Here is a 115343-nt window from a genome sequence, read left to right as displayed (position 1 = left end):
TCCACCTCGCGTGCTCACGTCTGATGGTGAGATCATTACAGGTCAGTATAAACGTGAAAATCTGCCAGCCGATGCTATTGTGGGTCTGCCTGTCTCTTCCGGGGTGATAGAGGGCCGTGCACGTGTCATCTTCAATATTGAAGAGGCTGATCTTGAAGATGGAGATATACTGGTGACTCCCTATACGGATCCGAGCTGGACACCATTATTTGTTTCTATAAAAGGCCTAGTTACCGAAGTGGGTGGACTGATGACACATGGAGCTGTGATTGCGCGTGAATATGGTTTGCCGGCTATTGTCGGAGTGGAGAAGGCAACTCAACGAATAAAAGATGGGCAGCGAATTCGGGTACATGGGACAGAAGGATATATCGAAATATTGTAAATGATTGATACACGAATTGAGAGTGTACAGCAATGATCGCGCATCAGACCTGATGTGCGATCGTTTTTTTTCAAAGTCAACAACGGAAACGAATTGTACAAAAATCAATTACTAATCAAAGCACTTAATTCTGCCTGAAAAACCTTCTCATCATTTTGGTTAAACGTAGTGAGCCGCACGGTGACTATTCCACCAATACTCCTTCTTGGAGATAATTCAATCACTTCTGATAGAACACTAATTTCATCATCTGGAAACACAGGTTTGATAAACTTTATGTTATTCATACCGGTTCCTGCGACAACTTCTTCACCATATAAACCAAGTTCCACCCATAGCTTGAAAGACGTGCTCATCGTCTGCATACCCGAAGCAATGAGGCTGCCGAAGCGGCCTTCTTTGGCTTTTGCCTCATCTATATGCATATATTGAGGGTCATAAATTTTTGCAAAATCAATAATATCCTTCTTTGACAATTGAATAGACTCTGTTCTATAGGCCTCGCCTATAACATACTCGTTAAATTTCAATGATGTACACCTCCAATATCTACTCTAAAGGATAAGTCTTCAAAGTGTCCAATTAAAACCATGTAGGGGTTGCACGAAAACTATTGGATTCTTTAGTGCGATAATGAATATTAAGTATTTAAACATGGATCAACTAGGTAGACATTTGATTATTATTCATATATCACGTTGCTAAAAAACAGGACTTCCACGGACAACCCATAGCTTATTTCTAAGTATTTATGTCAGGAATCGATATAGCAGGTAAAGGGATTATACTTTTATATCCCGTGCTAAATCCCCCCGTTTTTTTCGTTAATGAGAACATTTTTCAAAATTGAATTAGATAATTATACATATCGTATTCGGACTTTGTGTATTTTCATTTTTTGTAGTAATTGCTACACTGTGCATATCGATAATGAGAATCATTATTATTTGTTTGAGCGCAACATAACAGAACTAAAGGAGTGTAAATAATGCAAGCTTCTACAGCCACATCCGGTGCTGAATTTAAAGCAGCCAAGAAAGACATTAAAGTATTTCCCATCGTTCTCGCTTTTTTGATGAGTGGGTTCATCGGTCTGTTCGGCGAAACGGCGTTAAACGTAGCGCTTACCGATTTGATGCAGATCTTCAACATTGGGTCGGCCACCATTCAATGGCTGACAACAGGCTATTTGCTGACCATGGGGATTCTCGTTCCGCTATCAGGCCTGCTAATCCAGCGTTTTACAACAAGACAGCTGTTCATAACGTCACTTCTATTTTCATGTCTCGGTGCTTTGATAGGAGCCGTTGCTACAAGCTTCGGTGTGTTAATGGTTTCGCGCATTATTCAAGCAGTAGGAACTGCGCTGTTACTACCACTTATGTTTAATACGATACTGCTCATTTTCCCGGTCGAAAAGCGCGGTGCAGCCATGGGACTGGTTGGACTCGTTATCATGTTCGCCCCTGCGGTCGGGCCGACAATTGCCGGTTTGCTCATTGAAGCATTGAACTGGCATTATATCTTTTGGCTTTCATTCGTTTTTCTTGTCATCGCTCTGATCATTGGGATTTTCACGATGCAAAACGTTTCCGAAACGACCAAGCCACGTATTGATTTATTGTCCATGCTACTGTCGACCCTCGGCTTTGGAGGTATCGTTTATGGTTTTAGTAGCGCTGGTGAAGGAGATGGGGGATGGACCAGTTCTACTGTCGTAATATCTCTTGCAATCGGTCTTGTTGCTCTTATTCTTTTCGCGATTCGCCAGTTGAAAATATCCAATCCATTGCTTGATCTGCGCGCTTTTAAGTATCCGATGTTTGCAATTGGTGCGCTCATGGTCGCACTTTGCATGATGGTTATATTGTCTTCGATGCTCGTACTGCCCATGTACCTGCAAGTAGGCCTTGCATTCTCCACGCTTAGCGCAGGTCTGATCCTGCTGCCCGCGAGTGCATTGAACGGACTTTTGGCTCCAATTATGGGCAGGCTGTTCGATAAACATGGACCCAAATGGATCGTCCTTCCTGGGATTGTCTTAATAGCAGTGGCACTCTGGTTGTTCTCTGGAATTACACTTGCTTCCTCGGTGGCCTTTATTATCACGGTTCATGTTATTATGATGATCGGCGTTTCAATGATCATGATGCCTGCCCAAACGAATGGCCTCAACCAGCTTCCGCCGCAGCTATATCCGCACGGAACGGCAATCATTAACACGATGCAGCAGGTATTTGGTGCGATTGGTACAGCTGTTGCGGTAAGCGTGATGAGTAATGGACAAGCAAAATATATGAGTCATGCCACGAATCCAAATGACCCTTCACTTATCCCGCTTTCCTTGACTGCCGGTGTACAGGATGCGTTCATATTTGGCATGATCATTTCCCTCGTTGGGTTTGTGCTCTCCCTTTTCATCAAAAGAGTAGTGGTCAATCGCTTGCACTAGCATTGGACAAAACAATGCCCTCTTTAAAAGTCGCTGATTTAGCGGCTTTTTTTTCCGAAAACCACGATCCCTAAAAAGAGAATCCCCTACAATCCGTTTGCTTATTCGAGTTTAGCAACTTCTCCCCGAGGTAACGGAGTACCTTAAGACAATCGGAGTCCCACTCGAAATAGGGGATAATCTGGCTAATAGCCTGATTTGCAACGATAAGAGTCATCTATTTTGCTCCAATATATGGATTGGTCAAGATGACGCTATGGCATAATGTTACTGCGTTTATTAGGTCTTTATCAGATGACTAGGATAAATTTCCAGTAACAAAAGGATTGTCAAACTTAAAAAAATATGATAATTTCATATCTGTAACCGGTTACACACATAGGAGTGAACGTTCATGACAACAATAAAAGATGTAGCTAATTTGGCTAACGTTTCAGTAGCCACCGTATCAAGGGTCATTAATGAAAGAGGTTATGTTCATGCGGACACTCGTAAGAAAGTGGAGGAAGCGGTCAAGCAGCTTAACTTCTCTCCCAATGAGGTGGCCCGCTCTTTATACAAGCGTAAGTCCAAATTGATTGGCCTGCTGTTACCCGATATTGCAAACCCTTACTTTCCGCAGCTTGCACGCGGCGTAGAGGACCGGATGCAAGAGCAGGACTTCAGACTGATTTTCGGAAATAGTGATGAGGATGAACAGAAGGAAAAGGATTACATCCAGACTTTTATCCAGAATAATGTTGTCGGCGTAATCTCTTCAACGAATTACCCTCATTCTTCAATATATGAGAACTTGAAAATTCCCGTGGTGTTTCTTGACAGAACACCTCTGGACAGTCCCTCCGTATTTGCGGATGGAAGAGAGGGTGGACGTCTGGCTGCACGGGAGATTATTAAGCGTGGAAGCCGCCGAATTACGGTTATGCAGGGACCAGCACATATCAAACCTGCGCAGGATCGTTTTGAAGGCGCAATCGAGAGCATACGTCAGGCCGGCCTGGATTACCGTGTAATCCAAACGACATCCTTTTCCTTTAACGATGTTGGGTTATGGGCGAATGAGCTTTTCAGCAAGTATGGCGATAGCGACGGAGTCATTGCTAGTAATGATATCGCAGCTATGGCGGTATTGCACGAGGCATTGCGCATCGGAAAAAAAGTTCCGGAGGATATGCAAATTATCGGCTTCGACGATATTCCGATGAGCAGCCTGCTATCGCCTGCATTGTCAACCATTCGCCAACCGGCATACGAGATGGGAAGAGAAGCTGCCGGCTTGCTTATCAAACTGGTGGAACAAGCTCCAATCGAAAACAAACACATACAGCTTCCGGTCAGTTTCATTGAACGGGGCACAACAAGAAAGGTGAATTCAGATGGCTAAAATATGCGTAATTGGCAGCAGCTCAATGGATTTGGTTGTTACTTCTGCAAGGCGGCCTGGGGCGGGTGAAACCGTCCTTGGCGACAGTTTCAAAACAGTTCCAGGCGGCAAAGGAGCAAATCAGGCAGTCGCTGCCGCAAGGCTGGGGGCCGATGTTTCCATGATCGGCCGGGTGGGCGATGACACTTTTGGTACAGCCATTTTAAATAATTTTAAAGCAAATGGTGTAAATACGCAGAATGTGAAACCGGTTACACATCTAGAGAGCGGTACGGCTCATATCGTGCTGGCTGAAGGTGATAATAGTATTGTGGTCGTGGAAGCGGCAAATCGCGAAGTTACACCAGCCTATGTTGATGAAGCGACAGAAGTGATCCAACGTGCCGATATTGTATTGATTCAGCAAGAAATTCCAGAAGAAACCGTTGTTCGTGTCAGCGAGATTTGCGCCCAAAGCGGAACGCCCCTGTTGTTGAATCCTGCACCAGCGAGAAAAGTACCGGATGAGGTCATTGACAAAGCTGCTTATATCACGCCTAACGAGCATGAGGCCGAGATATTGTTTCAGGGCATGACTCCGGCTGAGGCGCTACGCAAATATCCTAACAAGTTGTTTATTACGGAGGGCAGTAACGGTGTTCGATATTTTGACGGCGAACAGGAAATCGTTGTACCTACTTACAAAGTGGAACCAGTGGATACGACTGGAGCGGGTGATACGTTTAACGCCGCATTTGCGGTCGCCCTTGCGGAAGGTAAACCGCTACAAGAGAGCATCAGATTTGCCAACCGGGCTGCATCGCTATCCGTGACCAAATTCGGCGCACAAGGAGGCATGCCGACACGGGATGAAGTGGAGGAAAGCCTGAAATGAAGAAGCAGGGTATATTGAACAGTCACATCTCCAAGGTGTTGTCTGATTTGGGTCATACGGACACAATAGTTATCGCGGATGCTGGTCTCCCTGTTCCAGAAGGTGTACCCAAAATCGACTTGTCCCTGAAACTGGGGACACCAAGTTTTCAAGAGGTCGTGGAGCTTATAGCGGACGATATGGTCATTGAGAAAGTGATTTTGGCAACAGAGATCAAGGCAGGGAATCCAGAAGCTATGCAGTTTATTACCGATAAATTTGGCGATGAAGCCATTGACGTTTCCATTAGTCATGAACAATTCAAGGTGTTGACCCGGAATGCCAAAGTGGTCATTCGTACGGGCGAAGCTACGCCGTATGCTAATTGCATTTTACAATCGGGCGTCATTTTCGGTTAAAAGGGGGACGGTATCATGCATATTCAGATGCAAGACATATATAAAGCTTTTGGCACCAACCAAGTGCTAAGCGGGGTGGATTTTGAACTAAAGGAAGGCGAGGTTCATGCTCTGATGGGGGAGAACGGGGCCGGCAAATCCACGCTAATGAACATTTTGATCGGTCTTCATGGGCGGGATCAAGGAACCATCTCCATTGACGGGAAAGAAACCTATTTTGCCAATCCGAAGGAAGCTGAGAAGATGGGGCTTGCTTTTATCCACCAAGAGTTGAACGTTTGGCCGGAAATGACGGTGCTTGATAATCTCTTCATAGGTAAGGAAATAACTTCGTCTTTTGGATTGCTGAACACAAGACAAATGAAAGCGCTTGCCACTGAGCAATTTGCCAAGCTTTCCGTACAGATTCCGCTGGATCGTCCTGCCGGGGAATGTTCTGTCGGTCAGCAGCAAATGATTGAAATTGCCAAAGCACTAATGACCGACGCCAAAGTAATCATTATGGATGAGCCCACGGCGGCGCTTACGGAGCGGGAGATTCAGAAGTTGTTCGGCGTGATCACTTCGCTTAAGAAAAATGGTGTTTCCATCGTATATATCTCGCACCGGATGGAGGAGATTTTCACCATTTGCGACCGGATCACGATCATGCGTGACGGCAAAACGGTAGACACCAAGACGATCCCGGAGACCAGTTTTGACGAAGTGGTGCGGAAGATGGTCGGACGGGAACTCACGGAACGATATCCGGCACGAAATCCTTCGTATGGAGAAGTGGTCCTTGAAGTACGGGACGCAAGCAGCAAAGGATTGTTCCAGAATATCAGCTTTACGGTGAGAGCAGGTGAGATCCTCGGTTTCTCCGGGCTGATGGGCTCTGGACGGACAGAGATCATGCGAGCGATCTTCGGTTTGGAACCTTTGGACGGTGGCGAAATCATGATTCGAGGCAAAAAGGCTCATATTCGGAAGCCAGCGGATGCGGTTAAACATGGAATCGGATTTATTACGGAAGACCGCAAGGATGAAGGCTTGGTGCTCGATTTTTCTATTCGTGAGAATATGGCCTTACCCAATTTGTTCAGCTTCTCAAGTAAGGGATTCATCTCGACTCAGAAAGAACAGGAATTCGTCGATACGCTCATCAAACGTTTGCAAATCAAGACACAATCTTCTGAGACGGCAGCACGAAACCTATCAGGGGGCAACCAGCAGAAGGTGGTTATTGCCAAATGGGTCGGCATTGGTCCGAGTGTACTCATTCTGGATGAGCCAACACGCGGCGTGGACGTTGGAGCGAAGCGAGAAATTTATCAGTTGATGAACGAGCTGACTGACCGCGGAGTTGCCATCATTATGGTATCTTCTGAGCTGCCTGAAGTACTCGGTATGAGCGATCGAATTGCGGTTGTACATGAGGGACGTATTAGCGGTGAACTGGCAAAAGAAGAGGCAACACAGGAAAACATTATGACATTGGCTACAGGGGGACAATGATATGACAACTTTGCAGGAAAACCAATCCGCCAAGAGCGGTTTCCGTTTGACAAATGTGACACAGAAATTAGGTCCATTGCTCGGACTGATCATCTTAATTATCATCGTATCGGTGTTGAATCCAAGCTTTTTGGAACCGCTTAACATCTTGAATCTATTGCGTCAGGTTTCGATTAACGCGCTGATTGCTTTTGGCATGACATTTGTCATTCTGACAGGCGGTATCGACTTGTCGGTGGGATCCATTCTGGCTTTATCTAGTGCCTTTGTAGCCAATATGATGCTGTCTGGCCTGGATCCGATTTTGTCGATCATTATTGGAGTTGCACTCGGCGGTGTCATGGGTATGGTGAACGGGTTGATGATTACGAAGGGTAAGATGGCTCCGTTTATTGCTACATTGGCAACGATGACGGTGTTCCGGGGATTGACGCTGGTATATACAAATGGTAATCCAATTACGGGATTGGGCGATAGCTTGCTGTTCCAACTGTTCGGTCGTGGTTATATGCTAGGCATACCGGTCCCAGCAATTACAATGCTCATTACTTTCGTAATTCTGTGGACGATTTTGCACAAAACTTCTTTCGGCCGTAAAACGTATGCGCTTGGTGGCAATGAGAAAGCGTCCATTATCTCAGGTATTAAAGTGCATCGCGTGAAAATCATGATTTACTCTCTGGTAGGTATGCTGTCAGCGCTGGCAGGCGCGATTCTGACCTCCCGTCTGAATTCCGCGCAGCCAACAGCAGGTACTTCATATGAACTGGACGCCATTGCAGCTGTTGTTCTGGGTGGAACAAGCCTATCAGGTGGTAGAGGACGGATCGTCGGCACACTGATTGGGGTCCTGATTATCGGCGTACTGAACAATGGTTTGAACCTGCTCGGAGTGAACTCGTTTTATCAAATGGTTGTAAAAGGCGTCGTTATTGCCATCGCTGTCCTGTTGGACCGCAAGAAAACGGCTTAAGGAGAGAAGCAAACATGAAAAAACTAACCATATTGCTTGTAAGCGTAATGATGATCGTTCTGGCAGGATGCTCTCTGGAGCCTCCGGGTTGGGCTAAGCCCGACTCTGCCGGTAGCAATGGACAGAAAAAAATTGGACTGTCAGTTTCCACGTTGAATAATCCCTTCTTTGTTTCCCTCAAAGATGGGGTAGTTGCAGAAGCCAAAAAACAAGGCATTCAGGTCATTGTTGTGGATGCTCAAAATGATTCAGCCAAACAAACCAATGATGTGGACGACCTGATTCAACAGGGCGTGGATGCCCTTCTGATTAATCCTGCGGATTCCGCTGCAATCTCTACGGCTGTTCAATCGGCCAATAGCGTGGGTATTCCAGTGATTACATTGGACCGTTCCGCAGACAAAGGCGACGTGGCAGCATTAGTCGCATCCGATAACGTTAAAGGTGGACAAATGGCGGCGGAATATTTCGTGAAACAGCTAGGCGAGGGAGCAAAAGTGATTGAACTTGAGGGTGTACCCGGAGCTTCCGCAACAAGAGAGCGGGGGAAAGGTTTCCACGAGATTGCTGACCAAAAACTGAATGTGGTTGCGAAGCAGTCAGCGGATTTCGATCGCTCCAAAGGTTTGAATGTAATGGAGAATCTGCTGCAGGGTAATCCTGACGTACAGGCGGTATTTGCCCATAACGACGAGATGGCGCTTGGCGCGATTGAAGCAATTCAAAGTTCTGGTAAAGACATTCCCGTGATTGGATTTGACGGAAACGATGATGCAATCAAATCCATTAAGGATGGAAAGTTGACAGCAACAGTCGCTCAGCAGCCAGTATTGATTGGCCAGCTGGCGGTGCAAGCTGCTCTGGATGTGCTGAGCGGCAAGCAGGTAGAGAAATCAATTCCGGCTGAATTGAAGCTGGTGACCAAGGAAAACGCAAACGATTAATTCAACAAGTACGTCCCGTTCTGGACAAAATGTCCAGGGCGGGATTTTTAATTTATCCAACTGCTACACTGGAGACGATAGTTGACATTGAAGACTGCGGTAGTTTTTAATCGTTATATTATTGATCACATCTCGCGGGGCATGTAAATTAGTTTTATGCATGAGAAAAGGAGAGGTTGCGCTGCATGGAAAATGTATCAGAGGAAGACAAATTGCAATCCATCCAAGCTTTCCATTCGACCATACGCAAATCCGAAAACGCTTTGACTAATTTGACTCAGAAAGGGAATAACACTACTTTATTAAAGAAACGACTCAACGCCTTATACATCGGTTTGGCTATGCTGGAAACGGTCTGGAATCAAAAAGCTCATCAGTACACCAAGGAAGAGTTGGCAGAAGCTCGCAATGTTCTGATCGGTTTATTCCCGTCCCTTGAGAACAGTTATACTAAGTCAAAAATGGGCAGCCCTCAAAAAACGCTTTTAAGAAGAAGAATTAAAGCATTTGAACTGGCTGTTCAGGCCATGGATGACGTTGTGGAAAAATAAATTGCTGGGACAAAAATTGTGTTTGCCATACTTGCACTTCTTCAAGAAACATCAATAGTTCGTGTAAATAAGGTTTAGTAAGATCCCAAAAAAACCATCTCAATTATTGAGATGGTTTAATTTTTGTTCATATGCTTCAAACATATTGACTCAATCATCAGAATAAACAGTTGTATTGAAACTTTCAGGCCCCAAACGTACGTTATTCACATTATAAATGGGGTTATAGGAGAATGTAGCGTACGCTGAGTAGACAAGCTGCCCATTGCCTGGGGCTGGGACATTGTACTCCGAACCGCTAAAGCTTAAAATGCAAGGACTGAAAAATGGGTTGGCCAATACAGTTGTATTGGCCCGATATACAAGCTGTTGCGAACCGCCTAATCCTCGGTATACTTCGATAACAAGATTTCCGTTAACTGGCAACTGACTTGCTGTAATTTCGACGATCCCCGAAAAAAAAGTCCGAATCGACATACCCGGGTTACTGATTTGCAATCCAACCTGGGCAAACAATAGCGGGACACCATTCATGAAGCTGGGAGTTAAAATTTGCTGGCCATTGGAGCCTTGGGAAGTCCGTGCATCTAACGTTTTAACCATGAAATTTCCTCCTTTCATATTTTCATAGAGTCCTGTTAGCCATGAGTTAATCGTCGCTGTATGAAACCGCATTGAAGCATTCTGGACCAACGCGGCTGGCTTGCTCTGATGGGGATGCCGGAACAAATGTCACAAAACAAGAATAGATAAGCTGCCCGGTAGGAGGAGGAGGCACATTGAAATCAGAACCATCGAAGCTTGCCAGTATGCTTCCCACAGAAGGGAATATAGGCTGGGAAACGACATAAATCGGCGTGCCTGTATAGGTCGAACCTCTGAAAATTTCAAATCGAACGGAAGAAGGTTGTGAGGACAAATTTGCTACCGAAATCCGATAGGTTCCGTTAAACTGAGTGCGAATAACTGTTCCTGGATTGACAATGTTCAGACCAAGGATACCCACCAAAGTAGGCGTATTTGGAGTAAGTGGAACATTAAACGGAGCAACACCGTTAGACCCAAGTGAAGTACGAGCGTCAAGCGTACGAACCATAACAATTCCTCCAATCTATTATTTTGTTATATCTTATGTAGCTAGTTTCAAAGAGTTATCAGCTAATTGGTAAGGATTTTTTCGTGGAACTAACCTTATAGCTTCTGGAACCATGTAAGTTTCCCAATCGGGGGCTTCAATGTATAATGATTATTCGAGGTGATGAAGATGGCAAGATCCAAAGAATTTGAAGTTAATGAAGTATTAGATAAAGCAATACAACTGTTCTGGGCCCAAGGATATGAGAAAACTTCGATGCAGGATTTGGTTGAATATATGGGCATTCATCGAAGAAGTATCTATGATACCTTTGGGGATAAGCATGCTCTGTTTATGAAAGCTCTTCAACGATATGAATCGAAGCAGACCAACAAAATGAGTTTTCTAATGGATACCCAAAAACCAATCAAAGAGATTATTAGGGTATTGTTTGAGTCAACTATAAGAAATGAAGGACAACCTATAGGCTGTTTTCTTGTAAACTCAGGCGTGGAATTGGGCGTATTGGATCCTGAAGTTGCATCGCTAGTTAATGAAAGTTATTTGCGAACAGAGGAATTCTTAAGAAATCTTGTTCTAGAAGGCCAGCAAAAGGGTGAAATCAAGGCTGACGTTGACCCTGAAGTTATTTCACATTATTTGATGAATGCATGGGTGGGGATACGTACGTTGGTTAAGACCACTACGGATCAGCAAAAATTAACAAATATTATGGATATGACATTATCCGTTTTAGATTAAAAGTGGAGTTACAGGTTGGATGGCAAAGTGGGAGTTGTGTCCATGAAGGCTGATTTGTTTTAGTGATACAGGTTCTTGTCCTGTTAACGTTATAAAGAACTTGTATCGCATGTCTGGCATAACTCATAGTTCCCTGTCCCAACATCATTATATAGCAGTCAGAAAATAATTCTTTACTGTTCGTTCTAGAAATGCTATTCTAAATAGCAAGTTAGATCTAACTGTTTTTTTTGCAATATCAAGAACGATCGTTCTAAAATTATTTTAATAGCTTACTTATACTAAAATACATGTTGATAAGGAGAGAATAGAATGAAATATACAGTTATTACAGGTGCAAGTTCAGGGATTGGATATGAGACAGCATTGGCGTTTGCTGCACGAGGCAAAAACTTAATTTTGGTCGCAAGAAGATTGGACAAATTACAAGAACTCAAATTAGCAATTCAGAATATTGACGCTACAGTACATGTTATTGTTCAAACTAGTGATCTATCGGATACTGCTCAGGCATATACACTTTATAACACGCTGAAGGAATACCAAATCGAGACTTGGATTAACAATGCGGGGCTTGGTGAAGGTTCTTTTGTAGCAGAACAGAATCTGGAGAAAGTTGAAACCATGCTGCGTGTGAACATTGAGTCCCTAACGATCCTTTCCACACTGTATGTGCGAGATTATGCAGACATAGAGGGAACTCAGTTAATTAATGTTGCATCCGCACTTGGATATGCCATTGCTGTTGGAAGTGTTGCGTATTCGGCAACGAAATTCTACGTTAGTGCCTTCACAGAAGGGCTTGCCAAAGAACTTGAAATAAAAGATGCAAAACTAAAAGCAAAAGTGCTAGCTCCAGCTATAACGGAAACGGAATTCGTGAATAAATCATTAGATACAGAAGATTTTGATTACAAAGCAAACATGTCTAAATACCACACCGCCAAAGAAATGGCAGGCTTTATGTTAGATCTATATGATAGTAACGAAGTCGTAGGGATTGTAGACCTGAACTACAATTTCAATCTGAGAAGCCCAATCTATCCAATCATAGGCGCATTGCATTAATATATTGATAAAACAATTAAGAGAATGACTCTACTGTTGAGTGAAGTGCACCACCCCTTAGAATGGACATTGGAAAACCCATGGGTTTAGCCGATGAAATTCTAGGGGGTGTTTTTTTGTACGTCTAAAAAAGAGGCAATTCGTCTACATATTGTTGAGGGGTGGTCTTACCGTTTGTATGGACGTCTTCAGATGTAAGCGTGTACAATGTGTAAATATATATCATTCCGTTTTAAAAAAAATTGGGGGCTGGATATGAGGAAAACGTTATTTAATCGATTGCTGTTTTCTTATATGCCGATTTTTATTGTCGTGATCACGTTTACGTTTTTTGTTTTTTTTCAGATATTAAGCGAACAAAGCCGTAAGGAGGCACTTAACGCCAACAAAATGCTATCATTACAGGCGATGCGTCTGATCGATACTTCCCTGAAGGCGATAGACAATATGATAATGTCGGAAACCATAAATAATAAGCAGTTGATTGATTTCTTCAATAATGAAGAGAAGAATAACATTTTCATCAACATAAGCGCAGTTAAAAAGATGCAGGATATGATATCCTATTACCCCATGATTGATTCGATCTATTTTGTGCGTTACGAAGACAATTTCGTGCTCAGTAATGCGACAAGTGATCAACTTAGCAACTACAGGGACGAGCCATTTATTAAAAAGGCCATGGATCCGCTCGCACCAAAGCAATGGTCGGGCATAAGAAGCTTCGAGCAGTTTTCTACAAAAGGGAGTAAGCCTGTCGTTAGTTTGGTACGGGGAGCGCCATTTATTACAGGCAAGAAAGGCATGATCGTCGTCAATGTGGCAACTGATTCGTTGCAGAACAGTATTGCTGACCTATACGATTCAAAAACAAGCTTTATCGGTATTCGGGACGCCGCGGGAAATGATTTGTTTAGTGACTTGCATTCTGAAGAACAATCAAAGATTTTCTCCAATTATGTATCGAGCTATACCGGATGGTCCTACCAAAGCGGACTTATAAACGGAAAATTGTTCCACGTGATCTCTTCATTATATAATGTCTGGTTTATCATCGGTATCGTGACGATCGGGGGTGGTTTTGTATGGCTGATCTATGTTACCAGACGCAATTCAAGACCGCTGGAACAGATTGTGGCGCGAATCCGCGGTTACCGTCTCCCTTTGTCCAAGGAATTGGGAGATGAATTTTCCTTCATCGAATCGGCCTTGTCCAATATTATTGAGCAATCGAATCAGTATCAGCAAAAGCACGATGAAGATCGGCATCTGCGAAAAAGGTACTTGTTCCACCAACTCATTGAAGGTGACATGGGTTTAACCCATGAGGAATGGATAGGAGAAACAAACAGTCTTCAGCTTCCATACTCGTTTAATAAACAAGTCGTACTTGTGATCGAAATGGATAAATACAGTGATTTTTGCTGCCAATACTCCCGCAGAGACCAAAATCTTCTTAAATTCGCGCTACGCAGTGTTATTCAGGAGCTTGCTCCAAAATATGGGCTCGTGCTTTGGTCCGAGTGGACTTCGCCATTTCAGCTAAGCGTCATGGTATTTGTGGACAGCGAAGAGGAAGCAGGTACTTCCATAACACACAAACTTTTCGAGAGCGTTCGTATGTGGGTGCAAGAAAATCTGAAGTTTACGGTAACGGTAGGTATCGGTGAGCAGGTTACAGAGCTTTCAAGCGTCGCAAATTCTTATAAAGAGGCACTCAGGGCGCTTAAATATAAAATAGTGTTAGGAGAAAACAGGCTCATTACTAGCGACCACATCGCAAATCACGGTCAGGTTGAGGTGTTCTCACAATTAAATGTAATTCGATCCATCATCCAGTCGTTCAGACTTCTTGAGGACGAATGGAAGACGAAATACGATAAGCTCATGAATGAAATGAAGCTAGGGTTGTTAACGAAAGATGAAATTACAAATCTGATGAATTATTTAATTTACTACTTGGGACTGGAAATCTCCGGGATGACAAAAGAGGTCCAAGAAATATGGATGCGAGACGGGTTACCGAGGCTCAGTAAGATCATAGATGAGTGCCATTCACTCGAGCAAATGCGGGAAGAATCTTTGACCGTGTTGAACAGCTTTTACACAGATTTGAAGGGAGCGCAAAACAGGCGTCTGCATGCAGCTACCATTCGAGATATGCGGAAAATGATCGAAGAGGAGTATGCCAATCCGAACATGTCGCTTGAATATCTCAGTTCAATCTTTAACATTAATGGAAAATATGTAAGCAAGCTGTTCAGGGAAGAGACCGGACAGAAATTCGTCGACTTCTTGATTGACATCCGCCTGCAGGCCGCAAAGCGCTTGCTCACGGAAACACAAGTTTCCATGCAGGAGGTAGCTGAGAAGGTAGGTTATACAAGCGCGATCTCATTCAGCCGTGTGTTTAAGAAAGTGGTAGGTTACTCCCCAAGCGAATTCCGCGAAGAAGCAGCGCGCAGACAGATCGGTTGAATTTGGTTAACTGGTTGAAAATGGTTTGCTACGCCTGCTTACCCAGCATTTTCATAATGTATTTCAATGCAGCAGCTCCGGCTAAACACCGGAGCTGCTGCGCATTTTCATGCCATGCGAAGACGGTTAAGTTAACGATTATTGTTTCTTGCTGCACCTCGTTATCTTACTTTACTATGTAGAATGTAAGCGCAAACAATTAGATCGAACGAAAGGAGAAGGAGCATATGTCAAGCATGCAAAAGAGAATCAGGAAACCCGAAACTTCAATGCAAGGCCAGCCACATGGACCTGTATTGCCTGACAGCAAATCATCATTACGCTTCATTGGGAAAAAAATGAAGCGTCACTGGCAGTTATACTTGGTCGTATTTCTGCCGTTGCTGTATTTGGTCATTTTCAAGTATATACCTATGACTGGCGTTGTTATTGCTTTCAAAGAGTACAACGTCATCCAAGGTATTTGGGGTAGCCCATGGGTCGGATTGAAATATTTCGAACAATTTTTTGAATCACCAAACTTTTGGCTGTATTTGAAGAACACGCTTGGCATTAATATGTACGGTTTGCTTGTTGGTTTTCCTGCTCCGATTCTATTGGCACTTGCATTAAATGAAATTCGTAACGGTTTTTTCAAAAGCAGTGTACAAATGATCACCTACGCGCCTTACTTTATTTCAACGGTTATCATGGTCTCCATTCTCATCGTAACTTTGTCGCCAAGTGTAGGGATTATTAGCAAGTTCACACAACTACTCGGGATTGAAAATACAAATTTCATGGGAATTCCCAGCTTGTTCAAATCGATTTATGTCTGGTCGGATGTATGGCAATTTTCAGGTTATGGTGCCATTATCTACATTGCAGCTTTGGCAGGAGTCAACCCTGAACTGTATGAATCGGCAAAAGTGGATGGTGCGTCCCGGATGCAGAAAATAATCAATATTGACTTACCGAGCCTTATTCCAGTATCCGTCATTCTGCTCATATTGAATTTAGGGAATTTCATGAAGGTTGGATTCGAAAAAGTATATTTGATGCAAAATCCACTAAACATCAGCACCTCAGAGGTCATTTCTACCTATGTGTACAAGGTAGGGCTGCTCAGCTCCAGCTTCAGCTTTTCGACTGCAATCGGTTTCTTCAACTCGATCATCAATCTGATTCTTCTTGTGAGTGTTAACTACATTGCCAAGAAGTTATCCAATTCAAGTTTATGGTAACAGCAAATCAGCAGAAAGGAGGAACAAATATGTTCAAAGCGTCAAGGATTCGGGAATCGTATGGTGACCGTTTGTTTCTAGTCGGTGTCTATACTTTTTTGATCGTGGTGACGATTGTCGTCCTTTTTCCGCTCATCTTTATCATTTCATCATCGTTTAGCTCACCGCAAGCCGTCGTATCCGGCAAGGTGTGGCTGTTGCCCGTCGACTTTACGCTGGAAGGTTATAAAGCGGTGTTTCGAAATCCACAAATCATCTGCGGTTACTTGAACTCGCTCTATTATACTGTCATAGGTACAGCAGTTAACGTTGCTTTAACGGTTATGCTTGCTTATCCGCTCGCCAGAAAAACGTTCTACGGCCGTAATTTCATCATGGTCATTCTAGTCATAACGATGATGTTCGAAGGAGGGCTTATCCCCTTATATCTCGTAGTAAAAAACCTTCATATCCTCGATACACGTTGGGCGATGATTTTGCCAGGAGCCATGGCGGTGTTTCAAGTGATTGTTGCTCGGACCTTTTTTCAGACCACGATTCCCGAGGAAATTGCGGAAGCTGCCGAACTCGATGGCTGTAGTGACATACGGTTCATTACCAGTATGGTAATTCCGCTCTCCAAGCCCATTTTGGCTGTGCTGACGCTGATGTATGCTGTGGGCCACTGGAACGCTTACTTCGATGCATTGATTTTCCTGAAATCTCCAGATTTGTTCCCGTTACAGATCGTGTTGCGTAATATTCTTATTTTGAACTCGATCGATCCGACCATGGTGACCAATGTTGATCAGATGTTGGCGCAGCAAGGATTAAAAGACTTGCTTAAATATTCGCTTATCGTTGTCGCAAGCGCACCTGTTCTGATCATTTATCCGTTCGTGCAGAAGCACTTTGTTAAAGGTGTCATGATTGGTTCATTAAAAGGATAGTGACGGGCAGGTAGCTCAACCAGCATTTAAGGAGGTGAGGGGTTGAAGACCAGATAGAATGCTTCTGTAATTGAAATTTATGTTCGATAAATGGGAGGGGTCATAACTATGAAAACATGGAAAAAGTCATTCTCTTGCGTCCTCGGGGCTGCACTCTGTTTATCATTCGTCTTGAGCGCCTGTAGCGGGGATTCGAGCACAACTACGAATACATCTTCTGCTAGTGCACCGGAAGCAAGCGACGTGTTTACGCCCGTTGGAGAATATCCGATTGTCAAAACGCCCATGACGATCAAAATGTTTGCTCCACAGTACGCCGTCATAGAGAATATGGAAACCAATACATTCACGAAATACCTCCAAGACAAGACGAATATTCATATAAAATGGGATCTCGTACCAGAAAAAGCGCTAAACGACCGCAAACAATTGATGCTGGCAAGCGGTGATTATCCTGAAGTCATTTTGCATGGGAGCTTAACCAAAGAAGAGCAGATGAAGTATGGCAAAGAGGGTGTGTTTATTCCACTGAACGACTTGATTGATAAATATGCGCCTAACTTCAAAAAAGCAATGGCTGAACTGCCGTACCTTGAAAGTTCTATCACTTCACCGGACGGCAACATTTATGCACTTCCGCAAGTGAACGAGTGCTATCACTGCAACTATGCACAGAAGCTATGGATCAATCAGTCTTGGCTGGATAAGCTTGGGTTGAAAATGCCGTCAACAACGGACGAGTTTTATGAAGTGCTAAAAGCTTTTAAAGAAAATGATCCGAACGGTAATGGGATAAAAGACGAAATCCCGCTTACCGGCGCTGACGACATGTGGGCAGGGAACGTCGCTTCCTTTTTGATGAATTCGTTCATCATCGACGATCAGCTGGACAAAGACAACGGGACTTTTCTCCAGGTAAAGGACGGCAAAGTGGATTTCGTTGCCAATAAGGAAGAATGGAAGCAGGGGTTATTGTACCTGAAAAAGCTCTATACGGAAGGCCTGATCGATCCAGCATCATTCACACAAAACTCCGATGCCATCCAGCAGTTGGGCAACCGTCAAGACGCAAATGTGATTGGCAGCATTACCACTGCTTTAATCAGTTACGCCCACAGCCCAGATGACAAACACCCACGTCATAAAGAGTATGTCACTGTACCTCCCCTCAAAGGACCGAACGGTGTGCAGCAAGCAGGATACTTTGCGGGAGTAAGTGTGTCGCAGATGGCTATTACGAACAAAGCGACCGATGAACAGAAAATCGCCGCAATCCGTTTGGCCGACTACTTATATACAGAAGAAGCCATTGTGAATCAAGAGCGCGGTCCGGAAGGCGAAGGATGGCGCAAAGCGGAGGAAGGCGAGCTGGGTATGGACGGCAAACCGGCAACTTATGCAATTATTTCTGATGGTGAAACCAAAATTACGTATAACGATCGCTGGGATCAGCTTGGACCGTCGCTCCGCACATACCAGTATCGTGACTCATGGGCAGCTCTGCAGGATCCGCTTGCTGAAGGCGCGTACGAGGTTCGTCTGAAGCGTGAATCAGCCAAATATGAGCCGTTCCAATCGAAGGAGAATTATCCGTCCAGCGTATTCATAGCATTGGAAGACACTCAGGTTGCCGCTCAACTGAAAACATCAATCCGAGATTACGTCAAGTCGAACATGGCTCAGTTCATTACGGGCAGCAAGGACATTGAGAAAGAATGGGATTCTTATGTAAAAGGTCTGGATGGTCTGCAGCTTGGTCAGTATATAGAAATTTACCAGAAGGCAATTGATACGAAATAATTCGAAATATCCCCTAAATAATTCTACCTTCAAGTCTGAACTGGAGGAGGACCTGAAGGATTTCAGATTAGACTCGGAGGTGCAGATTGAAATGAACTGTGGTTTGCAAAACATGTTCTATAAGTATATGTGGTCGTCCAATTGGTGGAATCAGGGACGTGAAGACACGCAGGTGAAACACTTGGAACTTCGCTGCTGTAAAAATGACAGCGCCGCCTTTCAGGCATTGGTCAGCTCAGATCAAGAGGATATGCTCGTTACGATTAATCGGGATGCATTGTTATGGAAGGGCGGGCCGATCAAAATCGTGCGCTGCGAGGTGGAAACGGATGCTCCCTGCAAGATCGATCTTCAGCTTATCGGGTTGATAGAGGACGATAATCGTGTTATGACTTCAGATGTTCTGCTGGATGAACCCTATCAATGGCTTAGGAAGCGTCAGATCCAACCTTTGTGGGTGGAGCTTCATGCCGATGATTCCGTTGTAAGCGGTCAATATGAAGGCAAGCTGAAATTCTACACGCATACGATGTTTGAGGATGAGGTTTTGGAGAAAGAACTGACGTTTCGTTTAACGATCAGTGAACAAGTGCTGCCAGAGCCTCAAAATTATACGTTCGTTTTGGACTTGTGGCAGCATAACTGTAATATTGCAAGAAAATATGATGTTTCCTATTGGTCCGATGAACATTTCATGCTTCTTGATTCGTATCTTCACAGCTTGTCTCAGCTCGGACAAAAGGCTTTGACGCTTGTTGTTTCAGAGGAGCCATGGAGCGGACAACGATCATTTATCGATGCTGAGCCATCCGACTTGAATGAATATAGTATCGTTCAAATCGTGAGACGGAGCGACGGTCGATTTGACTATGATTTTACGAACTTGGATCGGTATGTTGAGATAGGAGAGAAGCACGGAATATGCAAAGAAATAGAAGTATTCGGCTTGATCAATATTTGGAAGCATGAGGATGAAGGGTTCGGGGGAGTTGTGGATGATTATCCCGATGCCATTCGCGTCCGCTATTATGATGAAGAAACCGGGAGCTATATGTTTATCCGAAATAAATCAGATCTTAGTGCTTATATTGTGGCATTAGAGCAGCATTTTATCTCGAAAAAGTGGATGGACCGCGTTCGCGTTGTTGCGGATGAACCGGCTGATATCAGCTTATTTGAGGAAAGTTTAGCATGCTTACGCGAGATGGCGCCATCATTCCGCTATAAAGCAGCAATCAATCATACCGAGTTTATTCGTAAACATATCGAAGGAATCGTTGATTATGTGCCTGTCCTTGACTGTGCTGCAGAGGAATTTGAACAGCTAGAGCAATTAAGAAAGGACGTGAAGGGGACATTTACGTTTTACGTTTGCTGCTCGCCAGATAAACCCAATACGTTCCTCAGTTCGCCGTCGATTGAGTCTCGGGTGATCCCTTGGCTCGCAGAAAAGCTGAAATTGGATGGCTTTCTACGGTGGAATTATACCGTGTGGCCCGACAAGCCACTGGAGAGGCTTTCCTATCGTCCTATGATATGGAAGGCTGGGGATACGAATTTCGTTTACCCGGGAAAAAGGGGCAAACCGCTGCTTTCACTGCGTTATAAGTGGCTGCAGCGAGGCATCCGCGATTACGAATATATGCAGATAGCAAAGCAGAATGGACAGGAAGAGCAGGTTGAAAAGATTCTCCAGCGAGTATTTCGATTCGATCATCCGAGAGACCTTGCACCCTCCTCTGGCAAAACGGCCATGCAGTTATACAGTTTTAATATCGAGGACTACGATCGATTATATGAGATTGAGAACGGACAAACAGAATGAACAGCGGTATTTTAAACAATGGGATGAGAAAGGTGTGATCATATGAATCTTGTTCAAAAATTAACGCCATCAGCCAAACAACTTGCTTTTCAAAAATGGGAGTTTGGATTGTTTCTTCATTTCGGACTTCGCACTTTTTATGAAGGATATGTCGATTTCGATGAAAGGCAGATGGATCCGGCTGCTTTCAATCCTGTTGACTTAGACTGTGAGCAGTGGATCCGGTCGGCCAAAGAAGCCGGAATGAACTATGCTGTGTTAACTGCGAAGCACCATGACGGCTTTTCCAATTGGCCTTCCGACTATAGTCGATTTAGTGTGGCGGCTTCTCAGTGGAAGTATGGGCAAGGGGATGTCGTACGCGAATTTGTTGATGCTTGCCGCAAATATGATATGAAACCCGGCTTGTACTATTCACCGTATGATGGTTCAGCTGATTATTACACCCAAGATGCGAAGGCCTACGACGATTATTTCGTCAATCAAATCACAGAGTTGCTCACGCAATATGGTGACATCGATATTCTATGGTTTGACGGTTGTGGCTCTGAGGGACATTCATATGATTGGGAACGTATTATTGATGAAATTCGCCGCTTGCAGCCTCATATTTTAATTTTTAATATGGGTGACCCCGACTTTCGATGGGTTGGGAACGAGGATGGTATTGCACCTATTCCATGCTGGAATGAAGTGGAATCAACGGAGTTTTCAATTTTGACAGAAAAGAAAGAGCAATTGGTTGAACACCTATGGCTGCCAGCGGAATGTGACGTCCAAATTAGGGGAGATTGGTTTTATAACGATAGCAATGAACTTACCCTGAAAAGTACGGAAGAACTTATGGGCATTTATTATCATTCCGTTGGCCGTGGTGCAAACCTGCTCCTGAATATTGGACCGGATCGCAACGGTCTGCTTCCACAGAAAGACGTAGAGAGACTGTTGGAATTCGGATCGGAAATTCGCCGTTTCGAACATCCATTTGCAACAATCGAACAATGCAGAAGAATTGAAAAATCGTGGGTTTACGAGACAGAGGTGCCCCAGTTGCTCGACCACGTTATCATCCAAGAGGATCTTACAGCTGGTGAAAATATACGAAGCTTCAAGATTGACATCATTACTCAAAAGTCAAGACGACCTGTGACCATTTATGAAGGGCAGCATATAGGTCATAAGGCGATTATTCGTATCCCTGCGATCAAAATCCGCGGTGTTATTGTTGAAATCACCGAAAGTGACCAAGGGGCAGCACTTCAGGAACTAACCTTCCATCATGTTGGGAGCGGGACTCCAAGTCCATTAAGCTAAAGCAATATGACAAAAAATAAGAAACAGCAACCGGACGTGGTCGCTGTTTCTTATTTTCCATCCAAATGAATTCAAATCAAAATATTATGCTGTATCAAGACTTGTGATGTTCGTTATCTTTTGCATTGAGTGAAGCAATCAGTTTCTCGCCTTCGACATCAAGGTTGGGCAGAATACGGTCGAGCCATTTCGGAAGCGCCCACGCTTTATTACCGAAAATAGCCATGATGGCTGGGACCAATCCCATTCGAATAATGAAAGCATCGATCAAGATTCCTACAGCTAATGTAAAACCAATTTGTTTGATCATGACATCATCCGTGAAAATAAACCCTGCAAAAACAGAAACCATAATTACAGCGGCTCCTACTACGACACGACTCACCTGTTTGTAACCGTGAACGACGGATTCAGTCCCACGATGACCATGAACATACGATTCCCGCATGGAGCTGACAAGGAAAACCTGATAATCCATTGCAAGTCCATAAAGGATACCCGTAACAATGATCGGCATAAAACTTAGCAGCGGACCACCTGTATCGAAGCCGAAGAGAGAGTGGAGCCAGCCCCACTGAAACACAGCTGTCGTGATCCCGAACGTAGCAAGAATACTAAGAAGAAAGCCGATGGTTGCTTTGATTGGTACGATAATTGAACGGAATACCAAGAGTAGAATGATAAGGGACAACAGAATAATAATTCCTACATATATAGGGAATACCTCTGCCAGCTTAGTCGACATATCAATATTTACGGCAGTGAATCCGGTAACTCCAAGTTTAACGTCATACGTCTGTGCAATACTCGACTCAGAAGAACGTAAATCATTTACCAGATTTTTGGTTGTTTTATCGTTAGGGCCAGTTTCAGGAATCAGACTAAAAATAGCCATATCCTCAGTCATGCCTAAAGGTGAAACCTGAGCAACATTCTTTTGACTTTGAAGTTCTTTCACAAGATTGCCTAAGAGTTCTGGAGAGACCGGCGTTGAAGAATCCTTGGGCTCAGCGACCAGAATAAGTGGTCCGTTAAAGCCTTCTCCAAATCCTTCGGATATTGCATCATAACTTTGTCTTGCAGCCGTGTCCAGATTCGCTGAGGAAGCTCCAGGAATGCCCATCTCCATTTTCGTAATCGGAATTGCTGCGACACCAAGAAGTACGATGATGGCGACAATTGTGGCCCAGCGATATTTGATAACGAATTTAACCCATTTGTCAGCTACGCCACGACCACCCGCTTTGTTAGACTTAGCGCTTTTCTCACGAGCTTTAGGCGAACAGATACGCTCACCCACCAACCCGAGCAGCGCTGGTAAAAGGGTTAAGGCAACAAATACGTTGATGAGTACGGTTGCAGCAGCTACCAATGCCATCGTTGATAAAAACGTAAGACCGATTACTAGCATACCGCATAGAGCTACGATAACCGTCAAACCTGCAAAAAATACAGCACTGCCCGATGTACCAATAGCTCTGGCAGCAGCTTCTTGTGCACTCAGACGTTGATCGATAATCATTCGGCGTTGACGATTTACAATGAATAGAGCGTAATCGATTCCAACTGCTAGTCCAACCATAAGAGCCAAAACCGAAGTGACACTAGGCATTTCAATGAATTTCGAAATGGAGAATGCTCCGCCCACTCCGATGCCGACACCAAGAAGTGCAGTTACAAGAGGCAGTCCTGCCGCTACAACGGATCCAAGTGTGGCCAGCAAAACAATCGCGGCAATAACAAGTCCAACGATTTCGGCGGATCCTACACCGATGGATACGGTTTTTAGTGTTTCGCCTGGGAGGACCGTAATATGGGTTCCTTTCTCAACAGTCATGACGGAATCTATAACGGAGTCAAAAACATCCTGCGTGATAGCAGACTGCTCAATGGTAAACTGGAATTGGAATAAAGCAATTCTGCCGTCTGGAGACAGAAGGACACCAGGCACTGGAACACCATCCACCATCAGAGGACCATAGGAGGGAGCAGCCACTGTTGCAGACTGATCCGTACTGGCAGCTTGAGCCATCTCAGCAGTTGCGCCGCTGGCTTCAGCAGCATAATCAGCTGGGTTAATCACATCTTTTATCCCGTAAACATCATTAACACCCTTTGTGATCGCTGCCAATCGTTCTGGCGTATCTAGACGCTCGTTTGGAGGTGCTTCAAACACAACACTCCCTTGACCGCCTGAGGCCGCAGGTAATTCTTTAGCTAACTGGTCCAGAACTTTTTGAGATTCTGTGCCTTCAATCTTCATTTCGGAACTGATATGCACACCATTCACACTGATCATCGAGACGACAATTCCTAAAATTAAAATCCATCCGAGTATAAAGTACCCCGGTTTGCGAAAAGCGGTTTTCCCCACTCTATATAATAATGTAGACATATCTTTATTTTTACACTCCCTCTATGGTGAATATGGATTGCTACTGTATTAGAATCCTTTGCGCAAATGAACAAACATGTTTTCTAAAAACTCATCGAACAATACAGCCCCTGTTCTTTGGGGGTCACTTATGTTTTGTCCTGGTAACAGCACATTAAGTCTTCCGTCAATTAATGGAAGAATGGTTCCGTAGACTGCGTTTATAAGTAGATAAGTATATACCTCGTCATTTTTCCCGTTTGATAAGTCTAATAATGTCTCTTGAGCAGTCGTCTGCATTTGATGTACTACTCCAAGGAAATGCGGTTCGAGAACAGGATATTTTTGGGAAAGCAACAGAAGTTCACGCAACCTTCCAATAAGATCTGTTGTAAGTTGCATCTGGATAAGTTGATACAGAACGTCAAGTAAGGAGGCATCTGATGGAATTCTGGTGAGCAATTGTTCAAACTCACTAGTGTTATTAACTGAAGTAGCTCCCATGGCTACTGCTTCTTCCTTGCAAGTGAAGTAGTTTGCGAAAGTTCTTCTGGAATAACCGGCTTTTTGCACGATATCTTCGACAACAAAACCGTCTAACCCATGTTCAAGTGCTAGTTCAAATGCTGTAGTCGCTAGCGCTTTTTCAGTGGCTTCTTTTTTTAGATGTCGCAGGGTTTGCTTGGCCATCAGATGCGTACACCTCCACATGCATGCTTCTGGAGAAAATAACTCTCTCGATAGTAGATTGTTTTCATTTGGTATTCACTCAACTCCTTAGCATTTACTCGAAATTATCATAACTTTAATTTGCCCATTGTGCAAATTTACTCAAGAGGCAAATTTATTGATAGGATTGATTGAGAAATTAACCACCTAATAAATTCCATAAGAAAAAGAGAAAAAAGACAAAGAATGGAGGATAAGATTCCCCGTCTTTGTCTCTAAATGAAATTTAACTAATCTGTTGTTATAACTAACAATAAATCATTTGCTGATCTTGAATGAAAATAATCCATAAATGACATCATAAAGAAGTAGTATAACTCTAATTTTCCAGAGGAGGAGATCTTTTATGGCTCGCCAGAAGAAAAGGCAGGAAGCTGCTTGGAAGTCACGAAAGGAAGAACAGCATCCTCATGGCAAAATCAAATCGCTTAAACAATTATCAAGCGAATATGATGAGAAACATACTACGATTTAAATGAATGACTGCCTGTGAAATTTGCGGGCAGTCGTCACCACAACTGCCGCACATATTACCCTGTAAAGTCGCTAATTTAGCGGCTATTTTTGTGTTATTTTTTCCAGATCCCCTGAAATTTAAAAGTTCATCGGTATAATCATTCCAAATTGTCCCCCACATAATGAAAAGAATGAATATGTGTTTTGGATAGTTCGATCACGTTCTTGATAAACATATCACGTGATTCGCGAAAATTGCTTAATATCCAATTGTTCAATATTCCAAAAAAGCCGTAAGCCGTATAGTACTTAAAATACTCCATGTTAACAGGGGAATCGTTGATCGTCTCGAAGATAAACTGCTCCTCATAGATTTTCAGGATTGTCTGAGGAAAACCTGTATGTAGTCCTGGTAAGGTGTCATCATATCGAATCAATTCGAAGAAGTCTCGATTTTCATAGATATAATCGATGATTTGAAAGGATTCAAAATTAAGCTTGTTGGTGTAGACCTTTTGACCATGCGAATATGGCTTGCCTACGGCGAGTCTCAGACCTTCGAGCTTCGTATTCAACAATTCTTCGGCGATCACGAATTTATCTTGGTAGTGTAAGTAAAAAGTACTGCGATTATAACCTGCCTGATCGACGATGTCTTTGACAGAGATGGCATGATAACCTTTTTTCTTAATGAGCTGGATCAGAGCGCTTTTAAGATGTTCTTCTGTTCGATTGCGCTGTTGAGATTTCAAAATTTGTTCATCATTCATACATAAAAACTCCTATAAAAATAGACATTGTTTCACCAAGTGTCTATGTAGTAGACATATCATCATATCTTAATGATTGGATTGTTACAATTTTAAGCATACAATTATATTTGTAAACGTCATATAGCACTTATGCGAATAGGTGCTATTCAAAATAGTATACTGGAGGATTTAATCATGGGCAAACTTCAAGACAAAGTGGCAGTTATTACGGGAGGGGCATCCGGAATCGGCGCAGCGACAGCACGCTTATTCGTTTCAGAAGGAGCCAAAGTGGTCTTGGTGGACCTGAATGAAGAAAAAGGTCAGGCGTTTGAGCAAGAACTGAAAGCGCTTAAAGCTGATGCTCTGTTTTTTAAAGCAAACATTACGAGTGAACAAGAGGTTGCTGAGATTTTCAAAAAAACCGTAGAGGTTTTCGGTAAAGTGGATATCGTATTTAACAATGCAGGAATCGGACGTGTTCATCCTTCGCATGAGCTTGAATATGCTGAATGGCGCAATACGGTGAATGTAGATCTGGATGGCGTATTCTTGGTCGCACGTGAAGCGATCCGAGAAATGCTCAAAATTGGCGGTGGGACTATCGTCAACACGGCTTCCATGTACGGATGGGTTGGTTCACCTGGTTCTGCAGCCTACAATGCAGCAAAAGGTGGCGTTGTGAATCTGACTCGTTCGCTCGCGCTGGAGTATGCTGAGAAAAATATTCGGGTGAACGCACTTTGCCCAGGCTTCATCGATACACCGATTATTCCAGAAGAGAGCAAACAGGCTCTTTCTTCGGCAACACCAATGAAGCGGCTCGGTCAAGCGGATGAAATGGCCAAAGCCGTACTGTTCCTAGCTAGCGACGATTCATCCTATATGACAGGAAATAGCCTGATCGTTGATGGAGGATACACCGCCCAATAAGAGGATTAAATTTTCAGAAAATGAATGGATGAACATATTGAAAGCCGCAGATTGCGGCTTTTTTTCGTCCAGATATTTGCAAAAATTAATACATATGCTATGTTTACAATGAAAGCGCCATCATGAGTAAACAGAGGGATCATTCTTTATCATATTTTAAAATGGGAAGGAAGATGATGATGAAGATTTTGCTCAAAAAGACAGGCGTATTAATGCTGGCATTAACTCTGCTTCTTGGATTGATGACAGTACCCGTTCACGCAGATTCACCACTTTTCACGATCGAAAGCGAAAACGCTTTACTTTCCTCCGATCTTCAAGTGACGACAGAAATTTACGGACAACCCAAGCCTGGATTTTCTGGAAGTGGATTTGTCTGGATGCAAAATTCCGGCACGATAACCTTCACTGTAACTGTCCCCGAAACAGGCATGTATGCAATTTCCACTCGATACATGCAGGAGCTAAGTGCTGACGGCCGACTTCAATATCTATCCGTTAATGGTGTTACCAAGGGCTCATATATGCTGCCATACACAACAACATGGTCTGATTTCAATTTTGGTTATCAGAAGCTGAATCAGGGAAGCAACACGATTCAATTGAAGGCTGGTTGGGGCTTCGCTTATTTCGACACCTTCACTGTGGACTATGCCAATCTTGATCCCCTGGATGTTCAGCCTGTCCTTACTGATTCTCAAGCCACACCGGAAACACAACTTCTGATGAATTATTTAACGGAGGTTTATGGCAATCATATTATCTCAGGTCAACAGGAGATATACGGTGGTGGAAACGATGGCGATACGGAGTTGGAGTTTGATTGGATTCATAATTTAACCGGAAAGTATCCGGCTATCCGTGGATTTGATTTTATGAACTATAATCCGCTCTACGGATGGGAAGACGGTACAACCGATCGTATGATCGATTGGGTGAATAACCGGGAAGGAATTGCGACAGCTTCCTGGCATATCAATGTGCCCCGAAATTTCACGACCTACCAGCTTGGGGATCATGTGGATTGGAAAGAGGCTACTTACAAACCAACAGAAACCAATTTTAATACAGCCAACGCCGTAATTCCTGGTACGAAGGAATATCAATACGTAATGAGTACGATTGATGATCTGGCGGAACAATTGCTGATTCTGCAAGATAACAATGTGCCCGTTCTTTTCCGTCCTTATCATGAGGCGGAGGGCAATGGTGGGTTGAATGGGGAAGGCGCCTGGTTCTGGTGGGCTTCCGCAGGTGCAGATGTGTACAAACAACTGTGGGATATGCTCTACACTGAACTTACAGAAACATACGGTTTGCACAACTTGATTTGGACTTACAATAGTTACGTGTATAACACTTCTCCTGCATGGTACCCTGGTGACGATCAGGTAGATATTGTCGGTTATGATAAATACAATACAATCTACAACCGGAATGACGGTTTGTCCGGCGTACCAAATGAGGATGCCATTACCTCGATCTTTTATCAACTGGTTGATCTAACGGACGGCAAGAAAATGGTGGCCATGACGGAGAACGATACCGTCCCAAGTGTACAGAATCTGACAGAGGAAAAATCGGGATGGCTCTACTTCTGCCCGTGGTATGGAGAGCATCTCATGAGTTCAGCCTTTAATTATCCGGCAACTCTGAAAACGCTTTATCAAAGTGATTATGTCATTACGCTGGATGAACTGCCTAATTTGAAGGTTAACAATCCAACATCAAACGCGTCTCTCACACCTACAACCGTTGAGTTTGACAAACACACGCCCAATCCAAGCGACAAGGCCATTACCGTGAACTTTAACGGTAATACGTTAACCGGTCTACGGATAGGTACCTCTGCATTGACTGCAAATCAGGATTACACGTTAAGCGGAAGTACGTTGCTGCTGAAAAAAGAATTTTTGGCCGGACTGTCAGTTGGCGAACATTCCATCGTTTTTGATTTTAATCAAGGGCAAGATCCTGTATTAAAAGTTATAATTGTTGATTCAACACCTAGCACAAGTGCTGTAATTTCGCCCGTGAATACAGCTTTTGATAAAGCAGCGAATCTAGCGCAGGATGTTTCCTTGACCCTTACCTTAAACGGAAAACAGCTTACAAGCATAACGAATGGAAATTATACACTTGTATCGGGTCAGGATTATACGGCATCAAGCGCTGCCATCGTTCTGCGCAAATCTTACCTTTCCACGCTGCCGCTAAGCCAAAATACGATAACGTTTCATTTTAACGGAGGAGATAACGCTGTTCTTACAATCAACGTGGTGGACAGCAGTGTTACTGCACCCTCTGGGGCTTTGACAATCCAAGCTTTTAACGGTAATACAAGTGCGTCCACCAACGGAATCTCACCTAAATTCAAAGTGGTCAATACCGGTAATTCGGCGATTCAATTAAGTGATGTAAAGGTCCGGTATTACTATACAATTGACGGTGAAGAAGCGCAGAGTTTCTGGTCTGACTGGGCCAGTATCGGGAGTGCAAATGTAACCAGCAAATTCGTTAAATTGGCATCGCCGGTTGCGGGAGCGGATTATGTTTTGGAAGTTGGTTTTACGAATTCTGCCGGAACGCTTAATGCCGGACAAAGCGCTGAAATTCAAGCACGGTTCTCCAAAAATAACTGGTCCAATTACAACCAGGCTAACGATTACTCGTTTAAGGCGTCCAGTACGCAGTTCGCAAACCATGAACAGGTTACCGGGTATATCAATGGTCAACTGGCGTGGGGGATTGAGCCGTAAGAATGCAATCATAATAAAGGTTGGAGCGGGGATATCCCTGTTCCAGCCTTTTTCTGTTGGGATGGATGATTGCCGCGAGAAACGAATATAAAGAGGAGTATACGAAAGGAACATGTTATGATAGGGATGATGCTAATTTTTCAGAAGGAGATCAAAATCAATGGTTGTAAAAAAATGGTTAGGTGTTTTACTTTTTATTCTGGCGACCATCCTGTTTACAGGCTGCTCACTCGAAACGGTTTCATTAAATGGCTCATCTCAAGAGAATGCAGCTCTAACGCAATTTGATGAAGTAGCCAAGTATATTTCGGAGCATAATGAACTTCCGGAAAATTATATAACCAAGAAAGAAGCTAGAGAATTAGGATGGGAGCCTAGTAAAGGTAATTTGGAAAAAGTGGCTCCAGGCAAAAGCATCGGCGGTGACGTATTTCAAAATCGAGAAGGGCTGTTGCCCAAGAAAAAGGGAAGAACTTGGTACGAAGCAGATATTAACTATTCGGGAGGAACGCGGGGGAGTGATCGGATTTTATACTCCAATGATGGATTAATCTATAAAACAACGGATCATTACCGTACGTTTGAGAAAATTGAATAGGGAAAAGGTGATCATATGAATACAGTAGTCATCAATGGAAAGGACATTCATGGAAAAGAAGGATTACATGACGTCCTTCAATCCAGTCTTGGATTAGGTCAAACCTATGGGCGGAATTTGGACGCATTATGGGATTGCCTGACTGGATTTCTCCCTATGCCACTTACCATTCAGTGGATTGATTTCGATGCAAGCCGAAAGTCTCTTGGAGAGTATGCAGATCAATTGCTGGACCTGATGCATGAAGCGGAAGAAGAAATGGAAGGATTTACACTGGAGTTAATAAAATAATTTCCTGCTGCAGGGCAAGAAGATGGACCCATCAAAAGTCGCTATTTTAGCGGCTTTTTGTTTTATCGAATGAGGCTGAAGTGATACAAGAATATGAAATGAATAGATGAGTTGGATGAATTCATTTCAATTCATTCAATTCAGGGAAAAACCTATATAGAATATTGGAGCGATCCGCTTTCGGCTGGCTTTGTTTACTGCGCCTCGTACCTGTTTTATTCAATTGAAGTTAAAGGATAAATAAAAGAGGGAAGTGAAAGTCCCGTCATTTAACGATTGGAGTACTCAAGATTTTAGATGAAATAGCTATAAGCTGTGACCGCTCCGTCTCGCTAAGACCTGCTAATAATGCCTCAATCTGGCGCTCAATCTCAACACCGACCACTAACGATCAGATCGGCTTCGAAAATAGTTTTGGATTCTAATTGGTTCTGTTGCTGGCCCGACAGCCGCTATCCCTTCCGTCGCACTTCGATCTGCTAACCTAGATCAGCGCCAGCATGATTCTGAAGCAATTGGTAAATAATATAATTTAAAACCAAGGGAGAATAACTGGCATGCATCGTAAGCAAAATTTAAAAATGAAAAAAGTAGATTTGTCACATTTAGAACAATATAGCCAGCTGTTACGCTATGTATTTCAGGTTACTCATAATGATCTTCACAAACATGGCTGGAAAGAAAGCGAAATTCTCCATGAAAAATCACCTGTCTTACAACAAGCAGATGTACTTGGATGGTTCGATGGAGAAAAACTGATTTCTCAGGTATCCATATATCCATTTGAGGTTCGGATTTTTAACCAAACTTATGCTATGGGTGGCGTTACTGGTGTGGGAACCTTCCCTGAATATTCGGGTCAAGGTTTAATGAATAAACTTCTGCTGCAAGCTCTCACCAATATGCGTGAACAGGAACAATCCATTTCTTACTTGTATCCTTACTCCATACCGTATTATCGCCGTAAAGGATGGGAGATTATATCTGATAAAATCGTGTTTGAGGTTCAAGACTTCCAATTACCCAAAAACAAACCTGTTCCTGGCGATGTGGCACGTGTAGAACCCGACAGCGAAGATGTGAAGGTGGCTTATGAACGCTTTTCGATGCAAACCCATGGAGCGATGCTGCGGAAAGAACTGGCGTGGAGTGAGTATTGGCGGTGGGATTCAGATGATTTAACTGCAGCTGTCTATTATGGAGAAGACGGTCAACCGGATGGATATATTTTATATTGGATTGAAGAAGAAGTGTTCCACGTCAAAGATATGATCTTCATTCATGAAGAGGCACGAAGTGGGCTGTGGAATTTCATTAGTGCGCATTTTTCAATGATATCTAAAGTGGTAGGTAATATTCATACCGATGAACAGCTTGCCTTTTTGCTGGAAGATGCTGATATTAAGGAAACCATTTCGCCTTACTTTATGGCACGGATCGTGGACATTGAGCAATTTATCTCGAAATATCCGTTCAAACCCGCAGCGATGGATAGAGAATGGACCTTTACTTTGCAAGATCCGTTGCTTTCATGGAATCAAGGCACATTTACTCTACAAATTGAACCGAATGGAAGCGGAAGAGTAATTCGGAGTCAAAATCGACGTAGTGAAGACAGCATAAGTATCCAAACCATGACGACCATGTTGTTAGGTTATAAGCGTCCTGAGTATCTGCATAAGATTGGCCGGATTAAATGTGATCCAGAAACGCTTGATTTGTTAGAAGATGCTATTGAGCAGCAGGCACCTTACTTTTCGGATTACTTTTAATATTCAAAGTTGTGCTCAGCATTCCTTGATTAATGGTGAATTAGCAATATCTAGTTCTTCGTCTGAAGATCTGTGTTTAAAGTTAAAACAACCAGTATTGATGTATCAATACTGGTTGTTTTTTATTTCCATTCCATGATGTTTCATTAAATCAGACTGGATATACTCATAATTGTAGCAAGTTTAAGAAGGTACGACCATCTCTGCGAGTGTATCCGCCAACCTTTGTTTTGCTTTTTCCGATGCGGCAGTCAGCGGCAGACGCAGTTTTGCAGAGGCAATCAGCTGTTGCTGAGCAAGCCACCATTTGATCGAGGCTGGAGCAGGCTCTGCAAACACGTCACTAATCAGTGGCTGCAGCTGCTTAAAGCTGTCTCTTGACGCATTCACGTCACCAGATACAAAGCGTTGATACACGTCCACATACCGTTGGGTATGAATATTAGCAGATGCTACCATCCCGCCTGCAGCACCTTGACATAGCATCGCATGGAAATATGCATCCTCGCCGCAAAGTACAGGCTTCGTCTCATGTTGGGTTAGCGCCAGCAGCAGATCCAAACCGCCAGTGCTGTCCTTCAGGCCAATAACCCCGTCCAGATCCATGACTTTTCTCATCGTATCCAAGGTCATGCGACTACCGGTTCGAGCCGGAATCTCATAAACTAGGATTGGCAATCCTGTCCGGGACGCGTTGGAGAAATGCTCTAGAATTCCTTCTTGCGTCGGTCTGTTGTAATAAGGAGTGACCACCAGAGCAGCATCTGCTCCCAATTCAGCGGCCATTTCGGTCCGATGAACCGTCGAATAGGTATCATTGGTTCCTGTTCCCACAACGAGGGGGATGGTTTTGTTCAGACTGATCAAAATCTCTTTCGTTACTTCCACCATCTGCTTTACTTCATCCCAGGAAACAGTCGGAGATTCTCCGGTCGTGCCGTTTACAACCAATCCCTGAATGTCGTGTTTGGCAAGATGGGTAACATATTTGCGATACGATTCAATGTCGAGTTTGTTATCATCCGAAAAAGGGGCAATTACCGGTATATAAATTCCTTGAACATGTTGTTCATTCATCATTATCAACTACCTCTTCCCGTTATATTGAAACTAATGTAACATAGGAATCAGCATCACAGTTACCTATAACAAATGATAGTTGTCATCAATATTTTCGATGAGGTGAGCAAGTTGGATTTAATCTATCTTCAGACGTTCAGAGAGGTCGCAATTCGTGAGAGCTTCACCCGAGCCGCAGAGGTGCTGGGTTATGCACAATCCAGTGTTACTACGCAAATTCAGAAGCTGGAAAAAGCATACCAAGTCAAACTGTTTGAACGCTATAGCAATAACAAGATTCGTCTGACTTCTGCCGGGGAAGAGCTGTTCAAGCTTGCCGGACAGATGTTGGAATTGTTTGAGCAGTCCAAGGAAAAAATGGCGAAGCAGGGTGGTGGCTCCTTAACGATCGGTACGATGGATTCTATCGCTTCTTACTTTTTACCTCCATATATGCAAGCCACCCGTAAGGAATACCCGGATCTGAACATACGACTGCATACGAACCGTGAGGGGTTAATTTTGCATCAGGTCAGGGAAGGTGAAGCCGATATCGGACTTATTCTCGCAGATGATTCGAGCGATCCGGCTTTGCAGTGGATTACCATTCGCCAAGAACCGCTTTTGCTGATCGTCCATCCACAGCATCCGCTGATCGCCAAAACGCAGATTGAATTGAAGGATCTAAAGGATATGGAATGGATCATGCCTGAAGATACCTGCAATTACAGGCAGCTGCTTGAAAGAGTCCTTCGCGCGAATTCAATCCCTTATCGGATCGGTCTGGAACTTGGCAATCCGGAAGCGATCAAAAGAAGCATTAAGTCAGGGGAGGGCATTTCGATTTTGCCGCAAATGGCTGTAATGGAAGAAATCGAGCGGGGAGAGTTGAAAGCCTTACCCCTTGAACATGCAGAGCTCCAACTCGAAATACAGCTCGTCCTTCATCCGAAGAAGTGGGTATCCAACGCACTGCATGATTTTATGGAAAGCTTGAAAAAGTAAAAAGTTGCAGTTATCTCATTAGCCAAATACAGGATAAATATGTTAATATAAGATCCCATAAAATCAGCGAGCCACATCAAACGGGCTCGCTGATTTATATTTGAACGCCCAATAAAGGAGGTGCCATATGAGTTCCATTCTAAACGTTATAGAAAAGCTGAAGTTGAATGTCTTGAATATTGAAGATGTTCCGGAATCATATAGTTCTGATGTATTTAAACTTACTCTTGTTAGTGGAGAAGATGTATATGTGAAGATTCCATTTAACAAGGATAAGCTGTTTCGCGAATTTCAGGTGCTTGAAATATTGAAGGACGTCATACCTGTTCCTAAGGTATTGGACATTTGGTGTGGGGATGAAAGTAATACTGGAGCATTACTTCTCTCTGCAATTCAAGGGGTTCCTTGTACAGAAAATATGGATGAGAAGCTATCTTTTCAAATGGGTGTGTATCATGCGATGCTCCATGAGGTAAAAACACCAGGATACGGTTACCATTCAACCGACGGATTTAAATTTCTTGACCAAAATAATTGGCGACTACATATCAAAAACAATTTCGAAAAGTGGAAAGAGCCCTGCAAAGAGCTCCTCGAACCAGCATTGTATGAACGATGTATTCTTCATTTTGATGGCGTGTTCTCTGCTTTACCAGATCCTGACGGACCCTGTTTTGTACATATGGATTTTCGACCTGGCAATATATTGGTGAATGGTAACAGGGTTACTGGCATTATTGATTTTGAGAGTGCCCGGGGTGGCTCCTCTGAAATAGACTTTACTAAAATCAATAGATATATTTGGGAAGTAAACCCGAGAACGAAGTCCCCGTATTTCGAAGGTTACCAAACCATTCGGAACATGTTAAATCTCGAAATTGTATTGCCGTTCTATAATTTCTATGATGCTTTCGGTGCCGTTGTTTGGTGTAAAAACAGAGGAGTTGAAAGAAATCAATCGTTCCTTCAGGAAAGTATAGAAGTATTGAAGAAATCAGTCAGTTACTGATTACTAATGGATAGCATCTTCAATCGTTTCTTCTTTAACGGATAAGCTGGTATCGTTTTTCATTTCTTTTTCATAAACGAGTGTTCTTTTGTCATATCGTAGCACGGCGACTCCTTTGTCTGACAATCCTTCGGCAAGGTCTTTGAAAGGGAAGTTATTACCCACTTTTTCATCCATATCCGCAGGGCCAGAGGCATGTACTAGTACCAAAGCCGGAACTTTCGATGAGCCATCCTCTGGCAGTGGCAAAAATCCATTAAGAGGATATTTCGTCCCTTTGCCAATTATTATTTTTTCGTTCATTCCCCTAACCTCCAATCAGCATGTTTATTCGGGAAATTCACGTAACGAATCAAACGCTGGATTCATCCCAACACCCCTCATTATGCTATTCTTTATAACCTGCTCGCTGCGGGGAGCGGCGATGTAGAAATCTTTCAGCCACGGTTCAATCAGTTCAAAAAGGAATCCCCATGAAGCTTAAAAGGAAAGAATCCATCCACGCAGGTTTCCACATATTTTCCCCTTGGAAACTGACGCTTTGGAAACAGCGATAAATGCAGCCAATGCATCCTGTGTTAATCCTTTTTCTCTGCGTTTTGCAACAAGGATAAATGCTAAATTAATTTCGTTCATCAACGTCACCTCTGATTATGATTATACGGTTTATAAAATCAACTATTGGGAAACTTGATAGGAGAAGGAGCGGAAAACATGAGGAACGTATTATGCATCTTTGTTATTTGTATTCTAACGCTAAATCTAAACACTTTAACCTATGCAGAGCCTAACACAGTGAATGAGGAGGAGTTTAAACCTTTATCTTTGACGTTACTTAATCCGTCCATACAGCTGGCGATTACTCAGTATTATCAAAAAATTCAGAAGCCGCAGGCAAGTTATGGTTTATATGATATGAAGGTGCTAGAACTACAAAGGAAATTGCCTGGATCTTATGCCTTTCGAATAGTTGTAGAAGTCAGCACCTACTATGGTCCACACAATTCTCCGAATGCGAAGGAGTTTATGACATTCGATATCGATCCCGGTAAAGTTAAGTTAATTCAATATATCCATAGGAACGAGTAACTTTGACTATCTAATTTAGAAGTGGCATCGGTGCAGAGACAGCAGTGTGTCAAACAGTACAGATGACACAAGTTATAGTGTTGAAAGATAAAAGTCGCATCGATGCGGCTTTTTTGTTTTGTCGTGAGGCAAGGACCTAACCTTTAGCTGTCCAACCATAGTTTAGATAATTGTGCATATCAGATTTGTAACTTGTGTATTTAAATTTGCTTGAATCCTTGCTAAACTTTATTTTGATAATGAGAATCATTATTACTTAGAGCGGCTCGATTTTGAGCGGGAGGGCTTTCTAGGAGCAAACAATGATAAGAACTAAGAAAGGTTGGTAGAAATGACTTTAAACAGACAACTATGTATTGGATTGTCCTTGAATGCAACATGGAATAAAGGTGACGGTTGGCGGCACCCGGATAGCGGAGTGGAGCAGACAGGAACCATTGACTATTATATTCATTGGGCAAAAATGGCGGAGAACGCTAAGCTCGATTTTCTTTTCAGAGCTGATTATCTGTATATTAGCCCGCAGATGTTAGGCGATTCTTCTAATTTCGGTAGCCCAGATCCTACTTTGTTTTTTGCAGCAATAGCTCGTGAAACCAATCGGATCGGACTCGTTACGACCATTTCTACCACGTTTAATCCGCCTTATGTTGTTGCCCGTCAGCTTCAATCCTTGAACTGGCTAAGCAATGGTCGTGCCGGCTGGAATATTGTCACTTCTATTGAAGGCGCCGAAAATTTCGGAAATTCACCAATGCCATCACCGGAAGAGCGGTATGCGAAGGCAATCGAATTTACCGATGTGGTGTGCAAGCTTTGGGATAGTTTTCCGAATGATGCTATTGTTATCGACCGTGAGTCAGGCATATTTTCTGATAAGGAAAAAGTAACTGCTATTCATCATACCGGTGAATTTTTCAATGTAAAAGGGCCACTTACTTTACCTTCTCATCCAGCGGGAACCATTCCTCTGTTTCAAGCCGGTGCTTCGGATATTGGCCGGAATTTTGCTTCATCCGTAGCGGATGCTATTTTTGCGGCCATGCCGGATCTTGAATCGGGTGTGGAATTGCGAAGTGATTTGAGAAAACGAGCTGTAGAACATGGGCGCGATCCGAACACGATTAAAGTTTTGCCGGGTTTATATTTTTTCCTGGCTGATACGCACGAAGAAGCGCTTGAATTACATAAGGCTACTCATGCCCATTTAAGTCTTGAGCGCAGACATGCCTCTCTGCAATCGTTGATGGGTCTTGATTTAAGCAGTTTCCCCTTGGATCAACGCGTAACCGAGGATATGCTACCTGGTCCGGATCAGGCTGTTCGCAGTCGTACACATGCTGAATTGTTGCGCCGATATATTACAAAATACCAGCCTACAGTGAAAGATATTCTGAATCGGCCGGAGGTTGTCGGATCTGCCCATTGGGTATCTGTAGGAACAGTCGAGACCGTAATGAATGATATTATGGAGCGGGTTGAGGCTGGTGCTATTGATGGATTCATTGCCCTGCCAGGCGGTTCAGAAAAATCGATGGAATTATTTTTGGATAAGCTGATTCCGAAGTTGGTTGAAAGAGGACTGTTCAGAAGTGAATATACCGGGGAAACATTGCGCGATCATTTAGGGAATTCATAAAACATTGTATACACAGTAATTGGGGAGGACATATGAAAAGACTAACTGGATTGATTTTAACTGTAATTTTACTTGCAGGGGGGATACTGGCTGGATGCTCCGAAACGCCCGCTGCAGTTACTCCTGAGGCGAGCAAGATCGAGGGTGAAGCATGGCCAAGAACCATTGCGGATGCCAGCGATAATGGGGTGGTGCTTGAAAAACGCCCAGAGCGTATAGCGGTGCTGCATCCATTGTACTTAGATTACTTTTTTGCTCTGGATACGCCTCCAATCGCATCAATAAGCGCGGCGGAAGCGATGGAGAAGTTTGCAACTTTACAGCCTTACGCCGGGTCTGCTGACATTATTGATTTGGGTAGCGACTCAGCGAATCTGGAAAAGATTATTGAGGCGCAGCCTGATGTGATTGTAACCTTTAACGGGTCTGTGGATACCATTTATGATGAGTTGAACAAGATTGCTCCTGTCATTTTGATCGACTACACCGATACCTGGGAAAAAACAACGATGCTTCTCGCTGAGGTTGTTGGAAAAGAAAAGCATGCAGAACAATTGATTAAGGAAACCCAGGAAATGATAGCAAAAACGAAAGATCAGCTAGGTGCTCTTGAGGATAAGACCTTTGCCTTGTTGCGGGTTGATGGAAAAGCCAATTTTAATGCTCAAGGATCTAAAAATACAATGTACTATAATCAAACTGCAGGCTTTGGATTGTTGGCACCGAAGGGATATCCTGAGGGTGGTGAGGCGCTTACGCTGGAGGGGCTATACGACATGAATCCCGATTATATTATTATCCAGCATGATATTGATGTTGCAAAGGCAGCTGTGAAGGAAAAGGAATCTTCAAAGGTATGGAACTCACTGGAGGCCGTAAAAAACAACCATGTTCTTATATTTGATAACTCCCTCAATAGTGCGAGTGTCCTGGCTGTCCGTTTGGCATCAGAGTATTTTCTGAAATTGGCTGAACAATAAAATTTATACAAAAATCCGATTGCTGATACTGAACGCAATCGGATTTTTGTATGTCAGGAGGAAAAGCATAATTTAAACCTGCACCACAGCATGCTGTTTCTTAGCCAAGATAGAAGGCAGAACAGTCAGCAGCCTTTCGCGAGTTATAGGATCGTCATAGTTCCAGCTGGCCTCCACCACATGGACTTTGCTGGGTGCCAAGTTTAAAACTAAGGTTAACAGCGGGCTCGGAGCGTTTAATTGCATCTCCTCTTTGGGTACCAGTACAAAGTTACGGCCGGCGGTGTAATGTCTGATTTCGTTGTGCCTGATTTGTATCCAGGGCTTTTTATCTTCAATGAGACGATGGACTGGCAGGGAGGGACGGAAGCCGAGGGCTTCATACAAAGTAGCCGCAAATCCGGTTTTCCCCATAACATAAACGTTCGTACCAAGCAGCAGATAGACGGTTGCATACTCACCTGCGGCATACTGGTCTTCCAGCTGTCGCCGTATTTGCCTCATACGGTTCTCGTATCGATTAATCCATTGCTCGGCTGCTTTGTCACGGTCAAAAAGGCTGGCAATGTAACGAAGACGCTCATAGGTGCTGTTTGTTTCATAATATACAATCGTTGGTGCAATGGCGTCCAACTCGGGGAGCTGCTGCTCGCAATAATTGCCTAGCAGCATAAGATCCGGCTTCAGCGGTGAGACTTGCTCCGGTGCCGCTCGCAGCCCAATATCAGAAATGTTCTGTAGCCTGTTTCTGTATATGACTTGTGATTTCATAGTCGCAATTCCTGCTCCGACGGGGCAAATGCCGAGGGCAAGCAATTCACCGAGGGTATTTGTACCAGTTGCCACTACACGCGTCGTCACTTCCGGAAGACGAATCTGCCTACCAAGCGAGTCGGTTACCGTTCGCCTTCTGGAACGCAGCTGGGTATTGGCATACTCGCGTGGAGGAGAACCAGTCAGTTGCTGAAAGCGACGGCTGAAATAATATTCATCCTTAAAGCCGACTTGACGGGATATTTCGCGCAAGGGCTCAGTGGAACTGATCAGCATCCGCTTGGCGTGTTTGACCCGCAGTTCTGTAATATAATCGGTCGGCTTCTTGCCAGCGATAGCCTTGAACAGTTTGCTATATTTCCAGCGGACCATTCCGGCCATTTCGGCCAACTGCTCCACAGTCAAATCTTCGTTGTAGTGCTGCTCTATGTAGCTTAGCGTACGTTGTACTGCTTTTTCATTATGGACTGGGGAAGAGGAGGTTTGCTCCAATTGGGCCATCATGCCGAGCACCAGTTGCAATCTTGCCTGTAGAATAGCCAACAGTGGAGGGGGGACAGGGCTGCTTTGCACAGGTTGGAACGATGCCAAGTCCTCGTTCCCTAATACGCTTTTTAATGTGGAAAAAGGCAGACTATAAGGATAGCTTGGTATGAGGGGTGGGCTTGCGACATGACGCAGGACCAGTCCTTCCACTTCAAAAGCCTGAAAAGTAAACCGAATCACCCTCGCTTGCTCACAGGTCCCTTCCAGGCAGAAGGTTTGCTGCGGCAGTAGCAGTATACAACTGCCTTGCCGCAAATCTTGGGCGATATTGTTGATATGCAGGCGAACGCCCCGATCCAGTGCGATGAGCAGCGTGCAGCAATCGGCACCGATGTTCTCCGCTGGTATACTTGGGCTGTTGGATTCCGACAGCCGGGCAAGCTGAAGCAGTTCATACTGCTGCAGTTGAATGTAAAGGGAAGCCATTCGCATTCGAGAGCCCTCCCATCTAAATGATAATAATTCTCAACTTCAATAGTGTATCATATTTTTTTGCTTTACAGACCGTTAATTATGAAACAGGTACCAAAACAAGGTGCCGATCTTTGCATAAAAAATCCCCCACAGGCGCAGAGCCAAAATGGGGGTCAACAATATTCGACGTTAGTTATTACCGGTTCATCCACTTCGGCAGTTCATCAAGCAACTGCTCCAAAGCCAGCAGGTTATCGGTGTTCCATTCAGCAGAGGTGGTATAGACGTTCCCATTCTGAACTGCAGGTAACGTTTGCCACAATGGGCTTTGCATCATCCGATCTGACTCTGCCTGGCTCTCGTCGTTGCCGAGAACGAGTACAAAGAGATGATCCCCCGCGTATTCCGGCAGCAGTTCTTCCGACACTTCAATGAAGGTTTGGTCTTTGGCGATAATATTCTGCTGAATGGCCGGCGGGATTGCGAATCCGCGCTCTTGATACAGGACTACGCCCAGCGAACGATTGCCCATAACGTAGAGTTTTTTGCCCAATTGCAAGAAAATCGTTGCCGTCTCACCGTCTTCCAATTGCAGTTTGTCCCACATCAATTCCGATTTTGCATCAAATTTGGTTATCCATTTTTCTGCCTCATCTTTTTTGTCAAATATGGTACCGAGCTCTCGCACGCGTTCTTTGAACGGCAATGCTGAATTAAAGGGGATGGTAGGAGCAATCTTTGCAAAAGCCGTATTTCGGTCTGCATCTTCTGTGTAGCCATTTAAAATCAAATCAGGCTGCAAGGCAGCTATTGCCTCCAGGTCTCCAGGATTCCCAACATCCTCAATACCTTCCAATCGGCCTTCCGTATAGCTGCCCGTGGCATGAACCAGATTGGCTCCAACGACAGGAATGTCCATTGCGAGCAGATCTTCTAGTGTAGAACCAAGATAAATGACCCGCTGTGATTGCGCCGGAATCTCAACCTGTTCACCTGATTGGGTTGTATAGCTTATGGTTTGCTCACGATTCTCCTCAAGCTCCTGAGAAGGAATGCTTTCCGAACGACTGCACGCTGCCAACACAGCAAGAAGAAGGAAGCTTGCTCCCCATATTGTTAGTTGTTTCATTAATGTGCTGTTCATTCCTGTTGCCCCCTGCTTTTTTTGGTTTATAAATGATAATGATTATCAATTACAAATGTTATTATAGGCATCATTAAGAGGGGAGACAATGAAAAAAAAGCAACGAATTTGTTTGGACAAATGTCAATGGACCGATCTATTTACCATAAAAGCAATCAACTCTGGATTGCCTTTTTGTTATGTAAACGTATAATGAGAGCTTGAAGGGAGAGGAACGCCATGACCATCGAAGCCAGCTTCCGCCGGGCCAATCACATATGCAATCGTTATATTACAAAAGTGGAGCAAACAGGGCTTTCATTGTCCATTTTGTATTGGGGATTCATGCCCGATCATTTCGACAATGCCTTCCACCGGCATTCCTTTTTTGAGGCTTGTTATGTGGTAGACGGTGAAGGAAGCTACATAGAACAAAACCAGCATTATGCTTTAAATAAAGGAACAGCATTTCTATCTCTTCCAGGCGTATGGCATCAAATTCGCAGCCAGACCGGACTGACACTTTCTTATGTGGCTTTCGAACTGGATGAAGCCCACACAGATGTTTATTATACTGAATTTTTCCGTCGACTTGCCGAGCTTGGACAAAGCGTATCCCAGCAAGCGGACCTTACGCCAACTGGCCATTTATGGCAAGCGCTCATTACTTCTTTCGACCAGCCTGGGGCAACTCTTCCACTTGCTGTAAAGCAAATTTCCGCTTCTCTGCTGTTATCGATAGCAGATTTGCACGTTCCGACTCGAACAGACTGGGCCGATACGGGAGAGCAGCCCATGGAACAAAATACATTGTTCCGACAGGCCAAACGATACATTGATGATAATTTGATCAATGAGCTTACACTTATGACGGTGTCAAGACACCTCCACATTTCATCCCGTCACCTGACCCGGTTGTTTCAGGAAAATCTGGGGCAGTCCTTCGTCCACTACATTCAGGAACGACGTGTGCAGCAAGCCGCTGGGCTCTTATTAAATGAACAGACACCAATTAAAGATATTGCCATCAAGTGCGGGTTCCAATCCGTGCACTATTTTACCCGGATATTCACCCGCGAGCTTGGTGTTTCCCCGGCCAAATTCCGACGCAATCAGTTTGCCGAAGGCCGCTCTGGCAAAATGCATTACCCACCCCGAATGTCCTGATTGTACAAAAACACAGCTTGATCGTTTAAAGACAGCACCTCCAACTCCCTATACAATGATGAACATAAATCGATATAGAGTTGGAGGTTTTAAACATGCCCCGAATAGCCCCCTTGGCCTTTCAAACCAACCCAGTCAATTTCATTCAGCTTCAGCCCGACCAAGAGACAGAACCGGGGATCTGGAATGCGTATGAAGAATGGCTTGATCAAATTTGGCCTGAATGTGTACAGAATGATTTGCTTCCTTTTTATATGGTCATTGATGGTACACATGGTGCCGCATTCAACGAATGTCTGGCAATACTGCGGTCGCGCTGCCACCTAGAGAGCAGGGTTTTAATTGAAATAGACAGCGCTGATTATTTAAAGTCTTCTGCAGATTTGCTTCAGCAGTTTCACCCCTATCTGACGGATAACCGTGCTTTTGGCGTTATAGCCTCGGACGTCAGCGTTAAGGATTATTTCCGGCCACATGCACAGTCGGTCTGGCTCAGTGATGTAGACGATCAACTTCGGCTTTATCACTCGGCTGAACATGCAGAGGTCCAGTCGCCAAACATAGATCAGTTAGCCCCCATCGTTGTGACCTTTGGGTCTGGATCTGGTTTCCTTTCTACAGCATCAGGTTTAACGAACGTTTCTCTGTTTTGCGACTTATCCAGAGAGGCACAGCAGAAACTGCATCAGCAGGGGATGGGTTCTTTGGGGTTAGGCCCTTGCCGGGATACGGTCGAAACCTATAAGCATGCCTTGTTTCTGGAATGGCCCGTCTGGGAGGAATATCGCAAACGCCACTTGTATGACTTTGATTACTATGTGGATACGAACAACCGGGAACGACCCGTTTTGGTCACCGTCCCTATGCTGCGCCGACTTTTGGCTTCAGCAGCCCAGCAGCCTTTTCGAGTAAAACCGTTTTTTGCACCGGGGATTTGGGGCGGACAGTATTTAAAAGAACTATGCGACCTGCCTAAGGATTGGAATAACTGCGCATGGGGGTTTGAACCTATCGCACCGGAGAACACGCTATTAATCGGTTATCGGGATTTTATAGTGGAGCTTCCTTTCCCGCTGCTGTTGTCGGCTCATCCAGAAGCAATTATGGGCGAGCGGAATGTGCAACTGTTTGGCGACTATTTTCCGATCCGGTTTGATTATCTCGATACGATCGACGGGGATCATCTGTCTTTGCAGGTCCACCCCCAGCAGGCATACATTGAGCACACCTTCAACGAAACGATGACGCAGCAGGAATCCTATTACATTATGGAACAGAAGGAAGGCGCCAAACCTTTTGTGGGACTGGGTTTCACGGAGGGTACAACCGGGGAGGAGCTGCTTCAGGCGGTTGAATCTGCCCACACCTTGGGACAACCGCTGAAGATCCCAGAATATGTGAACATTTGGGATGCGAATAAGGGTGACCTGTTTCTGATCCCGCCAGGCGCCGTACATTTTTCGGGCAAAAACAATCTGGTGCTGGAGATCTCTTCGACAACATGGTGGTTTACCTTCAAAATATACGACCATTTGCGGCTGGACAGAGACGGGCGGCCGCGTCCGATCAACGGCGATCATGCCAGTGCCAACATGCAGGAACAGTTTGACACGGATTACGTTCAGAAGCATTTGATAGCGGTTCCAAAGGAAAGCCGGGTACAGGGAGATAGCAGGGAAGAGCTGCTAGGCGAACGGGAGGATCTGCTTTTTCAGATCAAAAGATTAAAACTGGACGGAGAGTGGATCGACGATACGGCTGGCGAGTTTGTTATGTTTAACCTCGTAGAAGGTGACCGTGTGCGGCTGACTCCGCTGGATGATAAGACAGCGGCTGTGGAGTGGGGGTACGCCGAAGCGTATATCGTTCCTGCCTCCGTCGGAGGTTTCCGTCTGGAGTCTCTGGGTGACCGATCGTGCACTCTGATCCGGGCACAGGTTTCGCCAGACTGGAACACGCCTCTGCTTCCGCATCACTGGAAATCTGGTGAACCTTTATGAACCCTGACGTCACGATTGCCATTGATGCCGGGGGGACCTTTTTGAAGGGTGCCGTTGTACTGAGTGACGGGAATCTTCTACCACAACTTTATGTCAAAAGGTCATCGCACTCCGACAGTAGCGCGTATGAAATCGCCTCCAATCTGGCTGGCGTGATCCAGGAGCTTGCCGCGGCATACGTCGCCTACATGGAGAGGCTAAGTACCGATAAAGGGACCCGGGCCACTTTTGCCAATTTTCACATCGGCTTTGCTTTCCCCGGACCTTTTGAATACGACACAGGGGTTTCCCGTATCCAGGGATTGAATAAATACGAGCAGCTTTATGAATTCAATCTAAAAACACTGCTGCGGTGTGAATTAACGGCGCTTGCAGCGGAGCCCACTGCTCCTACATGGATGACCCAGCTTGCCAACGCAGATATTCGTTTTGGCAATGATGCTACTCTGTTCGCTCTGGGGGTCAGCAGGCTTTTTCCACAGGACAGATTGCTTTGCCTTACATTGGGAACGGGCCTTGGCTCCGCTTTTGTTGAGAACCGGTCCATTGTCAGCGGAAAATGGGGAATTCCCGACTCAGGCATGTTGTATGCCGAGCAATACAACGGAGGAACCGTGGATGATCTGTTCGGAAGCCGAGGCATTTTGGCCTTGGCAGATAGCCATGATGCTCGAAGCCAGGGAGAGGACGTGTACCATCTGGCCATAGCGGCCAGACAGGGGAATTCCTCCGCCATCCGCGTATGGCAGCTTTACGGTCAGCGGCTTGGGGAAATGCTGCGTCCATACGTGGCAGAGTTTCGCCCCGCTCGTCTGATCTTGGGGGGGCAAATTGCCGAAACCCATGATCTGTTTGGCAGCGCGCTTTCAGAAGCGCTCTTGCCCGAGAAGATTGCTCTGCATAATGAGAAACAAATGCAGGAGCATGTGTTCCATGGGATTTTCCAACTCGTAAAAGGTACCTAATCCATCAACAAAGGAGAAAAAAGATGACACTCGAACAACAAATCAAACAGGCAGCCATCCCAACGCTTGAACGGAAATGGAAAATATACGTCATTCACCATTCCCATACTGACATTGGTTATACGGACCGACAAGAGAAGATTGAACAATATCATATCGATTTTATCCGTCAGGCGCTGCGTATTGTTAATGATGCTCATAACGGTGTAAACCCCGAGTGGAAAGGGTTCCGTTGGACCTGCGAGACCTTCTGGGCCGTGGAGCAATTCCTGAAGCAAGCTGGAGACGAAGAAAAAGGTGCCTTTGCCGAAGCCGTGCGACGGGGCGATATCGAGCTATCCGGCACGTATTTGAATATGACCGAGCTGCCCGACCTACAGTTGTTGAACAAAATACACAGCAAAGCTCAGACATATGCCAAATCTATCGGTCACCCAATAGACAGTGCGATGACGGCGGATATCAATGGCTACAGCTGGGGATATGCCGATAGCCTGCTAAATAACGGAATCGGACATTTATTCAGCTGTATACATACTCATCACGGCATGTATGCGCTGGGCCGCAAGCAGTCCCCTTTCTGGTGGGAAGCTCCAAGTGGGGAACGCCTGCTGGTCTGGAATGGAGACCACTACATGCTTGGCAACGAGCTTGGTTTCTGTCCTGGTGCGCTTGGCAAATACATGATTCGTGATGAATTCGGCCACAGACTTGTTGAACCAGCGAACATTCATAATCAAATCGCCAATATTCGCATCCACCGGTACTTGGCCCAGCTTGAGGCGGAGCAGTATCCATACGATTTCGTGCCGATGATGCTGTCTGGATTGCCCACAGACAACGGATCGCCCAATAGCTCAATCATGGAATGGATCGATGTATGGAACCGTCAAAACGGCGAGGCGATTTCCGTGGAGATGAGTACGTTGAGTGGCTTTTTTGCACGCTTGAAGGAGGAAGGGACGGATGGTCTACCTGTGCATAAAGGGGATTGGCCAGACTGGTGGTCGGATGGTGTAAGCTCCACACCGATGCACACTCAGATTTACCGTGACGCACAGCGGACACTTCGCAAGGTGGAAAAGCTCGACCCTGGAAAGAAAAGTGTTAGTCTCCAGGAAATCGAGGCTGTAGAGCAGGCGCTTACTCTTTATGCCGAACACACTTGGGGGTATCACTCCTCTGTTTATGAACCGTGGCACAAAAATGTGCAGATGCTTGAGGTTCGCAAGACAGCTCACGCTGCAGAGGCAAGCAGGCTTGCTTATCGCGCGCTAGATCAGGTGCTGCTTGCCGATAATGCCTCCACCTTGTACCCGGGGCGTCCTTATCGCTTCAAGGTAACGAATCTCTCGGAGCGGGAGGTAACCGAGTTGGTTCAGTTGAAGCTTGAAGGATGGGAACCGGATGAGCTATTGAACGGAGTAGAAGTAATCCGGGAGGATACGGGACAGGTGCTGATCCAGCAGTCAAGCCACCCACAGACGATTATTGCGGAACTTAAGCTCCAAGGCATGGAGAGCTGCATATTGATCCTGCGCCCAATACTGGCAGCGCAGAATAGTCTTTCTTCCTTAACGTCAACCTCCAATTCGAAGCTGATCGGTGCTGACCAGGTGTACGATATGGAGGATATGTATTCCTTAACGGCAGGCAGACAGCAAGCGCCGGTCTCCGTTTGCCAAACGGGGCTGGAGTCACCTTATGTACGCTTGACTTGGTCGAAAGAGCGCGGCATCGTGTCGTGGATCGATAAGGAGACAGGCCGCGAACTGCTGAAAGCAGATGATCTGTATGGGGCGTTTACACCCATCTATGAGGTGACAAATCCAGCGAACCCTGCAGATGCATCTCAGGTATGGAGCGTCCGTTCCAAAATGGGACGTAACCGTAAAGGCTTGAACGTGGAGCGTTCGGTTGGTCAGCTCATCTCTGTGCACGCGGTGGATAATGGACCGCTGTATGCTACCGTTGAGCTTGGTTATCAGCTCAAGGGCATCGCCTATTTTTCACTACACTTGCGGATCTATACCCGTCAAAACCGGATGGATATTTCGGCGCGGTTCCATAAAGAGAGCATCTGGAATCCGGAGAACGTTTATCTGGCTCTGCCGTTCACCCCAGGAGGCACTGGGCCAGTTACCCTGTTAGCCGACAAGCCAGGAGGGCTCGTTCGCCCCTGGAAGGATCAGATTCCAGGAACTTGCCTGGATTATTCCGCTGTACAGTCGGGCATTGCCTGGCAGGATAATGACCGCAGTCTGCTGCTTGCTGTCCCGGACACACCTCTCGTGCAATGGGGAACGCTGGATTACGGGGCCAGAAAGGTCCACACGCAGCAAGCGCCTGACGCTCAACCGGAAGCTTATGCCTGGCTGATGACGAATTATTGGGAAACGAATTTCAAAGCGACCTTGGGCGGCTTCTATGAGTTTCAATATCATATTTCGTCTGGCGGCAGCCTTTCGGTTGAAGATATGGCCGCAGCCCTGCATGCGTTGAACGAGCCATTTGTGGTTACACGGGTTAATGAAAAATAAAGATAACACATAACAGATATAAACTTATAGTCGATAAAACAACAACCAGCAGGCTTCCACATGGAGGCCTGCTGGTTGTTGGCGTTCGGTCTTTTAGTTCGCGTAAGATTTGGTATTTTTGCTTAATGATGTTGTTAAAGCTGAAATGTATTTAAGCCTACTCTTGAGCTGCCTCTAGCTCAGTAATTTGCGCTTTGTATTGCTTCAGAAGGTCGGCAAGGGAAGTCTTGATTGCCGCTTCGTCCTTAGCTGTTACAGCATTATTCAAATTACTTTGTGCTAAGAAGAATGCACTGGCAGCTGTAGTACCGCTAAATTGAAGACTTTCAGCATTCGCTATAACCGCGCTTGTTGTTCCGGTTGATTTTTCGTCAAGATTCAGAGGGCTGACGGCAATTGGCACTCCAGATTCTGCATTCTCAACTAATCCTTTCAGATCCGAACTGCTTGTGGTAATGGAGAAAGACAAGGTGTTCTTATTTTCGGAATTAGGTAATTTTTCGGCTTTTACACTCTCAACTGACGTAAGTTTGCCTTCCTCAACCTTTAAGGCCTGCATTTCTTTGATCTCACCTGGTTTGGCGTTCTCGGAAACTTTCTTCCATTCATCAGAGTCTACGTCAACAGCAACCAAAGTGGCCATTACTCGGGATGTATAGTTTTGTGAAAGCAGTTTATTGTAACGGGCCAGCGTTTTTTCCCATTCGCTTACTGTTTCTGGCGCGTACTTTTTGGCCTGCTCCACTGGATTAGCCAATGTAAAGGTCGCAATGGCGGATTTAGCTTCTTTCAAGGTAGCAGTTCCATTTGTAACAGCATTTGCGTTAGTGGCGCTGTCGGCATTCGCGACAATCGGTGCGGAGATCGCAGTGAGCAGCAGGGCGGACAGGGCAACATTTCTGAATTTAAAACTGTAGTTCATTTCGTAACACTCCTTATGGTTTGGTTTGTCTTACAGTTATCAATTTACCGAAGGAGTGTGGCACAATATTGGTGTAATTGTGGAAAAACAATGGCAAAGCTCTTCCCATATATATACCTTTGGTATACTCACTATAGAGAAAAGTACAGGAGGCCCCGTTCATGAATAACGATTACCTCATCGCAGTTGTAGATGATGACGAAAATATACGCACACTGATTCAAGCTTATTTGCACAAAGAGAACTATCGAACGATAGGCCTTGCTAATGCCGAGGATGCCTGGTCTTTATATAGAATAAGTCCGCCGAGCATGTGGGTGATGGACATTATGCTGCCCGGAATGGATGGCTATGAATTATGCAAACGCATCCGGAATGAAGGAGAGGTACCCATTATTATGATCTCGGCGAAGGATAATGAGGTGGACAAAATACTTGGCCTTGAGCTAGGCAGTGACGATTATCTAGTGAAGCCTTTCAGCCCCCGTGAACTGGTAGCCCGCATCAAGCGGCAGCTGGAACGTTGGATTAGACTTACCGGTGCGGAAGAAAGAGCTGTTGTAAGCGAAGCGGTGACGCCACAAATCGATATGGGAGAGCTTCAACTAATGTTGGAAGAGAGGCGGGCCATATGGCGAGGGGAAGAAGTGGACCTGACCAGCAAAGAGTTCACCATGCTTAAGGTACTGGCTGAACATCCAAATCGTGCGTTTACGAGGGACGAGCTGCTCAGTTTTGTATGAGGAGAAGATTATTTTGGCAGTGACCGTGCCGTGGATCATTTAATTAAGCGGATTCGCAAAAAGATTGAGGAACTTCCCGTCGAGTCGGTGTGGGGACACGGGTATCGTATGCGTACAGATCGGAGTGAAGTTTAATATGAAACTTGTTCATCAAATTAACCTTGCTTTTGGATTGTCACTGGTTCTGATCCTCTCCGTCACGGCCGTTTTACTTCATTATGTGCTGCTGGATCATTTCATTGGAACAGAGAAGAATGATCTCAAGACGTTAAGTGCGGCGATGTCTGCTTCTATAACGAAAACGGGGGATCTCACAATGAGTCCTGTACTTACGACTGGAACTGCTGTCACGATGCCTAATTTGAATATTACGGGTATGCAGTCCGTCCAGTTGGTTACGGGAGAGGCTACGAGTGCTCCTTCAACACTCATTCCTGCGGATGTTGAAGCCTTTGTCACTGATTTTAACGGAAATGTGCTGTCAGGGACTTTGTCTGTGAGTGGTACAACCGGAATGGCGAGCAGTAACACATTGACTGAAGCCGTACCAGCAAACTTGTCGAAATACACAGCGGTCACTTCATCCAGCATCAAGGACCTGTGGAAGGGAACGGATGGGCGTTATGTGATGGATGTCAGTCCCATCCCCCAAGGAACCCTGACTCTGTTGACTCCTATGAGCAAGATTAAAGCAATCGAACAGGCGCTACTGGGTCGTCTCATCCTGGTGATCTGTATCGTTGGAGCCATTATGTTCCTGCTCAGTTTGTTTATTACGAAAAGGCTGATTCAGCCATTGATGAATCTGAAGCAGGAACTTAAGAAGGTCAAACAACGTCATTTCACGGATGTGCAGCTGGTCAAGGCTGGCGGTGAGATTGGAGCTGTAGCACAGACGGTATACGAGATGGCTGGTGAACTGAACAGGTTCAATGAGGTGCAGAAGCTGTTTTTTCAGAATGCTTCTCATGAGCTGAAGACCCCTCTGATGTCCATTGCAGGCTATGCGGAGGGCATTCGAGATGGAATCTTTGAAGGTGATAATGTCCGTAAAGGGTTGGACGTGATCCTGGGGGAGAGCGGCAGATTAGGAAAGATTATCACCGAAATGACGCTGCTCGCGAAGCTGGATAGTGAAGAGGATATCTTCAAACCTTCCAAGGTCAGTCTGAATGAATTGTTGACGGAAACGTCCGAACGTGTCAATCCGCTGCTTGTAAAGAAAGGACTTACAATGCATATCGCTTGTCCGGACAATAAGGAGCTGTTTGTCATGGCTGATCAGGATAAACTGCTACAGGCACTGCTCAACGTCGTGACGAATGCTGCAAGATACGCCAGAGAAGAAATTCACATCACTGCGAACTTGGAAAAAGGGAAGATCGCGCTATCCGTTTCGGATGACGGTCCCGGCTTTCCGCAGGAGCTGCTTCCCACCTTATTCCACCGTTTTGTCAAAGGAAAAGACGGTGAGTCCGGACTGGGTCTGGCGATTGCCCGGGCTATTGTGGAACGCTGCGGCGGGCTGATTCAGGCCACCAACCGTAAGGAGGGAGGAGCTGTAATCTCGTTTGGCTTCCCTGCGGCTCAACGTGTCTGAAAGGAAAGGACGGCAACAATATCCTTCTAGCTGCACCAAACCTCGAAGTGAGAGAAATAGAGGGAATGCTCGAGTGGGTTCGTGTCGCCAATCGCCAATATAAATACTTCGCATAAGTTGCTTTGTGTGTACCCTGCTCTCCCTGCATATAGGGAGGGCTTTTTTGTGTTTTGAGTACGGATACAATGGCAAGCTGCAGATATCACCAGATGGGTGCTTTGAATTCCTTATGGCAGCAGCGATTCCTTATTCATTGTCGCGTTTTTACGGAAATCTAGCGGAGCTTGATTATAGTATTTTTTGAACTGATGGTAGAAGTGGCTGACGTTCTCAAATCCCGCTTCCAGTGCAATCTCAAGCACACGAAGCTCAGTCGTGAGCAGCAAGTTTTTGGCTACATTCAGCCGAAGCTGATTAATATACTCTGTTGGTGTCTGATTCAGATATTGACGAAAGGCACGGTTCACATGACCAACGCTTCGACCTGACAATTCATAGAGCGCATGAAGACCACGAATCATGTTTTCCTTCAGCTGCATTTTGGAGATCGCATGCTCAAGCCACAGCGGGAGAATGGGTTGTTCAATGGTTTCCAACTCAAAGAAGTGCTGCGTAAAAATCTGAATAATGAGCCCTTTTGCGTATACGCGAGCCTTCTTCTTATCCACTGTGGAGAGCATCATAATCCGTTCAAAGCTTCGAACCATCTCTGTCATTTCTAACTGAGATAACATGGCAATCTGGGGAACAGGAGCCTGTAAGAGTCCTTGCGCATACTTCTGTTCATTCAAGTAGGCCAAAGCTTCTTCTATTACTGCGGATCGACACGGGCTATTCAGAAAACGGCAGTCCTGAGCGCCTTCCGGCTCATAACGGTGAATATCATGCGGTCGAATAAAGACAAGGCAGCCCGGCCTTAAATGCTGGGTTGTTCCATTGACGATATGTTGGCACTGCCCTTCACTTAGAATGAAGAACTCGTAAAAGTCATGGGTATGCTCGGGTGATACTTTCGATAAGGAATCGACCCAGAATGGATCTACGAGCAGGTCGGGATGGATGTGAGTAGACGCTGTGTATTTGATCATGGCTCGAACCTCTCCAATTATTGTTAATGTCAAAATAGCACACGAATTCCGTGAACACAACATAAGAAAGTATGGAGACCTCTTGATAGAATGAAATAGATTACAAAGACATCAGGAGGTATCGCAAATGTTGCTTATCGATCTCAATGGCAGGTGGCAAATGAAGAGAGTGGATCATGCCGAATGGCTTCCGGCTACGGTTCCAGGTTCGGTCTTTAACGATTTGCTTCAAGCTGGACAAATGGAAGACCCTTACTACCGCGAGCAAGAGCAGGCGGCACTTGAACTGTGTAATTATGATTATGAATACAAACACTCTTTTGAAGTAAGCGCAGCGGATCTCAAGCATGACCGGATCATCCTGTTATGTGAAGGGTTGGATACAATTGGCGAATTGTTTCTGAATGGAATGAATATCGCGAATGTAAGTAATATGCACAGTACTTATGAAATCGATATTACCTCCTTTATCAAACAAGGTGAAAATACCATACACATTGTTCTTCGTTCCCCGGTGGAGTATGTACTGCGTAAACAAGCCGAGCGCCCGTTGATTAACTGCAGTGATGCAGTGGAAGGAATCTCCCATTTGCGTAAAGCACACTCCATGTTCGGTTGGGATTGGGGTCCACAATTACCTGATTTGGGAATCTGGCGAAATATTTCCATTCAAGGCTATGATCATGCCCGTTTGGAAGATGTCTACGTTACACAAATGCATAGCGAAGGTAAGGTAACCTTAGATGTACGAGTAAAGGCATCAGGTTGGGTAGAAGAAGAGCGAGAGATCACGGTCACATTAGATAGTCCTTCCGGGGAGACATTGAAAGGATGGACGTCCGTCGTGAATGATGCGAATCATCATATCTGGATTGAAGTGGACCATCCCGAGTTATGGTGGCCGAATGGTCTGGGCAAACAGCCATTGTATCAGCTAAGCGTTGCGCTTATGGAACAAGGCGTGGAGCTGGATCGTGATGCTAAGCGCATTGGACTGAGAACATTAACTGTGAAGCAAGAGCAGGATCAATGGGGTGAGTCCTTCGAATTTGAAGTGAACGGTGTATCCTTTTTCTCGATGGGTGCTGACTATATTCCGGAAGATAACATCTTGCCGCGCTGTAACCCAGATCGGACAGAACGATTGATCAAGAGCTGTGCGCAAGCCCATTTCAATACAATTCGTGTCTGGGGTGGGGGACATTATCCGGAGAATTACTTCTATGATTTGTGCGACGAATACGGCTTGATTGTATGGCAGGACTTGATGTATGCCTGCGGGGTATATGAACTGACTGAGGAATTTAAGCAATCGATTACTAAAGAGACCATCGATAACATGAAACGCTTGCGTCATCATGCCTCATTAGGAATCTGGTGTGGAAACAATGAGCAGGAGATGGCTTGGGTTGAATGGGACTGGGCGAAGAAAACATCCTTACAGTTACAAGCAGACTATATTAAGCAATATGAGGTATTACTTCCGGCTATTGCGAAGGAATATGATCCAAACACGTTCTACTGGTTAGCTTCACCTTCATCCAAAGGCAGCTTTGACAATCCGAACGATGAAAATTACGGAGACATGCATTACTGGGATGTGTGGCATGGCAAGAAACCTTTTACCGAATTCCGCACATTGTTCCCGCGCTACATGTCCGAATTCGGATTGCAATCCTTCCCGAATCACAAGACCATAGAAACGTTTACGTTGCCGGAAGACCGCAATATCTTCTCACCGGTCATGGAATCTCATCAGAAGAATGGTACGGGAAATGAGAAAATTCTGTATTACATCGGGGAGACGTATCGCTTGCCAAAAGATTTCAATTCCCTGTTATACGCTTCACAGCTCATTCAGGCTGAAGGAATCTCATGTGGGGTTGAGCACTGGCGCAGACATCGTGGACGCTGTATGGGAGCACTGTACTGGCAGTTGAATGATTGCTGGCCTGTTGCTTCCTGGTCCAGTATCGATTACTTTGGTCGCTGGAAAGCACTGCATTATGCAGCCAAACGCTTTTTCGCGCCTGTTCTTGTATCGGCTCGGGAAGATGGTTCGAAGGTAGAACTTCACGTATCGAATGAGAGTAGGAATGCTGTAAAAGGAGCATTGAAATGGAGTCTCATGGATTCGCAATCCAATGAAATCGTAGCTTCTTCAAAAGTGATTGAGTTGAAAGCGTTATCAACCTCATTGTTCGAACAGCTTGATTTCACTGAGATGCTCGATACAACTACTAAAAAACGGAATACGTATTTACAGTTTTCCTTTGTGGTGGATGGTGAAGTTGTCAGCGAAGGTACAGTGTTATTTGTGAAGCCAAAGCATTTTGGTTTTATTGATCCTGCAATTGAGACCACGATGACAGAAGAAGAGGATCGTTTTGTTATTACGGTTGATTCGAAAGCTTTTGCACGGTTTGTGGAGCTTGATTTCAGTGAATTAGACGGTATTTTCAGTAACAATTATTTTGACTTGTCAGCAGGTGGAAGAAAGACCATTTCTCTGAAGAAAGATGATCTCAACAAACCGGCATCCCTTGAAGAACTGCAATCACAGCTAATCGTACGCAGCGTATTTGATTTGTAAGTTGTTCCTTCGCTTTTTTCTGATATTGCCAATCCAATCGATAGAAATCCGATCGTTGTTGTATGTTACCGCTTTCAAATGATCTCTATACTGATGGCAGAGGTGGTTAAATGATTGAACGACTGGCAAAATACCGTTGGCAATATGTAATGATCCTACCTGGTGCGATCCTGCTGCTTCTCTTCAGCTACATTCCGATGGTGGGCATCCAGGTGGCATTCAAGGATTTTCACATCGGCAGCACGATGTGGAGTAGTGAATGGGTTGGTTTGGAAAACTTCTCATTCTTGCAAGATGAACAGTTCTGGATTGTGGTAAAGAATACAATTTACATCGCAATTCTCAAGTTTGTATTCGGATTTCCAGCTCCTATTATTTTGGCATTGCTCATCAATGAGGTGAAAAACAACAAATACAAGCGGTTTGTCCAATCCGTTAGTTATCTTCCGCATTTCTTTTCATGGATCGTGGTGGCTTACATTCTGCAATCCCTGCTAACGTTGGACGGCGGATTGGTCAATCAGTTGATAGAGAAGCTCGGGGGAGATTCAATCTTTTTCTTGGGATCCACGGAGTGGTTCCGGCCCATGATCGTAGTGAGTGGTTTATGGAAGGAGGTCGGCTGGAATACGATTTTGTATTTGGCGGCAATTACAACGATTGACCCGCAGCTCTATGAAGCCGCTAGGGTAGAAGGAGCAGGACGGCTTGCACAAATTCGCAACATTACACTGCCGGGTATAATGCCGACCATCTCTATCGTGTTGATTCTCAGTATGCCTGGACTGATAGCAGTAGGCATGGATCAAATCTATCCTCTGATGAATCCGGCTAATCAGCCAGTCGCAGATGTGCTAGACACATATATTTTACGAAATGGCTTGCAGCAAGGTTATTTTGGAATGGCCACTGCAGTGGGTCTCCTTTCTTCGGTCATCAGTCTGGTGTTGGTACTATGCACCAATCAGATGGCGCGAAAGTTCAACGGAGAGGGGCTTTGGTAATATGAGAACTTCTATGAGGGAACGGGTGGGCCAGACAATTATTGTGTTTCTATTGGCCCTTCTCTGTATCTCGGTAATCTATCCATTCACGTATATGCTCGCCGTTTCCTTAAACGTTGGCAGCGATGCGGCAAAGGGCGGTGTCTATCTGTGGCCTAGAGAGTTTACTTTGTACAATTATGAGGTTGTGCTTGGGAATTCGGTTATTCAACATGCCTACTTAATTACGATATCCCGTACAATCGTAGGCACTTTTGTCGGCTTACTGATCACACTTCTGGCGGCTTATGGCTTGTCCTATCGGCAGCTTCCTTTCAGGAAATCCCTCCTGGGATACGTGCTGATTACGATGCTGTTTAGTGGCGGATTAATCCCTTTGTATATCCAGCTTAATCACTTGTCATTATTAAACTCATTCTGGGTGTATATCATTCCGTCCGCTTTCTCGGCGTGGAATATGTTTGTGATGATGAAATTCATCCAGGGGATTCCGGAAGCACTGATCGAATCGGCTGAGATTGATGGTGCCAATCCTGTCCGCATTCTCTTCGTTATTATTATGCCGCTTTCGAAACCCATGCTTGCAGCCATTGGCCTTTTTACTGCAGTGGGGCACTGGAATGACTGGTTTTCTGGCGCATTTTATGTTTCAGATCAGAATCTGATTCCGGTTCAAACGTTTTTGCAACAACTGCTGTCTGCCCAGGATATCTCGACTGTCCTCGGGTCCAACAATAATCAGGAAGCGCTTGCCCGGGGCACCATGCTCTCTAACGTTACACTGATGTCCATCAAAATGGCGACAGTTATGGTAAGCGCGCTTCCGATCCTGTGTGTGTACCCATTCCTGCAAAAGTATTTTGTAAAAGGTGTGCTTATCGGCTCAGTAAAAGGATAACCCAATGAAAAATGAAGCAACAGAATGGGTTTTCTAATCCTATACAATTTCAAAATAACCGAGGGGGACGTATGTGATGAGTTTACGTCAACAAAAGGGAAGAAAACTGGTGCTATTATCCTTGGCTCTACTGATGTTTGGGATAACGGCATGCTCAAGCAGCAGCACAGAGAGTGGCAGCAGTTCTGCAAATTCATTTAAGCTATGGCTGGGATGGAATGCAACAATTAATAACCAAAGCATGGTCCAAATGTATTGGAAAGAAAAGGAGCCGGGCATAGACGTTCGGCTGGAGGCTACGCAGGGAGATGTAATGACAGAGCTGAACCTGAAATTGAATACTGGTGGTTTTGATGATGCAGCTCTGTTCTCACGTAGTGATGTCGTGACCACTGCGATGACGCGTTCTGGCAGCGTTCTTCCGCTGGAGCAATACTTTGATATGCCGGATAAATATCCTGGATTGGCCTCCATTCCGAAAATCTATCTGGATCAGATGAAAGCTTCGGACGGACATATCTATTCCATTCCGACATGGTTTGATCAAAATCCCGATGATCCTTGGCCTGGTTGGGCTTCCTATGGCTGGTTTGTCCGTACAGATGTACTGGAGAAAACCGGCATGACGATGGATGATCTGAAATCGTTGGATGGTATAGAGAAGTATTTGAGATTGTCGGCTAAGCAGAAAGACGCAAACGGGAAACCGTTGATTCCCCTTAGTTTTCTCTCTGACGCAAGCGATGAAAATGTCATCCTGAGTACATTTGGCGTTACGGTCAGCACAGCGGGCGGCGTCATTCCAGTAGAGAAGCAAGGTAATGACTATCAGTTTATCTATGACAATCCACAATATAAAGCGGCTTATCAATGGATGAACAACATGTTCCGGGAAGGGCTTCTGGATCATGAAGCGATTACAGACAAGAAGGAGCGTTACAAAGAGAAAAACAAATCCGGACGTGTAGCCATGAATGCAGGTGGGTTCTTTAATATGGACGCACAGTTATGGGAGGTTCTTGACGGGCCAACCGATCCGGCATGGTACTATGATGTCATTCCCTATCCGAAAGTGGATGGCGTGAGTGAGATTGGCGCTAATCAGATTATCAATCCTTATCCTGCCAATGACGTTTTTATCAATAAAAATACTAAAAATCTCGATTCCATTCTTGCTTTCTTTGATTACACACTACAGCCTAAGCCCGAACAGCAGCAGGTTGTGAATGAAGGTCCGCCAGGAGTGTTCTGGGACTGGGTGGATAAACCGTTGGGAAAATGGGTGTACACGGATGAGAATTACAAGGCCTTGCATGATTCCGGAGATCAAGCGAAGAAGGCAAGCACGACGCCAGAGCTTTACGCGGCTTCTTCCTATAGTAATGACTGGTATCCATGGTGGAATTATGGGGTTACTGATCCGAAAGGAAGATTCAAAACGATCGAATTCACCGAAAAGATTGGCAAAATGGGTGGGACCCGGGTTGCTGAAAACTATGATATGGTGAAGGCCAAACCGGGTGGCTTATGGGAAAAATATTTGCCTGAACTTGATAATGTGCGAAAAGAGTATAAAGCCAAGCTGATTATGGCGAAGGATGACTCACAATTTGAACAGGCTTGGAGTGATTTCCAGGCTGCACTGGAAAAACGAGCACATTGGAGTGAGCTCAAACAGGAATGGCATGAGGAGCTTCAAGGCAAGCAGTAAATAGGAGACGGGGACTGTCGAACGTGGCAGTTCCCGTTTGGTATAAAAAAGTATACAATATCACAAATTTTATCCTATAGAACAAAATTGTGCGTACTATTTTCTGAAGGTTATATGGTTTATCATTGCCTTTGCAACTGAATATTGGATATTTATGCGGAGGTCAGGAAATGAATAAATTTGAATCACATCTGGGCTATACAAACATGTTTAAAGAAGAGCAACTTACGCTCGGGATATATTTTCCGATAGAGTCTTATAAGGGTAGTATCCCGGAGATGCAGTTAGAGCAACAAATGCAATTGGCGAAAAAGGCAGAAGAAGCGCGCTTTGCTTCCTTATTCGTTAGAGATGTTCCTTTAAATGTTCCAAGCTTTGGGGATGTGGGACAAATATATGATCCATGGGTTTTTCTTGGCTACTTGGCAGCTCATACGAAAAAGATTTCATTGGGTACCGGAAGTATGATCACCACACTACGCCATCCGTTGCATGTAGCAAAAGCAGCAGCTTCTGTTGATCGAATTTCCGGAAAACGTCTTGTGCTGGGCGTTGCTACGGGGGATCGTCCTAGCGAGTTTTCGGCATTTTCAGTGGACCGAGAACAACGTGGTGAATTATTTCAAGAATCTTTGCAAGTCATGAGAAAAGTCTGGAATGAAGATTTCCCGGTAATTCATTCACCAAGCCTTAACCTTCAGGGTGGCGATTTATTACCCAAACCGGAATTAAAGGATATTCCTATTTTGGTAACAGGCCATTCTTCGCAGACACCGGAATGGATAGCAAAACACAGTGATGGCTGGCTGTATTACCCACGAAATATCATTGATCAAGCATCACTTATTCAACAATGGCGTACATTAACGGATGAATTTAAGCCTTTTAATCAGTCGTTATATATCGATTTATCAGAAAATCCAGATGAAGATCCAACTCCTATTCACTTAGGGTTTAGGAGCGGATATAAATTTTTAATTGAATACCTCAATGCTTTAAAAGGAATCGGTGTGAATCATCTTGCATTTAACTTGAAATATGGAACACGTCCGGTTGACGAGGTGATTCAAGAATTAGGGGAGGAAGTGGTTCCATATTTTCCGGCGTTATCTAATAAATAGGTGCAATGTATGCATTTCGGTGCTAGACTACCAGTAAGATTAATTGTAAAGAAGGGAGAGGAAAAGGATGATTAAACATTTAGGTCGCATTAATGAATTGGCGAAAAAAGAGCGTGAAGAAGGTTTGACCAATGCGGAACGAGTTGAACAACAAGTATTACGAGAAGACTATTTACGGGAAATTCGTGGGCAAGTTCTAAACACTTTCTCAGTGCTTACCATACTCGATCCAGATGGAAATGATGTAACACCGGATAAAGTACGAAACGAAAAGGGAATCAGTTTGTAGGGAAAATAAACGTTGTTGGAAGATCGAAAAGCCTCCGAGTATTCATTGACAGAAATGGTGTGGATAAATACACTTGATTTGTAGTTGATTTCGTAGGATGCTTTTTGCACACTTTATAAATATTCATTATAAAGGTATTGTATAAAGTGTGTTTTATTATTTATCTTAGCAGTTTGATTGTTTCATGTATCGAAGTATTTATAACAGGAGTTGATAACATGACTGAAGAAGAACGAATTTTTAATGGGATCTTATTTAGCCCGGGCCATCATGACCTTAAGGCGATTAAGCTTCGCTCTCACAATCTTAGTAGTCAATATAGTCGTACTTTTGAGGATCAAGCGGAAGAACGCGAAGCATTACTCATGCAGATTCTGGGTCGAAAAGGAGAGCGTTGTTTTATACAAGGCCCCATTTTCTTTCATTATGGCGTTCACACAGAAATCGGTAACCATTTTTTTGCGAACTACAATCTGACCGTCCAGGATGATGCTAAGGTTACCATTGGTGATCACGTCAGCTTTGGACCTAATGTGACCATTGTTACACCGGTTCACCCATTCATTGCTTCAGAACGTCGACAAATGCTGGACCAAAACGGGGAACCTAAGTCGCTCTGTTATGCTAAACCTGTCACCATCGGAAATGATGTTTGGATTTCGGCTAACGTCACCGTATGCGGCGGTGTTACCATTGGCGACGGATGCGTCATTGGTGCTGGAAGTGTAGTGACCCAAGATATCCCTGAAGGATCTTTTGCAGCGGGTGTACCCTGCAGAGTCATTCGACCCATCACAGAATCGGACAGCATGCGTTATAAACCAGAGATTCTTGCCGATTGCAGCATAATTGAATAAAAGTGCTTAACTGTTTGTGTGTTTTTAGTTGAAAAAGCAGTTCGTATGATGTGTCACATTATTTTGGATAATAGATTTTCCCATTGAAAGTCGCTAAGCAGCGGCTTTTTTTTTTAGGTTGTAAGTTCTTGTTTCATTCCAGGCTAAGGTCCTTGTAGCAATTCCTGATTCGATGAGTATTCACTCAGTGGCAGCGTATAGATGTATGTGGTAAAATGTGATTATGGATAATTGATTTGAGTAACCTAATTCAATGGAGTTGATATATAAGATGGAGGACAAACAATTTAAGATTGGTCTTTCTAAGAAAGACGGTCAGCTCGGCTTCGTTTTTACCCGTGGAGGGCCGCGTGAGGGGGCAGGAAGAAAGGGAATCGGCGTGACAAAGAAGGTTTCCTTAACTCTAACTGAAGATATCTGGGAAGAAGTTGATCGTGAGTGTGAAGATCTAGAGATCTCTCGGTCTTCATTTCTAAGAAATTTGATTGAGGCCTATTACAACGCTAATAAGAAAGACAGGTGAATAAGTTGTTAGTACACTTATCAAGAAATCTACTATCTAAGTCTATTCAACATGTCTTTAAGGCTTTATCGAATAATAGTACGGGTGTCTTGTCCGGGCTGTACATATATGCAGGAAGCAAAGAGGTTGTTTTTAGCGGTAGTAATGCCAGTCTAACGGTTCAGCATAGGGCTTGTATTACTGATAATAACAAGATTCATATTGTTAAGCAGGGGAGCATTGTCTGCCCAGCCAAGTATCTATACGAAATCATTCGTAAATTGAATGATGGAAATGTGGTCTTGGAGGTGAACGAGCAACTTATACTAAGTATTACTTCTGGGAACACACGTGTTTGCCTGAGCGGAATGTCACCCATTGACCACCCATTTATCCCTACAACATATCATCAATACACAGGTAAAAGCATAGATGTATCGTCCAGCTTATTAAAGTCTTTGATTAAACAGGTAGCCGGGGCAGTTTCAACATCTGAGGCGAAACCGATTTTGACGGGAGTATCGCTGGAAGTTCAAGGAAATCAGCTTACTATGATTGCTACAGACGGGGTTATAAGAATGGCCTCACGGTCAATTTATATTGAGAACGAAAGGGGATTTTTCGGAAGTGCAGTAATTCCTGGTGTTAACTTAATGGAAATCGTCAAACTGCTGGACGATGAAGGCGACGGAATGGTAACTATACAACTTAGCCATCATGAGATCAGATTTATAACGCAAAATCACATTATTGAATCGGTGTTAATCGAAGGTTTATACCCATCAACCAGAAATCTTGTTCCAACCACTTATGTCTCCGAGATTATCTTGAATGTCAAATCATTTAGGCAAGTGATTGACCGCGTATTTGTGTTGGCTGATCATCATTTAATTACGATACATGTTTCAGAGAAGGGGTTGGAGCTTATATCAAGTACGTCCGAAATTGGTGATGTACGAGATGAGCTTCTTTTAGAAGACAAGAACGGAGAAAATTTTAGCATTTCGATAAATGGCAAGTATCTTATAAGTACATTACGGTGTATTGAATCAGATAACATCCGAATACGTTATGCTGGTACAAAAAGTCCGCTTGTTTTGCTTCCAGCTTCGGACAATAGCACATGGCTGTTCTTGTTGACTCCTGTTATGACAAAGGATAAACGATAGCTTTAAAAATATTATTTAAGTGATCGAGTAAAGACCGCTTGGTCTTCTAGAGAATTACACTGAAGAAAATGAAAGCGTTGACATTTGTTGTAGAGCATGATAATTTCATAACTATAATCTTAATGCTTTGACAGGGATGTAACCTCAATAGGGCATAACCTGGTATGTGGTTGTGAAGAATGATAAGTTTATAACTAAAACTAAATACCTTTTACAGGGATGTAACCTTAGTAGGGCATAACCTGATCTGATATGAAGCGCACTGAATTTAATTGTGCTTTATTGGATCAGGTTTTTTTGTTGAGATTGTGAGCGACTTCAGTAATTTAGAAGTCTTCATAATAAATATAAAAATCATAAATTGGGGGTAAGAAAATGAAAAAGAATCTTATTTTTAGCTTATTAATGATTATGATGGTGTTCAATTTAGCAGCTTGTGTAAGCTCAAATCAAAATGCAAGTGGAAATTCCGATGAGGATAATCAAGTAGCAGAAGAGCAAAAAGAACCAGGGAAAGTGACGATCTACCTTGTTCGTCATGGTAAAACCATTTTAAACAATACTGACCGGGCGCAAGGTTGGGCTGACGGCCCACTTATACCTGAAGGTGAAGAATTAATCAAAAATGTAGGGAAGGGACTTAGTGCAATACCATTTACTGCTGCTTACTCAAGCGATAGTGGTAGAGCTATACAAACAGCAAACTTGATCCTCGGTGCTAATCAAACCGAGGCAAAAAACTTAGAGTTAATTCAAAAACAAGGAATTCGTGAAGGATATTTTGGAAGTTATGAGGGAGAAAAGAATGAAGTTATGTGGGGAGATGCTGCTAAACACTTGGGTTTCGAAAGCCAAGAAGAACTTTTATCTAGCGGTGGTAATAATATCGAAAAGATAATGAATGCCGTTTCAGAAATTGATCCTTCTGGAGAAGCAGAAAGTTATGAGAAATTAAACGAGAGAGCTTTCAGCGAATTTAAATTAATTACAGATGAGGCTTATCAAAATGGTGGTGGGGACGTATTAGTGGTATCACATGGAATAACAATGGGAACAATACTTGCCCAAATTGATCCTAATAAAGTACCGGCCGCAGGTTTTGCTAATGGCAGTGTTACAAAGTTAGAGTATGATGGGAAAGATTGGAAAGTCTTAGAAGTAAATGAATTGAAGTATGTAGAAGAAGGAAAATCTAAATAAAAAATTAGTGCGGTCTTGGATCGTCATCCGTAATATTGAAAACGTCCAATTTCTTTCAAAAAGAAATTGGACGTTTAAGTCTGAACATAACTTGCGTATTAACTATTTTCTAATGCACTAGATTCTCTAGATCTGGTTGCAATTTGTTACGAAGAATATACAGCATGATGGCTCCAACAAGAAACGCGACGACATCCGCAATGACGAGTGACCATACAACCCCGTGGAAGCCATTCAATCGGTTCGCGATATAGAGTACAGGAATCAGAGTAATTCCTTGAATGACTGACATAACAAACGCGGCCTTTCCTTGCGCAGTTGCTTGGAAGATCCCCACAAACAACGAGGTCATTCCTGTAATGAACAAGGATAGGAACGTCACATGCAGAATGTAGCTACCCATTTCAATTAATTGCGGGTCATTCGTAAATAAACCAATTAAGTGGTCGGAAATCAAATAGACGACAACGCCGAACACAACAGCTAACGCCAAAATCGCTTTGATCGTAAATCCAATGGTATGCTTCATGCGTAATTTATTCGCTGTAAAAGAGAAGGCAATCAATGGCACAACTCCCTCACATAAGCCCATCAGAATAAACTCAGGAAATTGCAACAAGCGTGATGAAATTCCGTACCCCGCTATGGCCTGATTTCCATATTCGACAAGAAAATGGTTCAAAATGAGCGACATTGCACCCAAGAAGATACTCATGATAAAGACGGGAACTCCGATTTTGAAAACATTACTCATAATTTCCTTGGAAGCCTTGAACCATTTTACGGAGACAGTCAAGAATTGGCTTTTATACCCCATATGGAATGCGTAAAAAACACTGGCAACCAAGTTAGAAATGACCGTTGCAGAAGCAACGCCGATTATACCCCAATGGAAGATGAAGATGACAATCGCATCAAGAATAATATTTACAACCACACTGAGAATCATACCGATCATGGATGTGATTGCTGCACCCTCTGAGCGCACGATGTTCTCCAGCGTGAAGAATAATATGACGAAAGGTGAACCGATAAGCATAATCGTGACATAGTCTTTAGTAAATCCGAAGGATTCAGGCGTTGCTCCTAGGCTATGAACAATTGGGTCGATCAGCGGGAGGCCGATGGCCATTACGATAAGTCCAAGAACTAAACTGCTGTAAAAGGCGAATGAAGAAACATGTTTTAGATCCTCATATCTTTTTTCTCCTAACAAACGAGAGATGAATGTACCGCTACCCATACCAATCAAGTTGCCGAGCGCCATAATCACCGCGAATAAAGGCAAGGTTAGCGCGAGTGCGGTTAACATGGCAGTATTGCCTAATGTACCAAGAAAATAGGCGTTCAGGATAGAATAGATGACACTCATCGAAGTACCTAACATCATCGGTACAGCGAAGTGAGCTACAGCTTTTGCGATCGGTGCTTTTTCAAAATAATGGAGGTTTTCTGCATCCATGTGTGAGTCACTACTTTCTTCATTTATTTTTTGAAATGATTTGGAATTCAAATGCTATTCCAGCTTTCAATCTAACAGTGTTAGTTTGTGCCTTACAGTGTTAGATGGTATCATGAACTTATGAACCTGTAAAGCATAATCTTACACTGTTAGATAAAAGGGCGGATACGGATGAAAAAACAACAGCCTCAGATTTCGGAGGATAAGATTTTGGAAGCCTCTTGGGAGCTTCTTGGGCATGAAGGTATTGAGAAATTCAGTATGAGGCGATTGGCCGATCGGCTGGGTATTCAGGCTCCTTCTCTGTACTGGTACTTTAAGAGCAAGCAGCATCTCTACCAGCATCTGGCCAACCAGATATCGAAAATGATCCTAAACGAATTCCAATCCGATGGGGACTGGAAGGTGCAAATGGAGGGCCTTGCGATATCGATACGGAGTGTACTCCGCCGTTATCCCTGCTCCACGCAGCTTATGATGCAGACGCTGCCACATGAGCCGGACATGATTCGCTTCACCAACCGTATGCTTCTCTGCATGGAATCGACGCCACTTGAGCAAGAACAGAAATTGCAAGCCGTTCTTACGCTTGTGAACTATGTTTTCTTCTTTGTTCTGGATAATTATGAGCATCAGCGCACAGTATCAGTAATGATTAAGGATCAGGGAGAGCTTCCGGGCGGGGAGATGATTCAGCTCTTGGACTCCATGAGCGAGACAGAAGCAGGGTTGTTCCGAAGAATGCACAAGAGCGGGCTGTTTGAGATGATGGGGAGCGACGGAGCGTTTGAGTTCGGCTTGAAGCTGATTTTGTCGGGAATTGAACAGGTGATACAGGAACAAGGGAATTAGAATGTAAACAAAACCGTACATCCGGATATCGAATGTGCGGTTTTTGAAAAAAGGTTTGTTGTTAATCTTGCACTGTTACCTTCAAAATCGAATGGATGAGGCAAGATTATTTAGCAACAATTGTTATGAGAAAAACGTTTATAAACATATCCTTTTGAATTATTATTGGATCTACAGAGGATGAAAATAAGGAATTTGCATAGGAGGTTTTTGTGAAAACGGTTACATAATATATATTGAATGCAACACATATAAGGAGGACAGCTAGCGTACATGAGTTTATATCTGGAGATCCCGGAACTTGACAAACGACTCCCATTTCGAAGCTTTATTCACAAAGGGGATGTGCTCTGTTATCCTCACTGGCATAAGGAAATTGAAATTATTTATGTTACCCAGGGAAGCCTGGATTTGGGGTTGAATGACAATGTAATCCGTCTGAAGCAGGGGGAAGTCCAATTCATTAATGGCGGTGACGTCCACTTTTTTTTGTCATCGCCTGATAGTGAGCGAATTGTTATTCAATTTGATCTGAGCCTGTTCCAAGACGTATCCACACTAATTTACGATGATCGATCACTACGTGACATTTTTACTCAAATAGAGCAATCTAGCAGGAACTGGCCTCGTGAAACGGCAACCAAGCTTCTTCCTCTTCTGCAAAACATAAGCACAGAAGATTACGAGCGCAAAGAGGGCTATGCATATATGATCAAGGCCAAACTTTATGAAATGTTGACTTTTATTCTAAGAGAAGTACCAAGGGGGAGTGAGAAACATCGACCACAAATCTCGGAAAATATCCTGACTCCGACCAAAGAAATGTTATTAAAGCTGGAACGAATTTTTGAATATGTAGAAAACCATTACCAGGAATCAATTATACTAAAAGACGTTGCCGACTATATAGGGTTCAGTCCTTATTATTTCACTAAGTTTTTCAAGAAAAATACAGGAATGACCTTTGTAACTTTTCTAAATGAATATCGACTTAATAAAGCGAAATGGATTTTGCTCAATGAAAACTATTCGATTACCGAAATAGCAGAGCAAGCCGGATTCAATAGCGTTAAGACATTTCATCACTTCTTCAAGGAAGCGACGGGGACATCGCCTTTAAAGTATCGCATGACAATATCCGGGAATAAAACAGCAAGAAAATAGGAAGATAGTCTTTTATGAGACTTGTATGATAAGGGTATTAAACAAGTTGAGGTGCTATACATCTTGCATAAATCAAGGTCGCAGCCACTCATCTTTTTTACATAGAGTTTGCTGTGAGAAATCTAACATGTAGGTATATTCAAAAAGGGAAAGGACGATGAAGATGAATAACCGAATTTATAATATAGCAATTGTTGGCTTTGGAGGGATGGGCAGCTATCATTGCCAGTTAATTGAGCCTGTATCACAGATTTCCGTAATTGGGGTATACGATACTGTTGAATATCGAATGGAATTGGGAAAGGAAGCCGGCTATAAAACATACGCAAATCTGGATGCTGTGCTAACAGATGATCTGGTGGATATCGTTTTAATTGCTACGCCTAATGATGTTCATAAAGAAATAGCAATTCAAGCTCTGCAGGCTGGAAAACATGTGATTTGCGAAAAACCGGTTACAATAACCAGCAAGGATTTTAATGATATCGTTAAGGTAGCGAACGAGGAGAAACGTGTGTTTACGGTCCATCAAAATCGTCGCTGGGATGAAGATTTCCGGACTGCCAAGGACATCATCGATAAAAAGAAATTTGGAGAGCTGTTCCATTTGGAATCCCGGGTTCAAGGAGCCAACGGCATCCCTGGCGATTGGCGCCAGCTGAAGGATTACGGTGGAGGTATGCTGCTGGATTGGGGCGTGCATTTGCTGGACCAATTGCTACAGATTACAGATAGTCAAATTGAAAGTGTTGCGGCTAATTTAAGTTATATTTTGGGAACTGAAGTGGATGATGGTTTTACGAGTTATATAACGTTTAAAGATGGCCTGACAGCACTCATTGAAGTGGGAACAACCAATTATGTGAAGTTACCGAGATGGTATCTCAAAGGAACGGAAGGTACAGCAGTGATTAGGGACTGGGATTTAAGTGGAGAGATTATCACTCGAAATCCGGATGTTGCTCATATAGAGCCGAAACCTATCCAAGCGGGACAGGGATTGACCAAAACGATGGCACCGCCGTCCGAACAGTCCACGCTAAAGTTTGCGATAGAAAAGCCGGACTTGGATGAGCAAAGCTTCTATGAAAATTTTGTCTCTGTACTCGAAGGGAAATCTGAAATTGCAATTAAGAACGATGAAGTTCACAGAGTACTTGTACTGATTGAGACCATTTTTGAGGCAGCAGAGACCAGAAGTGTGATCCATAGAAGTATTTAACACGCTTTCTGTTATTGCTGTAACTACCATAGATGCGTTAAATCGTGTAAGCCGTCATTATGACGGCTTTTTTGTCTGTCTACATTTTCTGTAAGTTTAATCTTTGCGAAAAGAAGCACCGCTTTATGATGAATCCCAATCGGGGTTTTAATCGTCAAAGTCGCTATTTTAGCGGCTTTTTATTATTTTTCTTACAAATCTATATCCGTCCTTGAGAACAAGAGGTTGATCTGGTCACTCGTTTGAAAAATATCTAAATATTAAATTTACAACAAAATGTGACCAAATACCGTCCTTGAGAGTGTTAGAGATATAAAGGAGGGCAGAACAACCATGCAGCGATCAATGCCCCAACGGGGAGATCATATGATGAAAGTCTATGAGACTTACGCGGATACGCTGTTCCGGATTGCCATGGTGCACCTCGGCAGGAGAGAGGACGCGGAGGAAGCCACTCAGGATACCTTCATCAAGTTAATGGAAAAAGCCCCTACGTTCAACGATGCAGAACATCAGAAAGCATGGTTGATCCGGGTCATCACCAATCATTGTAAATCCTTATTAGGCAGAGGCTGGCGCAAACGAGAGGTCAAGCTGGAGGGAGCAGATCCCCTTACGACAGACGACCCCGAAGATCAGGCACTAATTGAACTCGTGCTGTCACTGCCCGTCAAGTATAGATCGGTGGTTCATTTGTACTATTACGAAGATTATCCGATCCGGGAAATCGGCGAGATTCTGCAGATCAGCGAGTCTGCAGTGAAGATGCGATTGAAGCGGGGAAGACAGCTGTTAAAACTGGAGCTGGAAGGAGAAGAACCCCAATGAACGAGGAACAATTCAAACGAAATTATAAGAAAGCGGTGGACCAAATGAAAACAAATGACCAAATGAAAAAACGGATAGAGCAAACCTTGAACACACAACGTCATGAACAAAAGCGCCGGCGAAAACCTCTATACATTGCAGCGAGCGTTGTCATTGCTGCCAGTGTTGGACTCGCGGCGCCAAGCATATGGCAGCAAGTGAGCGGACCAGCCGCGCCAGCGACGCAGGTGGCACAGGTCACTCCGGGTGTATCATTCGAACCGGTGGTGATTCCGAAGACAGAGCTGCCGGATTCCAAGAATGGCGTGAAAGCCGATATGCTTCAGCTGGTGGTTTATCAGGGCAATGTCTATACACAGTCTGCTACATCACTTGACGGTGCGGATGCGCTTGGCCTGCGAGGCGAGAAGCTCGGTACTACGACCGGGGGCATTCATGAGCTGAGCGACAAGGGGGAGTACACGGAGCTGGCCTCCAACATTGGAGAAGCAGACATCTATGCGGTCAACGGCTATGACACGAAATTCCGCATCATGTCCTACACCGAGATCGATGGTCAGGGGTATGCCCAACTGTTTGACCAGAGCAACGGCATCACTATCGGCAACGGCGAAGACCTGATCGGCAAGCTTCATCTCGAAGGCAACGTCACTTCGGCGCAGTGGGAGACCTTCGCCAGCTGGAACAACGGCTTGCAGCAGCTGCAACCGCTCGCAGCGGACAAATCGCTGAATAGCTTTATCTCAGTGCTATACGCTGCCAAACCGGTAGCGACAAGCCCTGAACTGGAGGAGCGCCTATACGGGCAGGAAGATCGCAAGATCATCTACCTGACGCTCGAAGATAAGACGCAGGTCCAATTAGTCCTATTTGGGGAAGGTCTGGTGCGTTATGGCAATGTACCGGTATTCTTCGAAATCGAGAAAGCTGCCTTCCAAGCGTTCTGGAACAGCCTGGGTGAGTAATAATCATGGAGTTTGACTCAACAAATCCAATAAAGCAACTCCACCAATCGAATTTTTTTGACTGATAAAATTTCTAATGATAATTGAAATATTTAAATTCCGATTTAAATCAATGTTATTTTCTATCATGAAACACCTCACCTTGAATATTCAAGGTGAGGTGTTTTGATCATAAAGGCGTCCATTGTCATTCCAATTGCCATACATTTTATTTTGTTTGGTGTTTGTTATAAATTTATCTAATCTTTTGTTAAATAACTCAGGTTGATTTTTATAGCTTTGGATGGTGTCGATTCGAATTCTTTTATAAAGATCTGGGAATGACGCAAAATTCTGATACACATCCGTGTCCTCTTTTAACCTCTGCTCAATAATAGGGTCAATTTTAAATGATTCGTAACTGAGATCAGGGAGAGCCTTTCGACCTTCATCTGTCATTAATCCCAACGATTCAAGGCGACGGGCTCGTTCTTTATTCAATTCAGTCCACGAACTTTTTTTGCTTCTCGGAGATAGTCTTTGAGCTAATTGAGTCAGGGAAATTTTCTTTTTTTGTCCATCAATCCATCCAAAACACAAGGCTTCTTCAACAGCATCCAGATACAACAGCGTACCTGGTGTTGATTTCATACTCACAACGATCCAGCAAGAATTTTCAGTCAAGCAGTGTTCTTGAAACCAAGATCTCAATTCGCTTTTTGACTTTGCTGGAAGCAGTTCATTAAGTAGCATTAGAAATTACGCTATCCAGGAATGTGTAAGCGTCGCTATTAAACTTCCAAACGATACCAAATTTATCAACCAACATTCCGAAGCAGGAAGACCAAGGCATCTCTGATAATGGCATGATCACATAGCCGCCTTCAGACAAAATAGTAAAGTAGTTTTTCATTGCCTGTTTATCATCAATAATGATACTAATGATTATATTGTTGCCTTTAACCAGCTCACCCGTTACATTCTTCATCGAAGGAAGAAGATCCGACATCATTATTTTCCCACCAGCGAATTCTAACGATGACTCCATAATCATATTTAACTCATTTTCTGGTAAAGGATAGTTTGGATCTTGTGGAAAATCCTTGAATTTCACTTTTTTTACCTCACTTGCGTTTAAAGCTTCTGAATAAAACGCGATGGCTTGCTCAGTGTTCCCATCAAAATTTAAATATGCAATAACTGACATGATAAAACCTCCTTCTTGTAATACATGAAGTGTAAGCTATAATAGGTGACAGCTAGATTGTCACCTATTATAGCTACGTTCAAAATTTATTTACCTAAAGAGGACTATCATGAACAAAATTGAAAGATTAATATCGATCATAATGATCTTGCTGCAAAAGAATGTGGTATCAGCCACCGAATTTGCGAAATTATTCAATGTGTCCAAAAGGACGATTCTACGTGATATGGAAACACTCGGATTATCTAACATTCCCATTTATGCTATAAATGGAGTGAACGGTGGATACGGGATTATGGATGAATACAAAATAGACAAACGACTTTTAAGTAGCAAAGATTTAGAAAATATACTAACTGCACTGGGTGGATTGGGAAAAATTCTCTTTAGTGACGAAGTAGAATCAACGCTTAAAAAGATTGAATCGATGATAGGTTCAACGATTTCAGGAGGTACAATTCAACTGTCTTTTTATAATTGGGATGGTCGTCCTGAAATTGTCCAAATCTTAAAGACCTGCCAGGAAGCAATAGAGCAAGGAAGGTTACTTACATTCGATTATATAGATCAAAGTGGAGTCAAGTCGCAGAGACGGGTCGAGCCATACCAGCTTCGTTTTAGTGAAATGAGTTGGTATTTGAAGGGGTTTTGTTTAGATCGAATGGAATATCGAACTTTTAAATTGTCTAGAACGGATAATCTGAATATCGATATTAAAACATTTGTTGCTAGAGATTATATGACTGAACAGAAAACAGAGCAATATTATAAACCGAAACTAATTACAATTAAAGTATTGATCTCACATCGAATAAAAGATCAATTTATTGAAAGGTACGGTCACAAAAGGATTGAAGCTTACAATTCTGAACTCCTTATAGCCGAAATAGATATGCCACAAAACCATTTTGGATTTCGGTTTTTAGCTGGTTTCGGGACGGATTTGGAAATCATAGAACCTAAAGCATATGTTGAAGAGTTTCGAGAGTTTCTAAATGCTATGTTAAATAAATATTCCTAAGAGCTCATTCTTATTTATGTTGAGTGTTTCTGCTTTGTATAGGGTTGTTTCTTTTTATGAAAAGAAGGAGGTACTTAGTTATGGGAAAAGCGATCTACTTAATTACAGGCGTAATGGCTTCTGGTAAGTCAACAGTGTCGGAGCTGCTGGCTTCCAAGCTGGGAAAAGCCGTGCATCTGCGTGGTGATATATTCCGTCGCATGATTGTATCCGGCCGCGAAGACATGTCCGCTGAACCGTCGGATGAAGCAGTCCGTCAATTATATTTGCGTTATCAGTTAGCCGCAAATGCCACAAAAACCTATTATGAGAATGGTTTTTCTGTAGTTTTGCAGGATAATTACTATGGTGCGGAATTAGTCTATATGATGGAGCAGTTAAAGGATTATCCGGTTCAGTTAGTTGTGCTGTGTCCTAAGGTAGAGGTGGTAAAAGAGCGTGAAAAGTCAAGAGGAAAGGTAGGGTACACTGGCTTTACGGTAGAGAATTTGTATTCAGACTTTTTGAAGGAAACGCCTCAAATGGGATTTTGGCTGGACAGTTCGGAGCAGTCACCTGAGCAATCAGTGAATGATATATTACAGCACTATAGATGAAAACCAATGACTAATTTCAAGTCGCAAAAAGTCACAGAATGCTCCGTATGTGTAGTTTTTCAAACTTTGTACAATGCGTAATGATCATTAAAATATGCAATAATAAAGTCCCGGAAATTTTGGGCCGAAGTAGTCAAATGTCTATCCTTCACCCAAGATAGTCCCACTGGATAGGTAGGATTAATATCCACAATTCTGACGTAAATCAAATCCAATTTTCTACAGACCGAAATTGGGAGCAGCGCGATACCCTGATTAACCTTAATAATTTCTGCCAGTAAATGAGAATCAACCTCGAATATATTCTTGGGAGTGAATCCTGCTTTTTTGCAAAGCTCGGTTGTAAAAAAGCTATATTCCTCATTATTAGCAAGGGAAATAAAAGATTCATCAGCCACTTTGCTTAGCGAAATTTCAGATTTTGTCGCAAACTTGTGAGTGGATGGTAAAACTAGCACGATATCTTCATTAATAAGGACACAACTTTCAATCTCATCGTCCGCTATAGGTGGACCTGCGATCCCCAAATCAATATCCCCTTTTTTTAAGCTTGCAAGGATGTCATTTCTAGCTCCGAGTCCTTGTTGTATATTGGTATCCGGCCACTGGGTAATGTACCTGCTGATCAATCCAGATAGGAATCTGGGATTTGAAATCGATATTTTGACGGTATGGTCAATTGCCATATCCTTCGTCTGTATTTCCATTCTTGCATTTTCAATTTCGGTGAAGATCCTGTTGACATGGTTCAAGAGGATTTTTCCGGAAGCATTCAATTGAATATTTCTTCCTTTCCGATCAAATAAGGTTGTACCCAACTCATCCTCAAGTCTCTTTATCGTCAGGCTTAAAGAAGGCTGAGCAATATTTAATTGTTCGGCAGCCTTAGAAATATGTTCTGTATAAGCGACGGTCTGAAAATATTTCAACTGAAGCAGCTCCACTATAGTGCACCTCCTATATTTATTATAATAAATGAGTTCATATATTATCATGTATTAGATTAAATGTAAATTGAGATGTAAAATGGGTTTTGTAATCATCATTTCGATAGAGAAATCAGACAACAGAATGAAGAAATTAGAGATCGGAAGGTGTCGTTCAGATGAGAAAGGAAGAAGTGGTTAAGCAATTTACAACTCCGCTAGATGCAGGGGCATTTCCTTTGGGGCCATATCGTTTTTATAATCGCGAATATCTGAACATTTTATATAGGACTGATCTGGAAAGCATAAGAAAAATCGTTCCGGAGCCATTGGAGGTTACCTCTCCGCTTGTAAGGTTTGAGATTATGAAAATGCCGGATGTAACAGGCCTTGGTTCCTATACAGAGTGTGGTCAGGTGATACCTGTGAGCTTTGAAGGGGAGGAAGGAGATTATCTCCACGCCATGTACGTAGACAGTTTTCCTGCAATCGCATCAGGCAGGGAGATAGGTGCCTATCCTAAAAAAATGGGCAAACCCAGTTTGTATGTAGATTCCGACACATTGGTTGGACTTATGGATTATGGCTCTTTGAGAGTGGCTACCGCGACCATGGGATATAAGCATTTTCCACTTGATCATTCGGAGGCGCTACAAGAGATTGTTAAACCAAATTATATGCTGAAAAAGATGCCTGGTTATGACGGATATCCAAGAATCTGTGAATTGGTCCGAAGCCAAATTACGGATATTAAAATACAAGGTGCCTGGTCAGGCCCTGCAAGACTGGAGCTATTCGCTCATGCTCTTGCGCCGATGGCAGATTTGCCTGTAATTGAGGTTGTTTCGGCTTCCCATATCATCACAGAGCTTTCACTGCCTTCTCCAACAGTTATATATGATTATTTAGCTGATGAAAAATAAACGTCATTAAAAGCAATCAAAAAGAAAAGGTAGGGGAATTCATATGAGAATTGCAATTTTAGGAGCAGGTTCCTTAGGAACCATTGCTGGTGCATATATTGCTGCCGGCGGACAAGATGTAGAGTTGATCGATGTCTATCAAGCACATGTGGACGCATTAAACCAGACAGGGGCCCAAATTACTGGCACTACGGATTTTCAGGCAAAGGTGAAGGCCATTACTCCTGACGACATGTCAGGAACTTATGATCTAGTCTTGCTTCTAACTAAACAGCTATATAACGAGTCCGTTCTAAAAGATCTGTTGCCGTATTTAGATGACCAAAGTGTTGTGCTTTCCTTGCAAAACGGTATCCCTGAAGAAAAGGTGGCTTCCATTGTTGGCCGAGAACGGGTGATTGCCGGATCTGTTGAATTTGGTGCTACGTTTATTGAACCGGGAGTATCAAGACTTACAACAGAGTTCAATCGCTTTAAGCAGTACGCTTTTCAAATTGGTGAATTAAATGGTGAAACAACCGAAAGAATTCAACAGATCAAATCTATACTAGACCTTGTGGGTGGAACACATATTTCCGATAACCTGGTGGGCACGAAGTGGTCTAAATTGCTTATTAACAATGCATTTAGCGGTCTATCTGCAGCACTAAACGTGGAGTATGGCGTTGTGCTTGATCATGATATTAGTATTGTAAGTGCCGTCCGTATTGCCGATGAAACAATCAAAGTTGGACACGCAAATGGTGTGAAATTTGCCACGATGGGTGGCTTTGATATTGAATCTTTGGAAATACAAAGTGATAAGGATATCCCGGAACGAATGGAAACACTTCGGATTCTCATGGAGTCCTCCAGACTGTTAAAAGCAAGTATGCTACAGGATCTCGAAAAGCAACGACAGACCGAAATTGATTATATCAATGGAGTAGTTCCACGGTCAGCTTCAGGCAAACAAATCTCAACACCTTATAATGATATGGTTGTAAGTTTAGTTAAACAAGCTGAAGAATCTCAAACCGTGCCTGATTTCGAGACTAATATTAAGTGCTTTGAAGAGCTTAACAATAACAGATGATATAAGCGATTTGTAGATCGCCAGAAAACGTGTTGAGGAGATAATTCCTCAATGCGTTTTTTTATCGCTAAACGTTTCCTTAAAGCTTAGGTCAATTGGGATATTGTCCCATAGTAGATCTCAGTAGAAACAGCAGATAATAAAAAGCAAGATCAAGTTCAAAGTTATTTGGGTTTAACTATCCACTACTACTTATGGGCAAAATAAGCTTAATCTCTCTTGTACACCTACTAAAATTTCTTCTGGCATCTCCTTAACCTGGATATCTCCACCTAAGAAAAGCAACCAATTGGTTATTTCGGTTAATTCTTCTGCATGATGAACGTTAATAAACGTCTTTATCACGGCTGTAGTTTGGTAAGGGTTCGTATAAGAAAGTGAAAGCTTTAAAGGATGGTATTTCTTGAACTGTGCAATCGCCTTTGGACCCAGTTCAAGGACAAGGTTATTCATTTCCTCCTGCTTACTTAGGTGTTCTAAAATCTTTTTCTTACTTAACTTTTTTTTCACAGGGAATAATTCTATATGGGTGAGATTATCGACAGATAAAATCCGTCTCTTTTCTTCCTCTAAGTCAAAGCCTTCAATGAGCCATAGGCTTTTTTCGCGATAAAGGTGTAGAAGATATATGGGATACGACTTTATTTCCCTTTCTTCTTGGACGGTAACCAACAAAGAGCTTTCTATTAGAAGAAGCTGGATGAGTTTTTCCAACATAGGGTGGGGCAGGTCTGACAGGTCAAGCAAGTCGGGATTATGGGGATTGGTCCCTTCAAAAAGCAATATTTGATTTAAAAGAACAAGGTCATCTTGCTGATTTTCGGAGATGAGGCCCAGTAACTTTTCGGTTAAAGACTGACGACTCTTTAGAAAAGGGAGTTGTTGATTTCGGGTTGCCATAAAGGCGAGAAAAAGAGCTTTAATTTCATTATCCGTAAAGCGGACAGTGGGCAAGACAGAGTTGTTCATGACAAAATAACCACCATCCCTTCCAACTTCAGCGACAAGTGGCATACCCATGGCTTCAATTTCTCGGATATCTCGAATAGCAGTCGAACGAGAGATATTAAATTCCCGCATGATTTCAGAAATGGTAAAGTGAGCGCGGTTGTTAATATACCTCATGATGATATTAATCCGTTCAACTTTTTTCATCGGGTCCTCCTAAACAGTATCATAATTTGACATGATTTAAGGTTATTATAAACCCATCAAGTGAAAAGACAAATGCATTGATAAATTTAAAGAGGATGGTGTTACGAATGAGTAATTATAATTTTGAAGAAAAAGACAGCTTTATCGTTTTGGGTATTGGAACGGAGCTTAAGAGCAACTACACAGACTATGCTGGTATTAACAAAGAAAAGGCTGATTTTTGGTCGGCTGTGAAAGAAGATGGAAGTCTGGACTCTTTAAAAGCAATAGCGACAAATGACTATATTTTTGCCGTGAACGAAGCGGTGAATAACAAGATGATGCATTATGCTGGCGTCATGACAGAAGAAACACTGCCAGAAGCAACCAGAGTGATCCAATTCCCTAAAGGTGAGTACCTGGTCGTTAAAGGGGAAGGGGCAACATCTGATGAGTTAAGTAATAACCTTACTGGCGTTGCTTTTGGTCAAGTCCTTCCAACGGAAACGAATTATGCTTATGTCGGTGGGCCAAATACTACGGTTGAGATGGGACAACGAAACGGCTTGTTATTTGGTGAAATATGGATTCCTGTTGTTAAGAAATAAACTTGAAGGAGAGATCGGAATGTCGTATATCGTTGATTTTAAAAATGTGTCTACGGTCGGATTAGAGTCTTCACCAGTAGCAGCAGCACTTGCAGGTTTACGTGCAAATGAAGCCCGTTATTTTATGAACAAATATAAGCATGAATTTACGGTTGTTCCTGCTGGCGAAAGTCAGGACACCCTTGACTATGTAACACGAATTTTGAAGGAGGAACGTGATATTGAGTTTGCAGCCAAGCCTTTAGAGACGTCGGCTTTTGAAGTAGAAAATATTCGATTTTCCTACGTCTTTTATGAAGATGGTCTTGGACTCAATGTCATGTATACGGTGGATGACCCTAAGAAGCGGGCCGTGGGTTTTAAGCTTTCTGAGGGGATGGAAGTTCCAGCGGAGTTGGAAGGCAAGTTTAAGTTTGCCAGACAGAAATCTAAGTTAGCTGGAACGATTCGGGGTTCATTTTTTGTAATCAAGAGAGAGTATTGATATTGAAGTGGGATAAAGCGTATGTGAAAGAAGCAGAACATAGCCCCATTGAAGTCGCTGTTTAGCGGCTTTTTTTGTTTTATCGGTGCAGCTAGCTTTGGAGAATTTCTTTCTTAGTTTCATCTAAAAAAGCAGATAGTGCCGGTGTAATGAGGGTGTCTTTTCGTTTAACGAACATGGTTGTTACTGAAGAATACTTCTCCGGTAAGGAGTGGCAGGTTACCTTGTCACGTACTTCATAATCCGAAATGATGGAATAAGGTAGTAAAGTGATACCCATACCTGCGCTAACACAAGCAATTATCGTTTCGAGGGTTCCAAATTCCATTAATTTCACAGGCAATAATCCTTCTTCTTGTAAGAGAGTGTTAAGCTTGGCTCGGTATGAACATCCTTTGGGAAAAACGAGCATCGTATGATTTTGTAAATCATGAATCGAGTGTATCCGGGGATGGTTGGGTGAAGTAACAAGAACAAGCCTCTCTTCAATGACTTTGTCCTGCGTGAGATCTGGGTGTTCTATCGGACCGGAAACAAAAGCTCCATGCAGTTCATAATGCAGGACTCCATGAAGCAGCTTTTCTGTTGGCCCTGTAACTAATGAGAAATCTACATTTGGATATTTCAAATGATATTGCGCGAAAACGGAAGGCAGCCGGACTGCTGCAGTTGTTTCCATAGAACCGATAATGAGAGGACCTGAAGGAATGGAGCTGCTTCCTACTGCGGCTTTGGCTTCGTTAATGGTATTTAGTATCTTTTCGGCATAACCTACTAAAACTTGTCCAGAAGGAGTAAGTGTAACTCCCTTTTTGTGGCGATAGAATAAGACGGTTTGAAGATCGGCCTCTAACTGTTGAATTTTGTGTGTAACATTGGATTGAGCATAATTTAGGCTTTTAGCTGTTTTGGAAATACTTCCTTCATGAGCGGTTTGAATGAAAATCTCCAGCAAGTGAATATCCAAGTTGACCCTCCTTTAGAAAACAATCTATCTGAAATCATGATATATAACATCTGATTTACGGATTATACAAGATGGATAAACTCGATGTAAACTATAAAGAATGGAATCCGAATTGATGAGGAGGGAACCTCGATGTCTATTCAATTAAACAGTAAGTTCTGTGAAAGCTTCAATATTCGTTATCCAATCGTTCTTGCGGGGATGGCGGGTATTGCAAACATGGCACCCCTAGTCGCTGCGGTTTCTAATGCAGGTGGGTTAGGGACGTTAGGCGCTGCCTATATGAGTCCTGAGGAACTAAGAGGCGCGATACACGAGGTTAAAAAACGGACGCAAGCACCGTTTGCCATAAATATTTTTGCTCATGTTGGACCGGATCACTATACGAATTTTGAGGCGGTAAACGAAGAGTTGACCCCAATTCGAGAATCCTTGGGTGTGAAGCAGCGTGCTCAAGATGAAATACGTACACCCAATCATTTTGAAGAACAGTTTGCTATCTTGCTGGACGAAAAAGTCCCGATTATTAGTACAACGTTTGGATTATTTTCCGAGCATCATATGCAGAAGGCAAAATCGTTAGGGATCAAAATTATGAGTAAGGTCACCACGGTAGAGGAAGCCATTCAAGCGGAGAAGCGCGGATGTGATGTCATCGTTGCACAAGGTAGTGAAGCAGGAGGGCATCGAGGAACTTTTGATGTATCATCTCAGCCTAGTGGAGCAAATATCGGAACCATGGCACTAGTCCCACAAATTGTAGATCACGTTCATATTCCAGTCATTGCTGCCGGCGGAATTATGGATGGCAGAGGACTGGTGGCTTCACTCGCTTTAGGAGCTCAAGGTGTACAAATGGGAACTCGTTTCTTAACATCAGTTGAGTCTGGCGCACATAAGGTATATAAACGTGCATTGCTTGATAGCACAGAGGAAAGCACCGTAATTACAAATGCCTTTTCTGGCCGGCCGGCGCGTGGCATCAAGAACGACTTTATACAACATTGGGAAGCATCCAGTATTAAGCCGCTAACCTTTCCTACCCAAAATACATTAACTCGCGAGATTAGAAATGCTTCAGCTAAGCAAAATAATCCCGAGTATATGGCCCTTTGGGCAGGTCAGGGAACGAGAATGTTAACAGATAACCAATCTGCAGGCGATATCATCAATCAAATTGTAGAAGCAGCCAGAAATATAATTTAGTTGGGATTATAATTTCACATCCAGCGAATAACGATCGCGAAGTACTGATAAATGGTGAAGCTCATGTCCAACCAAAATATAGGCGATCGATCGAGCTGAAGCAGGATTATCACTGACGATCCCTCTACAGAGCCAAGCTTCCGGCGTGAGGTGACGGAGCATAAGAATGGTAGAACGGCGTGTGACGACATATTCTTCGTTCAAATCGGCTACGGTATACGCGTTAAAAGGTTGGCTCTGCATAAGCACGTCCTGATCGTAGCCAGGATGATTCGCTTTGTCACCTCTGGCGATGCGAAGCAATCGACTGCTCATGATGCGTTCGTTATCCAAAAGGTGGCCGATGACCTCCTTCACGCTCCATTTGCCTTCGGCGTAACGATAGTTTGCTTGCTCCTCTGTTAATGAAGAAAGCAAAGTTTGTACGATGTTGGCCTGCTGCTCTAACTGTTCGATGAGGTTCCCTTCAGGAACAAGCTGGATGTACCCTTCATAAAAAGCTGCATACTCCTCTGTAGTCGGTCTTTCAACCATGTAAATGCCTCCTTTGGGATTCTTAGATCTGGAATATATTGTAGCATATATCTTACTTCAAGCATTGAATAGGCCCCTCTACTTTATGGGTGGAAGGGCCTATTTCATGTGATTTGCAAAGTTATATGGTTGGGTTGTTCCACGATCAATCCGTACGTCGTATCCCTTTTTGTTGAACAAATTTCTCCAAAGTCGAAAAATCCTCAGTCACTTCTTTGAATGGCAGCGTATCCAGCACCTGTTCCCGGTAACTCTTTTTTGCCGCTGCGCTGAGACGGGAGTCGAGTATGCTGAGTATGCCAAGATCCGTTTCACTGCGAATCAAGCGTCCCGTTCCTTGCCTTAACCGGAGAAGCATATCCGGTACAAACACCTCCATGAACGAATTCTTCGTTACAGATGCCTTATATTCATAAATAGGGTCTGAAGGAACAGGGAAGGGCAGCCGGAAAATAATGACCTGTGACAGGTCAGAACCCTCGATATTCACGCCTTCCCAGAATACACCGGTACCCAGGAGCACACCTTCGCTTTTCCTGAATTCGGCGATGACACTGTCCTGGGAAGATCCTTCTTTTTGAACATGAACTGCCCCTTTATATTCATCAGGCCTTGAAATTAGCTTCTTATGAATGTATTTCATGTCTTCCTTTGCTGAAAAAAGGACGATTGTTCTTCCTTGTGTTAAATTACAGAGTTGAACCAATTCGTTGTACGCTGCTTCAAGATAGTTTTCGCGCTGATCATGGTGGTAATATGGAACTTTGTTGGAGATGTACATCATGGTATGGTTGGTGTAATCAAAAGGGGAGGATTTTCGATCCATAAAATCCCCCTTATAACCGAGGGACTGCGTCAAATAAGAGTATTGTTCCTCCAGCGTATCCCCACCTTGGCACAGCGTTGCCGACGTTAGGATAACAGGCGCTTTGCCATTAAATAAAGCATACTTCAGAAATTGGCTTATATCTTTGGGACAGATGCTGATTGTGGCTACTCCCAAGGGACTGCTTGCCCATATGAGATAGTTATCCTCTATTTCAGCCAAAACATGGATGAGGGTAATAAGCCCGTTTATAGCTTCAAAAGCGTCATCAATCTCCCGTTCGTGACGGGAGGTCAAAATGGAAAGGCGAAGACTAAGATCTTTCAAATCGTTCGAGACTTGGTTTAACGGTATACCTTTGATTTCCGACACTTTTATACGGTCGCTATCCTGCTTCGCATGGTGGAGCAGATCCGCGTTTATCTGTTGGAAGATTCGTTCAACACATTTTTTTATAAACTTGGATTGTGAGAAGAGACTTTTATCCCCGGACTGCTTCGTTAGAAGCTGTACAGTATTATCCAGAATGCGGCTGATTCCCCGATAAGTAAACTCAAGCGTTCTGGCATCTCGAACTTTTGCTTCCAGATTATGCGCTTCATCAATGACGATCAGAGCCGGCTGTTCCGAGATGATACTCTTGGTTCCTTCTTTTTTCTTCATCAAATCCCGTATGAGCAGGTCCTGGTTCACAATAATAAAATCAATCTCATGAGCCTTTGCATTTAATTTAGCTCTCATATCGTAAAACAAGCACGCATTTTTATGATGGCAACGTTCAAATTTGCAATCATTTACGGAAAAGTTGGACCATTCGGCATCACTAATTCCAGCTTTAATATCCGCTCTTTCATCAATTTCAAAATCTAAAATGCGCTGGGCAAGGGTAGACAGTGAGGAGTTCGGATTATCAGGCCTGCTCCATTCCGCGGCCCTACTTCGGCACGCATACTGCCCCATACCTTTCCCAACGACAGAGCGAACTGTTGTGAAGCCCAACCTGCTACCAATGACTCTTAAATCTTTATGTATCTGTTCCGAAAGCTGAATGGAGGATGTAGCTATAATGACCGGTTTCTGCGACATTTGATTCATGAGCAGGCTCGGTATCAGGTAGCCAAAAGACTTGCCGATTCCGACACCAGCTTCAATCATGGCGTTATGCCCGTGGATATAAGCATCGGCTATATCGAGAGACATTTCTTGCTGCCCGATTCGCTCTCTAAGACCAATTCGAGGGAACCGATCATAGATTCGGAAGATGGCGTTAACCAAAGATCGTTCGATTTCCTTTTTTGATTCCCGTTTATTTATCTTATAGAGATCATTTAACCAGTTAATAACGAGCGCCCCCCTTCCAAATGAAAGATCCTCCTGTAGGAATTTTTTAGTCAAACTGTAATTATCTTAGATGGTGAGATAACAGTCAAGTGTTCATAGGTGTTAATCATGTACCCAAGCGATAATAGCAGCGACCCAACGCAACAAAACATACATCAATAGCGTCTATTCTTCTTACAAAGAACATCAACAGGAGTGAAATAGATGCAACTAAAAATGATGGCGATATTCGGTGCTGTTCTCGGCTCTATGCTCATATGGGCAGGAAGTGCAGATGCGGAAGAACGTTTTACCGATCTTCAGCATTCGAAGTGGGCAGAAGACGGTATCGAGTATATGGCCGAACGAGGAACGGTCGCAGGATATGGAAATGGAATATTTAAGCCCCAAGGGCTGGTAACAAGGGCGCAAGCCGTCACGTTTATGGTGCGAGAGCTTTATCCTCAAGAGCTGGAGAAACCAGTGGAAGGTACAACGACTTATTCGGATGTTCCGACAACTCACCCCTTTTATCGGGAAATCGCGTTAGCATCAAAAAACGGACTTGCCAGCGGATTTCCTGGCGGCTCCTTCCGTCCGGATGCACCGCTTAGCCGTGCCGAAACTGCAGCATTTCTTACGCGTGCGTATTCACTCTTGGAAGGCAAGCAACCAGCTAATTGGTCAGATACAAAACAACATTGGGCTGAAGCGCCCATTCTGATCTTGAGCTCCAACGGCTTGGTCGGCGGATATTCGGATGGTACTTATCGTCCGAATCAAACGGTCACGCGAGCGGAATATGCTGTATTTATGTCACGAGTGATTCGGTTCGAACGTGAAGCAGCCATTCGTACACAAGATTGGGACAAGCTGATATCCTATATGACCGTAAGCGAGCAAGTCGGCCAGATGCTTATGCCTGACATTAGGCAATGGAACGGTAAAGTGACTACGAACGTTCATGAAGGGCTGAAACGCAGCATTCATGATCAAGATTTGGGCGGGCTTATTCTTTTCGACAAAAATATTGTAGATATTAGGCAGCTTACAACGTTCACACATGACATGCAAAGGGAAGCCGGCGACATTCCTTTATTTCTTAGCATCGACCAAGAAGGAGGCGTCGTTAAGCGGATACCGGGCGGGACGAATCTGCCGGGGCAAATGGCGCTTGGCGCAACGGGAGATACAGCTCTAGCTGAAGCGGCTGGTCAGTTGACAGGAGAGGAGTTGAAGGCACTGGGGATACAGATTAACTTTGCGCCAGTGCTCGACATTAACAGCAATCCAGACAACCCAATCATTGGCATACGATCGTTTGGCTCAGACGCGGATTTGGTGACGCGGCTTGGTCTCGCAACGATAAAGGGTCTACAGCAATCCGGTGTGATCGCGGCAGTCAAGCATTTCCCAGGGCATGGGGATACGACCGTAGACTCACATCTCGGTATGCCTGTGCTAACACATAACCGCGCACGGCTTGATGCGGTAGAATTAAAACCATTTCGGGATGCGATTGAGAACGGGGTCGAGATGATCATGACTGCACACATTGCTTTCCCGGCCATTGATAACGAGCATCTCACTTCACTCAAAGACGGAAAGAGTGTGCCCATTCCTGCCACCTTATCCAAAAAGGTGCTGACCGGACTGCTTCGGGGGGAGCTGGGATACGAAGGTCTGATCATATCTGACGCTTTTACCATGAATGCGATTGCGGAGCATTTTGGGGAGAATAAAGCCGTGGAACGTGCTGTTTCCGCAGGTGTTGATATCATCCTTATGCCAAAAGATCCGGCAGTTGCACATCAAACGCTCGTGAACGCAGTGAAGAGCGGGAAGATCCCGGACGAAACCATTCATGCTTCAGTGAAGCGAATTTTGGAGTTGAAAGCCAAATATGGTTTGTTTGAACGCAGCCAGACTCTAGCCCAAAAGTTAACCGAGCTTAACGGTGTCATTGGATCGAAGCAGCATCGTGCGGTGGAGCAGGAAATTGCCGAGCGAGCGGTCACCGTACTGGCCAGCCGTGAGGGTGTACTTCCGGATCAAATTCAACAAGGCGACCGGGTCGTTATTCTCGCAGCCGAACAGGAACAGGCAAAGCAGCTTGAAAAGCAACTGAAACAAGCTGCAAGTAACCTATCCCTGAAGACAGAAATTTCTCTTATTGGACAAGGGAAGACGAATGAAGCCCTCCAGGCGATTGGACAGGCCGACTACGTCATTCTCGCTTCTTACCAGTTCCGTAACGTGGCCAGTGAGTTCGGTTGGTCCGATTATCAAACCTTGATTGATACGATGAACAGGCGTAATCAGCGTTACTCCCTATTGTCGCTTGGCAATCCGTACGAGATGATTTATTTGCAGAATGTGCGCTCAGGGCTTGCCGTGTATGGAAAGCAGGAGTCCAATACGACAGCTGGGATCAAAGTGCTTGTTGGCCAACGGAAAGCTGAGGGCAAGTTACCGGTGAGAGCGGATTAAAACACAATTAATGATGTTGAAAAAGACTGATTCCAAATACGGATCAGTCTTTTTGGTATTTTGATCTTTGGTTCCGCCGGTCATGCTGTCCCTCATGTAATTCCTCGCTACCTACAAAATAAGGAGTAGAGTTATAATTAACTTAATCTGGAGGTGGTAACGCGTGAGATTAGAAGAAATGTTCACGGTACATGTGAACATTGGAAATCATTCGAATTACAGCGTGGATGATTCTGTTGTCATGTTTTTATTTACAGGGAATGTGACCGGAAAGTATTTTGAGGGAATGGTGCTTGATGGAGGGGTAGATACTCAAATTACTGTTATAACCCCGATCATATGAAATCCAAATCGATAGTAACCAGACCTGAATTGGAATAAGGATGGGAAGTTTCATAGTCGTCTTTCTTTTGTTCTGCATTCAATCCCAAGTGACATCTCCTCTGAATTATCTTTTTTCATTTACATAGACACATTTTTTTACTTTTCACCAAATCTTTTTTTACTCATGGATCAATGACGACGACCCAGATATTTTGATTCGGTATTATTACGTGGAAGCAGTGCTAACAAAAGTAATAGAATAATTTGGAATTATAGGATAAGATATATGCATCTGAACAAAAAGGAGCGAATTTCAAATGACTAACAAGGTGATTGTGCTTTAGGTTCACAGAAGGATATTTGCGTAACAAAGATTCCTTTTGTGGACATTGCAGTGCGGGAGATCGTCCCGACAATGTTTACTGGAGGAGATCATTATTAACTTTAACGAAGCTGTTAACATCAGCAATACGCACGTACTGGAATTGGTATGCGAGCTGTTTTATCTGGAGGGTTACAACATTCAGCTTATTCCACCTCATGAGGGTGGGCGGAATGTCGTTTATACCTGTGAGCAAGAGGGGCGTGAATCGCTCATACTCCGAGTGTCTTTTTTGCCTGACAGAAAGCGGGAAGATTACATTGCCGAACTGGAGTATGTCCGTTATTTATTTGAACACGGGGCAAGTGTCTCGAATGTAGTCAACTCGAAAAAGGGCCATCTGTTAGAAGAAATCACTTATAATCATCATACGTTTTTTGTCAGCCTGTTTAACAAGGCCAAGGGAAAGTTGCTGGTAGAAAATAATTATCAGTACCGAGAAGGTGTTCCACTTACCGAATACTATTATAATAGCGGCAAAGTTTTGGGCAAAATGCATCAGCTATCCAAAAGCTATGTACCCGTTCATCGCCGGCATCATTTTTTTGATAATTACAAAGGTGAATATATCAATAACTTGATACCTGAATCATTCTCGCTGCTTAAGGAGAAGATGGTCGAACTGCTGAATACTTTAAAAGGTTTGGATACAAACCAGGAAACATTCGGGATGATCCATTTCGATTATAATGATGGGAATTACTCAATCGATTTTGATACCGGTCAAATCACGGTGTATGATTTTGATAATTCCTGCTTCGGTTGGTATATGTATGATCTGGCAGATCTATGGACACACGGTGTGGGCTGGATACAATTCGAACCTGACGCCGGTAAACGCAAAGCGTTCATGCATGATTATTTTGAAACTGCCCTCGCTGGTTATACTTCCGAAACCAAGATCGAAGATTCGATGTTGGAGATGCTGCCTTTATTTATTCAAGTTACCCTTTTGGAGAATATCCTAGGTCAATTGGAGGAAATGCAGCATACTGGTGAAGAACCGGAAGATAACGAAGAAGTGTTGTATCTCATTAAATGTCTGGAAGAGGATATACCGTACAGGGGATTTTTCCATGACATATATTCGAGTGAAGCACCCTTTACGTTATGAGAAACGCTGAAGTGACTTACACCTGAAGCATGAATAACCAGTGACTAACCAAATGTGGAGGCAACCGGCATAGACCGGTTGCCTCTTTGTTTAGCTATGGCACTCTATTCAAATTTGGAAGGAGGCACGTTGTAAAATTTTTTAAATGCTTTGGAGAAGGTGAAGGGATCGGGATAGCCCAGAAATCCGGCAATTTGCTGGACCGTATATTTTTTCTCATACAGATAGTCCCGTGCCCGGTTCATCTTGATTTGATTGATGTACTGTCCCGGTGTAATACCCAGAATTTTCTTGAACAAAGAAATAAAATATTTCTCAGAGACACCGGCAATGGCTGCAAGCTCGTTAACTCGGATGGCACGATGCAGATTCGAATTCACGTAAGGGAATACGTTCTGCAGAACCTCCAGACTTCCTTCCGTTTTCCTCGATTTTCGGTCTTTTAGAAATTCACCATTATACAGACCTTGCCCGTGCAGCTCCAATATTTTTGCAATGACGAGAAGCAGAGAAGCTTTCAAATAGAGCGGACTTCCGGAAGCGCCGCTGTCCTGCTTGAACCTTAGATAGGACGAGGTGAACAATGTTGATTCCTCCCTAACCAGGTTGCCAGGTACGATGCCCGGCAGTTGAAACTCGCCCAGAATTCGCTTTTGCTCAGCAATGCTGAAATCAAAGTGGATGTATATGAATCGGCACAGCTCTCCAGTCGTGGAAGCCAGATAGGGCATATCCGGATAAAAAAATACAATGTCACCCGGGTCCGCCATATGTTCGATCCCATCGATGGTGATCTGGACGGAGCCTGCTGTAATAAACCACAGATCATAATCGGAATGAGACTTGTGCTCCATCCAATTGCTGTCGTGAGTTTGTTCCAAATAGGAGCTCATGCGAAGTGTGATATACTCCGAAAGTTCGTCCATTATACTCATATTTACTATTCCTGCATGCGTCTGATCCAACTCATCACCCCTCCACTTTATGACATCCTTCATTTTTTTAATAATCTAGCAAAGGATTTATCTCTTGTTAACTATCGTACCATATGACATGTTTTGAAAACTATCACACATTCCGATTCCAGCCCACTCACCTATAATGAATTTATATCGTTACGAGGAGGGTTATTGATGAATGCTACAAACACACAACATCCAAAGGTAGTTGTTATTGGTGCGGGCAGCCTGTTTTTCGGTCGTCAGTCCATCTGGCAGATGGTTCACTCACCATACTTGAACCAGGGAACTTTGGCTTTAGTGGATACGGACGAGGAGCGGCTCTCGAAAATGGTAACACTTGCAGAGAGGGTCGCCCGGGAAAACAATGTATCCTTAAAGATTGAGGGCTCGGTAGACCGAAGACAAGTGCTGCCGGGAGCGGACTTCGTTGTGCTTAGTTTTGCAGAGCAATCAGTCAAATACCGGGGAATTGACTGCCAAGTCTCTCTAAAATACGGCATTCGCATGTGTTCTGGCGATACGATTGGCCCGGGTGGAATCTTTAGGGCAATGAGAGAGCTTCCGGTTATTATGGAATGCGCCAGAGACATTGAAGAGCTATGTCCTGATGCCTGGGTAATTAATTATATTAATCCGTCTACCGTTCATGGCATCGCACTACATCGCTATGCGCCGAAGCTAAAATCGTTTGCCCTGTGCGATAGTCATCATATGCCGCATAAGAAAGCCTATTACGCTGTAAGAGCTGGAATCATCGAAAAGACAGACGAGTTCACCAATGAAATCGATCAGAAATTCGATTTCCGCATCGCTGGCGTCAATCATTTCACTTGGCTGCTTAAAGCGGAATTCGAAGGGAAAAATGTGATGCCCCTAATCGCGGAAGCCATGCGCAAAATGGCAGGTGATGAGAACAACGGCGGTGATCGCGGAGCAAAAGCTATTTTTAACGATGCGATTACCTACGAACTGTATGATATTTTCGGAATCATCCCCACTTGCACGGCGCATACGAAGGAATACGTTCGATATTGGCAAGGTCTCGGCAAGACTACAGACGCAATTCCGCCATTATCCATCTGGGAGACAGAGGACAGGTATCAGCGTCACGACGAAATGTGGCGTCAGGTTGATGACTTTCTTGAGGGGAACATCCCGATTACCGATTACATGAGCACCTTTGGCCCAGACCATGCGACTGATATCATTGAGAACATGGTAGGGAATTTGGGGAAGAAGTTTTTCATCAATACGCTTAATCAAGGCGCGGTAACCAATATGAATGCCGATTCGTTCCTGGAAGTGCTGTGCGATGTGGGAATGGATGGAGTTAAGCCAGTTCATGTAGGCGAGATGCCGCGTGGAGTAAGAGGAATGCAAGAACTTGTACTGGATACACATGAGCTGACGGTCGAAGCTGTTCTGGAGCAGAGCTACGAGAAGCTGAGAAGGGCGATGCTCACCGATCCGCTCGTGAATTCCATCAGTGACGCGGACAAGATCATTCATGAATTGTTGGAACTGGAGCGTGATATGATTCCCGACGTCTGGTACAAGGACAGACTGCAGTATACCTAAGGTATAGATAATGATAAAAGATCACGTTGACCTTCTGAAGGAAACTACGTGGTCTTTGATTTTATTAATAAATTTTAGTTCATTTGAAAAGTTAAATAGGTATAAAAATAGCTTATCTTAGAAGGGATTTATGACCATTGGATAATAATGACATTGACATCTGTGGCGTTTTCTAAAATAATAAATGTAATTGAATACTGGTACCTTTAATTCAGTCCAGAGAGGCTGGCAAGGGCAGCGGATTTTATAATCACGCGTGAATCAGGGCATATCCCCACAGGGATGCTCTGCGTCTTCGCGCGGATTATGATGCAAAAAGAGGCTACTTGTCAGTGTGTAACTTGACGAGTAGCCTCTTTTTTCTGCTTTTTTTTGGTATCAGATACACTTTAAGCTGGAGGTATTCTGATGAGCAAACAAGATCAAGAGTTTTCATGGCAAGAGGTGCCAAAAACGCAGAGAAATCATTTTTGGAAGACGTTATCCGTCATGTTGGGTTTCACCTTCTTCTCGGCGAGTATGTTGGCAGGGGGTACGCTTGGAGTCAGTTTGACGTTTATGGAGTTCATTGGCATCGTGCTTGCTGGCAATTTGGTGCTCGGTATCTATACAGGGGCACTGGCACATATCGCTGCCAAGACGGGTCTTTCCACACATTTACTTGCTAAATATGCGTTTGGTGCGAAAGGATCGTACCTGCCATCGTTCCTGCTTGGCTTTACACAGGTCGGATGGTTCGGGGTAGGCGTGGCCATGTTCGCAATTCCGGTTGCCAAAGCGATGGATTGGAACGTGTACCTGTTAATCTTGCTGTTTGGTCTTGCTATGACGGCATCTGCCATCTTCGGTATGAAGTCGCTCGTCATCTTGGGTTATATCGCGGTTCCGGCTATTGCCATTCTCGGCGGTTACTCCATGTTCAAAGGTGCAGGATCGCTGGGAGGTCTGCAAGGATTGCTCGATTACACGCCGACAGAGACACTCACCGCGGCTGCAGCATTGACCATTTGTATCGGTTCATTCATTAGTGGCGGAACGCTGACGCCCGATTTTGCCCGGTTTTCCCGTACGTCCAAGCAGGCGGTTACCGCAACGGTTATTGCCTTCTTCCTTGGGAACTCGCTTATGTTTCTGTTCGGGGCAGTTGGTGCAATGGCATATAACCTGGCTGATATCTCGGAGGTCATGTTCCTGCAAGGCTTGCTCATTCCCGCGATCATCGTTCTTGGACTGAATATCTGGACAACCAACGATAACGCCTTGTACGCCTCCGGATTGGGTTTTGCCAACATTACTAAAATTTCGAAAAAGTTCTTCGTCATCGTAAACGGCATTGTGGGTACAGTATTTGCCATGTGGATGTACAACAATTTCGTCAGCTTCCTGAATGTGCTGGGCGCGGCGGTACCGTCCATTGGGGCCATCATCATCGCGGACTATTTCTTCGTGAAGCGCAGAAACTATAAACCGTTTGCCGAGATGAGTTTCAAAACTGTAAACTGGGTAGCGATGGTGGCTTGGGCCATCGGCGTTGCGTTTGCTCAGCTGGCTCCAGGAGTAACACCACTGAATGCACTGCTCGGTACGGCGGTGGCCTACATCGTGTTGATGCTGATCGTTCCTAACAAAGAATCCAACAAAGAAAAGGGGAAAATAAATGATTATACAGAACGCAAAATTGCGGGGTAAAGAAGGTCTATGGAATATCGTTGTCAAGGAAGGGAAGTTCGAACAAATTACGCAGGAGCTGCAAGCCACTGCAAATGAGGAAATACTTGACGTCAACGGTTCACTTGTACTGCCACCATTCATTGAGCCTCACATCCATCTGGATACAACGTTAACGGCTGGCGAGCCGGAATGGAATTTGAGCGGAACGCTATTTGAAGGCATCCAACGTTGGTCGGAACGCAAAGCATTCTTGACACATGAAGATGTTAAAACCCGCTCCAAAACAGCACTGAAATGGCAGATGGCGCAGGGGATCCAACATGTGCGGACACATGTGGACGTTACAGATCCAAGCTTGACGGCAGTCAAAGCGATGCTTGAAGTTAAAGAAGAGATGGCACCATACATCGACATCCAGCTTGTGGCTTTCCCACAGGAAGGTATTCATTCCTATCCGAACGGTGCAGAACTGCTGGAAGAGTCACTGAAAATGGGCGTTGACGTGGTCGGCGGCATTCCGCACTTCGAATTCACGAGAGAATACGGCGTTGATTCGATGAAGGTTGCTTTTGACCTTGCCGAAAAATACGACCGTCTGATCGACATCCATTGCGACGAGATCGATGACGAGCAATCCCGCTTTGTGGAAGTTGTTGCCAAGGAAGCCTACGAACGTGGACTGGGCTCTCGCACAACGGCAAGCCACACGACGGCGATGGGGTCTTACAATGACGCATATACGTACAAATTGTTCAGATTGCTGAAGATGGCTGACCTCAATTTCGTCTCCAATCCGTTGGTCAACATTCACCTGCAAGGACGCTTCGACACGTATCCAAAAAGAAGAGGTCTGACTCGCGTCAAAGAGCTGCAGGAAGCTGGTCTTAACGTATGTTTCGGTCATGATGATATTTTCGATCCATGGTATCCGCTAGGAACGGGCAACATGCTCCAAGTACTACACATGGGTATTCATGCTTCGCAGTTGCTGGGCTATGATCAAATCGTAAATTCGGTCGACCTCATTACGAAAAACAGCGCAAGAACGTTGCATATTGAGGATGCATACGGAATTGAAGTAGGAAAACCCGCCAACTTCATCGTTCTTGAAGCAGAGAACGAATACGAGGCTGTTCGCAAACAGGCTGGTGTACTGTACTCGTATAGAGGTGGCCGCAAAATCGCGGAAACAAAACCTCGAGATATGTCCATCATTTTGGAGAGCGGTACAGAGAAGGTTACTTTCAATAAATAATGAAGAAAATATAACCCATTAAAAGTCGCTATTTTAGCGGCTTTTTTATTTTAGAAGATGAGGTGTAATTAGAGGGAAATCAAATGGAGGACATGGTACAAACTGGGATGGCTTCGAATCCAAAGTACTGGAGTTCGTGACAGAGTTATAGTTGAAGTTTTGGAAAGATTTAACGTATATTTAGGATTGATCTTTATGCTACAGACAGAGGTGATTGATTGAGCACATCAAAAAAGCGAATCCAATTAATTGATGGACTGCGCGGATTCAGTCTGGCCGGTATCGTGCTGGCGAATATGTTGGCTTTCCAATACGGAATGTTCGGCCAGAGTAAACCCCAACTATTCGGGATCGGTGGTGTAGACCAGGCATTTCTCTCGTTTCTGCAGATCACTGTGGTAGGTAGTTTTATGCCGATCTTTGCCTTCATGTTCGGCTTCGGTATGATCAAACTGTCAGAAAGCCTTCAATCGCGAGATTTACGACCAAAGTGTCATCTTGCCCGGCGTTTTCTACTACTGTTTGGTATCGGATTGCTGCACATAACCTATCTTTGGGAAGGGGACATTCTATCGTTTTACGGTGTACTCGGTTTCTTTCTGCTGATGTTCCTGAATCGAAAGCCAAAAACGCTGCTCATTTGGGCGGTACTGCTACTTGTCGGAGCAGGGCTGCTAGGTTTGCCGGCATCCAATCCAATGAATCCGCTATCTATTGAATCCACTCATATGGAGAACTACATCATCCAAAGTCAGGATGTATACGGTAATGGCAACTACGAGGAGATCAGGGATTTCAGCAATAACGGCGATCCATTCGGTGGGGATTTGGATGTGTCATTTGCCTTGTTGGCCCTAGTATTAGCCCCGCTAATGACGGTACCGATGTTTTTGCTTGGTATGCACGCTGCCAGAATGGGCACGTTTAGCGATCCTCAGGCAATGAGGCATATGTATTTACGTCGTGCCTCGTTCTTGATTCCAGTTGGTTTGATACTCAAAGCATACGGTGTGTTGGCGCCACAATTTGGTGCGGAAGGATGGCCCGGAATCGGAATCGGCGGGACGCTCGGGGGAATGTTGCTTGCACTCGGATACATTTACGCATTTGCAATGTTATACGCAGGAAGTCGCCGTTATAGCCTGATGTGCAGGTTTGAGGCGGTCGGCCGTCTCTCACTGACGAATTACCTGATGCAGAGTGTCATCTGTACGACTATTTTTTATGGTTACGGTCTAGGTCTGTTTGGGAGTGCTGGTGTAATCATTGGAGCAATTATTGCACTTGCTGTCTATGGTACTCAATTATGGCTCAGTCCGTTATATCTTAAGAAATTTAGCAGTGGTCCAGTCGAGTATCTCCTTCGGATCTGGACATATCTATCTTGGAAAGGACAGCCAAGAAAGAAGAAAAGATCGAACACGAATTTGCAAGATAGTGCTCCTAGAGTGCACTGAGCATAAAACGTTGCTACAAATGCACAAAGAAGGCCTTTCTGTTAAAAGAAGGGTACCTTTGTGCCGCAGCAATCATCGACCAAAGCATGAACCCTAAAGTATGTCTCAACAACGCTCTAAAAGGCGATACATCCCGATATAGTGTCTCAGGTTCCTTAGATTTCTGACATCTTGAGCACGTGAACCACACATTTTGCACATTCAGAATGTAGCGAGTCTAATACATAAGCTAACTATTATAGTGCGGGCAGCGTTTAAGGTATACGAAATGAAAGATGCAGCGTATACATCCGACTGTTACCACTCGGACTTGAAAGGATCGTTATTGTGCTAAAATAAATAATTTTCTTCTATTATTGCTGATCATTTGGGTAGCAATCCTATATTCTTTTCGTTTTGCTTGGTTTGAAGGCTTATAACAGATTCCTGAAGATCTTCATGGTGTTTATTTACTTTTCTTGTTCTTTGGATATCTTATATGTTCATCTGGTATGGGACTTTTAGTTGGAAAGATGTGTTTTAAGGTTTTAAACGAAAAGAACAGTAAACCATTTGAGGGCATTTATTGTATTCAGCTAGGAGGGCAATGATTATAACATAGTGAGCTCATGCCCGACTAGCTGAAGTTGGAGGGAGGGGCAGAGGTCCTTTTGGCAGTTGCCTCTCCAATTCGGAAAACTTGAAAAGCTCGACAATGCTCCTTCTAACAAATGATGATCTTCTTGTACTGCATTTTTGAAACGAGGTTCCTTACAATGGAGCTGTGACGGCATTTTTTAATTTGCATACGCCTGCCTGTAATTGAACATCTGACAAGTGAGCAAATGATAAATAGATACCATACTTCGTACCGTCAGACGTTGAACTGCTGACTTCTGAGTATACAACCCCTTCAGATCTAGCCGATGCCCGAAAGACTTCATAAGTGGACGCATCACCTCGCCACCAGCCAAACACGTGCAGCCCCGCTTCATTTTCTACCCAATCAAACCATGTAGAGAGTTGTTGGTTCAAAAGTTTGAGTAACAGATGAAATTTGCGACTGTATAAACGATTCATCCTACGCAGATGACGCTCATATTGTCCGCTTGTCATAAATGCTGCTAATGCCCGCTGTTCGATCAGATTGACAGGTCTTGGCTCGTATAATGCCTGTGCTTTTCTAAAGGTGTCTGCCAAGGTGGGGGGGAGAACCACGTAACCAAGCCGTACTTCCAAAGGCAAGGTTTTCGTGAAGCTGCCAAGGTAGATTACGCGTCCCGCTTTATCCAATGTTTTCAGCGGTTCAACATGCATTCCGCGATATCGGAATTCACTATCATAATCATCCTCCACAATCATAGCATCATGACGATGTGCCCAATCCAGCAAAGTTTGTCTGCGTTCAAGGCTGAGCATTTCGCCGGTTGGAAATTGTCGTGATGGCGTGACAAACAACATACGTGCATCCCAGTTTTGGGGTACAACGCCTTGACCATCGAGACTGGCTTCAATCAAATTTGCACCCGCAGCCAAAATGGCTTGTGAAATTCCGATATAACAAGGACTTTCCGTCACTACATGATCCCCAGGATCTGCAAGTAATTGAGTGAGTAGAGCTATAGCTTGCATAGAACCGGCAGTGACTGCAATGTGATCTGCATCGACTTGAATCCCCCGCATCCGCCGAAGGTAGGCAGCAATGGCTTCTCGCAATTTCGGCTCCCCTGTTGAACTAACAAGAGCAGAGGTTGTTTCTATGTGATGCTCCCGATGCCGTATCTCAGCATACAATCGATTGTTCCATTCATCGTAAGGGAACTTGGAGAAATCAGGCTGGTATTTGCTAAAATCAATAACTTCGTCGCTTTCTATTCTGGAATTACTTGTTTGTGCATTGGTATGTGAATTCCTTTGAGTTGTGTGCTGTTCAAACTGCTGAATACGATTCCCCCAGGCTGATAAGTGATGAGTGCATGCTTTCTCGGTGGACGCATCATTGCTTAAATCCAACTGATAAGCAACAAAGGTTCCTCTCCCATGCTCGGAATGAATATAACCTTGAGCAGTCAACGTATCATACACCTGATTCACTGTTCCGCGGGAAATGTGATACGTCGCAGCTAACTCTCGTGTAGATGGTAACTTCTCGCCATGCACCAGGTTACCTTCTTGAATAGCATCACGAATTGCTTGATAGAGAGCCTTCATCTTGGTATATTTTCGGTTCAAATATGAACTGTAAGCTACATGAAATTGCATATGCCCTCCAGAGGATAATTTAGAAGTGGTACAATAAAAACCGAAATTATTGGATCTTTTTAGTTGTCCATTCTCATTTTATACTAAACCATAGGTTGAAGTGAAACAATAAATTTAATTAGGAGGAATACAATCATGCAAACAGGTACAGATCGTGTAAAAAGAGGAATGGCTGAGATGCAAAAAGGCGGCGTCATCATGGACGTCATGAATGCAGAGCAAGCTAAAATCGCTGAAGCGGCAGGGGCAACAGCTGTTATGGCTCTTGAGCGGGTACCTTCCGATATTCGCGCAGCTGGCGGTGTAGCTCGTATGGCAGATCCAACCATCGTGGAAGAGGTTATGAAGGTTGTATCTATTCCGGTTATGGCCAAGGCGCGTATCGGTCATTACATAGAAGCCAAAGTGCTTGAATCTCTAGGTGTGGACTATCTTGATGAAAGTGAAGTTCTTACGCCTGCAGACGAAGTGTTCCATATTGATAAACATGAGTTCACTGTACCATTTGTATGTGGAGCCAAAGATTTGGGAGAAGCTCTTCGCCGTATTGGTGAGGGTGCATCGATGATTCGTACAAAAGGCGAGCCTGGAACGGGTAACATCGTTGAGGCAGTTCGTCATATGCGTCTGATTAACAGCCAGATCCGCAAAGTGAAAAACATGTCCAAGGATGAGTTGTACGCTGAAGCAAAAAATCTGGGCGTAGCTTATGAATTACTGCGCGATGTTTATGAAAATGGAAAACTTCCTGTCGTTAACTTTGCAGCAGGCGGAGTAGCCACTCCGGCAGACGCAGCACTAATGATGCATCTGGGCGCAGACGGTGTGTTTGTAGGGTCCGGTATTTTCAAATCAGATAACCCTGAGAAATTTGCGCGTGCAATCGTTGAAGCTACAACACATTACACGGATTACAAACTGATTGCCGAAGTATCCAAAAACTTGGGTGCCCCAATGAAAGGCATTGAAATTTCTAAATTGGCTCCCGAAGAGCGCATGTCCAACCGCGGTTGGTAAGCTTAAATAGAACATTAATTTTAAAGTATTGTTATGATTTTACACAACGCTGTATTTAAGCATTGAGCTTGAATGGGGTAGGAATAGATATCAAGAAAAGCCGATCAATGAGAAGAATTGATCGGCTTTGTTGCGCTTTAGGGTCTCAATCATGCGTTTCATCTTAATTTCGCCCTTGAACCTGTGATAAAATAGTATATTTGAGAGTGAAATTCAGCGTCGATGTCGATGAAAGGCGGATGTTCAAGCATGTTCAAAGTTGCAGTCTGTGATGACGAGGAGAAACAAAGAGAACTTGTGAAAACGATGCTTATCTCCTTATCTCTAAAAACGAATATTGATTTTCAAATTACATTATTTGCATCCGGAGAGCAGCTCGTCTCACATTATAAAAACGTGGGAGACACGTTTCATATCCTCATTATGGATGTGGAAATGAGCGGAATGAACGGAATCCAGACAGCCCAAGAAATCAGAAATATGAAGTATCTGGATGTGCAAATCATGTTTCTGACCAGCTACCCCGAGTATATGGTTGATAGTTTTGATGTGGTTACTTTTCAATATCTGATCAAACCAATCCTGCCGGATATCTTCGAGGAGAAGATGATTAAGCTGTGCCAATATTTTAAAGCGCTGGACAAAAAGTATGTACTGATTAAGTCAGATTATGAAGAGCTTCTATTGAAATACGATGATATTCTCTGGATTGAGGTCATGAAGAGTTTGACGATCAAGAACAAATTAAAATTTGTGACTCAGGAAAATTCGCATGAGAGCAAAGGCATCTTATCCGGTTATGCCACCGCCTTGAAAGATCATGGTTTCTTGCAAATTCATCGCTCGATTATCATCAACCTGATGCATGTTCAGAAGTTTGCGGGTACCCAAGTCGTCATGTTAAATGGTACGGAATTGCCGATAGGCCGCTCCAAAGTCAAGGAAGTCAAGGATGCTTATACCAAATATATGATCATGAGGATTCAGTGATATGGATATGTATGTAATCTTGTCCGTCTTCGTCGTTCCTTTACTTATGGCATTCCAGGTGAATTTTTATTTCAATTCCGTGCTGGGCAAGTCCAAACGAAAACCATACAGAGCGATCTATTTCATTGTATTTGTTGTACTGGGGTATTTCTATTTGGTATCTTCATTTTCACCTGTCGTTTCGTCCGCTTTTGCTTTGTTATTCATCTTCAGCCTGGCACAATCCTATGAGGTGGAATTCATCAAAAAAATTGCATTTACCATCCTCTATGCAGTACTGCTCACAACGGTAAATTACATTGCCGTATATATTATGAGTGCGATTGATTCCACGGATTACAGCATATGGGATCATTTCAACGTGGATTATCACTGGGTGTTCTCCAAAGTGATGCTGCTTGGTTGCGGTATCATGTTCATTGTGATCCAGATTGTGCGTTTGATAGCCAAGCGGAGAAGTTTCGCTATGCATTATCGTTATTATTTCTTGTTTCTGATCGTACCTACCATTACGATCTATCAGATCAATGTGGCCTCAACTTATAGTGAAAAAAACATATATTATGTCGTTTCCGTATTAGGCTCCCTTTTTCTTAATGTGTTCATTGTTTATCTATTCGATAATATGGTAGAAAAGGTTCAGCTCGCACATGAAAATGTTCAACTACAGCGTCAGATGGACTATCAGGATGCCAACTATGAGAAAACAGTGCACAGTTTCAAAAACGTGAAAAGCATCATCCATGATACCAATCAGCAGTTCCTGTACATTGAAGAGTGTATCAAGCAAAACAAGCTTGATGCCGCAGGTGAGCATATTCAACTCACATTGAATAAGATTGAAGGAGCGTACCAGCGGGTGAACTCCGGCAATCTTGTTATCGATGCCCTTGTTACAAATACCATCGCCGTGGGGCAGGCAAATGGGATCAAAGTCGACACCCGTATTCAACTCCATTCACAACATCTCCATATCGATCGTTATGATCTGTGCGTTGTGCTCGGCAATATGTTGGATAATGCCATCGAAGCTTCCAAGAAAGTTAGACATGCTGAAGACAGGTATATCCTGGTTGCAATTCACTCCACGGCGTCTGCACTTGTAATCCAGATTCTAAATCATTTGGAGCAAAAATTGACTCACTTTAAGAGTGAGAAGCCCAATCCCGAGTTCCATGGGATCGGCTTAACCAATATATCGAGAATGTGCGACAAGTATGGCGGACATATGAGTATCGAGAATCATCATCGGACATTTAATAACATGGTCGTTCTTCCTTTTGACATGAACAGTCTCTGAACATACCGTTCGGGGATTGTTTTTTTCCATTCAGGGTTCGTTATCGTTCTATTTGCTTCTACTCCGATATGATGAATGTAATTATATGAGCATTATCATAAGGGAGGAAGTTATTATAATGAAGAAACTAATCAGTATGCTATGTACGGCTGTACTTGTAGTCATTCCGATGACAGATGTCAGTGCAGAGACGAACAAGATGGGAGCAATTGAAGATCAGGCTGGGCGACTCGCCACAGAGATGGTGCAGAATTATGGTGTCACAGGTTTACAATATGCGATCATGGATGAAGGGAAGATCATTTTGTCCGACAGTGTTGGATTCCAGGACAAAGCATCCAAAACACCAGTCGACAAGGATACCATGTTTGGAATAGGTTCCGTTAGCAAAATGGTTGTCACGGCTGCCACCATGATGCTGGTGGATTCCGGTAAAGTGGATCTGGATCAGCCCCTCACTTCCTATATTAAAGATTTTGAAATGGCAGATGCACGGTATACCCAAATAACCCCGCGAATGCTCATGAACCATTCCTCTGGGCTTTACGGTACCCATTATGGAAACAGTATGTTATTTGACGATACCGATACCCGCAATCATGATGAATTACTACTCAAATTAAAGTCAGAGAAATTGAAATCAAACCCGGGAGCCTATTCCGTCTATAGCAATGATGGCTTTCAGTTGCTTGAGATATTGGTTGAACGTGTGAGTGGATTGAGCTACAGCGAATTTATTGCCAAGTTCATTAGTGAGCCGTTACAGCTGCAAGCAACCAAGACACCACTTGATTCTTTTGATAGAGAACGATTATCCGAGACGTATTGGCCTACAATTGAAACGAAACTGCCTGTCGAAAATGCTAATATCCTCGGTACAGGTGGAATCTACTCGACTGCAGAAGAATTAAGCCAATTCGCTGAAGTGTTGATAGGAAACAAACCGGACATTCTGTCCAAATCAGCAGCAGAGTCCATGCAAAATCATGAATATCGTCGGGGAATATGGGTGTCCGAAGAGAGAAATACCTTCAACTATGGTCTTGGATGGGATGCTGTAGCACTTGCACCGTTCAGCGATTATGGCATTACTGCACTTGCCAAAGGTGGAGACACCATGTTGTATCACGCCTCGTTAATCACTATACCGGAACATGATATATCAATGGCGGTCCTATCTTCGGGCGGGTCTTCTATCTATAATCAGATGTTTGCCACTAAAGTTCTGTTGGAGGTTCTTCAGGATCAGGGCATCATCGACGAAATAGAGCCTGAACAAACATTCTCACCACCTGTCAAAACAAAGATGCCCACGGAATTGACGGCGTATTCCGGCCTCTATGGTACGGTAGGTTCAACCCTTGATATAGAGGTTAAGAATGGTGAGATCGCACTTCCGGCTATGCAGGGAGGACTTATCCCGGAGCAGAATTACGTGTACACGGGTGAAGGGAAATTTACGAGTAACGATGGAAGTGTGAAGGTCAGCTTCGAGAAAGAAAGCAACGACAAGGTATATTTTAAAGTTCAAGCGAATATCACGCTGCCTGGACTAGGCCAAACGGTGATGAACACATATGATTATCAAAAATTGGGAAATAATTCGCTAGATACAGCATCGAAAAAGAAATGGGAGGCTAGAAACGGCTCGAAATATTACGCGCTGGATGAAAAGATAACGTCGATCTTCTATCTGGTTCCATCGATGCTGATCAAAAACCTGACCGTAGATGTGGAGAACGGTTATGCGAATGGCACACAAATTGTTGATCCTGACAATGCAGAGAATGTCGCACAGATTCCAGTGATGAACGGAAGAGATGCTTTTGATCTGCATTTCCGTACGAAGAACGAAGCGGAGTACTTAACTCAGGATGGACAGGAGTATATTGCGGAGGAAGCCATTACACCAATCTTCGGTGGGAAAACAGGCATCACCACCATCCCGTCCAACGGTCAAGCTCGGTGGTATGCCATCGATTCCCGCTCAGCGAACAAAACGTTAACGGTGGATTCTCCGGAGAGCGGAGGTTATGCGGTATATAACGATAAAGGTGAAGTGCTTCAATTTTCAAAAGCAACGAATCAACAATCAACGCTGCTTCCCAAAGGTGGTTTTATCGTCTTTGGTGGTGAAGCGGGAGATGTTTTCAAGATTCAACTAAAGTGATTGCATAAGGAAAAATGATTTCATTCGAAAATATCGGGTTCTGAGCGTAGGTTGCTCGTGATCCGATATTTTTCTTTTTGTTTACGCCCAAACACAACATGATTCTCCTTCATAGGCTATATGGAATTAGCCTAATTTGTTAATGAAAATTATGTGTTCTCATAACTAAGGAGTTGGATAGATACGTGATTTCAAAAGTTAAGCTTACAGGGCGAGTGGTGTTTAAAGGTGACCCTGGTTATGAAGTGGCTCGGAAGAACTGGGATCCGCATACGGACAGATTCCCTAAAGTTTTTGTATTTGCTCAAAAAACACAGGATGTAGCCAACGCCATAAGATGGGCGCGTCAAAATAAGGTCCCTATTCGTCCGAGAAGTGGGAGGCACGCTTTAGAGTCCAACCTTTCACAAGTCAATGGTGGTATTGTCATCGACGTTAGCGAAATGAAGAGAATCAAGTTAAACAAAAAAAGCGGAACGGCCGTTGTTGAAACAGGTAATCGGGTAGGAAGAATCGTGGATACGTTGGCTCGACAAGGTTTTATGGCCCCATTTGGTGACAGTCCAACGGTTGGGATAGGTGGAATAACACCTGGTGGCGGAATTGGTCCACTGCAAAGGACAACGGGTCTCATCTGTGATAATCTAATTGAACTCGAAATGGTTGATGCTAAAGGACGGATTATTCGGGCGAACAAAAAACAAAATTCCGATCTTCTATGGGCTACACGTGGCGGCGGAGGCGGTAACTTCGGTGTAAATACTAAATATAAATTCAAAGTGCGGCGCGCTCCAGCCAAAGCTACTGTATTTAGTATCACATGGCCATGGGAACAGTTCGAAAAAGTCGTGAAGAAATGGCAAGTATGGGCGCCTAAGGCTAGTAACAAGCTGGGAAGTGAATTAAGTGTTGGTCCCAAAAAAGGCGGAAATGTTAGCATGCTAGGGGTATACCTCGGTTCGAAGAGTGAAGCCCTCCGTCAGTTGGAACCCATTCTTAGCGTAGGAACGCCTACTAAAAAAAGCATTCTGTATCTGCCATACAGGGCAGCAACGAAGTTTTTGCTAGCCCCAGATCCTGTGCTCACTCAAAGGTACAGCAACCAGTTTTCCAGTGGCTTTGGCAGACAGCCATTCCCGGATAAAGCCTTCAAAGTCATGCGTGAGTTTCTGGAAAATGCAGAGGAAGGCACACCAGCCGGTTTCTATTTCCTTAACTGGGGCGGTGCTGTAAGTCGAGTCGCTCCTCAAGCCACTGCGTTTTACTGGCGAAAAGCTGAATTTTATGTGGAATGGAACAGCTCATGGGTGAAGCCATCGCGTGCAGCTAAAAATATTGCTTTGACTCGGAACACAAGAAAGAAATTGCAGCCTTATATTGTAGGGTCCTACATTAACGTACCAGACCAAGGTATTAAAAATCCAGGGCCGACCTATTATGGGAAGAACTACGCCAGATTGAGAAAAGTAAAAGCGAAATACGATCCGAAAAATGTATTTAATAACCCGCAAAGTATTCCGCCGGCTAAATTCAAATAGGATACGATTTCAAACCGTTAATTCTGAGTAGAGTTAACGGTTTTTTGACCTGTCTAATTCCTTGTGTTTATTATTTATTGTAGAGTAAGATGTATAAAAATTATGATATCGAAACTGCATCTCGGGGATCAGGGAATTTATTTCAGGGAGGTGGAACATGGATTACACTTCGTCGATTGAAGCTGCATTAAAGGTGAAGCGCCCTAAATATACCGCTATAGCGGCGGGGCGACGTCATACCATTGGTCTTAGATTGGACGGAACGGTGACGGCAGTGGGGGATCATAAAGTTGGACAATGTGATGTAAGCGGTTGGCGCGACATCGTGGCGGTAGCGGCTGGTAATGTTCATATGGCGACCAACACAGGTAATTCGCATACCATCGGTCTAACATCTCACGGCACGGTGGTGGCTGTGGGTTGGAATATACATGATCAATGCGAAGTATACGACTGGCAAGATATTGTAGCAATTGCTGCGGGGTGGCGTCGTACCGTTGGTCTTAAATCGGATGGCACAGTGATTGCTGTGGGACGAAATAATGAAGGCCAATGCGCTGTAAGCAACTGGCGTGATATGGTGGCGGTAGCGGCGGGTGACTGGCATACCGCCGGGCTTAAATCAGATGGTACTGTGACGATTGTGGGCAATAATCAGTATGGCCAATGTGAAGTAAGCGGTTGGAGCGATATCGTGGAAGTAGCGGCAGGGTACCTTCATACGGTGGGGCTTACATCGGGTGGCACTGTGGTTGCCGTGGGTGGGAATAAACATGGGCAATGCGAAGTAAGCGACTGGCGTGCAATGGTGGCGATCGCGGCAGGCAGTAATCATACCATCGGTCTTCAATCGGACGGTACGGTGGTTGCCGTGGGTTGGAATAAGTTCGATCAATGCAATGTAGGGGACTGGAGTGACATTGTGGCGATTGCTGCGGGTTGTGCTCATACTCTTGGCATTAAATCAGACGGCACGGTTGTGGCTGTGGGGGATAATGAATATGGTCAATGTAATGTAAGCAGTTGGTGTAGTTAATCTACTTTTAGTATTCTTTTCCATAACAATATAGCCTGCTCCTTCTTTTTTTGATAACATAGATTAGCCTCAGTTCAACCGAGTCTATTATCGGTTTGTTACAGATTCTTTAGACGAAATTAACACTTTTATAAGTACTTATGTACCAACTGATATTCGTCAATATAACTAATGTTTAATATCGGGGGCAATGTTACAAACGGATGAGTAGAAGGTTCGAAGACGGCGCGTTTCGACTGGCACAATCGGTTATGGCGCATTGAAAGTCGCTATTATAGCGGCTTTTTTGTTTTACCCGGATTTGTTACTAGAAACGGATGGCCTTGATGGAATGGATAGTTAACCGGTATTGGAGAATTTAACCAATGGAATGTGGTTCTCTATAAATCGGAACTTCTTATTGTGATAATAGTTATCATTCTCATTTACGTAATTCGACATTTGCTGTATACTGACAATGACTATGATACATATTGGCCAAAAAGAAAAAGGAAAAGGGAGAGATTTTGAATGTTTTTACGAGTAAATAAAGGAGCAATCCTTTGTTTAATTACTGCACTTGTTTTTGTGCTTGCAGCTTGCTCCAGTGGTAATGATAGCAGCAAAGATGCAAACACTAGCTCACAGGAAGCCGTGACGGATAGCGCTACGAATGCTTCAACAGATGAGCAAGAAACGGATGCGGATGCTACAGGCGCAGCTCAAACAACATACCCAATCGTTGTTTCAAACTTTACAACTGAAAACGGCACCTGGGTGGCAAAGGAACAAACCTTTGATAAGGCACCTGAACGAGTGGTTGCCAATACACAAGGTGCAGCGGAGTTATTGATTCGTCTTGGCTTGACTGACAAGATTGTTGGCGTAGCGGCGTTATTTGGCAATGTACCTGATGATATTGCTGAAGATTTCAAAAAAATTCCTGTGTTATCTGAAGGTTATGTAGGCAAGGAAGTAACTATAGGTGCTTCACCTGATCTGGTTATGGGGCGTGGGGGATTGTTTGAAGATGCTGATTGGGGTGTTGGTACTGTAAATAGTCTGAATGAGATGAATATCAAAACATTTGTACAAAGTACCAGCGTTACTGATGCAAAATTAGATAATTTATATCAGGATATCACTGAGCTGGGTAAAATATTTAACGTACAAGCGAATGCAGCGGCATATATCGAACAGCTCAAAGCACGTGAGAAAGCGTTATCGGCTCGAGCAAGCGCTGAAACGATCAACTATGCATCTTTCTTTGATAATGGTGATGGAACCATTGGAGTGTACAACGGAAATGGAGACACATTTATTGAAAGTGCAATGTCATTAATCAATATGCATAATATGCTCATTAACGAGGAAGGCACGCTTAGTTTGGAGAAGCTAATCGAGATCAATCCAGATGCTATGATTATTTCGAAATATGCCGGCGGTATTGATCCAGAACAAACGATTGAAAAGCTGCTAGCCAACAAGCAATTGCAAAGTGTTAATGCAATTAAGAACAAGAAAATTTACATTATTGATTTCAACAACTTCTGGGGGTATGGCGATTCTATCTTCACAGGAGTTGAAGCACTCGCAGATGATCTGAACTTGTAAGAGTAGATGCGCTCGCTTGATTACCATGCATGCAATTAATATCATGTTTATTTTAACGGCAGAACAGTAATTTACTGGGCTGTCGTTTTAATTTGAGCCTATATTCAATATTGGCTGGAGCATGTCCTTTCACGTTTAACCATGTTAAAATGGAGGGATAATTGTACATATGGTATGGAAAGAAGGCAGGGAGCAATCAATGAAACCTAAACTTAATGATGTTGCAGATTTAGCAGGAGTTTCACCGACGACGGTTTCTCGGGTGCTCAATAATCGAGGCTATATCAGTGAGGAAACGAAGAATCGAGTCCATGACGCAATGCAGCAGCTGAACTATTTTCCAAATGATGTAGCTCGGTCATTATTTAGTAAACGAACCAATCTCATTGGATTAATCATACCCACAACAAGCAACCCCTTTTTTGGTGAGTTGACTTTTCATATTGAAAATATTTGTGCGTCATCAGGTTATAAACTACTGATTTGTAATAGCTTGAATCAGCTGGATAAAGAAGAATCATATGTGGATATGCTCATGCGTAATCAAGTTGACGGCATTATCGTAGGGACACATAACCGAGGCATTGTTAATTATGATCAGAAAAATATTGCGGTTGTTGCGATTGATCGCTTCTTATCGGATACGATTCCTGTCGTAGGATCGGATAACTACATGGGCGGAAAAATGGCTTCTGAGCTGCTGATTGACAAGGGATGCAAGCACATCCTGCATATTAATGGACCTGTCGAATTGGAAACTCCGGCAAGCTTAAGAAGAAAAGCATATGAAGATGTCATGGAGCAGCATGGTCGCGAAGCGATCACTTATGAAGTATATGATCCATTCCATCAACAGAATCATGATGAACCGATTGGGCGTTTGCTTGATGAACATCCCGAAGTAGATGGATTGTTTGCGAGTAATGACTTGGTGGCAGCGTCATTCATTGCTACAGCAAAACAACGTGGCAAACGTGTTCCTGAAGATATTCGTGTAATTGGTTATGACGGAACCGAAACAACTCGTAACTTGCTTCCTGAATTAACGACGATTCAGCAACCTATACAGGAAATTGCGAGATCTGCCGTAGAGCTAGTCATTAAAGAAATTGAAGGTGAATTCAGTGAGGTCCCGCGAGAAACGTATCTGCCTGTGAAACTTATTGAAGCGGGTACAGTGTAAATTTAATTTTCATATCTACTACAAATTTTTTGAAGACAAGACGAATGGAGCTAACCTTAGGGTGCTGGGATTAAGGGAAGCTCCTTTTTCTTTCGAAAATATGTCAAGCGGTTGACATATGAAACCGGTTGACATATAATCGATTTTGCAAGCGCATTAAAGTGCTTACATTCACATTAAATGTTCAACTTAGAGGAGCGTTCGATATGAGACATTCAAAGAGCATGTACTGGAAACTAAGCGCCTATTTCTTCTTTTTCTTTTTTACATGGTCAGCAAGTTATTCATTGTTCTCCATCTGGCTGGGGCAAGAAATCAGTCTGAATGGTGCTGAGACTGGCATTATCTTTACTGTAAACGCTATCTTTGCATTATGTATGCAACCGCTTTATGGCTATATTTCTGATAAGATCGGATTGAAAAAGCATATTTTATTTCTAATCAGCGGTTTGCTCTTACTTGTTGGTCCATTCTATATCTTTATCTACGGACCTTTACTCCAATACAATGTATTTCTTGGCGCAGTGGTAGGTGGACTATACTTGGGTGTTTCGTTCTTGGCTGGGATTGGAGCTATTGAATCGTATGTAGAGAAAGTCAGCCGTAAATATGACTTTGAATATGGTAAATCTCGGATGTGGGGCTCGCTTGGTTGGGCGGCAGCAACATTCTTTGCTGGTCAGTTCTTTAATATCAACCCTAACATTAACTTCTGGATTGCATCTGTATCTGCTATCGTTCTGTTCATCATCATGATGACAATCAAGGTGGAGATGACAGAATCCGAGATGGAACGGGCTGAATCTATTAACTTTAAGCAAGTTGGTAGTTTGTTTGCGAATAAGCATTTTTGGTTCTTCATTTTATATGTGCTAGGTGTTACGTGTATATACAATGTGTATGACCAGCAATTCCCGATTTACTTCTCATCGACATTCTCGAGCACTGCATTAGGCAATCAAGTATACGGTTACTTAAATTCTTTCCAAGTGTTCCTGGAAGCAGGCATGATGTTCTTAGCACCGTTTATCGTAAACAAAACTGGAGCTAAGAAGGGCCTGATATTGGCAGGATTCTTAATGGCATTCCGTATTATGGGCTCCGGCCTCGTTATCGGACCTTACGGTATATCCGCTATGAAATTGATTCATGCACTGGAACTGCCCATTATGCTAATCTCCGTATTCAAATACTTGGCTGCTAATTTTGACACGCGTCTGTCATCGATCTTGTATCTGGTTGGTTTCCAGTTTACGAGTCAGGTAGGAGCTTCAATCTTTTCACCCATCGCCGGTACGCTTTATGACATCAGAGGTTTCTCGAATACTTACGTGCTTATGGGTATATTCGTATTTGCCTTTACAACAATCTCAATCTTTACCTTAAAGAGGGATCCGAAAAACTTGAATAAGCTGGATCCTAAACCTAACTCGCATATTGAACCAGCATAGGAGGAAAACATGATGAACACTTATCACAACAATACGAAGCAAGCTGAGGAAGCTTTGAAACAGGCAGAAGGAAAAATGAACAAGCGTTATCGCTTGGGGTATCATATTATGGCACCTGCAAACTGGATTAACGATCCAAATGGATTAATTCAGTATAAAGGCGAATATCACGCTTTCTATCAACATCATCCGTATGATGAGAACTGGGGACCCATGCATTGGGGTCACGTCAAAAGTAAAGATCTTGTGCATTGGGAGCATTGTCCGATTGCATTAGCTCCAGGAGATGCGTGTGATCTGGATGGCTGCTTCTCAGGTAGCGCAGTAGATAATAACGGCGAACTGACATTGATCTATACTGGACATCATTACATTGATCAACCGAACAATATTTTCTTCCAAAATCAAAACGTGGCAGTAAGCACAGACGGCATTCATTTCACAAAATTAAAACAAAATCCCGTGATTGCTGAGCCTCCGGCTGATAGCTCCCAGCATTTCCGTGATCCGAAGGTATGGAAGCACGAGGATACATGGTATATGATCCTGGGTAACAGTACGAAAGAAGAAGAACCACGTGTAATTCTGTATACATCTGCGAATCTTAGAACTTGGACCTATCATGGTGTGTTTTTGCAGGGAGACAAGGATATGGGATTCATGTGGGAGTGCCCGGATTTCTTTGAACTAGGCGGCAAGCATGTATTTATGTTCTCTCCTCAAGGTATTGATGCGCAAGGAGATCAGTACAATAACTTATTTCAGACGGGGTACTATGTTGGGGAATATGATTATGAAAAAAATGAATACAAGCATGGAGAGTTTATTGAGCTTGATCATGGTCATGATTTCTACGCGGTTCAAACTTTCTTAGATGATCAAGGTCGCCGGATTGCGATTGGCTGGATGGATATGTGGGAAGCCGATATGCCAACAAAAGCAGACGGTTGGTGCGGTGCACTCACCATCCCACGTGTGCTTACATTGGGTGAGAATGACAAAGTTCTGATGAATCCGGTAGACGAAATGAAGCTGCTTCGCCAAAGTGAACATGTTGTGTATCAGGATCATGTGATTTATGGAAGCTCCTTGACAGAAGTTGAAGCGGATCTGCTTGAAGTGAAAGTCGTGTTTGACCTGACGAAGACAAGTGCGGATCTGGTGGGCTTGAAGCTTCGCGGTACAGGTCATGAGGAAACGGTGATCACTTATTCCATTCCGGATCAGAAGCTTATACTTGATTGTTCCAAATCAGGCAAGAAGACGGATGGCGTTCGTCGTGCAGGCTTAAATGCTGAGGGACAGCTGACATTACATGTATTTCTGGATCGTTCATCCATTGAAATGTTCGCTAATGAAGGGCAAGCTACGATGACAAGTCGTATCTATCCGAGTGGGAAGCTCTCAGGTATTGAACTTATCACTGAGGGTGGAAAGACTCAAGTAAATGGGTTGACATATTGGAAGCTGAACGATATTTGGCAAGCTGAATAAAGAGGAAAAAGACTGTTTTCTGAGCCATTACATGGACTCGGAAGCGGTCTTTTTTGTTGAGTAGATAAGGACACGAGGCACCCCGGTCTGAATCCTCGTTTTCCATATATCGACGTTTGTCAGCGCCGCGCCCATCTCCCTTACTCCGGTTACACCATTAGCCAGAAAGAGCGGAAAAGCATTTTTATAGTTATCTTCCAGATGGACATGCATGTCCCACAGACCTAGCCTATTTTTATTTTTAGCCTTGTCAAATTAACAAATCCTGAATAATCTAACACATACCACAAAAGAGGGGGAAGAAACATGAGCGAAGTTGGATATGGGAATGTAGGCGGACTTGGTGGAGGATACGGTGGCTTCACGTCCGTTGGTGCAATTCTGGTATTGTTTATTTTGTTGGTTATCATCTCCAAAGCTTTCTTGGTTTAATACTAGCTTATGAATTTCCGCTAGCTTTTGCTGGCGGTTTTTTGTTATATAAAAGTCCATAAAAACAATTTTAAATAGGGAACTTTGTGTCATGAGTAACTGACATAAAGTTCCCTATTATGATCCTACATTTCTCGCTTATACTACGGTGATCGTTCCATAATACATGTACATGCCACAATTGAAGTTGTACGTTCCAGGTTTCAGATCTTTTAAGGTAATGAAGTTATCTCCTTTTTCGAGATACACATCTATTCCTAAATCTTTAGACTGAACACTTCTTATACATGTATAACCTGAATGTTTTATAAAATTTATTTTTGTTGGAACGCCAGCTTTTACTTCAATATTTTCTTGACTAAAACCATCTGATTTTACATCGACGGAAACAATCTGATATTCTGAATTTTCTTGAAGAGAAGTAGCTTGCTCACTCTGTGATTCTTGTGATTTAATTGCCGATGTATCATTCGGTTGATATTGGTAAAATAACGTTGCACCTACAGCTATAATTCCAAAAGCTACAGTAAGTATACCTCCAATAAACGGCATACCAATCCCACTTTTATTTGTTTTATCGCTAGTATCCGTTTCTTGATTCGACAATTGAAGAGCAACGCTCATAATAAAAATGAATAGGATGTCAACAAATATCATCATGAGATAGGAAGGACCAATCATTACCCCGAGCATTGCTCCCATCATGCCGCCCATAATTCCTGCCAACATACCATCCAGAGTTGCCAATAAACTGATAGGTTTGCCTGTGAAGTATCCGGCTCCTAAGCCAAACAATATGGCGGCAATGGATGGGACTGTTAAATCCCGAGGAAATACAATGCCTAATTGTACACCGAGTACAAGGCTGGACATCATGCCAATGGTCATAGCGATCATCATGCCAGGCATACCTGTAAGTTTTTCTTTTCGCTTATACGTTTTAAGAACAATGAATGCTGTAAACAGTACGACCATAACTATACTTAATATCGCTAATAACACAATCTTATTCCTCCTAATATCCATACAGTAATGATGTGTAGTTATCTACTCATTGACATTACGATCAAGATCATTCATCTCATGTATTAATATATCAGAATTATCATAACGGCGTGACTATTGTCACAGACAAGTCAATGGTTTGCCGTAATAGTATGAAGAAAATTTGACATTTTGCTGCTACCCCTTTCTAAAAATAAATTTATAGTTAAAATTTTAGACTTTAAAATTTAAATTAGACATTATTTGATGCTCTTTTGATTTTAAATTTGCAAACTGCAAGTAATTTGTTTATAATGATGACCAAGAGGTGATCATGTTGTCAGATATTGAGAGTCCCAGAGAGCCACTACAAATTATGGTCCGTCGTTTCGGCTTACTGGATAAAAATTGTTGCACGGTTGGAGAGCATGAAATATCGCTGGTTCAGAGCCATATTCTATACGAAATTAACCATCAACATGAGCCGTCCATGCAACAAATTGCTGAAACGCTCGCGATGGATATCACAACCTTCAGTCGTCAAGTACAGACCCTGATTAAGAAAAATTTGGTTCAAAAAACACCACTGCCTGAGGATCGCAGAGTATACATTCTCAGTTTGACAGACGAAGGAGAATTTGTAACAACGGCTATAGATCATCGGATGAATACTCATCTGGATGAGGTTTTTTCTTTCATGACGGATACAGAAAAGGAGACCGTCATTCAATCCATTAAACTGCTCAATGAGAGCATGCTAAAATCGAAAATGTGTTGTACGCCGCTGGGGTAATGGGCTTCATTACCCCGTTACATTACTCAAACACTTGCAAAATGCAAGTATATTTAAACATACTGGAGGTACATTGATATGAAAAACGTTGAATTCAAACAAGTTGATTCTTGCTGTGCTCCCACTTTAGAGAAAAAGAAGGTTTCCCCTTTGGAATCTTTAAACCAAGGAGAGTTAACCCATTTACCTGTTGTTATCATTGGTGCAGGACCTATTGGTTTGGCTGCAGCAGCTCATCTGATTGAAGCAGGCCAATCGTTTATTATTCTTGAGGCGGGGACTAAAGTAGGTGAGAATATCTCCCAATGGGGCCATGTTCGTCTGTTCTCACCATGGCAGTATAACGTAGATAAAGCGGCTGGACGATTGTTATCCAAGAAGGGATGGATTGCCCCTGCTCCAGATGATTTACCAACAGGACATGAACTTCGGGATCTGTATTTGCTCCCGCTCGCAGAACTTCCGGAAATTCAGTCCAATCTTCATTTAAATTCTCGTGTTGTGGGGATTAGTCGCAAAAATACAGACAAAATGAAAACAGCAAGCCGAGAAAAACAACCCTTTATGATCTACGTTGAAGAAGAGGGTGAGGCTAAGCGGTATGAGGCGAGGGCTATCATTGATGCTTCAGGAACTTGGGGGCATGCTAACCCTGTACTCGCCAGCGGCGTGTTGACCCCTGGAGAACAAGCTCTTCGTAACCATATATTTTATGGCATTCCGGATGTGTTTGGAATAGATCGAGAGCGCTACACAGATAGACATATCGCAGTAGTAGGAAGCGGACACTCAGCCTTGAATACATTACTTGATCTTGCCAAGCTTCAAGAATTAAATTCCGGTATGACACTGACCTGGATCATGAGAAAAGATCACGTGGAAGAAGCATATGGCGGAGAAGCGAGTGATCAGCTCGAAGCGCGAGGAGAACTGGGACGTCGTATTCATGAACTGGTGGATTCCGGGAAAATTACTGTTGTTACACCCTTCTATATTCAGGAACTGAAGCAGGAAGGGAAGCAGATTACCATAAGCGGAGAGCAACATGGCGAGTTACACGTGGTAGCACATATTGATGAGATCATCGTGAATGCCGGAAGTCGGCCAGACTTATCCTTCCTTAGGGAGCTACGGCTGAGTATCGACCCAACCACAGAAAGTGTGGCAACCCTTGCTCCGTTAATTGATCCGAATGTTCATAGTTGCGGCACTGTTCGTCCTCATGGGGAGAAGGAACTGCGTCATATGGAACAAGGATTGTATATTGTTGGGATGAAAAGTTATGGACGTGCGCCAACCTTCCTGATGGCTACCGGATATGAACAAGTTCGTTCGGTGGTAGCTTTTCTGGCAGGTGACCTGGATGCAGCTGCAAAAGTAGAACTGGATCTACCTGAAACGGGTGTGTGCAGTCTGAATCGTTCAAAAGTACAGGTAGCCGAGCAAACAAGTGATTGTAGTTCATCTTGTTCCAATTAATATAGAATAGGTCTGATTAACCTGAAAGTGTTGGTTTAACTGTAAACCAATACTTTCAGGTTCACTTGGAATTTAAAATTGACAATAACACTTTTGCATTATAATATAAGCATGTGCTTATATAGAGAGAAGGAGGTAAGTGATATGGATTCTATTCAAGAAGCATCGGAAAAGTTGAAATTGCTGGGGGATAAGACTCGTCTGACGATACTTACACTCCTACAAGAACGTGAATGGTGTGTGTGTGAGTTTGTAGACATTCTGGACATGTCACAACCTGGGGTCAGTCAGCATTTGCGCAAGTTAAAGGATCAAGGTTTGGTTAAAGAGAATAAACGTGGACAATGGGTATACTACTCTTTGAATGTAGAGGATAAACCTTATATTAAATCTGTGTTGGAATTTATGCCAGATTCTGCAGCCATTCTTAAGTCTTTAAATAAAGAGAACATTTCATCCGTATGTAATTAATTTTTGAGCAATATATAAGTATATTGTTATATGATT

Annotated in this window: 101 protein-coding genes and 1 pseudogene (1 of these 102 only partly in view); 77 read left to right on the top strand and 25 right to left on the bottom strand. The window is 43.7% G+C overall.

Going from position 1 to position 115343, the window contains the following annotated elements; translation table 11 throughout:
• A protein-coding gene (gene ppsA / locus HP548_RS16835) for a phosphoenolpyruvate synthase (RefSeq protein ID WP_175382316.1) crosses the window boundary here: on the top strand, window positions 1-385 show its end. The gene continues 2231 nt to the left of window position 1, outside the view; the window shows 385 of its 2616 coding nt (coding positions 2232-2616); the start codon falls outside the window, past its left edge; the stop codon is at window positions 383-385.
• Window positions 386-489: 104 nt separating this feature from the next.
• Here the strand turns inward: ppsA and HP548_RS16830 are convergent, their stop codons facing one another.
• Entirely contained in the window at window positions 490-915 is a 426-nt protein-coding gene (locus tag HP548_RS16830) for a MaoC family dehydratase (RefSeq protein ID WP_175382315.1), read from the bottom strand.
• Window positions 916-1373: 458 nt separating this feature from the next.
• On the opposite strand from HP548_RS16830, the gene HP548_RS16825 reads away from it, so the two are divergent.
• The 8 genes from HP548_RS16825 (at window position 1374) to HP548_RS16790 (ending at window position 9458) form a co-directional block, all read left to right on the top strand.
• Complete coding sequence (locus HP548_RS16825; RefSeq protein ID WP_175382314.1) at window positions 1374-2837, top strand: DHA2 family efflux MFS transporter permease subunit; 1464 nt, start codon at window positions 1374-1376, stop codon at window positions 2835-2837.
• 394 nt (window positions 2838-3231) lie between these two features.
• Window positions 3232-4221, top strand: a complete 990-nt coding sequence (locus HP548_RS16820) for a LacI family DNA-binding transcriptional regulator (RefSeq protein ID WP_175382313.1) — start codon at window positions 3232-3234, stop codon at window positions 4219-4221.
• A complete protein-coding gene (gene rbsK / locus HP548_RS16815; RefSeq protein ID WP_175382312.1) occupies window positions 4214-5095 on the top strand; it encodes a ribokinase in 882 nt (293 codons plus the stop codon). The genes HP548_RS16820 and rbsK overlap by 8 nt, the downstream gene beginning before the upstream one ends.
• The gene (gene rbsD / locus HP548_RS16810; protein ID WP_175382311.1) at window positions 5092-5493 is read left to right on the top strand and encodes a D-ribose pyranase; all 402 of its coding nucleotides are present in this window, start codon (window positions 5092-5094) and stop codon (window positions 5491-5493) included. Before rbsK ends, rbsD begins: the two co-directional genes overlap by 4 nt.
• A gap of 15 nt (window positions 5494-5508) precedes the next feature.
• A complete protein-coding gene (locus HP548_RS16805; RefSeq protein ID WP_076289210.1) occupies window positions 5509-6990 on the top strand; it encodes a sugar ABC transporter ATP-binding protein in 1482 nt (493 codons plus the stop codon).
• Between the two features lies 1 nt (window position 6991).
• The gene (locus HP548_RS16800) at window positions 6992-7963 is read left to right on the top strand and encodes an ABC transporter permease subunit (protein ID WP_064637300.1); all 972 of its coding nucleotides are present in this window, start codon (window positions 6992-6994) and stop codon (window positions 7961-7963) included.
• A gap of 14 nt (window positions 7964-7977) precedes the next feature.
• On the top strand, window positions 7978-8907 hold the full coding sequence (rbsB, locus tag HP548_RS16795; protein ID WP_175382310.1) for a ribose ABC transporter substrate-binding protein RbsB: 930 nt from the start codon (window positions 7978-7980) through the stop codon (window positions 8905-8907).
• 185 nt (window positions 8908-9092) lie between these two features.
• Window positions 9093-9458: a hypothetical protein gene (locus HP548_RS16790; protein ID WP_175382309.1), complete on the top strand. Its 366-nt coding sequence runs from the start codon at window positions 9093-9095 to the stop codon at window positions 9456-9458.
• A 150-nt stretch (window positions 9459-9608) separates the two neighbouring features.
• Here HP548_RS16790 and HP548_RS16785 read toward each other — a convergent pair whose 3' ends face one another.
• Window positions 9609-10061: a hypothetical protein gene (locus HP548_RS16785; protein ID WP_175382308.1), complete on the bottom strand. Its 453-nt coding sequence runs from the start codon at window positions 10059-10061 to the stop codon at window positions 9609-9611.
• 46 nt (window positions 10062-10107) lie between these two features.
• The gene (locus tag HP548_RS16780) at window positions 10108-10554 is read right to left on the bottom strand and encodes a hypothetical protein (protein WP_076289215.1); all 447 of its coding nucleotides are present in this window, start codon (window positions 10552-10554) and stop codon (window positions 10108-10110) included.
• 168 nt (window positions 10555-10722) lie between these two features.
• Between HP548_RS16780 and HP548_RS16775 the strand changes: the two genes are divergently transcribed.
• From HP548_RS16775 to HP548_RS16740, 8 genes are all read left to right on the top strand, one after another.
• Complete coding sequence (locus tag HP548_RS16775; protein ID WP_175382497.1) at window positions 10723-11295, top strand: TetR/AcrR family transcriptional regulator; 573 nt, start codon at window positions 10723-10725, stop codon at window positions 11293-11295.
• A gap of 312 nt (window positions 11296-11607) precedes the next feature.
• On the top strand, window positions 11608-12363 hold the full coding sequence (locus HP548_RS16770) for an SDR family NAD(P)-dependent oxidoreductase (RefSeq protein ID WP_175382307.1): 756 nt from the start codon (window positions 11608-11610) through the stop codon (window positions 12361-12363).
• Window positions 12364-12618: 255 nt separating this feature from the next.
• On the top strand, window positions 12619-14841 hold the full coding sequence (locus HP548_RS16765) for a helix-turn-helix domain-containing protein (RefSeq protein WP_175382306.1): 2223 nt from the start codon (window positions 12619-12621) through the stop codon (window positions 14839-14841).
• A gap of 236 nt (window positions 14842-15077) precedes the next feature.
• Entirely contained in the window at window positions 15078-16064 is a 987-nt protein-coding gene (locus HP548_RS16760; RefSeq protein WP_373561733.1) for an ABC transporter permease, read from the top strand.
• A 29-nt stretch (window positions 16065-16093) separates the two neighbouring features.
• The gene (locus tag HP548_RS16755) at window positions 16094-16993 is read left to right on the top strand and encodes a carbohydrate ABC transporter permease (protein ID WP_175382305.1); all 900 of its coding nucleotides are present in this window, start codon (window positions 16094-16096) and stop codon (window positions 16991-16993) included.
• 108 nt (window positions 16994-17101) lie between these two features.
• The gene (locus tag HP548_RS16750; RefSeq protein ID WP_175382304.1) at window positions 17102-18793 is read left to right on the top strand and encodes an ABC transporter substrate-binding protein; all 1692 of its coding nucleotides are present in this window, start codon (window positions 17102-17104) and stop codon (window positions 18791-18793) included.
• 91 nt (window positions 18794-18884) lie between these two features.
• Entirely contained in the window at window positions 18885-20618 is a 1734-nt protein-coding gene (locus HP548_RS16745; RefSeq protein ID WP_175382496.1) for a DUF4091 domain-containing protein, read from the top strand.
• Between the two features lie 42 nt (window positions 20619-20660).
• On the top strand, window positions 20661-21932 hold the full coding sequence (locus HP548_RS16740; protein WP_175382303.1) for an alpha-L-fucosidase: 1272 nt from the start codon (window positions 20661-20663) through the stop codon (window positions 21930-21932).
• A gap of 94 nt (window positions 21933-22026) precedes the next feature.
• Here HP548_RS16740 and HP548_RS16735 read toward each other — a convergent pair whose 3' ends face one another.
• Window positions 22027-24327 carry an MMPL family transporter gene (locus HP548_RS16735; RefSeq protein ID WP_175382302.1) on the bottom strand — a complete coding sequence of 767 codons (2301 nt, stop codon included), beginning with the start codon at window positions 24325-24327 and terminating at the stop codon, window positions 22027-22029.
• 48 nt (window positions 24328-24375) lie between these two features.
• Window positions 24376-24996, bottom strand: a complete 621-nt coding sequence (locus HP548_RS16730; protein ID WP_175382301.1) for a TetR/AcrR family transcriptional regulator — start codon at window positions 24994-24996, stop codon at window positions 24376-24378.
• 385 nt (window positions 24997-25381) lie between these two features.
• On the opposite strand from HP548_RS16730, the gene HP548_RS33400 reads away from it, so the two are divergent.
• Window positions 25382-25510 carry a DUF6254 family protein gene (locus HP548_RS33400; protein ID WP_246318097.1) on the top strand — a complete coding sequence of 43 codons (129 nt, stop codon included), beginning with the start codon at window positions 25382-25384 and terminating at the stop codon, window positions 25508-25510.
• A gap of 139 nt (window positions 25511-25649) precedes the next feature.
• Here the strand turns inward: HP548_RS33400 and HP548_RS16725 are convergent, their stop codons facing one another.
• Entirely contained in the window at window positions 25650-26261 is a 612-nt protein-coding gene (locus HP548_RS16725; RefSeq protein ID WP_175382300.1) for a TetR/AcrR family transcriptional regulator, read from the bottom strand.
• Window positions 26262-26438: 177 nt separating this feature from the next.
• Between HP548_RS16725 and HP548_RS16720 the strand changes: the two genes are divergently transcribed.
• The 5 genes from HP548_RS16720 (at window position 26439) to HP548_RS16700 (ending at window position 32596) form a co-directional block, all read left to right on the top strand.
• Entirely contained in the window at window positions 26439-27176 is a 738-nt protein-coding gene (locus HP548_RS16720; RefSeq protein ID WP_072733222.1) for an SDR family NAD(P)-dependent oxidoreductase, read from the top strand.
• Window positions 27177-27355: 179 nt separating this feature from the next.
• The gene (locus tag HP548_RS16715) at window positions 27356-29935 is read left to right on the top strand and encodes a glycosyl hydrolase (RefSeq protein WP_175382495.1); all 2580 of its coding nucleotides are present in this window, start codon (window positions 27356-27358) and stop codon (window positions 29933-29935) included.
• 160 nt (window positions 29936-30095) lie between these two features.
• Window positions 30096-30533, top strand: a complete 438-nt coding sequence (locus HP548_RS16710; protein ID WP_175382299.1) for a ribonuclease — start codon at window positions 30096-30098, stop codon at window positions 30531-30533.
• Window positions 30534-30548: 15 nt separating this feature from the next.
• On the top strand, window positions 30549-30824 hold the full coding sequence (locus HP548_RS16705; RefSeq protein WP_076289228.1) for a barstar family protein: 276 nt from the start codon (window positions 30549-30551) through the stop codon (window positions 30822-30824).
• Between the two features lie 557 nt (window positions 30825-31381).
• A complete protein-coding gene (locus tag HP548_RS16700; protein ID WP_099856135.1) occupies window positions 31382-32596 on the top strand; it encodes a GNAT family N-acetyltransferase in 1215 nt (404 codons plus the stop codon).
• A 183-nt stretch (window positions 32597-32779) separates the two neighbouring features.
• Here the strand turns inward: HP548_RS16700 and dapA are convergent, their stop codons facing one another.
• Window positions 32780-33673 carry a 4-hydroxy-tetrahydrodipicolinate synthase gene (dapA, locus tag HP548_RS16695; protein WP_343054860.1) on the bottom strand — a complete coding sequence of 298 codons (894 nt, stop codon included), beginning with the start codon at window positions 33671-33673 and terminating at the stop codon, window positions 32780-32782.
• A gap of 114 nt (window positions 33674-33787) precedes the next feature.
• Between dapA and HP548_RS16690 the strand changes: the two genes are divergently transcribed.
• Both HP548_RS16690 and HP548_RS16685 read left to right on the top strand, forming a co-directional pair.
• Window positions 33788-34660, top strand: coding sequence for a LysR family transcriptional regulator (locus tag HP548_RS16690; protein WP_076289231.1), 873 nt, complete (start codon window positions 33788-33790; stop codon window positions 34658-34660).
• A 127-nt stretch (window positions 34661-34787) separates the two neighbouring features.
• Window positions 34788-35669 carry a phosphotransferase family protein gene (locus HP548_RS16685; protein WP_175382298.1) on the top strand — a complete coding sequence of 294 codons (882 nt, stop codon included), beginning with the start codon at window positions 34788-34790 and terminating at the stop codon, window positions 35667-35669.
• 3 nt (window positions 35670-35672) lie between these two features.
• Here HP548_RS16685 and HP548_RS16680 read toward each other — a convergent pair whose 3' ends face one another.
• Window positions 35673-35972, bottom strand: coding sequence for an alpha/beta hydrolase family protein (locus tag HP548_RS16680; protein ID WP_217504741.1), 300 nt, complete (start codon window positions 35970-35972; stop codon window positions 35673-35675).
• 177 nt (window positions 35973-36149) lie between these two features.
• The gene (locus HP548_RS16675; protein WP_175382297.1) at window positions 36150-36305 is read right to left on the bottom strand and encodes a hypothetical protein; all 156 of its coding nucleotides are present in this window, start codon (window positions 36303-36305) and stop codon (window positions 36150-36152) included.
• A 78-nt stretch (window positions 36306-36383) separates the two neighbouring features.
• Between HP548_RS16675 and HP548_RS16670 the strand changes: the two genes are divergently transcribed.
• The 3 genes from HP548_RS16670 to HP548_RS16660 all read left to right on the top strand — a co-directional run bounded on the left by HP548_RS16670 (window position 36384) and on the right by HP548_RS16660 (window position 39377).
• A complete protein-coding gene (locus tag HP548_RS16670) occupies window positions 36384-36758 on the top strand; it encodes a DUF3888 domain-containing protein (RefSeq protein WP_175382296.1) in 375 nt (124 codons plus the stop codon).
• 331 nt (window positions 36759-37089) lie between these two features.
• Complete coding sequence (locus HP548_RS16665) at window positions 37090-38397, top strand: NtaA/DmoA family FMN-dependent monooxygenase (RefSeq protein ID WP_175382295.1); 1308 nt, start codon at window positions 37090-37092, stop codon at window positions 38395-38397.
• A 32-nt stretch (window positions 38398-38429) separates the two neighbouring features.
• Complete coding sequence (locus HP548_RS16660) at window positions 38430-39377, top strand: ABC transporter substrate-binding protein (protein ID WP_175382294.1); 948 nt, start codon at window positions 38430-38432, stop codon at window positions 39375-39377.
• A 72-nt stretch (window positions 39378-39449) separates the two neighbouring features.
• On the opposite strand, the gene HP548_RS16655 is transcribed toward HP548_RS16660, so the two are convergent.
• Both HP548_RS16655 and HP548_RS16650 read right to left on the bottom strand, forming a co-directional pair.
• The gene (locus tag HP548_RS16655; protein ID WP_175382293.1) at window positions 39450-41129 is read right to left on the bottom strand and encodes a helix-turn-helix domain-containing protein; all 1680 of its coding nucleotides are present in this window, start codon (window positions 41127-41129) and stop codon (window positions 39450-39452) included.
• Window positions 41130-41307: 178 nt separating this feature from the next.
• Window positions 41308-42255, bottom strand: a complete 948-nt coding sequence (locus HP548_RS16650; RefSeq protein ID WP_076289238.1) for an ABC transporter substrate-binding protein — start codon at window positions 42253-42255, stop codon at window positions 41308-41310.
• 219 nt (window positions 42256-42474) lie between these two features.
• Between HP548_RS16650 and HP548_RS16645 the strand changes: the two genes are divergently transcribed.
• The 4 genes from HP548_RS16645 to HP548_RS16630 all read left to right on the top strand — a co-directional run bounded on the left by HP548_RS16645 (window position 42475) and on the right by HP548_RS16630 (window position 48906).
• Window positions 42475-43401, top strand: coding sequence for a helix-turn-helix transcriptional regulator (locus HP548_RS16645; RefSeq protein ID WP_175382292.1), 927 nt, complete (start codon window positions 42475-42477; stop codon window positions 43399-43401).
• 95 nt (window positions 43402-43496) lie between these two features.
• A complete protein-coding gene (locus HP548_RS16640; RefSeq protein ID WP_175382291.1) occupies window positions 43497-45401 on the top strand; it encodes a class I mannose-6-phosphate isomerase in 1905 nt (634 codons plus the stop codon).
• On the top strand, window positions 45398-46366 hold the full coding sequence (locus tag HP548_RS16635) for an ROK family protein (RefSeq protein ID WP_076289240.1): 969 nt from the start codon (window positions 45398-45400) through the stop codon (window positions 46364-46366). Before HP548_RS16640 ends, HP548_RS16635 begins: the two co-directional genes overlap by 4 nt.
• A 23-nt stretch (window positions 46367-46389) precedes the next feature.
• Entirely contained in the window at window positions 46390-48906 is a 2517-nt protein-coding gene (locus HP548_RS16630; RefSeq protein WP_175382290.1) for a glycoside hydrolase family 38 N-terminal domain-containing protein, read from the top strand.
• Between the two features lie 157 nt (window positions 48907-49063).
• On the opposite strand, the gene HP548_RS16625 is transcribed toward HP548_RS16630, so the two are convergent.
• Entirely contained in the window at window positions 49064-49828 is a 765-nt protein-coding gene (locus HP548_RS16625; RefSeq protein WP_175382289.1) for a hypothetical protein, read from the bottom strand.
• Between the two features lie 161 nt (window positions 49829-49989).
• Between HP548_RS16625 and HP548_RS16620 the strand changes: the two are divergent.
• Window positions 49990-50706 (top strand): annotated as a pseudogene (locus tag HP548_RS16620) (response regulator transcription factor).
• Between the two features lies 1 nt (window position 50707).
• On the top strand, window positions 50708-52171 hold the full coding sequence (locus tag HP548_RS16615; protein ID WP_175382288.1) for a sensor histidine kinase: 1464 nt from the start codon (window positions 50708-50710) through the stop codon (window positions 52169-52171).
• A 227-nt stretch (window positions 52172-52398) separates the two neighbouring features.
• On the opposite strand, the gene HP548_RS16610 is transcribed toward HP548_RS16615, so the two are convergent.
• Entirely contained in the window at window positions 52399-53259 is an 861-nt protein-coding gene (locus HP548_RS16610) for an AraC family transcriptional regulator (protein WP_175382287.1), read from the bottom strand.
• 127 nt (window positions 53260-53386) lie between these two features.
• On the opposite strand from HP548_RS16610, the gene HP548_RS16605 reads away from it, so the two are divergent.
• From HP548_RS16605 to HP548_RS16560, 10 genes are all read left to right on the top strand, one after another.
• On the top strand, window positions 53387-55852 hold the full coding sequence (locus HP548_RS16605) for a beta-mannosidase (protein WP_175382286.1): 2466 nt from the start codon (window positions 53387-53389) through the stop codon (window positions 55850-55852).
• A gap of 110 nt (window positions 55853-55962) precedes the next feature.
• Window positions 55963-56856: an ABC transporter permease gene (locus HP548_RS16600; protein ID WP_076289247.1), complete on the top strand. Its 894-nt coding sequence runs from the start codon at window positions 55963-55965 to the stop codon at window positions 56854-56856.
• Between the two features lies 1 nt (window position 56857).
• Complete coding sequence (locus HP548_RS16595) at window positions 56858-57754, top strand: carbohydrate ABC transporter permease (protein ID WP_063562693.1); 897 nt, start codon at window positions 56858-56860, stop codon at window positions 57752-57754.
• 76 nt (window positions 57755-57830) lie between these two features.
• Entirely contained in the window at window positions 57831-59465 is a 1635-nt protein-coding gene (locus tag HP548_RS16590; protein ID WP_175382285.1) for a type 2 periplasmic-binding domain-containing protein, read from the top strand.
• 170 nt (window positions 59466-59635) lie between these two features.
• Complete coding sequence (locus HP548_RS16585) at window positions 59636-60586, top strand: LLM class oxidoreductase (RefSeq protein WP_076289249.1); 951 nt, start codon at window positions 59636-59638, stop codon at window positions 60584-60586.
• Between the two features lie 67 nt (window positions 60587-60653).
• Window positions 60654-60875, top strand: coding sequence for a DUF896 domain-containing protein (locus HP548_RS16580; protein WP_076289250.1), 222 nt, complete (start codon window positions 60654-60656; stop codon window positions 60873-60875).
• Between the two features lie 218 nt (window positions 60876-61093).
• Window positions 61094-61732, top strand: coding sequence for a sugar O-acetyltransferase (locus HP548_RS16575; RefSeq protein WP_175382284.1), 639 nt, complete (start codon window positions 61094-61096; stop codon window positions 61730-61732).
• 271 nt (window positions 61733-62003) lie between these two features.
• Window positions 62004-62255 (top strand): ribbon-helix-helix domain-containing protein, encoded by a 252-nt coding sequence (locus tag HP548_RS16570; RefSeq protein ID WP_163760630.1) that lies wholly within the window; start codon window positions 62004-62006, stop codon window positions 62253-62255.
• Window positions 62252-63403 (top strand): DNA polymerase III subunit beta, encoded by a 1152-nt coding sequence (dnaN, locus tag HP548_RS16565; protein WP_175382283.1) that lies wholly within the window; start codon window positions 62252-62254, stop codon window positions 63401-63403. Before HP548_RS16570 ends, dnaN begins: the two co-directional genes overlap by 4 nt.
• Before the next feature lie 375 nt (window positions 63404-63778).
• The gene (locus HP548_RS16560; protein ID WP_175382282.1) at window positions 63779-64603 is read left to right on the top strand and encodes a histidine phosphatase family protein; all 825 of its coding nucleotides are present in this window, start codon (window positions 63779-63781) and stop codon (window positions 64601-64603) included.
• Window positions 64604-64712: 109 nt separating this feature from the next.
• On the opposite strand, the gene HP548_RS16555 is transcribed toward HP548_RS16560, so the two are convergent.
• Window positions 64713-66065 (bottom strand): MATE family efflux transporter, encoded by a 1353-nt coding sequence (locus HP548_RS16555; protein ID WP_175382281.1) that lies wholly within the window; start codon window positions 66063-66065, stop codon window positions 64713-64715.
• Window positions 66066-66236: 171 nt separating this feature from the next.
• Between HP548_RS16555 and HP548_RS16550 the strand changes: the two genes are divergently transcribed.
• From HP548_RS16550 to HP548_RS16530, 5 genes are all read left to right on the top strand, one after another.
• Window positions 66237-66917 carry a TetR/AcrR family transcriptional regulator gene (locus tag HP548_RS16550; protein ID WP_076289252.1) on the top strand — a complete coding sequence of 227 codons (681 nt, stop codon included), beginning with the start codon at window positions 66237-66239 and terminating at the stop codon, window positions 66915-66917.
• Between the two features lie 273 nt (window positions 66918-67190).
• Window positions 67191-68081: an AraC family transcriptional regulator gene (locus HP548_RS16545; RefSeq protein ID WP_175382280.1), complete on the top strand. Its 891-nt coding sequence runs from the start codon at window positions 67191-67193 to the stop codon at window positions 68079-68081.
• 157 nt (window positions 68082-68238) lie between these two features.
• Window positions 68239-69303, top strand: coding sequence for a Gfo/Idh/MocA family protein (locus HP548_RS16540; protein ID WP_175382279.1), 1065 nt, complete (start codon window positions 68239-68241; stop codon window positions 69301-69303).
• A 333-nt stretch (window positions 69304-69636) separates the two neighbouring features.
• Window positions 69637-70131, top strand: coding sequence for an RNA polymerase sigma factor (locus HP548_RS16535; protein WP_076289255.1), 495 nt, complete (start codon window positions 69637-69639; stop codon window positions 70129-70131).
• On the top strand, window positions 70128-71096 hold the full coding sequence (locus tag HP548_RS16530) for a hypothetical protein (protein WP_175382278.1): 969 nt from the start codon (window positions 70128-70130) through the stop codon (window positions 71094-71096). Before HP548_RS16535 ends, HP548_RS16530 begins: the two co-directional genes overlap by 4 nt.
• Window positions 71097-71246: 150 nt before the next feature.
• Here HP548_RS16530 and HP548_RS16525 read toward each other — a convergent pair whose 3' ends face one another.
• Both HP548_RS16525 and HP548_RS16520 read right to left on the bottom strand, forming a co-directional pair.
• Window positions 71247-71828 (bottom strand): YdeI/OmpD-associated family protein, encoded by a 582-nt coding sequence (locus tag HP548_RS16525; RefSeq protein WP_175382277.1) that lies wholly within the window; start codon window positions 71826-71828, stop codon window positions 71247-71249.
• Window positions 71818-72282 (bottom strand): VOC family protein, encoded by a 465-nt coding sequence (locus HP548_RS16520; RefSeq protein WP_175382276.1) that lies wholly within the window; start codon window positions 72280-72282, stop codon window positions 71818-71820. Before HP548_RS16520 ends, HP548_RS16525 begins: the two co-directional genes overlap by 11 nt.
• A 109-nt stretch (window positions 72283-72391) precedes the next feature.
• Here HP548_RS16520 and HP548_RS16515 point away from each other — a divergent pair, with 109 nt between their 5' ends.
• The gene (locus HP548_RS16515) at window positions 72392-73303 is read left to right on the top strand and encodes a helix-turn-helix transcriptional regulator (protein WP_175382275.1); all 912 of its coding nucleotides are present in this window, start codon (window positions 72392-72394) and stop codon (window positions 73301-73303) included.
• 80 nt (window positions 73304-73383) lie between these two features.
• Window positions 73384-73899 (top strand): AAA family ATPase, encoded by a 516-nt coding sequence (locus HP548_RS16510; protein ID WP_175382274.1) that lies wholly within the window; start codon window positions 73384-73386, stop codon window positions 73897-73899.
• Window positions 73900-73958: 59 nt separating this feature from the next.
• Here the strand turns inward: HP548_RS16510 and HP548_RS16505 are convergent, their stop codons facing one another.
• The gene (locus HP548_RS16505; RefSeq protein ID WP_175382273.1) at window positions 73959-74843 is read right to left on the bottom strand and encodes a LysR family transcriptional regulator; all 885 of its coding nucleotides are present in this window, start codon (window positions 74841-74843) and stop codon (window positions 73959-73961) included.
• Between the two features lie 161 nt (window positions 74844-75004).
• On the opposite strand from HP548_RS16505, the gene HP548_RS16500 reads away from it, so the two are divergent.
• A complete protein-coding gene (locus HP548_RS16500; RefSeq protein ID WP_076289264.1) occupies window positions 75005-75748 on the top strand; it encodes an acetoacetate decarboxylase in 744 nt (247 codons plus the stop codon).
• A gap of 43 nt (window positions 75749-75791) precedes the next feature.
• Window positions 75792-76823 carry a ketopantoate reductase family protein gene (locus HP548_RS16495; RefSeq protein ID WP_175382272.1) on the top strand — a complete coding sequence of 344 codons (1032 nt, stop codon included), beginning with the start codon at window positions 75792-75794 and terminating at the stop codon, window positions 76821-76823.
• A gap of 192 nt (window positions 76824-77015) precedes the next feature.
• On the opposite strand, the gene HP548_RS16490 is transcribed toward HP548_RS16495, so the two are convergent.
• Window positions 77016-77978, bottom strand: coding sequence for a helix-turn-helix transcriptional regulator (locus HP548_RS16490; protein ID WP_175382271.1), 963 nt, complete (start codon window positions 77976-77978; stop codon window positions 77016-77018).
• A 107-nt stretch (window positions 77979-78085) separates the two neighbouring features.
• Between HP548_RS16490 and HP548_RS16485 the strand changes: the two genes are divergently transcribed.
• The gene (locus tag HP548_RS16485) at window positions 78086-78565 is read left to right on the top strand and encodes a GyrI-like domain-containing protein (RefSeq protein WP_175382270.1); all 480 of its coding nucleotides are present in this window, start codon (window positions 78086-78088) and stop codon (window positions 78563-78565) included.
• Between the two features lie 19 nt (window positions 78566-78584).
• Window positions 78585-79049 carry a phage tail protein gene (locus HP548_RS16480; protein ID WP_175382269.1) on the top strand — a complete coding sequence of 155 codons (465 nt, stop codon included), beginning with the start codon at window positions 78585-78587 and terminating at the stop codon, window positions 79047-79049.
• Between the two features lie 91 nt (window positions 79050-79140).
• On the opposite strand, the gene HP548_RS16475 is transcribed toward HP548_RS16480, so the two are convergent.
• On the bottom strand, window positions 79141-80016 hold the full coding sequence (locus tag HP548_RS16475; protein ID WP_175382268.1) for a LysR family transcriptional regulator: 876 nt from the start codon (window positions 80014-80016) through the stop codon (window positions 79141-79143).
• Between the two features lie 132 nt (window positions 80017-80148).
• Here HP548_RS16475 and HP548_RS16470 point away from each other — a divergent pair, with 132 nt between their 5' ends.
• Window positions 80149-81222 carry an NAD(P)H-dependent flavin oxidoreductase gene (locus HP548_RS16470; protein ID WP_175382267.1) on the top strand — a complete coding sequence of 358 codons (1074 nt, stop codon included), beginning with the start codon at window positions 80149-80151 and terminating at the stop codon, window positions 81220-81222.
• A 6-nt stretch (window positions 81223-81228) separates the two neighbouring features.
• Here HP548_RS16470 and HP548_RS16465 read toward each other — a convergent pair whose 3' ends face one another.
• Window positions 81229-81756, bottom strand: a complete 528-nt coding sequence (locus HP548_RS16465; RefSeq protein ID WP_175382266.1) for a DinB family protein — start codon at window positions 81754-81756, stop codon at window positions 81229-81231.
• Between the two features lie 145 nt (window positions 81757-81901).
• Window positions 81902-83857, bottom strand: coding sequence for an ATP-dependent DNA helicase (locus HP548_RS16460; RefSeq protein ID WP_217504739.1), 1956 nt, complete (start codon window positions 83855-83857; stop codon window positions 81902-81904).
• Between the two features lie 270 nt (window positions 83858-84127).
• Here HP548_RS16460 and HP548_RS16455 point away from each other — a divergent pair, with 270 nt between their 5' ends.
• The 3 genes from HP548_RS16455 (at window position 84128) to HP548_RS16445 (ending at window position 88212) form a co-directional block, all read left to right on the top strand.
• Window positions 84128-86392, top strand: a complete 2265-nt coding sequence (locus HP548_RS16455; RefSeq protein WP_175382265.1) for a glycoside hydrolase family 3 N-terminal domain-containing protein — start codon at window positions 84128-84130, stop codon at window positions 86390-86392.
• A 163-nt stretch (window positions 86393-86555) separates the two neighbouring features.
• The gene (locus HP548_RS16450) at window positions 86556-86735 is read left to right on the top strand and encodes a hypothetical protein (protein ID WP_175382264.1); all 180 of its coding nucleotides are present in this window, start codon (window positions 86556-86558) and stop codon (window positions 86733-86735) included.
• Window positions 86736-87096: 361 nt separating this feature from the next.
• Window positions 87097-88212, top strand: coding sequence for a phosphotransferase enzyme family protein (locus HP548_RS16445; RefSeq protein ID WP_246318096.1), 1116 nt, complete (start codon window positions 87097-87099; stop codon window positions 88210-88212).
• Between the two features lie 104 nt (window positions 88213-88316).
• Here HP548_RS16445 and HP548_RS16440 read toward each other — a convergent pair whose 3' ends face one another.
• Complete coding sequence (locus HP548_RS16440) at window positions 88317-89147, bottom strand: helix-turn-helix domain-containing protein (protein ID WP_175382263.1); 831 nt, start codon at window positions 89145-89147, stop codon at window positions 88317-88319.
• Between the two features lie 198 nt (window positions 89148-89345).
• On the opposite strand from HP548_RS16440, the gene HP548_RS16435 reads away from it, so the two are divergent.
• The 4 genes from HP548_RS16435 to HP548_RS16420 all read left to right on the top strand — a co-directional run bounded on the left by HP548_RS16435 (window position 89346) and on the right by HP548_RS16420 (window position 95135).
• Entirely contained in the window at window positions 89346-90752 is a 1407-nt protein-coding gene (locus HP548_RS16435; protein ID WP_175382262.1) for a family 4 glycosyl hydrolase, read from the top strand.
• A gap of 408 nt (window positions 90753-91160) precedes the next feature.
• Complete coding sequence (gene codB / locus HP548_RS16430; protein ID WP_076289273.1) at window positions 91161-92441, top strand: cytosine permease; 1281 nt, start codon at window positions 91161-91163, stop codon at window positions 92439-92441.
• Complete coding sequence (locus HP548_RS16425) at window positions 92410-93678, top strand: cytosine deaminase (protein WP_099856072.1); 1269 nt, start codon at window positions 92410-92412, stop codon at window positions 93676-93678. The genes codB and HP548_RS16425 overlap by 32 nt, the downstream gene beginning before the upstream one ends.
• 218 nt (window positions 93679-93896) lie before the next feature.
• Window positions 93897-95135 (top strand): DUF418 domain-containing protein, encoded by a 1239-nt coding sequence (locus tag HP548_RS16420; RefSeq protein WP_175382261.1) that lies wholly within the window; start codon window positions 93897-93899, stop codon window positions 95133-95135.
• A gap of 750 nt (window positions 95136-95885) precedes the next feature.
• Here the strand turns inward: HP548_RS16420 and pdxR are convergent.
• Window positions 95886-97376, bottom strand: a complete 1491-nt coding sequence (gene pdxR / locus HP548_RS16415) for a MocR-like pyridoxine biosynthesis transcription factor PdxR (protein WP_175382260.1) — start codon at window positions 97374-97376, stop codon at window positions 95886-95888.
• 132 nt (window positions 97377-97508) lie between these two features.
• Here pdxR and pdxS point away from each other — a divergent pair, with 132 nt between their 5' ends.
• The 10 genes from pdxS (at window position 97509) to HP548_RS16365 (ending at window position 111148) form a co-directional block, all read left to right on the top strand.
• Window positions 97509-98393 carry a pyridoxal 5'-phosphate synthase lyase subunit PdxS gene (gene pdxS, locus HP548_RS16410; protein WP_343054884.1) on the top strand — a complete coding sequence of 295 codons (885 nt, stop codon included), beginning with the start codon at window positions 97509-97511 and terminating at the stop codon, window positions 98391-98393.
• Between the two features lie 249 nt (window positions 98394-98642).
• The gene (locus HP548_RS16405) at window positions 98643-99383 is read left to right on the top strand and encodes a LytR/AlgR family response regulator transcription factor (RefSeq protein WP_076289277.1); all 741 of its coding nucleotides are present in this window, start codon (window positions 98643-98645) and stop codon (window positions 99381-99383) included.
• A gap of 1 nt (window position 99384) precedes the next feature.
• The gene (locus tag HP548_RS16400; protein WP_175382258.1) at window positions 99385-100683 is read left to right on the top strand and encodes an ATP-binding protein; all 1299 of its coding nucleotides are present in this window, start codon (window positions 99385-99387) and stop codon (window positions 100681-100683) included.
• A 118-nt stretch (window positions 100684-100801) separates the two neighbouring features.
• A complete protein-coding gene (locus HP548_RS16395; RefSeq protein ID WP_175382257.1) occupies window positions 100802-102853 on the top strand; it encodes a serine hydrolase domain-containing protein in 2052 nt (683 codons plus the stop codon).
• A gap of 188 nt (window positions 102854-103041) precedes the next feature.
• The gene (locus tag HP548_RS16390; RefSeq protein WP_409347663.1) at window positions 103042-104391 is read left to right on the top strand and encodes an FAD-binding oxidoreductase; all 1350 of its coding nucleotides are present in this window, start codon (window positions 103042-103044) and stop codon (window positions 104389-104391) included.
• Between the two features lie 157 nt (window positions 104392-104548).
• Window positions 104549-105427 carry an RCC1 domain-containing protein gene (locus HP548_RS16385; RefSeq protein WP_175382255.1) on the top strand — a complete coding sequence of 293 codons (879 nt, stop codon included), beginning with the start codon at window positions 104549-104551 and terminating at the stop codon, window positions 105425-105427.
• 510 nt (window positions 105428-105937) lie between these two features.
• Entirely contained in the window at window positions 105938-107020 is a 1083-nt protein-coding gene (locus HP548_RS16380; RefSeq protein ID WP_175382254.1) for an ABC transporter substrate-binding protein, read from the top strand.
• A 199-nt stretch (window positions 107021-107219) separates the two neighbouring features.
• Entirely contained in the window at window positions 107220-108203 is a 984-nt protein-coding gene (locus HP548_RS16375) for a LacI family DNA-binding transcriptional regulator (protein WP_175382253.1), read from the top strand.
• A 206-nt stretch (window positions 108204-108409) separates the two neighbouring features.
• A complete protein-coding gene (locus HP548_RS16370; protein ID WP_175382252.1) occupies window positions 108410-109654 on the top strand; it encodes an MFS transporter in 1245 nt (414 codons plus the stop codon).
• A gap of 12 nt (window positions 109655-109666) precedes the next feature.
• Window positions 109667-111148: a glycoside hydrolase family 32 protein gene (locus HP548_RS16365; RefSeq protein ID WP_175382251.1), complete on the top strand. Its 1482-nt coding sequence runs from the start codon at window positions 109667-109669 to the stop codon at window positions 111146-111148.
• Between the two features lie 27 nt (window positions 111149-111175).
• On the opposite strand, the gene HP548_RS16360 is transcribed toward HP548_RS16365, so the two are convergent.
• Window positions 111176-111361, bottom strand: coding sequence for a hypothetical protein (locus HP548_RS16360; RefSeq protein WP_175382250.1), 186 nt, complete (start codon window positions 111359-111361; stop codon window positions 111176-111178).
• 93 nt (window positions 111362-111454) lie between these two features.
• Between HP548_RS16360 and HP548_RS33100 the strand changes: the two genes are divergently transcribed.
• The gene (locus tag HP548_RS33100; RefSeq protein WP_063562644.1) at window positions 111455-111580 is read left to right on the top strand and encodes a hypothetical protein; all 126 of its coding nucleotides are present in this window, start codon (window positions 111455-111457) and stop codon (window positions 111578-111580) included.
• A gap of 138 nt (window positions 111581-111718) precedes the next feature.
• Here HP548_RS33100 and HP548_RS33935 read toward each other — a convergent pair whose 3' ends face one another.
• Complete coding sequence (locus tag HP548_RS33935; RefSeq protein WP_343054857.1) at window positions 111719-112582, bottom strand: cupredoxin domain-containing protein; 864 nt, start codon at window positions 112580-112582, stop codon at window positions 111719-111721.
• A 328-nt stretch (window positions 112583-112910) separates the two neighbouring features.
• On the opposite strand from HP548_RS33935, the gene HP548_RS16350 reads away from it, so the two are divergent.
• The 3 genes from HP548_RS16350 to HP548_RS16340 all read left to right on the top strand — a co-directional run bounded on the left by HP548_RS16350 (window position 112911) and on the right by HP548_RS16340 (window position 115307).
• Window positions 112911-113357, top strand: a complete 447-nt coding sequence (locus HP548_RS16350; RefSeq protein WP_175382492.1) for a MarR family winged helix-turn-helix transcriptional regulator — start codon at window positions 112911-112913, stop codon at window positions 113355-113357.
• 78 nt (window positions 113358-113435) lie between these two features.
• Window positions 113436-114836, top strand: a complete 1401-nt coding sequence (locus HP548_RS16345; protein ID WP_175382249.1) for an NAD(P)-binding domain-containing protein — start codon at window positions 113436-113438, stop codon at window positions 114834-114836.
• Between the two features lie 144 nt (window positions 114837-114980).
• Window positions 114981-115307, top strand: coding sequence for an ArsR/SmtB family transcription factor (locus HP548_RS16340; RefSeq protein ID WP_099856047.1), 327 nt, complete (start codon window positions 114981-114983; stop codon window positions 115305-115307).
• Window positions 115308-115343 lie beyond the last annotated feature (36 nt).

The organism is Paenibacillus taichungensis (genome assembly GCF_013359905.1).
In the GTDB taxonomy this organism is placed as follows: domain Bacteria; phylum Bacillota; class Bacilli; order Paenibacillales; family Paenibacillaceae; genus Paenibacillus; species Paenibacillus taichungensis.
Note: the sequence above shows the minus strand (reverse complement) of the source record. Positions and strands in the feature narration are given on the sequence as shown.

Bases quoted from the DNA above. Each gene is read 5' to 3' on its own strand.
- HP548_RS16400 (WP_175382258.1), top strand. From the start codon at position 99,385: ATGGATATGTATGTAATCTTGTCCGTCTTCGTCGTTCCTTTACTTATG.
- HP548_RS16710 (WP_175382299.1), top strand. From the start codon at position 30,096: ATGGTTGTAAAAAAATGGTTAGGTGTTTTACTTTTTATTCTGGCGACC.
- HP548_RS16675 (WP_175382297.1), bottom strand. From the start codon at position 36,305: ATGAACGAAATTAATTTAGCATTTATCCTTGTTGCAAAACGCAGAGAA.
- HP548_RS16770 (WP_175382307.1), top strand. From the start codon at position 11,608: ATGAAATATACAGTTATTACAGGTGCAAGTTCAGGGATTGGATATGAG.
- HP548_RS16365 (WP_175382251.1), top strand. From the start codon at position 109,667: ATGAACACTTATCACAACAATACGAAGCAAGCTGAGGAAGCTTTGAAA.
- HP548_RS16635 (WP_076289240.1), top strand. From the start codon at position 45,398: ATGAACCCTGACGTCACGATTGCCATTGATGCCGGGGGGACCTTTTTG.
- HP548_RS16750 (WP_175382304.1), top strand. From the start codon at position 17,102: ATGAAAACATGGAAAAAGTCATTCTCTTGCGTCCTCGGGGCTGCACTC.
- HP548_RS16525 (WP_175382277.1), bottom strand. From the start codon at position 71,828: ATGCTACTTAATGAACTGCTTCCAGCAAAGTCAAAAAGCGAATTGAGA.
- HP548_RS16470 (WP_175382267.1), top strand. From the start codon at position 80,149: ATGTCTATTCAATTAAACAGTAAGTTCTGTGAAAGCTTCAATATTCGT.
- HP548_RS16680 (WP_217504741.1), bottom strand. From the start codon at position 35,972: ATGAACGAAAAAATAATAATTGGCAAAGGGACGAAATATCCTCTTAAT.
- HP548_RS16760 (WP_373561733.1), top strand. From the start codon at position 15,078: ATGCAAAAGAGAATCAGGAAACCCGAAACTTCAATGCAAGGCCAGCCA.
- HP548_RS16800 (WP_064637300.1), top strand. From the start codon at position 6,992: ATGACAACTTTGCAGGAAAACCAATCCGCCAAGAGCGGTTTCCGTTTG.
- HP548_RS16340 (WP_099856047.1), top strand. From the start codon at position 114,981: ATGGATTCTATTCAAGAAGCATCGGAAAAGTTGAAATTGCTGGGGGAT.
- HP548_RS16755 (WP_175382305.1), top strand. From the start codon at position 16,094: ATGTTCAAAGCGTCAAGGATTCGGGAATCGTATGGTGACCGTTTGTTT.
- HP548_RS16670 (WP_175382296.1), top strand. From the start codon at position 36,384: ATGAGGAACGTATTATGCATCTTTGTTATTTGTATTCTAACGCTAAAT.
- rbsB (WP_175382310.1), top strand. From the start codon at position 7,978: ATGAAAAAACTAACCATATTGCTTGTAAGCGTAATGATGATCGTTCTG.
- HP548_RS16615 (WP_175382288.1), top strand. From the start codon at position 50,708: ATGAAACTTGTTCATCAAATTAACCTTGCTTTTGGATTGTCACTGGTT.
- HP548_RS16655 (WP_175382293.1), bottom strand. From the start codon at position 41,129: ATGCGAATGGCTTCCCTTTACATTCAACTGCAGCAGTATGAACTGCTT.
- HP548_RS16395 (WP_175382257.1), top strand. From the start codon at position 100,802: ATGAAGAAACTAATCAGTATGCTATGTACGGCTGTACTTGTAGTCATT.
- HP548_RS16375 (WP_175382253.1), top strand. From the start codon at position 107,220: ATGAAACCTAAACTTAATGATGTTGCAGATTTAGCAGGAGTTTCACCG.
- codB (WP_076289273.1), top strand. From the start codon at position 91,161: ATGAGCAAACAAGATCAAGAGTTTTCATGGCAAGAGGTGCCAAAAACG.
- HP548_RS16715 (WP_175382495.1), top strand. From the start codon at position 27,356: ATGAAGATTTTGCTCAAAAAGACAGGCGTATTAATGCTGGCATTAACT.
- HP548_RS16570 (WP_163760630.1), top strand. From the start codon at position 62,004: ATGGAGGACAAACAATTTAAGATTGGTCTTTCTAAGAAAGACGGTCAG.
- HP548_RS16495 (WP_175382272.1), top strand. From the start codon at position 75,792: ATGAGAATTGCAATTTTAGGAGCAGGTTCCTTAGGAACCATTGCTGGT.
- HP548_RS16700 (WP_099856135.1), top strand. From the start codon at position 31,382: ATGCATCGTAAGCAAAATTTAAAAATGAAAAAAGTAGATTTGTCACAT.
- rbsD (WP_175382311.1), top strand. From the start codon at position 5,092: ATGAAGAAGCAGGGTATATTGAACAGTCACATCTCCAAGGTGTTGTCT.
- HP548_RS16590 (WP_175382285.1), top strand. From the start codon at position 57,831: ATGAGTTTACGTCAACAAAAGGGAAGAAAACTGGTGCTATTATCCTTG.
- HP548_RS16685 (WP_175382298.1), top strand. From the start codon at position 34,788: ATGAGTTCCATTCTAAACGTTATAGAAAAGCTGAAGTTGAATGTCTTG.
- HP548_RS16540 (WP_175382279.1), top strand. From the start codon at position 68,239: ATGAAGATGAATAACCGAATTTATAATATAGCAATTGTTGGCTTTGGA.
- HP548_RS16705 (WP_076289228.1), top strand. From the start codon at position 30,549: ATGAATACAGTAGTCATCAATGGAAAGGACATTCATGGAAAAGAAGGA.
- HP548_RS33400 (WP_246318097.1), top strand. From the start codon at position 25,382: ATGGCTCGCCAGAAGAAAAGGCAGGAAGCTGCTTGGAAGTCACGAAAG.
- HP548_RS16790 (WP_175382309.1), top strand. From the start codon at position 9,093: ATGGAAAATGTATCAGAGGAAGACAAATTGCAATCCATCCAAGCTTTC.
- HP548_RS16555 (WP_175382281.1), bottom strand. From the start codon at position 66,065: ATGGATGCAGAAAACCTCCATTATTTTGAAAAAGCACCGATCGCAAAA.
- dapA (WP_343054860.1), bottom strand. From the start codon at position 33,673: ATGAATGAACAACATGTTCAAGGAATTTATATACCGGTAATTGCCCCT.
- HP548_RS16510 (WP_175382274.1), top strand. From the start codon at position 73,384: ATGGGAAAAGCGATCTACTTAATTACAGGCGTAATGGCTTCTGGTAAG.
- HP548_RS16605 (WP_175382286.1), top strand. From the start codon at position 53,387: ATGTTGCTTATCGATCTCAATGGCAGGTGGCAAATGAAGAGAGTGGAT.
- HP548_RS16780 (WP_076289215.1), bottom strand. From the start codon at position 10,554: ATGGTTCGTACGCTTGACGCTCGTACTTCACTTGGGTCTAACGGTGTT.
- HP548_RS16405 (WP_076289277.1), top strand. From the start codon at position 98,643: ATGTTCAAAGTTGCAGTCTGTGATGACGAGGAGAAACAAAGAGAACTT.
- HP548_RS16600 (WP_076289247.1), top strand. From the start codon at position 55,963: ATGATTGAACGACTGGCAAAATACCGTTGGCAATATGTAATGATCCTA.
- HP548_RS16500 (WP_076289264.1), top strand. From the start codon at position 75,005: ATGAGAAAGGAAGAAGTGGTTAAGCAATTTACAACTCCGCTAGATGCA.
- HP548_RS16425 (WP_099856072.1), top strand. From the start codon at position 92,410: ATGATTATACAGAACGCAAAATTGCGGGGTAAAGAAGGTCTATGGAAT.
- rbsK (WP_175382312.1), top strand. From the start codon at position 4,214: ATGGCTAAAATATGCGTAATTGGCAGCAGCTCAATGGATTTGGTTGTT.
- HP548_RS16360 (WP_175382250.1), bottom strand. From the start codon at position 111,361: ATGCATGTCCATCTGGAAGATAACTATAAAAATGCTTTTCCGCTCTTT.
- HP548_RS16345 (WP_175382249.1), top strand. From the start codon at position 113,436: ATGAAAAACGTTGAATTCAAACAAGTTGATTCTTGCTGTGCTCCCACT.
- HP548_RS16435 (WP_175382262.1), top strand. From the start codon at position 89,346: ATGAATGCTACAAACACACAACATCCAAAGGTAGTTGTTATTGGTGCG.
- HP548_RS16455 (WP_175382265.1), top strand. From the start codon at position 84,128: ATGCAACTAAAAATGATGGCGATATTCGGTGCTGTTCTCGGCTCTATG.
- HP548_RS16560 (WP_175382282.1), top strand. From the start codon at position 63,779: ATGAAAAAGAATCTTATTTTTAGCTTATTAATGATTATGATGGTGTTC.
- HP548_RS16465 (WP_175382266.1), bottom strand. From the start codon at position 81,756: ATGGTTGAAAGACCGACTACAGAGGAGTATGCAGCTTTTTATGAAGGG.
- HP548_RS16550 (WP_076289252.1), top strand. From the start codon at position 66,237: ATGAAAAAACAACAGCCTCAGATTTCGGAGGATAAGATTTTGGAAGCC.
- HP548_RS16805 (WP_076289210.1), top strand. From the start codon at position 5,509: ATGCATATTCAGATGCAAGACATATATAAAGCTTTTGGCACCAACCAA.
- HP548_RS16530 (WP_175382278.1), top strand. From the start codon at position 70,128: ATGAACGAGGAACAATTCAAACGAAATTATAAGAAAGCGGTGGACCAA.
- HP548_RS16585 (WP_076289249.1), top strand. From the start codon at position 59,636: ATGAATAAATTTGAATCACATCTGGGCTATACAAACATGTTTAAAGAA.
- HP548_RS16490 (WP_175382271.1), bottom strand. From the start codon at position 77,978: ATGAAAAAAGTTGAACGGATTAATATCATCATGAGGTATATTAACAAC.
- HP548_RS16730 (WP_175382301.1), bottom strand. From the start codon at position 24,996: ATGGCCAAGCAAACCCTGCGACATCTAAAAAAAGAAGCCACTGAAAAA.
- HP548_RS16485 (WP_175382270.1), top strand. From the start codon at position 78,086: ATGAGTAATTATAATTTTGAAGAAAAAGACAGCTTTATCGTTTTGGGT.
- HP548_RS16820 (WP_175382313.1), top strand. From the start codon at position 3,232: ATGACAACAATAAAAGATGTAGCTAATTTGGCTAACGTTTCAGTAGCC.
- HP548_RS16610 (WP_175382287.1), bottom strand. From the start codon at position 53,259: ATGATCAAATACACAGCGTCTACTCACATCCATCCCGACCTGCTCGTA.
- HP548_RS16775 (WP_175382497.1), top strand. From the start codon at position 10,723: ATGGCAAGATCCAAAGAATTTGAAGTTAATGAAGTATTAGATAAAGCA.
- HP548_RS16740 (WP_175382303.1), top strand. From the start codon at position 20,661: ATGAATCTTGTTCAAAAATTAACGCCATCAGCCAAACAACTTGCTTTT.
- HP548_RS16545 (WP_175382280.1), top strand. From the start codon at position 67,191: ATGAGTTTATATCTGGAGATCCCGGAACTTGACAAACGACTCCCATTT.
- pdxR (WP_175382260.1), bottom strand. From the start codon at position 97,376: ATGCAATTTCATGTAGCTTACAGTTCATATTTGAACCGAAAATATACC.
- HP548_RS16370 (WP_175382252.1), top strand. From the start codon at position 108,410: ATGAGACATTCAAAGAGCATGTACTGGAAACTAAGCGCCTATTTCTTC.
- HP548_RS16575 (WP_175382284.1), top strand. From the start codon at position 61,094: ATGACTGAAGAAGAACGAATTTTTAATGGGATCTTATTTAGCCCGGGC.
- HP548_RS16745 (WP_175382496.1), top strand. From the start codon at position 18,885: ATGAACTGTGGTTTGCAAAACATGTTCTATAAGTATATGTGGTCGTCC.
- HP548_RS16535 (WP_076289255.1), top strand. From the start codon at position 69,637: ATGCAGCGATCAATGCCCCAACGGGGAGATCATATGATGAAAGTCTAT.
- HP548_RS16665 (WP_175382295.1), top strand. From the start codon at position 37,090: ATGACTTTAAACAGACAACTATGTATTGGATTGTCCTTGAATGCAACA.
- HP548_RS16580 (WP_076289250.1), top strand. From the start codon at position 60,654: ATGATTAAACATTTAGGTCGCATTAATGAATTGGCGAAAAAAGAGCGT.
- HP548_RS16440 (WP_175382263.1), bottom strand. From the start codon at position 89,147: ATGAGTATAATGGACGAACTTTCGGAGTATATCACACTTCGCATGAGC.
- HP548_RS16765 (WP_175382306.1), top strand. From the start codon at position 12,619: ATGAGGAAAACGTTATTTAATCGATTGCTGTTTTCTTATATGCCGATT.
- HP548_RS16385 (WP_175382255.1), top strand. From the start codon at position 104,549: ATGGATTACACTTCGTCGATTGAAGCTGCATTAAAGGTGAAGCGCCCT.
- HP548_RS16645 (WP_175382292.1), top strand. From the start codon at position 42,475: ATGACCATCGAAGCCAGCTTCCGCCGGGCCAATCACATATGCAATCGT.
- HP548_RS16515 (WP_175382275.1), top strand. From the start codon at position 72,392: ATGAACAAAATTGAAAGATTAATATCGATCATAATGATCTTGCTGCAA.
- HP548_RS16480 (WP_175382269.1), top strand. From the start codon at position 78,585: ATGTCGTATATCGTTGATTTTAAAAATGTGTCTACGGTCGGATTAGAG.
- HP548_RS16725 (WP_175382300.1), bottom strand. From the start codon at position 26,261: ATGAATGATGAACAAATTTTGAAATCTCAACAGCGCAATCGAACAGAA.
- HP548_RS16825 (WP_175382314.1), top strand. From the start codon at position 1,374: ATGCAAGCTTCTACAGCCACATCCGGTGCTGAATTTAAAGCAGCCAAG.
- HP548_RS16735 (WP_175382302.1), bottom strand. From the start codon at position 24,327: ATGTCTACATTATTATATAGAGTGGGGAAAACCGCTTTTCGCAAACCG.
- HP548_RS16630 (WP_175382290.1), top strand. From the start codon at position 46,390: ATGACACTCGAACAACAAATCAAACAGGCAGCCATCCCAACGCTTGAA.
- HP548_RS16650 (WP_076289238.1), bottom strand. From the start codon at position 42,255: ATGAACAGCACATTAATGAAACAACTAACAATATGGGGAGCAAGCTTC.
- HP548_RS16660 (WP_175382294.1), top strand. From the start codon at position 38,430: ATGAAAAGACTAACTGGATTGATTTTAACTGTAATTTTACTTGCAGGG.
- HP548_RS16595 (WP_063562693.1), top strand. From the start codon at position 56,858: ATGAGAACTTCTATGAGGGAACGGGTGGGCCAGACAATTATTGTGTTT.
- HP548_RS16640 (WP_175382291.1), top strand. From the start codon at position 43,497: ATGCCCCGAATAGCCCCCTTGGCCTTTCAAACCAACCCAGTCAATTTC.
- HP548_RS16520 (WP_175382276.1), bottom strand. From the start codon at position 72,282: ATGTCAGTTATTGCATATTTAAATTTTGATGGGAACACTGAGCAAGCC.
- HP548_RS16785 (WP_175382308.1), bottom strand. From the start codon at position 10,061: ATGGTTAAAACGTTAGATGCACGGACTTCCCAAGGCTCCAATGGCCAG.
- HP548_RS16380 (WP_175382254.1), top strand. From the start codon at position 105,938: ATGTTTTTACGAGTAAATAAAGGAGCAATCCTTTGTTTAATTACTGCA.
- HP548_RS16625 (WP_175382289.1), bottom strand. From the start codon at position 49,828: ATGAACTACAGTTTTAAATTCAGAAATGTTGCCCTGTCCGCCCTGCTG.
- HP548_RS16720 (WP_072733222.1), top strand. From the start codon at position 26,439: ATGGGCAAACTTCAAGACAAAGTGGCAGTTATTACGGGAGGGGCATCC.
- HP548_RS33100 (WP_063562644.1), top strand. From the start codon at position 111,455: ATGAGCGAAGTTGGATATGGGAATGTAGGCGGACTTGGTGGAGGATAC.